We start from the raw sequence: 110767 nt of genomic DNA, 5'->3' as shown, positions 1-110767 counted from the left end.
TGTTCGGCGCATTTCAGGGCTTCGTTTCGCCGGAATCCTTTACCCTGCAGGAGTCGATTGCGGTGCTGGCGATGGTGGTGCTGGGCGGGATGGGGCATATCCCCGGCGTGATCCTCGGCGCGGTGCTGCTGACCGCGCTGCCGGAGCTGCTGCGCAGCCAGGCGGCGCCGGTACAGCAGGCGCTGTTTGGCGAAGTGCTGATTGACCCGGAAGTGCTGCGCCAGCTGTTCTACGGCCTGGCGCTGGTGCTGGTCATGCTTCTGCGCCCGCAGGGCATCTGGCCCGCGCGACATCAAGGAGCGAAAGCATGAGCCTGTTAAGCGTATGCCATATGACGAAGCGTTTCGGCGGTCTGACGGCGGTCGACAACGTATCGCTGAGTATTAATCAGGGTGAAATCTACGGCCTGATCGGCCCCAACGGCGCGGGGAAAACCACCTGCTTTAACCTGATTACCGGCCTCTACCCGGCGGACAGCGGCGAGTTCGCTATCGGTGGCGAAGCCTATTTTCCGAGCAATATTGAGAAAGTGACCGCCGCGGGCATCGCCCGCACCTTCCAGAACGTGCGGCTGTTTAACAACATGTCGGTACTGGAGAACGTTATGGTGGGCCGCCACGTCCGCACCCGCAACGGCCTGTGGGCCGCGATCTCCCGTCATAAACGCGCCCGCGCCGAGGAGACGCAAACCCGCGAGCTGGCCTGGCACCTGCTGGACTATACCGGCATCTCGCAGTTCGCCCACTATCGCGCCTGCGACCTCGCCTACGGTCACCAGCGGCGGCTGGAGATTGCCCGCGCGCTGGCCACCGAACCGCGCCTGCTGGCGCTGGATGAACCGGCGGCCGGAATGAACGCCGCCGAGAAGATGGCCCTTGGCGAACTGCTGCTGCGCATTCGTGACGACGGCAAAACGCTGCTGATGATTGAGCATGACGTCAAGCTGGTAATGGGGATCTGCGATCGCCTGATGGTGCTGGATTACGGCAAAACGTTAACCAGCGGCACGCCGGATACCGTACGCCGCGATCCGGCGGTAATCGCCGCCTGGCTGGGAGGCAATATCCATGTCTGATTTATTAACCGTCAACCAGCTTAGCGTCCACTACGGCGGCATCCAGGCGGTGCGCGACGTCTCATTCAGCGTTAAAGAGGGCGAGCAGACCACGCTTATCGGCGCCAACGGCGCGGGCAAAAGCTCCACCGTGCGCGCCATTACCGGGCTGGAACCCTTTAGCGGTGAAATTTTGTTTAACGGCAAGCCGATCCGCAAACGTCGGGCCGAATCCCTGCTGCGCGAAGGACTGGTGATGGTGCCGGAAGGACGCGGCATCTTTGCCCGCATGACGGTGCTGGAAAACCTGCAAATGGGCGCCTGGCTACGACGCGACGCGGCGGCGGTAAAGCAGGAGATGGGCGCCATCTTCGCTAATTTCCCGCGCCTCGCCGAACGCCAGCATCAGTTGGCGGGGCTGCTCTCCGGCGGTGAACAGCAGCTGCTGGCGCTCAACCGCGCCCTGCTCAGCCAGCCGCGCCTGCTGATCCTCGACGAACCGTCGATGGGCCTGGCGCCGCTGATGGTCGAGAACATTTTTCGCGTTATCGCCACCCTGCGCCAGCGCGGCGTCGCGCTGCTGCTGATCGAGCAGAACGCGCGCCTGGCGCTGGAGGCCACCGACAGCGCCTGGGTGATGGACAGCGGCAGCATCGTCGAGCGCGGTCCATCGCAGACGCTGCTGGCCGACGATCGTATTGCACAGATCTATTTGGGCGAAATGCCCGTTTAACACACCAACCAGCATCAGGGAAAAACAATGAAAACCGTAAAAATCAGCGCGCTCAGCGCCGCTATCCTGCTCAGTGGTTTTGCCTCATCCGCCGCGTGGTCCGCAGCCAGCGAAACCGTGATTATCGGCCTGGCTGGCCCGCTCACCGGCCCTTCCGCGCGTATCGGCAAGGATCTGGAAAACGGCGCGCAGCTGGCGATTGACGATATCAACAAGCAGCACCCGACCATCGGCGGCAAGGCGGTAACCTTCAAGCTGCAGTCGGAAGACGATCAGTCCGACCCACGCACCGCCGTTGCCGTCGCCCAGCGTCTGGTGGACAGCGGCGTCGCGGGCGTCGTCGGCCACTGGAATACCGGCACCAGCATTCCCGCTGCGCGGGTTTACCACGATGCGGGCATCGCCCAGGTCGCGCCGGTCGCCACCGGGCACGCCTACACCAAACAGGGCTTCGACACCAGTTTCCGCGTGATGGGCCACGACGATGACGGCGGCCAGTTTGCCGGACAGTACGCGGTACAAACCCTGAAGGCCAAACGCATCGCGGTCATCGATGACCGTACCGCCTTCGGCCAGGGGCTGGCGGATGAGTTTATTAAGTCGCTGGAAGCACAGGGAATCAATATCGTCGATCGCCAGTACGTCGATGACAAAACCGTCGACTTCAGCGCCGTGCTGACCGCGATCCGCAGCAAAAACGCCGACCTGATTTTCTTTGGCGGCGTCGATAGTCAGGCCGCCCCGCTGGCGCGCCGCATCAAACAGCTGGGCATTAACGCTACCCTGATGGGCGCAGGTGGCTTCGTTAGCCAGACCTTCCTCCAGCTGGCGCAGAAAGAGGGCGACGGCGTGGTGGCGCTGGAGCCGGGACTGCCGGTCGAGCGGATGCCGGGCGGTAAAGCCTTCGAGCAGGCCTACCAGTCGCGCTATCACACCCATATCGAACTGCACGCGCCGTTCGCCTATGACGCTACCCGCGTGCTGGTCGCGGCGATGGAAAAAGCCGACTCCGTCGATCCCGCCGACTATCTGCCCGCCCTGCGCGCCATTAACTACGCCGGCGTGACCGGACAAATCGCCTTTGATAAAGAGGGCAACCTGAAATCGCCAACCTTTACCGTTTATAAAGTCGTCGAGGGCAAATGGCAGCCGCAAACCGTACTCGGCGGCGCAACAACGCAGTAACGCAGTGAGGCAATGTGATGAGTGATCATAATGAGCTGGGCATTCTCGCCCGCCGCAAAATTGAAGCAGAAATAATCAAGCCGATTTACGACATCCTGGTACGCGAGATAGGTAAGGCTCGCGCCCAGGCGGTCATCGGCGAAGCGATTGAAAACGCCGCCATTGAGGCGGGAAAAGCGTTTGCCCGCCAGGAGCCTGACGGCGCGGATATTCGCAGCTTTGTCGCGCTGCAGTATCTGTGGGAGAAAGATAATGCCCTGGAGGTCACGGTGCTGGACGCCGACGACCAGCAGTATAACTACAACGTAAACCGCTGCCGCTACGCCGAGATGTATCACGAAATGGGCCTCGGCGAGATTGGCCACCTGCTCTCTTGCGCCCGCGACGATAAATTTATCGTCGGCTACGCCCCGGACGTGGAGCTGACCCGCACCACCACCATCATGGAGGGCGGTAAGTGCTGTGACTTCCGCTATCGCGTGCAAAAGGACAAGTCATGATAACCGTCAACGGCGCACGTCTGTGGTCGACGCTCAACGAGATGGCGCTGCTCGGCGCCACGCCGGCAGGCGGCGTGACCCGGCTGGCGCTCAGCGAAGAGGATCGTCAGGCGCGCGACCTGCTGCGCCAGTGGGCGCGGGAAGCCGGCTTTCCCTGCGAAGTCGACAGCATGGGCAATATGTTTATTCGCCGCGCCGGTAAAAATTCGCAGTTAGCCCCGGTGCTGACCGGTTCCCACGTCGACTCCCAGCCGCTCGGCGGCCGCTATGACGGCATTTACGGCGTCCTCGCCGGGCTGGAGGCGCTGCGCACGCTGAACGATCGCGGCATTGAGACCGAACGCGATATCGTGCTGGTGAACTGGACCAACGAAGAGGGTGCGCGCTTTGCCCCGGCGATGCTGGCATCCGGCGTGTGGGCCGGGCAGTTTAGCGAAGATTTCGCCCTCGCCCGTATAGACCGCGACGGCATCAGCGTTAGCGCGGCGCTGGAGGCTATCGGCTATCGCGGGGAATGTCCGGCCGCCGCCTTCCCGCTCCACGCCTGCTACGAAGTGCATATCGAACAGGGGCCGATTCTGGAAGAAGAAGGCGTTGATATCGGCCTCGTTCACGCGGCAATGGGCCAGCGCTGGTTCAACGTCACCCTGGAGGGCTTTTCCGCCCACGCAGGCACCACGCCGATGGGCAGCCGCCGCGACGCGCTGACCGCTTTCGCCGAGTTGGCGCTGGCGGTGGAGCATATCGGTATCGCCCATAATCCCGACGGGCGCGCGACTATTGGGATGGCGCAGGTGATACCGGGCTCGCGCAACGTGGTGCCGGGACGCGTGGCGTGCAGCGTCGAGTTTCGTCATCCGCAATCCCCGGCGCTGGAAGCCATGGAACGGGAACTGCATCGCGCTGCTGAAGCGCTGGCGGCGCGCGGCGTGACGGCAAACGTCGAGCGTATTTTTGATTACGCGCCCATTACCTTTGATGCCGGATGCCTGGCGCGCAGCCAGCGGGCGGCGGAAACGTTGGGCTACAGCGCGCGAACCATAGTTTCCGGCGCCGGGCATGATACCTGCTATATCAGCAAGGTCGCGCCCGCCAGCATGATTTTCATTCCCTGCGAGAAGGGCATTAGCCATAACGAAGCGGAGAACATTCTGCCGGAATGGGCGGAGAAAGGGGCGAACGTGCTGCTCAACAGTTTACGTCTTGCCGCGGATGAGTCCGCTTGCGGCGCGGCATAAACGCGACATGGCCCACGGCAGTACAGGCCGTGGGCTATTGCCGATTAATGCTTTTTGCGGTTGCGGCGCATATCGATAGTCACCGCCGCGACGATAATGATGCCTTTGATAATATCCTGCACGTAGGCGTCGACGCCGACAAAGGTAAAACCGCTTTTAATCAGGCCGAGGATCATCGCGCCGATTAAGGTCCCGGTGATGCGCCCCACCCCGCCCATCAGGCTGCTGCCGCCGATAACCGCCGCGGCGATAGCATCCAGCTCGTAGGACATGCCCATGCTCGACTGCCCGCTGCTGACGCGCGCCGCCAGCACCACGCCCGCGAGGCCGGAGAGCGCCCCGGCGATGGCATAGACGATCACCAGGTATTTATTCACGTTGATACCGGAGACCTTGGCCGACGTCATGTTACCGCCGATAGCGTAAACGTATTTACCGTAGCGAGTATGCTTCAGGGCAATATGGAACACCGCGGCGACGACGAAGAAAATAATCACCGGCATCGCCCCCTGGCCGATGGCGGTAAAGCTGTCGGATAAGAAGCTGATGGGGTTGCCCTGAGTGTAATACTGCGCCAGACCGCGCGCCGACACCATCATCCCAAGCGTCGCGATAAACGGCGGGATGCCGGTGCGGGTCACCAGAAAGCCGTTGGTTAAGCCGCACAGCAGGCCGACGCCGATACCGGCGCCAATCGGGATAATCGCCGGCATATTGACCAGCGACGGGAACATCGGCGACAGGCTATCGGAGGTTTGCGCAAGGCTTGCCGCCACCACGGCGGCGAGAGCGATCACCGACCCGGAGGAGAGATCAATGCCGGTGGTAATAATGACCTGGGTGACCCCGACCGCGATAATACCGATAATCGCTACCTGTAAAACAATTAATATCAGGCGATTGGTGTTTAATAAAAAGGACTGGTCGCGGACGTACCAGCCGGCAATTTCAAAAGTCAGGGCAATCACCAGCATGACGATAAATATCCCGGTATCTTTCGGCAGCCGGTGGCGTAATTGCCCAAAGAAAGAGGGTTTCTCAGTGACCGGGGTTGCCGTTATTTTCATATTGCTCATTCTCTGTGCCTCAGTGGGATGCCAACGACAAAATGGTTTCCTGGTCGGCGTCCTCTTTATCGAGGATGCCGGTAATACGCCCTTCATGCATAACCATCACCCGATCGCTCATCCCGAGAATCTCAGGTAATTCTGAAGAGACCATAATCACCGCCACGCCGCGGTTGGCCAGCTCGCTGATCAGATGGTAAATTTCCGCTTTTGCCCCGACGTCGATTCCGCGCGTCGGCTCATCGAGGATCAGTATTTTCGGCTGCGCCAGCAGCCAGCGGGCAATCAGTACCTTCTGCTGATTACCGCCGCTGAGGTTATTAATAATCTGATCCATGGTGGGGGTTTTAATATTCAGGCGGCGGATCTGCTCCATGCAGTCTTCGGCCATTTTGAGGTGCTGAACAAAGCCGGTTTTACCGATATATTCCGGCATTTTGACGATGCTCATATTCTCCAGCACCGACAGCACGAGAAACAGCCCGGACTTTTTCCGGTCTTCCGTCAGCAACGCCATCCCTTTCTCAATCGCCGTCGAAGGCGAATCAATATTGACCGGCATCCCATCAATCAGCACTTCGCCGCCATCGGCTTTCTCCATGCCGAACAGGCTCTCCATCACTTCGCTGCGCCCGGCTCCCACCAGCCCCGCCACGCCGAGGATTTCGCCGCGGCGGACGCTAAAGTTGATATCGTGAAACGCCCCCTTGCGCGATAGATTGCGGACGGTCAGCACCTCTTCGCCAATAGCGTTATTGAACTTGGGAAAGAGCTGGGTGAGCTCCCGGCCGACCATCTGGGTAATCAGCGACTGGCGGGTAAACTCGGTGGTCTGTTTACTGCCGACCCAGGTGCCGTCGCGAAATACGCTGATCTCATCGGTAATCGCGAAAATCTCATCCATTTTATGGCTGATATAGATAATGGCTTTTCCCTGCTGGCGTAAATCGCGAATAATGGTAAACAGATGCGCCACTTCGCTCTCGGTTAACGCCGAGGTCGGCTCATCCATAATTACAATATCCGCGTTCCACGAAACCGCTTTGGCAATTTCCACCATCTGCTGGGAGGCGATACTTAACTCCCCCACCAGCCGGTCGGCGGATAATCGGATATTCAATTTATCCAGCAGATCCTGCGTCTGACGGGCAAGCTGGCGATGATCGACAAAACCATATTTCATCGGCTCGCGGCCGAGCCAGATATTTTCCGCCACCGTCATGTGCGGCACCAGGTTCAGCTCCTGGTGGATCATCGAGATCCCGGAGCGCAGCGCGTCCATCGTATCCTGAAACTGGACCGGCTCCCCTTTAACGCGGATCGCGCCCTTATCGGGACGGTAGATCCCGATAAGGCATTTCATCAGCGTGGATTTTCCGGCGCCGTTTTCGCCCATCAGCGCGTGCACCGTCCCCGGGCGCACGCGTAATGAGACGTTGTCGAGCGCCTTCACGCCGGGGAAGAATTTGCTGATCCCTTCGGCTTCAAGTGCAAAAGCGTTCATACTTCACCTCCGTACCCTGAGCGACTATTTCTGGTTGCGATTGACGAACTCAGCCATGTTGTCTTTGGTGATCAACTGGTAAGGGACGTCAATGATCTTTTCCACTTTCTCGCCGTTGGCCAGCTTAATGGCGGCATCCACCGCGCCTTCGCCCTGCCCTTTGGCATCCTGGAAAATCGTGGCGATCATTTTGCCGTTTTTGAGCATTTGCAGGGCATCGGGCGTCCCGTCCACGCCGGCAATCAGGATATGGTTCGGGTTTTTACCCAGCGCCTGCAGCGCGCCGATCGCCATTTCATCGTTGTTGGAGGCGATGGCCTGAATGTCTTCGCCGCTGGTCATCCAGTTGCTGACCACGTCAACGGCGTCGTTACGGGTAAATTTAGCGGTCTGCTTCTGCACGATTTTGATATCCGGGTACTTGGCCACCACCTCTTCGACGCCTTTGGTGCGGTCACGGGTCGATTCATTCGCCAGGTCGCCGAGCAGAATGGCGACGTTACCTTTGCCGTTCATCGCTTTGGCTAACGCTTCCATCTGTAAGCGCCCCGCCAGCACCGAGTCGGAGCCGACGTAGGCCATTTTGTCGGTCAGCTGCGCCTGCGGGCGGCGGTTAACAAAGATCAGCGGAATGCCCGCTTTGGTCGCCTGGTCCATAATCGGTTTGACCGCGTTGGTATCCACCGGGTTGACGATAATCGCGTCGACGCCCTGGCCAATAAAGTTCTGTACCTGCTGTAGCTGCTGGGAGACGTCGCCTTTGGCATCTTCCACCTGCGCCTTAACGCCGTCTTTTTGCATCTCTTTTTGCATGGCGGTGCGCAGAATCGTCAGGAAGTTGTCATCGAAAAGCGCCATCGAAACACCGACCGAAATATCTTTCGCCATCACGACCGCTGGCAGCATGCAGGCTATCAAAGAGGCAACAACCGTTTTCTTGATGTTCATAGTTGATCCTTTATTTTCAGGTGCATCGGTTAGGTAAGGTAAAATGAAAAAATAGTTTCATTAATCGTGCGCTAAGCGCCTGCTTTTTCAGCTTTTCGAAAAAACGGCCTGCGCGCTGGCGCCTTTTTCACGGGTGATCGAAATCACAAAATTCAGTTGTTTTAAAATGGTTTTTTGAAACATCAGTCCATTTGTCGCGAAAGAAAAATTACAGACCATTTATTTCATTAACAACACATATGAAACTTTTATAAGTAAATAACTGAAATGAAAATTTTAAAACTACACGTTAACAGAACTTTGACACACATCTAACATTGACGCATAAACGCGCAAAAAATGAGAGGCAGCCGACGGTTTGCCGCGCGGCGCGCCGATAGCGGCAGCGGTATGAAACGGGGTATCAGATACGGGGTTAAAAGGGGATATTGTCCCGCGGACCGCGAGCGTTCAGTCGACGTTTTCAGCGCTGTAAAGGATAAATTCGACCTTGCCGTCGCTAAAGAGATGCGGCTGATAGCCGGTTTCCAGGTGACGCAGAGCCAGCTCCACCGCCAGGCGGGCATGCTGATGGGCATGCTGATCGATCGTCAACGCCATTCCGCCCTGCGCCAGCTGTTCACGGGTGGTTCGGTAACGTTCATGGGTGATCCAACAGCACTCGCCGTAGCGGCGGTGGCGAGCCAGCGCCTGCGCCACCTGCGTGTTGCCCAGCCCGGTATTGTAGATGCCCACCACGTCGCAGTTGCGGCGCAGGGCCTCTTCCAGCAGGCGGTCGATCCGCTGCCGGTTGTCCTCCCCCGCCAGCACCTCGCCGAGCTGCAGATGCGGAAAGCGCTGGGTTATCACCTCACGGAATCCCTGAATACGCAAACGATGGGCGCTGAAGTCCTGGCGTCCGCTGAGCATCAGCACTTCTCCAGGCCGATGCGCCATTAATCCCATCATCCTGCCCGCGGTGCGGCCAGCCTGCTGCTGATCGATGCCGACGTGGCAGAGCCTCTGCGCGCCGGGCAGATCGGTAACCAGCGTAATCACCGGCACGTTCGCCTCGCGGCACTGGCGCAAAGCCTCGTAGACCAGCGGATGTTCGTTGCCAAAGACAATCAGCGCATGGCGCTTTTTGCTGCTGCGGATAATGCTTTTCGCCAGCTTTTCCGGCGCGGACTCCGCCACCAGCGTACGGTGCAGCGTCAGTCGGCGATAGCCAAGGCTATCCGCCACGTCGGCGAAATCCTGCGTCAGGCGGGTGAAAAAGCGCGAATCGTTACCGCTGAGAAACACTTCTATTTGCCACGGGAGACGGCGCTCTTCCGGCAGAATGCGCTTCAGCCCGGCTTCCCGCGCGGCCTGCAGCACCTTACGCGTGGTTTCCGGCGACACGCCGCCGCGTTCGTTAAGCACCCGATCAACGGTTGCTACGCCCACGCCAATCCGTTTAGCCAGCGCCTCCAGCGACATGCTTTTCATCGTTTCCCCCATGATGGAAATCCATCAAAACGCCTGTGTCGGTCAGTGTAGCAAACGGATTACTTTGGCAACGCTGAATCCCTCTTTCTGGAGAAAAAAATGACCTGCATTCGTTTTGCCTTGTTGGGCAGCGGTTTTATCGGCCAGGTTCACGCCGTCAGCCTCGCTCGCCATGAGCGAACCGTTCTGTCCATGGTGGCTGACGCCGACCCCGAACGGGCGAAAGCGCTGGCGTCCCGCTACGGCGCGCGGGCGGTAACCGTCGCCGAGGCCATCAATAGCGACGCCATTGACGCGGTACTGATCGCCAGCTCGACGCCTTCACACGCGGCGCTGCTGGAGGCTGCCGCCCGCGCCGGGAAAGCGGTCTACTGCGAAAAACCGATCGATCTTTCGCTGGCCCGCGCCCGCCAGGTCGTCGAGAAAGTGCTGCCGCTCGGGGTACCGGTGACCGTTGGCTTTAACCGCCGCTTCGACGCCAGCCACCAGCAGCTGCGCCGGGAGATCGAGGCCGGGGTGATTGGCAAAATAGAACTGGTGCAGATGGTGTGTCGGGCATCGATTATGCCGCCGCTGGAATATCTGCGCAGCTCCGGCGGCCAGATGCGCGACCAGGCGATTCACTTCTTTGACCTGCTGCGCTTTCTTACCGGTGATGAAGTGACAACCGTCGCCGCCATGGGGGATGCGCTGGCGCTGGCGGAAATTGCTGAATTCGACGATGTCGATACTTCCATTCTGATGCTGCGGATGCGCGGCGGCGCAATGGCGCAGCTGGACAACACCCGGCGTACCGGCCACGGCTACGATGAGCGCATTAGTCTGCTTGGCTCGGATGGCGTGCTGGAGTCCGGCAGCCAGACAACGCGCGGCGTCACGCTGTGGCAGGGAGAGCGCCGCATTCAGCCCGGCCTCTACCCGGACTGGTTCAGCCGCGTCGAGGGATCGTACTACGCGCATCTGGACGCGTTTGTCCGCTCGCTAGGCGGAGAAGAGGTGGCGGACCTGCCGGGGCTGCTGGACGGCCTGCGGGCGCAGGCCATCGCCGAAGCCGCCGTGCTCTCGCTGCAGCAGGGGCAATTTGTCAGCGTCGAACCGCTGGCGTAAAAAAGCCCCGTATGCGGTCGGCATACGGGGCCGCTTCGCTTAGCGCTCTTCTTTAAATACCACGCCAATCTGCCGCCGCACTTCATCCATCACGCTCAGGTTTTCCAGCACCCTGGCCAGCGGGCGGATCGGCGAGTCCGTCAGCCCCTGACCGACGCACCAGGCAAAATGCTCGGCCTGATAAAACAGCTGGTCGTAGCGGTTGCGCGGCTCCTCCCAATGCAGCACCTGCCCGCCCTGACTGGCGGCGAGGGTAAAATTCCCCGGCGCGTAGAACTGCCCGTCAAGGGTAAGAGTCGCATCGCGTCCGGCCACCACCGCGCCGCCCGGCGTGTTGCTGAACAGGGTGGTGTTCAATAATCCCTGGAGGCCCTTTTCCCAGTTAAACAGCATCGAAATCTGCCCGTTGACGCCTCTTTGGGCGGGGCGTCCGCGGGCGATAATATCCTGCGGTACGCCGCCGACCATCACGCTGAATGAGGTCAGATAGCTGCCGAGATCCATCATCGGCCCGCCGGCGAGATCGGCATTAAAAATGCGATGATCCGGGGTAAAGAATTCGCCGTGATCGGCGAGCAGCGTGTGCAGGTCGCCCAGAACGCCGTCCTCCAGCAGCTGGCGAATCACGTCATACTTCGGCGCGTAGTCGCACCACATCGCCTCCATCGCCAGCGTCCCCTGCTTCACGGCTTCCGCTTTCAGCGCCGCGCCTTCCCGCCGGTTCAGCGCAAACGGCTTTTCAATCAGCACATGTTTGCCCGCCCGCAGCGCACGCAGCCCGTCGGTAAAGTGGTGGTTATGCGGCGTGGCAATATATACCGCGTCAATATCCGGTCGCGCCAGCATCTCATCCACCTGAGCGTAAGCCTGCGGGATCCCCCAGCGGGCGGCAAAGGCGTCGGCTTTTTGCTGCGTGCGCGAGGAGACGGCAACCACCTGCTGGCGGCTGAGCTCTTTTAACGATTTCACAAAGCGCTCGGCAATCCAGCCGGGGCCAATAATCCCCCAGCGCAGCGTGGGGATCGCCGAGGCGGCGTGGTGGCGCGGTTTTGGTAACTGTGACGGGAACATGGCGGCTCCTGATTTTATTTTGCCGGGGAGGGACACTATAAGCAGGCGCGGAGGAGGACGAATAACGAATTTATGATGGAATTCCATCATCGACATAGTGCTTGTCAAAAGCGCGGGAGTCGCGGATAGTCCGGGCAGCTCATCACTATCAAGGAGTCAGAGATGTTGAAAAGTTCGTGGCGTAAAAGCGCCCTGATGGCCGCCGCCGCCGTTCCGCTGCTGCTGGCGAGCGGTTCATTATGGGCCAGTGCCGATGCTATCCAGCAAAAGCTGGCTGATTTAGAAAAACGGTCCGGTGGCCGGCTGGGCGTGGCGCTGATTAACACGGCGGATGATTCGCAAACCCTTTATCGCGGCGACGAACGTTTTGCCATGTGCAGCACCGGTAAAGTGATGGCCGCCGCCGCGGTGTTAAAGCAGAGCGAAAGCCATCCCGATGTGGTGAATAAAAGGCTGGAGATTAAAAAATCGGATTTAGTGGTCTGGAGCCCGATTACCGAAAAACATCTGCAAAGCGGAATGACCCTGGCGGAACTCAGCGCGGCGGCGCTGCAGTACAGCGACAATACCGCGATGAATAAGATGATTAGCTACCTTGGCGGACCGGAAAAGGTGACCGCATTCGCCCAGAGCATCGGGGACGTTACTTTTCGTCTCGATCGTACGGAGCCGGCGCTGAACAGCGCGATACCCGGCGATAAGCGCGATACCACCACCCCGTTGGCGATGGCCGAAAGCCTGCGCAAGCTGACGCTGGGCAATGCGCTGGGCGAACAGCAGCGCGCCCAGTTAGTGACGTGGCTAAAAGGCAATACCACCGGCGGGCAAAGCATTCGCGCAGGCCTGCCCGCAAGCTGGGCGGTCGGGGATAAAACCGGCGCCGGAGATTACGGCACCACCAACGATATCGCGGTGATCTGGCCGGAAAATCATGCCCCGCTGGTGTTAGTGACCTATTTTACCCAGCCGCAGCAGGATGCGAAAAGCCGCAAAGAGGTGTTAGCCGCGGCGGCGAAAATCGTGACCGAAGGGCTGTAGTCCGGGAACAGGCCCGAACTGCAACCCTCTGCGCTCTGCTCCCGGGGGCGGCGCTCAACGCGCCTTGCCCGGGCTACGGGTTCACCGCCGTCTGCGGACCGGCGCAACGCGCCGCCTCCGGGACAGCCTGAATAGACAGCCGCCACATTTTAGTCGGTAATTTTAAACGTCAGCGCGTAGGCGCTGGTTTTCCCTTCATCACGCGCGCCGCCCATCTGATATACCCGCACCGTATATTTCCCGCTGACACCCAGACGCTGTTCAAAAATATCGCCGCTCATAGAACCGTTAAAAATCGCGTGATTATCCGGAGTAATCACATTAAAAAAGGGATGCGGCCACTGGCTGTTCATACCGATATGCATCATCTGGCCGGCTTTCGCCTCCAGCGTATAGTCATTAACATCGTCGCCGGTCACGGTACTTTTTATTATCGTGCCGTTGCTGCCTTTATCAAAATGAATGGTATTGCTGTTTATATTATCACTTGCCATTGATAATACTGACGTTAATAAATAACTTGCACAGATCACGCCGCCAACAATTAATTTTATTTTTTTCATTTAATTAACACCTTATGTTTTTTATGCGCGCTGTTATAGCACATAAGGTGCCCGGAGTAAGCTTATTCGCCATATCACTCGCCGGGATAAACGCGTCGAAATTAAGGCCCCCCGCTCAAATAAACGAGGGGCCTGGTTTCAGCATGATTTATTTCTGCGGACGCATTGCCGGGAACAGGATAACATCGCGGATGGTGTGGCTGTTAGTGAACAGCATCACCATACGGTCGATACCGATACCCAGACCGGCGGTCGGCGGCAAGCCGTACTCCAGCGCGGTGACGTAGTCTTCGTCGTAGAACATCGCTTCATCATCCCCCGCCGCTTTGGCGTTGACCTGATCCTGAAAACGCTGGGCCTGGTCTTCCGCGTCGTTCAGCTCGCTAAAGCCATTACCGATTTCACGTCCGCCGATGAAGAATTCGAAGCGGTCGGTAATTTCCGGGTTCACGTCGTTACGGCGCGCCAGCGGCGATACTTCCGCCGGATACTCGGTGATAAAGGTCGGCTGGATCAGATGCGCTTCCGCCACTTCGTCGAAAATTTCGGTGACGATACGCCCCAGACCCCAGCTCTTCTCAACGTGAATGCCGATGGATTCCGCCAGCGCTTTCGCCGCATCGAAGTTATCCAGCTCCGCCATCTCGGTTTCAGGACGGTATTTCTTGATCGCTTCGCGCATGGTCAGTTTTTCAAACGGCTTACCGAAATCGAACACCTGGTCGCCATACGGCACTTCGGTTTTACCCAGTACGGTCTGCGCCAGCGTGCGGAACAGGGATTCGGTCAGTTCGATCAGATCTTTGTAATCCGCATACGCCATATAGAGTTCCATCATGGTGAACTCTGGGTTATGGCGCACGGAGATACCTTCGTTACGGAAGTTACGGTTGATTTCGAACACTCGTTCGAAGCCGCCGACCACCAGCCGTTTCAGGTACAGCTCCGGCGCGATGCGCAGATACATATCCAGATCGAGCGCGTTGTGATGGGTGATAAACGGACGCGCGGAGGCGCCGCCGGGGATCACCTGCATCATCGGCGTTTCGACTTCCATAAAGCCGCGCGCGACCATGAACTGACGCATGGTCGCCAGGATCTGCGAACGCACCTTGAAGGTGTGGCGCGACTCTTCGTTGGAGATCAGATCCAGATAGCGCTGGCGATAGCGCGCTTCCTGATCCTGCAGGCCGTGAAACTTGTCCGGCAGCGGGCGCAACGCTTTGGTCAGCAGACGCAGCTCGGTGCAGTGAATGGAGAGTTCGCCGGTCTGGGTTTTGAACAGCTTACCGCGGGCGGCGATGATGTCGCCGAGATCCCATTTCTTAAACTGCTCGTTGTAGACGCCTTCCGCCAGATCGTCGCGGGCGACGTACAGCTGAATGCGTCCGCCCACGTCCTGTAAGGTGACGAAGGAGGCTTTGCCCATAATACGGCGGGTCATCATGCGGCCAGCCACGGAGACCTCGACGTTCAGAGAGGTGAGCTCGTCGTTTTCCCTACTATCGTATTCAGCATGGAGCTGGTCGGAAGTATGGTCACGGCGAAAGTCGTTCGGGAACGCCACGCCCTGCTCGCGCAGCGCGGCCAGTTTTTCACGACGGGTTTTCAGTTCATTATTAAGGTCAATTGCCTCATCGGCACCTTGTGCTTGTTGTTCAGACATGTTGGTTCCTCATAACCCTGCTTGCAAACTTGCTTCGATAATTGAACCAGGCCTGTTCCGGCGTCGGCGCCGGAGAACAATCTTAAGGAGCCTGGCTTCAATTGCGGCTGATTTCACTCAGCCCTGTCTTTTGTAACCTCTTTTTATCTTCGGCTTTCGCGCCCGCCAGAATATCCTCCTCCTGTTCAGTAAGGGGTGCAAGGAGCGGCTTTTTGCTCCGTTTAGGGATGCGATAATCCCGGAGGCGGTGCTGCGCACCTGTCCGGGCTACAGATCCTGGGCATTGACGCCAGGAAGTTCACCGGCGGCCGCGCGGCGTTTGCCGACGCTGAACGCGGCGGCGAAGGCGACAACGACAATGACCGCTACGCAGCCCAGCGTCCATTCGCCCATCTGGGCAAAGAAGTGCTGATACGCGGCAATCGCCGTATCGCTGATTTGCGACTCGGTAGTCTGCTGCGCCACCACGCCCGCCAGCCAGTTGGCTACCGCGCCGGTCGCCAGCATATAAATCCCGGTCAGTACCCCGGTGACGCCGGGCATATTGAGGCGGGTGATCTGCGCCATCGCCACCGGGTCGATAAACAGCTCGGCGAAACCCATCAGCGCCAGGCCGGCCACCATCATGCCCATCGATGCCTGTCCCTGTGCCGCGCCGTGGCGCGCGTTAAGCGCCAGCAGCATAAAGCCGCAGCCCATCAGCACCAGGCCAAAGGCGAACTTCAGCCATACGCGCAGCGCCGAGCGGGTCGCGCCCTCCGGCCGCATCAGCCACGCCAGCACGACGCCCGCCGCCATCACCGCCACGGCGTTAACCGACTGGAACAGCGCGGTCGGCACCTCAATATTCAGCAGGCGGCGGTTAACAAAGTGGTCGATGAACAGGCTGATCGAACTGCCGCCCTGCTGCGCCAGTACCCAGAACAGGGTCCCGGTCAGCATCAGCAGAACGATTTGCCACAGCGCGCGGCGATGCTCCGGGGATTTGACCATAATGCGCGCCACCATCTGGGCGGCGAATACGCAGACGATCGCCAGCAGGTAGCCGGACCAGTTATTCTCCAGCAGCAGCGTGAAAAACACCGGCGCAACGCAGAGCATCACCACCAGCCAGCCCCAGGTCGGCAGCACAAATTTCACCGCCCGCAGCGCCTGTTTATCGACGCCGCGCGCGTGGCGGAAGTAGCGGCTGCCGCTTAAGAAAATCATCAGGCCGACAAACATGCCGATACCCGCCAGCGCAAAGCCGATATGCCAGCCGTACCACTGCGCCGCCAGCCCGCAGGCGATAGGCGCGGCGATGGAGCCGACGTTCCCGGCGGCGTACAGCAGCGAGAAACCGCCGTCGCGGCGAGGGTCGTCAACGGCGTAGAGCTCGCCCAGCAGACAGCTGATGTTGGATTTGAACAGACCGTAGCCGCAGATAATGATCGCCAGCGCGAGGTACAGGCTCCAGGTGGAATCGGATTCGACGCCCAGCACTACGTGGCCAAGCGTCATTAATAGCGCGCCGGCAATGACCGCCGTGCGGTTGCCGAGCAGGCGGTCGGCAAGCCAGCCGCCGAGAATAGGAGTGACGTACACCAGGGAGGCGTAGGCGCTGAACAGACTGATGGCGTGGCTGTCATCAAAGCCGAGCTGATGGGTGAGATAGAGGATGAGTAAGGCACGCATGCCGTAAAAGCTGAAATATTCCCAGATTTGGATCGCAACGATGTAATAGATCGCGCGCGGCTGTGAGGGTGTTTTCATGTGTTCTCCTTGCAGCGTGAAAAAGGGAAGCGGCAAGCCACTTCCCTGTTGTGCATCGATTATTTGTTGTTTTCTTCTCTCAGCACTTTAACGGTGTAACGACCATCCGCCTGACGATAGGCGCCGTGGATATCGGTTTCGAAGCCCGGATAGTGGGCGCCGATTTCGCACAGCATCTGCAGGAATTCCAGCACCGGACGGCTCTCTTCGGTGATCATTTCACCCGGCATCACCAGCGGCACTCCCGGAGGATACGGCAGGATCATGTTGGCGTTGACGCGGCCCACCATCTCTTCGAGATACACCTCTTCGGTCTGACCGTGCAGCTCTTTCTGGAACGCGGCGTACGGCGTGATCATCATGGTTGGCAGCACTTCGAACGCGCGGAACATCAGGTCCGGCAGGTTGTGGTGCTCAATCAGTTTGTGAATGTTCTGCGCCAGTTCCTGAACGCGCATGTTTTCGTAGAATTCAGGATCTTCACGGTACAGCGACGGCAGCATGTTTTTCACCCGCAGGTTCAGGTCGAACGCGCGTTTGAAATCGGTCAGCGCGCGCAGCAGGCTCAGCGCTTTGGTTTTGTCGATACCGATGCTGAACAGGAACAGCAGGTTGTACGGACCGGTTTTTTCGACCACGATGCCGTGCTCATCGAGATACTTCGCCACGATGCTTGCCGGAATACCGAAATCATCCATGGTGCCGTCTTTCTTCATCCCCGGGGTCAGCAGCGTGACTTTAATCGGGTCGAGATACATATGTTCGTTATCGATGTTTTTGAAACCGTGCCACGCGCTGTCGGAGCGCAGCGGCCAGCATTCCGCGCCATCAATATGTTCCGGCTGCCAGACGTCGAAGAACCAGCCGTCGGATTCGCCTTTCAGGCGTTTAATCTCTTTACGGAACTTAATTGAACGTTCGATAGAGCCGTCAATCAGGCGCTTACCGGCGTTGCCTTTCATCATCGCCGCCGCGGTTTCCGTCGAGGCCACCACGCCGTAGTGCGGAGAAGTGGTGGTGTGCATCATGTAGGCTTCGTTAAAGGTTTCTTCGTTTACGTCGCCTTTAACATGAATCATTGATGCCTGAGAAAACGCCGCCAGCAGTTTGTGCGTGGACTGGGTTTCGTAAATAACTTTCCCTTCGACGCGGCCGCCGCTCATCCCGCATTTGCCTTCATAAATCGGCGAGAAGTTGGTGTAAGGCACCCACGCGGAGTCAAAGTGGATGGATTTCACATCCAGGGTTTTCTTGATGTAGTCCGTGTTGTACAGCAGGCCATCATAGGTGGAGTTGGTGATCACCGCGTGCACCGGCCAGGTCGCGTTCGGGGTTTCTTTCACGCGCTTCGCGATGGTCGCGTGCTGGAATTCGCTCTGCGGGATACCGCCGAGGATGCCGTAAGCGTTACGGGTCGGGCGGAAGTAGATTGGCGTAATGTCGCTCATCATCATCAGATGGGTCAGCGATTTATGGCAGTTACGGTCAATCAGCACGGTGCTACCGGCCGGGGCGGAATACATACCGACGATTTTGTTGGCGGTAGAGGTGCCGTTGGTCACCATGTAGCTGCGTTCTGCGTTGAAGACGCGGGCGATGTACTCTTCCGCTTCTTTATGCGGGCCGCTGTGATCCAGCAGGGAACCGAGTTCAGAAACTGAAATCGAGATATCGGATTTCATGGTATTGGAACCAAAGAAATCGTAGAAGATGCTGCCGACCGGGCTTTTCTGGAACGCGGTACCGCCCATGTGGCCTGGGGTACAGAAGGTATATTTGCCTTCACGCACGTATTTAAACAGCGCTTTGGTCAGCGGCGGCAGAATGGTGTCGATATACTCGTCGGTATTCTGTTTGATTTTGTTCGCAATATCTTCCGCCGCGCCCAGCGCATATTCGAAGAAGCGAACCTGCATGCGCAGATCGTTGAGGCTCACGTCCAGCGTTGAGTAAGTATTCGCAAAGGCGTACAGCGGCATATATTCGTTCATTTTGCTGATGTCTTCGCACAGTTCGAGATTGTATTTATCCCAGTCGAAGATCACGCCGCACAGACGCGCATTGTTTTCGATCAGTTTTAATAAGTCGTCACGGTCGTTCGGGTAGACAATACGGAAGTCCAGGCGTTCGAGGGCGCGATGCAGCTCACGGATGGGCTCTTCTTTGAAGTAAACACCCATGTGATTCATGATTGCGATAACGTTCATAGTCAAATCTCCAGATAAAGAAAGCCCCTCCCGCCACGTCGTGACAGGTGATGGAAGGAGCCTCAGGAATAGGGTTACGGATTAATGCGCGCTGGCGGTGCTGCTATCAGCGGAGCCGTCGTTACTCTGACGCTGGTGCATTTTGCGGCCGTAGAACATCAGGATGATCAGGCTGACGATAAAGGTGCCGGCCAGTTCGAAGGAGCTTGCCCCCATCAGGGCGATGAAACAGAACCCGCAGCCGAGGACGGAGCAAATCAGGCTGACGAAGTTGCGGACGTTAATGCCTTCGAAGCGAATCAGGTCAACGCAGGAGTAGAAGTAAGGCAGCATGGTCAGCAGAACCGCGATACCGGTCAGCTCGCCGAACAGGTCGGAGGCTTTCCCGCCGGTGGAGTTCATCAGGGTGATCAGCACCATCAGGACGGTCATTTTCACCGCGGCCAGCAGCAGGCCTTTTTTCGGGTTGCCGTTTTTATCCAGTTCACCGTAGATTTTCGGGAAGTTGCCGTCGTTAGCGGCGCGCACGCCGGCCTGGCCGACCAGCATCATCCACGAACCGAGAGAAGTCAGGCAGGCAAAGGCGGTAAAGGCCGACACCATCGGCGCAGCCCAGCCGCCAAGGATAGTCGATGCGCTGATAGCAAACGGCGCGCCGGACGCGGCCATCTCAGACGCAGGGTACATACCGGCGATGACCTGGGTCGCGGCGATATACACGATACCCGCCAGCGCGGTCCCCAGCATGGTGGCCAGCGGTACGGTACGTTTCGGGTTTTTCACCATCCCGGTACTGACGGCGGCAGATTCTACCCCGACAAAGGCCCACAGACAGAGAAGGATACTTTTCACCACCGCATGGCTATCCGTCGTGGCTGAGGTGTTCCAGTTTGCCTGATAGGTGGCAACGTCAAACCAGTGCCAGCCGACCACCGCGGTCATCACGACCGGAATAAGCACCAGCACCAGACCAATAGTCGTCAGGCGGCTTACCCAGGTACCGCCGAGCATATTCACGAAGGTGAATATCCACACGATGGCAATACAGGCAATACCTGCCGGTACCGGGTTATTTAAAATAGGGAAGAATGTTGATAAATAAGAGACGGCGGTAATGCCGATTGCCAGATTGCCGATCCAGTTAGCGTGATAATAAAGCACACCGGTCTGGAAACCGAACGCCGGAGATATTTCGCCGGCGTAGGCGATGGGGCCACCCTGCTGCGGGTTTTTGGTCGCCAGACGGGCATATACATAAGCCAGCGACATCGCGCCAATAATAGATATTACCCAACCCCAAATGGCGATAGAACCGATACTCGCCAGGTTCGCAGGTAATAATGCAATACCGCTCCCCATCATATTACCGGCTACCACGCCGGTACAGGCAAATAGCCCGATCTTCTTGGCAGAACTCATGTTTGCTTTTCTCCTAAGTTTATTTGGGAGGTACAGATCATGATGATGAACCTTTTATTGACCCGACCAACTGCCAATCAGATTACGGATTAGTACGAGATAAGTCCTAAAGATAAAGTGAAATAACTGCAAACATCAGACAAATGATATTTTGACCTTTTTCGCGCAACATATCAGGATGACATGTTGAGGTCAGGAAAAGATAAATATTAATAAATTACATGCATTTACGAACACAATTTCGTGTTGAAGATGTGTTAAAAACAAGCAAGAAAAGGATATAAAATATAACAACAGAGGCGCTCATGAGAAACATAAGTTTAACCTCACCACGGCCAAAACCATGACCATGATGAGGGTTTACTTATTCTGAAGCGAGGAAGTTATCGAGATACGGAACCACGCGGGTCACCGAGGTCTGAAATACCGCGTTTTCAATCCAGTAAAATGTATTCTCACCCGGACGTAAATTAAACGCCGTCAGGTAAGCATCGGCAGCTTCCCGGTTCTGCCCTTTCATTTCGTAGACCTTACCCAGCAGCACATAATTCATCCACGACATTTCCAGATCAATGCCGGTATTAATCGCGCTGTAGGCTTCATCGACTTTGCCTTTGCCCAGCATATCTACCGTTTTAATCTGATAAAATATTGCCATGTCTTTAATCCCCGGCATATTACCCACCCGGGTTATTTCGCTGTAAAGATCGGCAAGCTGTTTATCATCCAGCGGCTGCTGAGAATGGCGTAATACGTCCACCAGCGCTTTTTCCGCCCAGGCATAGGTAAAGTCCGGCGACTGTTTATTCACGTCGGCAAGCAGGCTACTGGCTTTTCCGAGTGAATCGACGTCTCCATTCATTAATAGCTGATGCGCCTGATAGAAATGGGTAAGCGCGATACTTTGCGACGGCTGATATTGCTTTAACATCTCCTGCATCCGCGCCGGCCACGGCTGCTTCAGCGCCTCAGACAGGCTGCTCAGCAGGTCGTTCTGAATCGACAGCTGGTTGTCGCTGGTGACAAAGTAACGCTTATCCATCATGGTCGAACCGTCGGCGTTATCCACCACCTTCACCGACATAAAGCACTGCTGCGCGCGGTAGTGCCGCTGGTTGACGAACTCAATGGTCAGGGTTTTACCGGAGCTGCTCGGCTCATTGATGTTGTAGTTGGTTTTATCGTGCACCATAAAGGTGGAGAAGGTGTTCAGCGAGGTGGTAATCAGGCTCCCGAGACCAATGGCATAGGAGTGCTGCGATGACCAGTTGTTGCAGGCGCTGCCGCTGAGCAGGTGAATATCAACATCGCGCGGGTTGAGCAGCAGCCGCGTTTTCGTGACCGGCGGGCGCGACTCGAGGGTCGATAACGCCACCAGCGCCACGCAGCTCGCGAGGGCCAGCAGAAACAAGCCCCAGACGATAAACGTACTCAGCCGCTTGCGTTTTTCCGGCTTTACCACCGGCGCCATCTCTGGCGCAGCCGCCTCAGGCTGCGGGGAAACCGATGGCGCGTCCACGGCGACCGTCGGCGTTTCTGCCGGGATAACCGGCGTCAGTTCTTCCCCCTCTTCCGTACACCAGATCACCGGCACCGTTAGCTTATAGCCTCGCTTGGGTACGGTCGCGATATATTCAAGGCTGCCGTCGTCGCCATCTTTCAGCGACTTACGTAGCTCAGAGACGCTTTGCGTGACGACATGGCTGGTGACAACGTTGCGGGTCCAGACATTATCGATGAGCTCATCCCGGCTGAGTACTTCCCCAGGATGACGGGCAAAGAAAACCAGAAGATCGATTAAGCGCGGTTCGAGAGTTAGCTGACGCCCCTTGCGGCTAATTTGGTTAACAGAGGGAGTAACCAGCCATTCTCCAACGCGAACAACAGGTTGTTGCATAAAAAAGAGCCCCAGGACGAAACGGGAAAGGCGCGATGATATCACATTTACCCTACCTATTAATGATAGGGGTCATGACCATGAACGCAATATATTCATCTTCGTTTTTGACGACTGGCAAATTTTCATTTGCTAAAGGCGTTTTTTTGCCTCACAGCGACGTTTCTTAAGCGTGCGAAAGCTTACCCTTTTTCGCGCGATTTTCCCGGATTGTGTGACCTGAGCAAGGCTTAGGCGCGACAATCGTCGCCCATCAGCGGGGATATGCTATTTTTAGGTCGCCCGACAGAGATCGGACCGCCGAACAGATGGCCGAAAACAGTGCCTCACCCGCAGCGTAAGGAATGTCGACGATGACCTGGAAATTAGTTAAGCAAATTGTGCACGATGACGCGTTAAGAAAGAGCTTCATTGACCTGGCGATTAAAACCTTCGATCTCTCCTTTAAAGAGTGGTACCGCAAAGGCTACTGGACCGACGCCTATATTCCCTACGCCCTGGTCAGCAACAATAAAGTGATTGCTAACGCCTCCGCCAATATTATCGACCTGATCTGGCAGGGCGAACCCCGCCGCTATATCCAAATCGGCACCGTAATGACCGATATCGATCATCGCAATCGGGGCCTCGCCGGGCAGCTTGTGAATGAGATTTTGGCGGACTGGCAGGATAAAGCCGACGCCTTCTTCCTGTTCGCTAACCCGACAACCGTTGATTTTTACCCGAAATTCGGCTTCGAGCGCACCGACGAGCATCAGTATATTATGCCGGTAGTGCCGGCTGCGGGCGATTTCCGCAAGCTCGATATGGATCGGCCGGAAGACGTTGCGCTATTGCAGGGGTATTATCAAAAATCGAATCCGTTTTCGCAGCTGCGGGTGCAGAATAACTTCGGTTTATTGATGTTCTACTGCTCCGCCTTTATGCAGCACTTCGTCTATTATTCCGAGAAAAACCAGGCGATCGCGATTGCGATGCAAAACGGTCCGGCGCTGATCTGTTTTGATATTTTCTGCGACAGCGGCCGCTCCCTGTCGTCCATTGTCAACCAGCTCGCCGATGACAATACGTACCAGGCTATCCTCGGCTTTACCCCCAAAGAGAATCGGACCGGCGAGTATGAGAAAATCGAAGGCGAAGATATTCTGTTTATCTACGAGCAAAAAGAAAATATTTTCAAAGAGAATAAGCTGATGTTCCCGCTTTTATCCCACGCCTGAGGCTGCGCTTAATGCCAATAAGGCCCTGCCCGGGCCTTATTGCGTCAACAGCCACTGCTCGAACGCCCGTAGCGCCGACTCATTGACGCCGTTTTCCAGCGGCTTCACCAGGCAAAAGCGCTTGCTCAGGCTGCGGGCCTGCGGCCAGGGCGCAGCCAGTAGCCCGTTTTCGATCGCGTTTTCGACGTACACATGGGGCACCAGCGCAACGCCCTGCCCGGCCAGCGCGGCGGCTATCGCCATCTCATGCAGATCGTAGCGCCCCCCCTGCGCCGGATTATCCAGCACGATCCCGCACTCTTCAGCATAGCGCTGCCAGGCGTCGGAATTCTGCCGTCGATGAATTCGCGGCAGCGCGTTCAGTTGGCTGACGAGATCTTCTTCCGTGAGTAGCCCGGCGTGGCATACCGGTACCAGCCTCTCTTCAAACAGAAACTGCATACGCATTCCGGCCCAGGCGGGGTGTTCAAAGTGAAGCGCCGCGTCAAAACCGCTGCCGGTGAGGATAAACGGGTCGGTTCTGACCGCGATATTCAGCGTGATATCCGGATGCCGGTGCTGAAAATCCCCCAGCCGGGGAATGAGCCAGCGGCTGGCGAAGGTCGGCGGCGCGGCGATTTCCAGGCTTCGGCTGCCGTCCGCGGCCCCCATCAGATATTGAGTGTCCCGTTCAAGGCGCTCCAGCGTTTCGCGCACATGGTGCGCATAGCGCGCGCCGTTAGGATTCAGCCGTACCCGGCTCCCCGTCCGCTCAAACAGCCTGCAGTTCAACAGCGATTCCAGACGGGCGATTTGCCGACTGATCGCCCCTTCGGTAAGCGACAGTTCTTCCGCCGCGCGAGCAAAGTTACCGTGCCTGGCGGCAGCCTCAAAAGCCTGCAAAGAGGCGCTGCTGGGGAGTTTTTTTCGCACGATGACCACCTCTGCTGGATTTTGCATTAATGACAAAATGTCATTGAGGGATGAAATAATATCGTTTCAGAGCGCTCAATACACAACGTAGCATGATCAAACGTCAATATCATCACGCCATCATGCAGAGGTCAGCCCATGTTATATATCGTTGAGTGCAGCTACGCCGACCCGGAAAGCGAAGCCGGCTGGAATCGATTTTACAGCCAGCACAAGCTGCCGGCGCTGGTATCCGTCAGCGGGTTCCGCGCTTCGCAGCGCTTCCGGGCGCTCTCCTCCGGCTGCCCGGTCTATCTTGCCATCCATACTATCCATGATGCTGACACCATCGCCAGTGAAGCGTATCGCCATAAAGGCGGCGGCGACTTTGCGCGCTGGCAGGCGCATATTCGCGACTGGCGGCGAAACCTGTATCGGTACAGCGGGGTGTTCCCTGCCGTCTCTGAGGAGGATGTTTTGCTGCTGAGCCCGGAGCCGCTGGACTTTGTGGACTCGGAGCTGGGGTATCAGCCGACAAGACTTCCGGCCGCCGGGCTGGATAATAACCCGTCGCTGCGCGTGGTATACGTTCTGCCGCGCCGGGAGGCGATGCTACTTGCGGGACGGGAAAAAGCCTGGATCTATGAACCCATGGCCGGTCAGCTGCAAAGCCCGGCTGAAAAACAGCCAGCATCACGCTAAGAGGTTTTTATGCGCAATTCATCTTTTGTCACCCGCCAGATTGGCGATTTTCAGGTGACTGCCCTTAGCGACGGCAGCATGGCCGCCGGCCTGGCGCTGCTGTCCGGCATCGATAGCGGCGATGCCGCACAAATCCAGCGCGATGCGGGCGTCATCGACCCCGGCACTATTGACATTAATGGCTATCTTATCCGCGGCCGGGGAAGAACGATTCTGATCGACGCGGGGACGGGAGGCGGCGTGCTGGAAACCAGTCTGCGGGCGGCGGGAAGTGCGCCAGACGACGTTGATACCGTCCTGCTGACCCACGCTCACCCGGATCATATCGGCGGCCTGCTGGATGCCAACAGCGCGCCGCGCTATCCCAACGCTCGTCTTCATCTGCATCCTCTGGAAGCGGAGTACTGGCAGGATGACGTCATGTTAAGACGGGCTAATGAGCGCGGGCAGCGAAACTTCGCTCTCGCCCGCCGCACCCTGGACGCGTGGTCCCGGCGCCTCGGGTTTCTGGAGGATCGCGAAGTCGTCGCGGGTATCCATCCGGTCTGGTTACCCGGACATACGCCGGGCCATAGCGGGTTTCGCATTGACGCCGCCGGGCAAAGCCTGCTGATTTGGGGCGATATCGTCCACTTTCCGCATATTCAGGCCGCGCGACCCGCCGCCGCTATCGCTTTTGATTGCGATCCCGTACAGGCCAGAGCGACGCGGGAAGCGATTCTCGCCCAGGCCGCCAGCGAAAACCTGCTGATTGCCGGTATGCATCTTGGCGGGTCGGGGTTTGCCCATATCGTACCGACTTCGTGCGGCTATCGTATCGATGATTCTACGCAGTAGAAGGGAAGCTGGGCGGTGAGGTCCGCCTTTGCTTATCCGATTAAGTTTTTTTTTCGCCTGATGAAAGATTGAACTGACTCGCGTTTATTTTCCCATATAAATATAAAATTCAGTTTTATTTTAAATGAATTTAAATTTTATTTTCTAATAAAATATGACATTAAGGAAAATCTATGCGCAATACCTTCAGACCTGCACGCGGCATGCTGGCGTTGGCAATCGCACTAGCCGGGCTCGCAGGCGGCTGTAATGACAGCGGCGGAACCGTCGATAACCAGCACGATGCGCCCGCCTCCGCGCCACAAAATGTCATGGTTCCGATACTGTCTGCCGATGAAAACAGCCTGGTGCTGGTCTGGGAAAAACCGGAGTCTGAGACCGAGCAGGTGGTGGACTACGCCGTCTATCGTCAAGGCAAGCGGCTGGGCCTGGCGCGTGAAAATCAAAACCATTTTTCCCCGGCAAAGCCCTATATTGATAACTTCTATCAGCGGATCACCAGCGACGGCTGGCAGCAGAAAATCGATCTGCGCAGCTTCACGGCCACCAACCTGCAGCCGGATACGGAGTATGCCTTTACGGTGCGCGCGGTCTACGCCAATGGCCAGGAATCTCCGGACAGCGCGGTGGTTAAAGCGCAAACCCGCAAAACGCCGCACGTCATCGAAGCCAGCACATTCGGCGCGAAGGGTGACGGCACCACGCTGAATACCCTGGCGCTGCAGCGGGCCATTGATAGCTGTACCGTCACGCACTATCCTCAGGGCTGCAAGGTGCTGATTTCCGGCGGCGAATTCAAAACTGGCGCGTTGTTCCTGCACAGCGATATGACCCTGGAGATTGCGGCTGGCGCCACCCTGCTGGGTTCGGACGATCCGGCCCAGTATCCGCTTGATAAAGGCTATTACCTCTATCCCTATAGCGATCATCCGCAGCCTCGCCGCCCGCCATCATTAATTAACGTGCTGGGCGCGGACGATAAGGGCGAGTCTCCGGCCGGAACGTTTCGTAATATTCGCATCGTTGGGAAAGGCACGATTGACGGCAACGGCTGGACCCGCGGCGTCAAAAGCGGCGGCGATGCGACAATTAGCGACGAATTGGGCAACGCGCTGCCGCAGTACCGGGCCAGCAATGCCAAAAAAGTCGGCGCGGACGGTATTCTGGCAAAGCATCAGACCGAAGCGGCTATCGCGGAAGGGATTGAAAACAATAGCGCCTATAAAAACCGCCGCTCCAGCCTGATGACCTTGCGCGGCGTGCAAAATCTCTACCTTGCCGGACTGACTATTCGTAATCCCGCTTTCCACGGGGTGATGGTGCTGGAGTCAGAAAATATTACCCTGAATGGGCTTGTGCATCAGACCTTTGACGGCAATAACGCCGACGGCGTCGAGTTCGGCAATAGCAAAAACGCGTTGGTCTTCAATAACTTCTTTGATACCGGAGATGATTGCGTTAATTTTGCCGCCGGGTTTGGTAAAGGCGCGAAAACGTTTCATCAGCAGCCGCAAAGCGCGGCGTGGATTTTTAATAACTATTTCCGTAAAGGCCACGGCGCCGTGGTGACGGGTAGCCATACCGGCGCGTGGATCGAAAACGTTCGCGCCGAGGATAACGTCATGTATATGACCGACGTTGGCCTGCGCATGAAGAGCCGCCCCTACTATGGCGGTGGCGTGCGGGAGGTGCTGTTCCGTCATAACGCGATGAAAGATATCGCCAAAGAGCCGTTTGTTTTTACTATCAAATACAGCGCCGACGTAAATGATACGACCCCTGCCGACGAGCCCGCTCAGTTCCGCGACGTTCAGGTGCAGGATGTGACCGTCGATGGTACTTCGGCTAAGCACAGCATCCTGATTGACGGCATGACGGTAGCCGAAATGGCGGAGTCGTTTGGTATTCACTATTCTCGCGATGCCTATCATCAGAATCTGCGTTTTTCCAACGTCAGCTTCCGTAACACCAAAGCAACCAATATCTCTTTCCTGCACGACAGTCAGTTCGATGAGGTAACCTTCGCCAACACGCCGCAGGCCTGGGAATTTTTCGCCGTCAATGACGTAATGCTCGCCGACAGCCTTCATCAGCAGAGCATCACCCGTGGGGAGAACGACAAGGTTATCCTTGAGGGCGCAACGAAGTAATGCCGTTTCCGGCGGCTCCGGTCGCCGGGAATTAACCCGTAAGTCACATCAGAACAAATATATGGCGTTTATCTATCCATAGTAAATACGCAGGTCATCACCGGTGAATTGAGCGTTCCCCAGACAATGTAGTCCCTGTTCCGGGTAAAAATAAAGATGGGTGATTTTCCGGACAATCCCATGATATCATAAATAGGTATAATGAGATCATCAGGAATACTTCCATATCTATTATCGATTTTATCACCCGGTAATATTTTGTATCGTCCCTCACCATCGGCCATATAATCAAAGGCTATATCCTGCGAAAGATAGTACGATTCATCACCATCGACTATCTTTCCAGACAAAGAAACATAGCCACTATTATTGCTCATATCAAATAAAACATGGCCGTCAAAAGTGTATGAATCGTTCAATGATGCAATAGTAAAGTAAACATTTGCCTCACATGTTTTAATTTTATTTTTCTTATTCAGTAAAATCAGTAGATAAATAATCAGAGCGAAGACCGCGCAGAACAAAAAAACAAAGCACAGGTAGAATTTATTCTTAGTCATGCTGCCTCCACTGATTAGCGTAAAAATTATGACAATAGAGCGTCTTATGGCTTATGCTATTCACAGGGCAAAATGATGTAAAAACGGCGCCAGATTTACCATGAAGGACACTTCTTTGGACATAAACGATTAGTCTGGCCGGACTACTTTGACAGTGTTCAAGCAGCCCAGGATGATGCATCTCCATTAGATTAAGAACTTTTTCCTGCATTCTCTCGGGGATGGGAACAGACGATTTTAATTGACAGTTGCCGATACGAGTCAGATTGTCGGACTCTTTCAAACGAATAGATGGAACAACAACTTCATATTTAGCAAGCAAAATAAAAAAAAGGCTGGGGATTAGTGCTAAAATACCTCCACGTATCAGATAACTAAACCAGTGGTAACGGGTTCGCCGTGGAGGAGATAGCCCGTTGCTGACTTCATTGCATAGTTTAATTTTGATATCTGCAGACAGATAAAAGCCAACGCCTGGATTTGTCAAAATAATATTCTCTGTTCCCGTCAGGGATGATAGTTTCTTTCTGAGAATACTAATATATTGGTTTAAAGATGAATTTGAAGCTTCGAGCCCACGAGACTCCCACCCCCTCTCTAACAGGCTTTGCCGAGGAACAATCTCACCGTGGGATTCAATCAGTATGGCCAGAATATGATTGGCCGTTTTCGTTAATTGGTGCTTATCCGTTACGCCAATATCAATACGAATAAGCTCACCAGACTCAGCATTATAAATCAGTTTGTTTTCAATTAAGTACTTCATAATTATTCTGCATCCTGTGAATACCTGAGTATGCTGCGGTAAGACAAGCTCTGAACGTGTTGAGCCCTGTAGCATCCCGGGGAAATTGAAGTCTTGTAAACACATCATACCAGGTCTCGAGAGGTATGCTACCCAACAGTCAGGCGTATGCATTCAGATCCCTGATATAATTAGCCTCCTGTCCCTCTGTTGACGATACAGGAATGAGTAAAGAGGTATCGTATTAATAAACCAATAGTATCAATAAACACAATGAGGAATGTTATAAGAACAATCATTTTATGTTAATTATGTGTACAACATCATATTAATCATCGCCGATGAAACAATAAAAAAACATTCAACAAATTCAGAAACAACTCATAATACAAAAACACACATAGCATTAAAAAATAATATTTCACAGTGCTTAAATGGCAATAAAAAACCTTTAAATTTTCGCATAAAAAATCTCTTAGAGTTTAAAGCGAATTATAAAAAACTAAAAATTAATACATTAAAATCTTTGCATTTATAATCACTAAGAAATTAACCTGCGATTGAATTATTTTTTTCTTGCCTATATATTTGAGAACAGCAGTATTCAGTCACTCAAAGAAAATACTTCGTAGATTTACAGCCAAATAAACATTAAGAATCAAGAGAGGATTATGTATAGTTATCGCTGGGCCAAATTCCTTATTGCAGGCGCAAGGTACAATGATAGCCAAGTTCTACTCGTGGAATTATATATCCACCGCGAGTCAGATGGCATCATTAAACCAGGAGTTTGCAGAAACAGACAATGGGTATTAAGCCATTTGGTTAATGGCTCAACTTTATTTACTTTAAATCAAAATAATAATAAGTGGCAAAAAAAGGATCGAATAATACTCAACCAAGTTGCTGGTAGATATTATATCAGGACGCATCCCTCTCCTCATCCCGGAGATGATATAGGCTATCATTTTACTCAAGGCTGTATGATATAAATTAAAAACTAGTTTTAGCAACTACAGGTATAATGACAATGTGGAAAATATGTTCGATTCTGGATATTATTCGCAGTAGCAATGAGAAACCATTGATAATAATTGTTAACGACAGTATGCATCTCCGGCTTATCAGACCATCTCTCTCATGTGAACAAATTAGGAAGATAAGCATCGAACAACTTGAGGAAATCATCATCAGAGAATTGTAAAGTCCTGGGCTGACGCTAAATTATATCATTAATCATTTTAATTCTTCATTTTCACTATCATTACGCTTACCAATACACCCGATACCGGGTGTATTGGTACCGCCAACATAAAAGAGAACAAGCGGCCACATAATCCACATTTTTATACTAATCAATGTTCAAGAGCGAGCGCGTAGACATGCTCAACATGAGACAGATCGTGGTATAAGTCAGGTAAGGTCATTTTCTGGCGAACAACCATTTTTAAATTAACCTCAATCTTTCCCTTTTTAATGTCTCTAATCGTAATATTCTCGATAATATTTTTTTGCTGATGAATACGGCTTATCAGCTTTTCAAGGGCCCCTCGTTCATCAAGAACCACCCGTACTTTCACTTTTCCAGGGAACTGATTTTTAGTTTGCAGGAATATAATGAATGGGCTTAATTTTATCGCCAATAAGAACAAACCCGTGGCGAAAAAAGCATGAAAATAAAAACCGGCGCCGCAGGTAATTCCAATCCCGGCTGATGCCCAGACAATGGCCGCCGTCGTCAGGCCTGAAATAGCATCGTCGTGGCGATGTAGAATCACTCCCGCCCCCAGAAAACCGACGCCGCTGATAATCTGGGCCGCCAGGCGCATCGGATCGCTACGGATGTTCATCGAAATTTCAGCATAGTATTCCGCCGACTGTATTGAAACGATGGTTAACACACAGCTGGCGACAGATAAAATGACACAGGTTTTGAATCCGACAGGTTTCCCTTTCGATTCTCTTTCCAGGCCAATGATGCCTCCCAGAATAAACGCAATGCTGATTTTGACGATGGTCAATAACGGAAACCATCCGTGATCGACGATCGTGGCGGCCAGATTATTCATATCTTTACCTTAATGAAAGATCCGTTATCAATCAGGAATTCGCTTTCTTCAATTCGAGATCCGTTTTGCGTTTTGACAGATCGTCGCGGAAGAAAATCAGGAAGAAGACGCTCACTACCGCGGCCACACCGGCTGAAACTAACCAGAATGTTTCCCATTGCGGTAACGCTTCCGGCCCTTGCTCAGTCACGGTAGTGTTAAAAATCTGCCCGCAAACGGTAGAAGCAAACAGCAGCCCGACGCCGTTGGAGACGATAAATCTCAAGCTTTGCGCCTGCGCTTTGATCTCTGGCGCGGCTTTGCGGTCAACATAAATATCGCCGACGGTAAAGAAAAAGTCCCAGCAGAATCCCTGTAACATCAGGCCGATCAGCACAAACATCATGTTGGCATCCAGCGAGGCATGAGCAAACAACAGCGTGCGGATGATCCAGCAAACGGCCCCCAGCATCAGCGTGATTTTAAAGCCGGCTTTTAGTAAGAAGAACGACAGCAGGAACATAAAAATCACTTCGCAGGCAATCCCGATCTGCATCATTGATGCGGCATTATCGAACCCCAGCGCTTTCAAAAAGACCGGAATATAGGCGGAATATGCAGTTTTGGGGATCATTAAGACAAAGATACTCAGCATCAGCACGCTGAAGCTACGATCTTTGAAGAGTGCCAGAGCATCGAGACATAACAGATCGCGCAGCGCAAAAGCGTTTCCTTTTGCTTTTGGCGGCGTATTCGGCAATGTGAAGCAATATAAGCCCAGGACGGCGCCGGAAGCTGCCGCAATATACCAGGTAACTGTGTTGCCGGAATATCCCATTTCACCAATGATAAAGCCGATTGCCATAAAGCCGAAGGTGCCAAAAACGCGGATGAATGGGAAATATTTAACCCCATTGATATGGCTGAAACTGATACTGTTAGCCAGCGCCGTTGTCGGATAAAACAGCAGACCGACCAGGAAAATCATGGTCAGCGTCATGCCGGTATTTTGTGCTTCAATAAATTGCGGAACAAACAGCAGAACGCCAGCATTGACTAAGTGCAGGATCGCCATGACCTTTTGTGATGCAAAGAAGCGATCGGCCACCATACCAATAAATAACGGTGAAATAATTGTCGCTAATCCGAGCAAGGCATAGGATGAGCCGATTATGGTCGCCATTCCATAGGTACTTAATACCAGCCCCATGGTCATATTCCAGGCGCCCTGCATAAAGTACTGTATGAACATCATAATTAACAGGCGTGGTGTTTTATTAAGGTCCATATTGCATATCCTTTATTGGTTAATGCTCAGGTTAAGCCCGTCCCAGGCGACAAGAATGTTCTCTTTATCACATGCTGCTACTAGCTCATCGTGCAGGAGACCGCCGCTGTGTGAAATATGCGAGACGACAAGTTGACTTGTTTTCTTCAGGCAGCCCAGTTCCGCCAGTCTGTCTCTGGCAGCGAACACCGTTTCCAGACTCATATGGTTATTGGTACGGTTTTCTCCATTAAAGCCGTAGGTACACTCCAGAACGGCCAGATCGATTTTTTTACCTTCCAGCCACTGCCAGGTGAGCTCAGGAAACCAGCCAGAGTCATGACCGTAAAAAATTGACTGGCCCTCTTTTTCGATAAACCAGGTATAACAAAGCTCCCATTTAGCATGGTTAGCCAGCAGCGGAGTTATCCGATAACCACGGGTTTCTACGGTGACGAAGGGCACCAGGCAATGAAAGGCAAAGCGCTCTGCGCTATAGCCCGGCAAAACCTCTGCCGCACCGTTAATCGCACGATCGTTACCAAAGATATTCAGCGGATGGTTAATCTCAAATCCGTAACCCTCCATTCGGCTGAAAAGATCGCCGACGTTGAAATGATCGGGATGAGTATGGGTAAACAGAAGCGACCTGATTTCAGTTGCGTCCATGCCGTCGCGCAGCAGCTGCTGGCTAAATTCCGGCGCGACGTCAATCAACAGTTGATCATCAATAATCGCGGAAGAGTGTGTACGAATGTCTTTTCCCTTACGTATACGGGCTTGCTGACAGTGCTCGCAGCGGCAAAACGGGTTAGGTATCCCTTCAGACGCTGCCGTTCCCAGAAAATGGATCTTCATGATTTCCTCTTATCACTAACAGGTTGCTGTTTTTATCATCAAAAATGTAATCAAACGTAATTGGAACGTGTCAATTATGGTTCTGCCGTTTAACCGGAACAACAATCTTTTACCCCAGAAGTAATCCCCTTCAAAAACTTACTTAATTTATCTTAAATTTCAATAAATTATCATTTTTACAATATGGTTAATCATCTCAAGCCGGAAAAGATTAATATTCCTAATGTCTATAAATGACACAAATTTATTTTGTAACGTTCAAATAATACCGGCAACGATAGTTTTCAGATGTATGCCGTGCTAGCATCAACGTATGAGGGTAAGGATTAAAATATGCCGACAATCAAAGACATAGCAAAGCTAGCCGGTGTATCACACGGCACTGTCTCGAACGTACTTAATGGCAGAGGAAATGTCAGCGTTGAGAAGATTGAAGCGGTTCAACGAGCGGCTAAGGAAGTGGGCTATCAGTTAAATGCGCAGGCGCAATCGTTAAGAGCCAGTAAAAGCCAAGGGGTGGCGCTACTGCTGCCAGACATTAATGCGGAGCAGTATTACCAGCTTTACCGGGGCTTACATCAGGTCTGTCAGCCATCATTAAGCGAACCGCTGGATCTTTACCTGACCAACGATCTGCCCAACCTGGAACTGGAGATTCTGCAAACGCTGGCGGCAAAATCTTACCAGACCATTGTTACCGTCAGCTGCCTGAGCAATAGCCAACCTTATTATGAAATGCTCAAGCTGCCCGCGGAACAGATCCTTTTTGCATACCGGCAACCTACCGGAGCTGACAACTATTTCAGCCTCGATTACGTCACTGCGGGTGAACACCTTGCGAGAAGAGCGCTCGCGCAGCGGCCGGGCCATATCGGTATCTTCTGCGAACCCCTTGAATATGCTCATAGCGCATGTTTTATTCAGGCGATACAGGAGACCTGCCGGACAGTCAGTCCGCAGGCTAAGCTCACCGTGTTATCCTCCCAGGCGGGCGAGTCTAACACCGTAGCGTTTGATTTTTTCCGCGGGGTTCCCCCCGATATTTTCATCACTCAGGATAGTGATAAAACGCGAGCCGTGACGCAGGCAGCCTGGTTTGGTAGCGCGCAGCCCTGTCCGCCGATACTGCAGTTGAGTGATAATCTTCCGGCAGCCTTCGACGGCGTCACAAACTACCAGATGGACTATGGTCGCCTGGGTACCGCCATCGCTTCCCATATTCGCCAGCCTAAAAAACAGGTAACGCATCGAATTCTGACAAATAGCGGATTTTCATTAGATGGCCAATCCGTCCAGCCGCCTGAGACCGAGGCGACGCTGAATATGTTAATTTTGCCCAGCCCCTCAACCGATGCGCTGAAAAAGCTGTTACCTCACTTTTATCGTCAGACCGGTATCAAGGTAAATCTTGCGGTTTATCCTTATGATGAAGTGTTTGAAATTCTTTCCCATCTTCATCTGCATCCTTATTACGATCTCCTGCGCATCGATATGGCCTGTTTTCCCTGGTTTGCAGAAAAAGCCTTATTGCCGCTGGAGTCGATTTCCCCTGCGCTGCCGCAGCTGCTGACTCATTTTTCTGACCAGATTCGACAGCACTTCAGCATAGTGAATGGCACCGCATGGGCCATCCCCTTTGATGCCAGTATGCAGCTTCTGTTTTACCGACGCGATCTCTTTGAAGATGCGACGTTAAAACGGATGTTCTACGAAACGACGGGCAAAGAGTTGACGCTACCCAAAAACTTTGCGCAATTTGATGAGTTAGCGGCTTTCTTCAGTCGCCTGCATCAGCCGGATAACAGGCTGCGCCCGATGGGCACGGCGGTGACCTTAGGCAGCTCAGGGCTTATCGCCACGGAATATCTACTGCGTTATTACGCTCTCGGCGGACGTCTGGTTTGCGAAGGCGAACCGGTTCAACTGGAGACTTCGCTTGCCGCTACGGCGCTTGAACAATACCTGCAACAGCTCTCCGTCGCCGTGAATCTCTCAGGAGAATGGTGGAGTGACGCCGTTAAGCAGTTTGAGCGCGGCAACCTCGCCATGTTGATCATGTATCTCAATTTGTTCAACGACGTCGCGCATAGCCCTATCGCCCCCACTATCGGCTATGCTTCAGTCCCGGGACAGCTTCCACAGTTGGGAGGGGGATCCATTGGGATGTCCCGCTACAGCAAAAAGAAAAAACAGGTTGAGCAGTTCTTCAGCTGGCTTTATTCCGATGAAATTGCGCGTCATCTGGTTCTGCTCGGAGGAAACTGCGCCTGGTCAGGAATTTGTCACGATCAGAACGTCCTGAACCTCTATCCATGGTTTAATTTATTGAATGAAAAGGGCATGGTCGGGATAAGAGAGTCGCAGGGAACGCAGGGTAAGCCCTTCAACCTGCGCCAGGCAGAAATTATTATCGGCCAGGGTGTGACTAACGCGATTAATGGGATTATGGATGTCTCTCAGGCCGTGGAATACATTAACAGGCGAATAAAAAATGAAACCGGCGCCTGAGGCCGGGAAAACGAGCGAGCCTCTGCCCTTTTCTCAGAGAGTCTGCGTGTTGCCAGACTCTCCGAAACCAGGTCCAAGAGCAAAGTAACGTTGCGTTCCCAGCGGGGATAAATATCTATATTTGTTGGGATTGACGCCAGCGTTTAATCATCTCTTGAGTGACTTCTTTCTTATAACAAACTGGCGCATAACCTCCTGCTTTACTCCAGGCGCTGCGCCTGCCACAGGAACTGCCGTTTCTCGCCCGATTAAACGGACAAGCGCAAACGCCAGGATAAGAAGCAATAGAAGCCTCAATAATTTGCTGCTTAACTTGATCATCATTTAATTGCGGTGCTTTAGCGGCAGCAGCGCTGGCTATAAAAGCACACAGTAATACTAACACGGCGGTACCGAGTCGTTTAACGGCCATAAAGATTGCTCTCGTGAGAAAGGACAACTCAAATTACCCGGCAGAAGGAAAAAACATATTGATCTTTCTCAATAGTGCCGAATATCTCTGAAAGTATTTTTTTGTAGTGTCACAAGAAATCGTTATGCCTGCCTGCAGGTTGCTCGCAGATCCTTTACACAAAAATGCCATAAGGCCATAAAGGCTCGAATCTTATTCCGTGCTTATTCATTACTTTTAGCTTAAATATATTCGCTGAACGTCATTTTTCGAATCGCGAATCCGAGCTGAAATTTTACGGAAGCTATCTTTCCATTCAGCAGGTAATTTTTCACCTGAGCTATCTTACAAGCCATACTATAAGGAATACGCCCAAGCTTTTCGGCCAGCCAGAAGAGATGATCGCCTATTTTCTCCGTTGGAATAGGGTCTAATACTTCCCGTAGGATGGACTCATCATTGTCATTCCAGGCTATGCCAGCGTTTGGAAAACGTGGCTCGATAACCTTTTCTTTCTTTTCTTCACTCTTTTTAACCGACGAGGATTTTTGTGGAGAAAGTATAGCAACACGTCTTTTATCGCCCCGATGGCGGCAATAGCCCGGACCAAATCAAGGCGTTCTGTGCGTGTTAAAAAATTTTCATCACAAATTAAATTATTCAGCAAATCGATTATATCACTCAGCTCACCTTCAATTATATGATCCGACCCGACATATTGTGTGATTCAATAATGAATATATTAACGCAAATATTTTAAAGTATATCTGCTTATTTTACCAGGTATCTCTCAATCATCGTAAGGCCTACTGCTGTAGCTAATTGATACAATCTGCCGCCATTAATGAGTATGTATTATCTCTCTTTTGGCTCTGCCGTTTCTTTCTTTGGTAGATTGAGGGCTATGAGTCCCTCATCCTCCCAGGAACGAAATGAGCCCTTTAAAGGCTTATGTGCAGCTCTGATTCGGTTAGACCTACGTCAACTTCGATAGGGATAGTAAAAGAAAAACACTAATTCCAGGAAGTAAAAAGGTAAGGAAAGAGGATTCTTAACGAGAAAATGGTACGCCCTACAGGGTTCGAACCTGTGACCTACGGCTTAGAAGAAAGTAGAGCGTTAAATAACACACTGTAAACACATATGTTTTCCGCGTTCGCATCCGGTTTTGTGTCGTTACGTGTCGTTGTGTGACTTCATTGTCCTTATCGCGCTTTTCAGTTACGCCACAAATGCGACACATCACACAGGGCTATTATCTTGCCTCAAATCGTTGCTCGCATGGGGGTGCAACTCAGGGCTCTTCAACTTCTCCAGGCCCCTTAAGTAAATACATGCCCATGCAACCATCTCTTCAACTTAACTGTTCAGACCAGAAATATCTGGAAACATCTGGAATTTTCTCAGAAGATACACTCCGCGCAAAGACGCATACAGCAATAATGTCATGAAGTTTTTTCCCCTGAGTGTGCCTGCTCAGGGGATTTTTTTATCAAACAGGACTCGTATCCTGCCTCAAATCATTAATCGAGTGCGTGGCAACTCCGAGGACCTCAACATCATCCAGAGCTTCACCTTCAATGCTCTCGCCTTCCACTGTGATGAACGACTGACCCATTAACTTTGCAAACTGCAACTCACCTGCACAACGGATAAGTACAACGCTTCCCTGCGTCACTTTTAACGACAAGTCTAAAACAACATAGCCTCTGTCAGTCTGAATAACCTGAGAATTCGCATTGATGTCACATGCGGCTGTAACTGTCAGCACCGTCTCAATATAATCAGCCGCTGGCGACGGAAATGGACCCATTACATCACCCTCCCCATGTTGCGGAGAATCCACAGCCTGTTTTCTGTGTGATTCGGCGTTTTGTCAGCGAAGCACGACTGATAGCGTTCTATCCAGCGATTGGCTTCTGACTCTGAGAAATGAATGCCCCGCAGCATCAAACAAGAGATGAAGTCTCGTGTGTGTAGATACTGGTAGCCTTTCGAGTTCCGAAGTATCGACTCCCGAAAGGCGTTGTTGATGTCTGATTGTCTGAGCATGATCCCTACTCTCAATAATACTGGTTATATGTACAGTATTATTGAGTGGCTAAACACGTCAAGTTGTCATTTATTCACTTTTGGAATATACGGGGCGGGTTGACAAAAACTCATCTATATCTTGCCGGGAAATGAGGACTTCAGCACCTTTCTTGCTGGGGTTTTTTATAACCTTATCCATCCATAAAATATCCATATCATCAACAGTAAGCGTCTCAGCGGCATACTGCGCTGTTTCTTGTGAATCATAGCGCCCTCCTGTGATGACATGTCTATATTTAATGAACCACATCGAATCCTCTACAACATATTCAACTTCACCTAAATCCATCATCGATATTTTCCTTCATTTAAATAAAGCTACAAAGCATTTTTGCTTTTGCAGAAATGCATTATTTGAGATGAACACCACTTTGGGTATCCATCTCTAATGATTATGTATCACACAATTACAATGGAAAAGCAATTATACATAATGCGTTGCGAGTGTTGATAATTTTTGATTGAATATCATTATTTATTCAATTGCGATATCTCCTCAAGTGCATCAAGTCTCTTTGATAATATATCTTGGTTGGCAATAATCGCCCTTGTAATCCAGAATAATAACTCTTCTTTTCTAAATGCATACTCACTCATAGCTGGCTGTGCATCTTTGATGACCCGACTACCTGCAGGCGTCTTTAGCTTCCGGCCCCCTTTTTCTTCTGCTTGACGAAGCGTGACACCATCATCCTCATAGATAGCTGGCTGATCAGGGATAATCTCATAGATATCGCCCCATGCCTCTACCTCTTCTGGACTGGCGACTTGCTCTATATGTACAAAGCAGGAATAATCGCTCCATACAAGACCGTAGCGCGTCATGATTTCAATGGCATCTTGTACTGTCGGACCAGAATGCAACCTTGCTTCATCCCCCTCTGTTTGATATTTTTCTAACCACTGCCACACCGAGTCAAGTTGTCCGATTTCGTAAAACGCAGAAATTTCTTTAGTGTCAATCTGGCGAAGGTTGGTTTTTTTCCTTTTATCTGACGTTCCTATTGTGCTATTAACTGCAAAAACCTGAGTCCACCTAAACGCCCCTGCGCCACAAGATAATGTATTATCTGTTCTGGGGGCAAATCGAGAATCGGCTGATGATAACTGCAATCCGTATGTCGAATTTACCGGGTTAAGATAAAGAGTTGATGAATAACCAGTGAAGCTATTGCCATCGGGACCTAATGAATATTTTGGTGCCGCAGCCTGGGTTCTTTGATTAGCCTGAGTTGTCGAGAAAAACCAACCTGGACTACCGTTGAAAACATTAAAAAGCAACCCATCGCCCACTGCATTTCTCACTCTCCAAACAGAAGCGGTGACTCCATTATCAGTCGTGTCTGCTAATTGCGGGTTGAACAGTCTAGGGCTATAAGATGACAGTACTGTATTGCTAAATGAACTAAAATCATCTAGCACATTGTTAAATATGAAATTTGCAGCCCTTACAGTAGTAGGAGTTACCACATTAAATGTAAGGGTGCTTATTCCTGAAAAGTTACCTTTAAATTCAAAAACAGAGGCGTCGGTCGTTTCACAAATTAAGTTACCTTCAAATGATAGGTTTCCACTAAGATTATCTGTATTACAATTAGTTAGTTTGTATGCTCTGCAGTTGGTGCCCCCAAAAAACTTCATATCCCACGTTTGGTTATAAAGGTAAGCTGGAGATGTGATTCCATTAACCCTGATCCCATTCCCAAATGTTGACCCGGCTAAAACTTGGTTCTGTACATTGGTAAATGAATTGCCATGAAAACTATTATCGCCTCCGTTGACTTCAAAAATAATATTATCGGCACAGTTTTGCACCCTACTATTTGTAAAAGTATTAAACTCAGTAAAACTGCCAGAGGTTCCACTATTGCTAAATTTAATGCCGCTTGCACCATTAAGTAGCCATAAATCCGAGTTGTGGGAAAAGCAGCATCCATCCAGAAGGTACAGATTAACATTCCTTACTGAATCATTGGTTGTAGATAGGCCTATTCCGTGTAGTGATTTTTGAGATATTGAGCCACTTCCACCAATATTGGATATGCCCACACTCCCAGCAGGACCGCGAAAGAAAAGCCTCGTATTTCTTTGCCCCGCCCCAACAAGCTTAACTCCCTGGTATCCTTTAAACCCTTGCCCACCTAAATTTACATCCTCCAATGAAACATCAATCAATGCAAAGCCTGCGGGGATCTCAACAATTTGGTATCCAAGAGCTATAGCTTTTGCAATCGCCTGTCTTAATGCTGGGCCATTATCTGTTCCGGTTTGAGATGTAATATTGAAGTCTGGGGTGTAGCCAAACATGCCTGGGGTAATATGGAATATGGCGTCCTGGACTGTTCCCCCCTGCTCAAGAGCAATAATAGACCCTCCATTCCCCGGCGCGCTTGAACCCAACTCTTGACGAAGAGCGGCATCACCGACAGATACAAAATGCGCAGCGTCAGTACTGATCCATGTTTCGTCAGTATTACCAGTCGTGGTAAACGGGATATCTGTTGCTGCGGTAAGTTTATACAACTCGTTGTCATAGCGAACGAGCTGGTTATACTCGGTGAGCGTCAACGGACCTGCAGTATAATCACCGATTACTTCATAACCCGAGTTTTGGATAAATGTATTGAACCGGCTTTCTCTTTCCTGCTGAGCTGTATTGAATTGATTATTTCTACCGGTATTAGTCAGGCGCTTTACACCAAGGCGATCAGTGTAGTATTCGCCAGAGCCGGTTACTTCTTCGTCAAGCTTCGCACCTGCAAATACAGCGTTACGAATGTCAGTACTTGGAACAGGAACCTGTGTCGGTGTTGGTAATGGAACTTCTGCCATGTGCATGTCGCCCTATATAGACGCGCGAAACACTCAGAAATTAATCTGGTGTTGTGCGCGATAGTTGGTAGTTAATGCTGTGTGTTACGGATAAATCGAGTCTGAATACTCAGTGAGTGAGAGGGTTTGTGTGTCGTCACCGTTGGGCTTAGCACTGTCCACGCGCCAGATTGTGGAGTTCAGTTCCGAGTCGGTAGCGATGAAATACCGGCTGGGATTTTGGACCGTGCTGCGATCATAAATGTTGAGGTCGAAAGTATCGGCCGCTGCCTGAAATGCTTTGGGCTTGCCGCTTACCGGATAGGCTCGCCAGCGCCCGCGGTAATTGCCGAGGCTGTCGGTCATCACCACCCACATATCGCCGAGTGAGAAGTCGATACGCTCTGACGTCGAGAACACATCCCCGGAGCGACCAGTGATGTATCCGGTCTGCTGCGCGTTGTCGTACATGTCCGGACACTGAACAACCGTACCGCGCACCACCTGGGTTTCTTCCAGCACTTTCACCGTCATGGTCAGGCGCGAGTAAAGGAGCTTTCTCGCTTCGAGCCACGCCCGGTCATTAGCCTGAGTGGAGTTGCGGCAGCCGTCCAGACTGATTTGCATCGCGTTAACGGTAGCATCTTCAACCTCAGTGATTCCGCTGCTGTCGATCTGCAGGTAGACGTAAGCCTTCTTGTTCGTAAGAGGGTCAACGTAGTCCAGCGCTACGCCGTCATAACCACCGGGGAGAGACATTTGCCAAGCGACTTTGTACTCGTCCCAGAACATGTTTGAACGCGCAAAAACCGCATCCGGGTTTGTCACTTTCTCATCACGCCAGAACGTCAGCACATCGCCGATGTTGTTGCCGTCGACGCGAGCGACATTAGCGATCGTTGCTATGCGCTCACCCAGCGGCTGTTTCTCATCGGAGAAGGTGTAATCGAAATACCCAAGCTGAGCATCCGTCAGTGAGTCAGCAATGGCATACAGAGCGACGACGTCAATACTTGCAACGTCCTGTTTACCGACAACCACCCATTCGTGAAGGATAGCGTCGGCAAAAGACCGACTTGGCCGCAGCGTATAATCAACCGCGCCTGTTGTCCGGTCGTAGTTGATGGTATGCCGCTGTGCCAGCATGTTGTACTTCTGCTCGCGGTTTGAGTTGCTGTCGTTCGGCCCCTTAATCGTGATACGGGCGATCGTGTCTTCCGGATAAACGACGTTTTCCCGTACGTTCACCGCGTGGATCGCCATCAGCGTTACGACGTTAGCATCGTTGCTGTTGTCGAGTCGCTCGATGGTCACCGCATAGCGTCCCGCCCCAGCCGCCGGAACGAATTTATGCGTTGTGCGGAAATACCGGGTCGTCACCTGGAAATCGTTGTCGAAGAAGTAATCGTACTGTTCTGACGTACCCGGCACCTGATTATTGTCGTCATCAACCTGCCAGAATTTAATCCGGTATTGCGTTGTGCCGGCCGTCGCGCCGAGCTGGACTAGCACATGCACCCACACCTGCGTCGAGACGATTGGCGAGACTGACGGTCCAATAACAAGCGGAGTCTGGTCATTCAGCGTGAACAGAGTCGAGTTGATAACTGCATTGCCCGGCAGCGACGTGATCTCTCCAGAGAGTTCGCCGATATAAAACGTCGTGTACGAAAGCGTATCTTCGCCAATAAAGCTCTCTGAGGAGATGATGTTCCCGGCGCCGGTGACGTTTCGAGTAACGCTTGTGCCACCGTCGTTCCATGTGGCGTTGATGACGAACGTAACCGGGTGCGGCACCGACAGCGCAGCGAAGTAGGCAAAGTTATCATCGTTCGACAGAACAACAGCTTTGAGCTGATTGCTCTCTATCGCGACTGATGTCGGCGTAGTTGTTGTGGCGGTCTGAGCCGGGAAATCTTGAGACTCATTCAGACCCGGCACAGTCTCGTTATCGACGTCATCGAACTGATAGCCGACTTCTATCGTGCCAATCACGTCACCCGGGTTATAAATCGCAGAACTCGCTCCAGCCAGGCTACCAAGATTCGATTCCGAGTAGCGGATCGAGGAAATGGTGTACCGGCCATAACCGACCTCAAACCATTCTGTAAGCTGCTTGTTATTGTCGACGAACTCGAAAAGCGCCTCCTGAATCAGGTCAGGAAATACGCGGCACTGGCCGTAAATGTTCGGACGCCCCTTATAGAGTCGCGCGCGGTTCGTCTGGCCAGTTAAGTCATTATTCGGCGATTCTCCCGTCGCAACCGATACAGAGGCACTCGGCTTGTTTGACAGGCCGAATACCTTCAGCGCACCGGAAAGGATTTTCGAGACCGGACGCAATATTGTGGTGACCAGTTTTCCGACTCCGCCCTCCGGCTGGTCGAACACAGCCACGACGTCACCGGCACTCAGTGGCCGACTGATATCGTAGTCGTCCGGCAGCGCGCGGCCATTCAGTTTAACGACCACATCGCGGTGTAACTGCAGAGAATCCAGAAGGCTCACCAGTGCGGTTCCGGTCTCTACCGTTCCTGACTGCTTCGGCGCGCCGGGCAGTCGCTGCAATTCATATCGAACCATGCACCATGTACTCCACTTTGCTGTAAACCTTCAGTAAGGCCAGCGGGCTGTCGCAGCGTACGAAACCGAATTCGCCGCGGGCATGCAGGCACTTAACCGGGCTGATCATTACCCCGATGTGCGCCGGCACTTCTCCGCGGTAAAAAACGGCGATGCAACCGGTGGTCGCCACCGGCACGCGCCGCCAGTGGACGTGCTCATGTTCGTAGCAGGTGATGAACTCCTCGCCCGATTCGTAGCCGGCGATGTGGTGCAGCTCCAGCCCCAGCACATGCCGGTAATAGAGAACCACCAGGCCCCAGCAATCCATTTGCTCAAAACTACAGGTACGGTTAGCCCAGGGCTTGCCGTTAACAAGCCCGATAAATTCGCTCTGTGTCATACGGTGATTAGCCCGGGATAGTCTTTCGTTGTGTAAATGATGGAGTTGGCCAGCGTCAGCGGGTTAGTTTTCCCGGCGGTCACAGTGACGTTGCTGGCATCGGCGGAAATGTCGTTCACGTAAAGCGTCCAGTCTTTCAGTGATGCCGTGTCACCGATCGCATCCCACTGCTGATACAGGCATTTTATCGGCGTCATTCGCGCCGCCCCGCGCCAGCTTTTTAGCGTCTGCCGGACGTGTTCCGTCGCGGCGACAAAGGTGATCGTCATGGATATCACTGCCGTTCCGTCCTGCGCTGGCTCGGTCACGCTGAACCGCGCAGGCTCGAACGAGTTTCCGCCAAACGTCGCTGGGCGGAACAGGTTGTTCACAACACGGTAATAGCCGAAAGCAGGGTGATAAAACTCCACAGTCTGTTTGATGTCGCTCGCCGGCCGCCGCTCTTTCCACTCTCTCAATGTCGGCATCAGTCGGACCTCGGCATCACTTCTGTCACCAGATAATCCAGCCAGTAGCCATAACCCGGCTGCGCTTCGACAATCCAGTCGTCGTAATCCTCGGTCATATCCTCGATACCGTTGCTGATAACCGTCGCCGTCCAGGTGACGATGCTGCCGTTTTTGCTGGTCTGCACCGGCATACTGACGAAGTGAAGCGTCTGTTGCTGCACGCCTTGTGTATCCCCAAGGTCGATTGGCATCTGGAACCAGTTGCGCCCGCGGTCGCAGTATGTCGGCGAGCGCAGCCATGACTTAAATCGCTCGGCCTGCGCAAGAGTGAATATCCATTGCAGCGTCCAGGTTGCTTTCAGGTCCGTGGTGATCGGGGTAAATATCGCGGGGCCGACGGCAGTTTGCGTCGTCTGCCAGGCTGTATCCTGCGTCATGTTCTGATCGGCGCGCTGGGGCAGCGGCAGGAACGGAGGGTATTGAGCTGTTGCCACGTTTCCTCCGGGCATTAAAAAACCCGCCGTAGCGGGTTGGTTTGGTTAATCAAGCGGCGCAAGCCTTTCAATCGAAAGTCTTATTCGTTGAAGAGCGGCCATATCCATCGCAAAAAATAAAAGAAATTTTTCTCTTGTTGAAGTTGCATCTTTAGATTTGCTTATTATCTCATCAAGCGCACTTGATTGATCGTCTCTTAATGAATAGATTTCATTCAATCTATTTTTTACACTTTGATTATCAAAACTATATGTTTCAATATTATGAGCGAAATCATTTCGTATGCGACGAAAAATGCTGAGTGAATCTCTTATAACTTTACGAATTAACCCAAGTCGATACGCTATTAAAATCTTCGATTCCAGTGTTCCCAGTGGAGGGTTTGAACCGACGAATAACTCATCGTTTTTAGCATCATTTTCCAATAAAAATGCTGCTATCAACCCAGCCAGAGCCTTTTCAATAACACTTGATGCAACAAGTACCGCGCCTCGATCGCTTTCGGCTTGTAGCAACTTGTAGTTATGCAAAAAAGCATCTGACATTTCTTTGCCTACAAGAACCTCATCAGAAGTCACTAATATGACCCTCTCGCCTTGATTGATAATCCGAATCTGTCCATCATACCAGATGTCATCGGTCCACCACGGTCCAGATCGGTTAAAAACGCATCCACAGTTACCACATTACCCTCCTGCATCGCCTGCGCCTGGAATGAATGCTGTCCGCCACTGGTTTGGTCATAAAACTGGATGTTTACCTGGACCTGGCCGCCATTCATATCCTTATTGCTGATGACCTTCCCGTTATCGCCAGGGATCATGTACTGCTTGCCGGTGCTGGCCTGGTAAATCTCCGGCTTACCTTTCTCGCCGACCTGATACATGCTGTTAGCCGATACCGGCCCGCCATTATAGCGCGCGCCAGCCAGAGCAAGACCGCTCGCAAGCCCTACAGTCGAAGTGATGCCTGCAGATGCCGGCGCGGCGTTTGTTCCCAGTGTTGCTAGCGATGCCAGTGCAGCAGCTGGCGCCCATGCCGTAGCTGTAGTGGCTGCCATTCCTACAGATGACGCAACAGAAGCCGCCCCGAGCGTCTGGCCGAGGATGTAGTTTTTCAGCGCCTCCACGCCAACCTGAACAATGCTGTTGATCACACTGTTCAGGATGGTATTCCCGAGTGACCGCATCGCCTCCTGAGCTGACATTGTGCCGGTGAGAAGACCAGTAATTGCGTTTGAGGCATTCCCGCTAAAGGCGTCCACCGCACTCGTCAGCATGTTATAGCCGAGGCTTTGCTGGCTCAGGATTTCCCATTGAGCTGCGGTCCTCTGCTGCTCATACTGCCGGTCAGCGGCATTTTTCAGCGCTAATGCATTCTCATGGGCGAGAACTCCTTGCTGCTCGAACTGCTGAATCAAAGCCAGCTCCTGCGCGTGCTGGTTAGCCAGCTGTTGGACAGGGTCAATCTGCCCCCGAGCTTCCTGCATGGGGCTTACAGTTTGCTGAGCGCGTATCTTAGCCAGATTAGCCTGGTGCTGAGCCTCCAGTTGCTCACTGGTTTGATCGTACTGTTGCTGGGTAATCCTCTTCCCATCAAGAGCGGTTTTTAGATCCTTCATATCCTGCTGATAAGAGGCGTTCTCTCTTGTTTCCGGGAGGAGCTTTTGGGCAGCGGCTTGGGCTTTGAGAGCGTTTGCCGTATCCCATGCAGCCGCTGCATCACGTTCAACTTGAGCAACCTGTTGCGGTGTAGCATTCGTTAACTTCTGTTTTGCTGCCAGTATCGCCTGTTCGCGCGAGTGTTCGCTTGTAGAATCGGCAGCCAATTTTGCTTTCTGGCTGTACTCTTCGACAACTTTTGCATTTCTCTCTGCCTGACTCTCACCTTTCCTCTGCTCCGCTGTCAGCTTCTTATGCGAATCGAGATTGGTGTAAGTCGCGGCAGCATCATCCATCATTCGCTTGGTGTGCGGATCGTCTTTTGAGAATCCCGCGTCCTCAGCTGCATATTGAGCCGCTAATTTTGCCCTTGCGGTACCTTGTAGTTTAGATAGCGCCAGATTCCTCTCGGACTGCTGAATTAAGCTTTTTTGCCCGGCGGTTAGGTTGTCTGTGGACTTCTTCAACAATTCAAAGTTAAAGGCCGCCTGAGATGCTCCGGTGGAAAGGTCTACTATCTTGTTGTAAAGCTCTACTAACTCAGGTTTGGCGTTTTTTGATGACGAAATCATATCGCCAATTCTTAACGCTAAAGTCTGAAGAGCCTGAGGCGATGGATTATCGCTTAGATCGGCGAGCTGTTTAGTAAGCCCAAACGCCGCCTCTTCAGAAATACCCAACTTAGAGGCTACGGCACCGACTGTATTACCGATGCTATTGGCTGTTGCCGAGAACGCCTGTCCCGCCCCATAAGCCTGATTCATCGCAGATTTGTAATCATCTGTCGTGATATTTAGCGACTTAAGCCGATCGTTGAATCCTTCAATAGATGCATAACCACCACCAAACGCTGAAATAGCTTTATCGCCAAATGAGAGAAATGAGTCTGCTGCATCACCGATAGCTTTAGGTATCTTTGAAATTGCCTGATTATATTCAATCGCAGCCTGATTTCGGAGTAATGTTGCAGCGGTAGCATTCACTCTGGCAAGGTTTGCGTATTTGTCAGAAAGCGCAGCGATACCCTGAGTAGAAACAGAGATAACATCATTCATCCTCTCGGCGGCATCTTTAAGCGCATCCATTGCACTTTTGCCACCATTGAGAGAAGAAATTAAAGTCCCTGCAACAACAGTTCCAAGCGCGATTAGCGCCCCGACGATAGCACCGCCTGGCCCGAATGCCCCAGCTAGCTGCGATCCTTGCTGACTAAATGCTACCAATGCAGATTGACCACCTTGCACCTGAACGATGAAGTCCTGGATCTGATAACCTGCTTGCTGAACGCTCCCCCTTAACCCTGAAGACATAACTTTAGAGGTAGCGTTAAGTTGCGTATCAAGCTTTTTGAATTGCCCTGATGTTTTTTGTGCATTATCTCCAATGTTATCAAGGGCTTTATTCGCTTGCTGCTGACCAGTAAGCAATTTTGCAACATCGGCCTCGATCTCAATGTAGATTCCGCCAACATTTTCACCTTCCGCCATGCTTCCTCCGGGCAATAAAAAACCCCGCCGGAGCGAGGTTTGCGTCATGGGTTACAAGATTTTTGTAACCCGTTTGACCTACACTTTTTGTGTAGGTCCCTAACCAATTACGTATTCAGCCTTTCCGCCACGGAACGAGATGGTTTTATTTCCCGCCCGGCGGCAAGCGTCTGCGATAGCCTTCATGCCGTACTCGACATTACCCAGATGTTTGCGCATCGCTACAATTTCGGCCTTCGGCGCTGATACATCAAAGCCAGCCTCCTCCAGAACGTTAATCAGGCGAATGGCCGCAGAGGTCGAGTTATCGCCGCAAAGCATATCCATCGTCACATCCAGTGCAGGAGCAGTGCAGCCCCTGCCAAATGTGAGGTTGCCACTGCGAACCAACGGGTTGTTATCGATCCACCATTGAAGCGGAATGTTTACGTCAAACTTAGGTGCTGGTAGCGTTTCCTGCTTGCCAAGGAATTCACCCTCAAGAGGCACACGCGCAGCGATAGAAAGCGCCTCGGTAAACTGGTCGTCGTTGATTTCTTTGTAACTGCAACCAAAGTGAGATTTCAGTGAAGACCACATGGTAATCATCGCCTTGGCCTGATTCTCTTTCGGCAGCGCCTTTCCGCGAGTCATTACCAGTTGCTTAATTGCTTCCTGTTGCTCTGAAGTGATTTTACCGGGGAGTGACTTTTTAGCCTTACGTGGGTTCTTAACCTCGCCTTTCGTCCAGTACTCGTAAAGAACATCGTCGCACTCTTCCTGATAACGAATCACGCTATCGCGAATTTCAGGGCGGACTTTGTTGGGGCTGATGGTTTGCAGCCAGCCGTTCAATTTGCGAAGAGCAAGGCAAAGCATTGTTTGCTCACCACCTTTTGTAGGGATCATGATTTCCCTGACCCCTTTGGCAAAACGTGATTTCAGCTTATCGGCCTGCCCCTGGTATGTTAACCCCATGCCATCGATGATAGGACGCATCGGGGTGTATGCCTCATTATCAACACTGACAACATACAGATCAGAACCGTAGAAAGGCACGTTGATAGTGGAAACAGCAGTTGCTATACTCATATTCGTTAGTTCCTTGGTAGATACTGACAAATTAGAAGCCTCAATGGTTGCAGCCATTGGGGCTTCGTCGTTTTTACTGAATAACCACATCACCCTTCTCCTCAAGCTTCATAAGCAATTCCATACGATATGCGATCTCAGCTTGAATAGAACGATGGCAGCGCTTAGCTGAATCTCGGATGTGATTGTCGATCTTTTCTACAAAACGAACCTGGCGCGGCTTGATAGTGGAAATCTTTTCAGACATCATGAACTCCTCTTTTTTCTCTACATAAAAACTCATATGAACTTGTAGAGATATTAATATGAATTTTTCATATGTCAACATGTCTTTAAGGGTGAAATTGTGAACTTCGATTCCCTGTTCAACGAGCGAGTCTCAACGCTAAGAAAATCTTTGGGCCTGACCCAGACAGAGCTTGCAAAACAAATTGGAGTTGTTCAGCGCCAAATTGCGGCATACGAAGGTGGTGAGTCCAAACCAAGAGATGCTGTTCTGCTGCGCTTGGCTTCAGCGCTTGGGACTACTCCTGGCTGGCTGGCGTCTGGTGATGGGCAGGAGCCCAACCTCAAAAATTTCATTCCCTACACATCCGTTCGTCAGGTACCACTTCTGACTATGGGACCATTTGCTGACAAGCTTGAAGAAGCTTTAAAATCCGCCACAACATTCCACCCTTGCGGCATTAAGGTTAGCGACGAAGCTTTCGCCCTCAAAATTGTTGGTGAATCAATGAGTGGCTCGGGAGGATTTAGCTTTCCTACTGGCTGTGTCGTTATCTTCGACCCGAAGGTTGAACCCCGGCAAGGTAGCTTTGTTCTGTATGGCTATGAAGACGAAATGACATTTAAGCAGTATTTCAGCGATCTCTTTCAAATCACCCTCAAGGCATTGAATGCAAATTATGGTGACCTTGTTTTAGCCAAGGGGGATGGATTCCTTATGGCTACTGCGGTTTATGCAGAGATAAATTTATCTGCAAATTTAATAGTTTCCCAATAATTCAAAATAGTAGGTAAAACTTACTTTCCGAAATAGAACAAAAAACCCACCTGATGGTGGGTTGCCTAATCTACGTTACTGACAATTTCTGGAGTTAATTTTTAATTGTTGATCCAGTATCTTCAGTGCATTGCGACCGATTTCGCTCTTATCAGCCAAGAAGGCAGGCTCTTTAGATCTCTTAATGAAAACATGACCGCTATCACCATCTGTATAAACGAACCGACCTCCAATTCTGCTTATATCTGTGTGTCCCGAAACAATCCCGCAGACAGCATTTGAGTTTTCATGTCGGAATACCTTTATCTCAGAGAAATCTAGCCCCAACAATGGATTGAAGTTACTGTCACAATTAATGACAGCAGAACCACTCTTGGCCTTCCCGCTACCTTCAAGCAACCTCCATCTCTCACAGTCTCCTGGCTTATACTTCTGAGATAGATCTTTCCTTACAGCCTCTTTCGCATCATTAACAATCTGAGCGTCAGATTTTGCATAACAAAATGACGACAAGAAAAGTAGTCCGGTAATAATTACCTGCCTCACATCGCCACCCCGCGCTCTTTATGAATAGACTTCTCATTCATCATTTCTATAACGCGCAGACCGAAATCGGTTAGCGTGTATGGGCGCGAGAAGAGGTTAATCATCCGTGATAAATGCTTATGGGGGTCCTTCAAAACAGGATCGTCAGGATGCTTTCTCGCATTGGTATGAGCCACCCCAACCAACCCGAAGACCAACTGTTCAAAAACAACGGTCTTGGTAACTCCGTCATAAGTCACCGTGTCACCGCCGGTTGTTTCTTTTAGGTGCCGTAAATATGCCTTGGCGATTTCTTCACTCAGGCGCTGTAACTGTTCTTGTTCGCTCATATCCCTATCCCCTCAATAAACGATGCGGCAATCGTAGCAGAGGGGAAGCGATACGACAAAACCACCTGATCGTTTATCAGGATGTTCGGCGGTGCTCTTCCGAGCTAGTGAATTAAGGCGTTGAAACAAAAAACCGCCGACCGGCGGATTAGGCATTGTATGTCTCTAGCTTATCAAGTTCATCTTGAGGAAGTTCAGAGAATGTATCTTCTACAAGCTTAATAATCGATGGCAGTAATGAATCAATCTGATCATGTGCATTAGGGCTGATTATGGCTACTATCTGGTAGTGTTCGTCATTATAAAGATGCTTAGCGTAAACCAAATAATTATCGCAGGTTCTCTGGCTCAGCGAGTACTCTGGAGGCCACGGCTTATCGCCAGGAAGTTTAAGATGTATCTTCTTGATGTTTGCGGCCATAGCTTCGTAGCTTCTTTCAAAGCTACCATGTGAACCAAAACACCAGTATTGGGTTTCATTGGATATGGTTTGAGCCAGCATTTTAGCGTATCTATGCGCTGCAGCTTGCTGGTATAACCCACTAGTAATACTGACTCTTACCATGTCACATCCACTTTGGAGAATCAGCCCCCAGCATGATGTGTGAAGTTTTAATTAATGAAATCGCGTCGTCACGACGTATATCTAAAGATTCAACATCGGCGGACGCTGATTTTGCCTCTTTGACTTCAGTAATCATTTGGTTTGCGATGTTTTCTGCTGCAGAAAGTGCCTTAACATATTTTTTCTTTAAGGGTCTGAGCATGCTGATATGCCCGCTCCACATAGGAGAACTTTCAGCAAATGCAAACATTTCTACAACATGACCGCGAGCATTCTTACATGCCACAGCCAAAGCATTCATCGTCTCTATGAGCCCTTCAGGCGCGCTCCCTAAATCAATCTCCCCCGAGCGCACATTAGCCAAGTGATGCATACCTTCTTTTGCCATGTCTTCTATCAGCTTGATGCTTGCGACAACTGCTGTACACCTGCGCAAAGACTCTTCTGCATTCAATCTCGCAGGCATTTCACAGGCATTAGAAATCAAGGGCTTGAATGCACTATTAACAGCATCCTGAACCTTGTTCATTTGTTGAGTTATCGCAGCCAATGCAATCGCTTGACTGATAGCCATACTAATTCCCTCTGCCGCTCTTAACGACTTAAATGCCACAAAATCGTAATTAGCCTAATGCTAAAAGTTAGCAAAGTGTATTACCTCAAGGTCAATCCTTCAACCTTTGGTTGAATCTAGCGTGTTCAAAATGGTCTTAAAAGTCACTCAAAAAAGCACAAAATAGCCGTGTACCAGGATACGCCTCAAATCATCGCCTCTTGTAGAGCTCCTGGCTTCGTTTTAGAGGTGGTTAAATCGATCGCGCATTTTGTGCGGTATGTGCTATCGATCACGCACAGTATCATTCTGACAATAAAAACACTCTTGAGTACTCTATATCTCCTGCTCCATCATCGCCTGCCAGCGGCGATCGTCTTCGTCCATGACCGTGTCGTACTCTTCGCGCGTGAAGCCGTTCTGATTGGGGTATTTGGCGTTAATCATCATGGCGAACTCTGTCATCGTTAGGTTCTCGGCCTCTTCCCGGCTTATGCCGAAATGGTTACGGGCCGCCATGATGTAGTCGGCTGCGCGGAATTCTGCGGTTGTCTCGTTCGTTTCGTAACGCTGCAGCTTGCGCACCTTCGCTTTGCCGATGATGCCGTGCATCATCAGGTTTTGCGCGACGATGACCATAATTTCCGGCGTCATACTTCCGGGGCGCCAGACGAAACCGCGCTTTCGTGATTTCGCAGGTTTCATCCATCCAACCAGATCGCCGATATCATCGTCACAGCAAGCTGTAAGCACTGTATGCGCAGCCATGATGGCTTTGCGTGTCAGTAGCCCACTCTGGATATATCGCAGCACACAATCAGGAAGGCGGCTGTACTCATCGCGGATATACGCCTCAGCAGCGCGCTGTATTAGTGGAGTAGCCTCGTCATTGCACAGGTCATAGAACGCCTGAACAATCTCATCGGGCTCTCCGATGCGCGCCATGTTGAGAAACGACGGACGGAAAAAGAATTCCCGGTCACCGAATCCGATAACGCATTCGCCTAATTCTTTAATCGGGGTCATAGTCGCTCCATAAACAGTATCAAGGGCGCAGAACGCCCTTTGTACTATTCACGAAAAGCCAGGGAGTTAGCTGATGGTCACCGCGCACGCAAAGGACGTGATTTTCACAGGCGTTGATGCAGAATCGGTGACTTCGCAGGTGTAAACACCCGCATCACCGGAAACAGCGCTGGCCTTGTTGAAGGTCGCCGTTGTTTGCCCGCTGACGACAGAGCCGTCTTTCTTCCACACATAGGTGTAAGGCGAGATGCCGCCATCTACCGCTACCGACATGTTAAGGGCTGAGCCAGCGGCTACTGTCTTGGTTGCCGTCAGGTTCGTGGTGAATGCCAGCGCCGGTCCAGCTACTTCGAACACGACAGTGTCAGCGTCGTAGACTTTCCATTCCCCGGAGAAGGTGGAAATGTCAGAGGTACCGAAATCACCAGACCATGAGGTTGTGTTGAAATACCCCATGATGTAGGTGCCGGCGTCTTCACCAGTGAAGTCAAAGCGTACCCACAGCGTCGGCTGGCGACCGGCCTGCACTTCATCGAAAATATATTTCGAGATAGTGATGGCGCCGATTTCAGTCGTTTTATCCTGCTTACGGAATTCCCCTTCACCGGAGATGGTGAAATCCATGTTGTTCACCAGGTTCTCAACCAACCCTTTCGTATCGTCAACCTCAGAGGTGACGGTATTCATGGAGTAGTCGAACCCTTTCGTTGTCAGCGCGCCCAGGCGTTTCCATTCGGAAAGGGCCGGAACGGTATCAGCACAGCCCATAGCCATGCGTAGCACGGCCACCTTACCAATCAGCTTGCCGGTATCATTAGCACAGCCTTGCATGTGTACCTCTCAAATAAAAAAGGCCGCCAGATGGCAGCCTGTTAGTGATTCTGACGATTATTCGCCGTATGTGCATGAGACGAGCAGCCGGGTTACTAACCGGCCCTCTTCGGTGGGGATCGGCGCCGGTACATTGCCGACAATCCGTAGCGCGCCTACGCAATCATCGGCGCCGGATTGCGCGCTGATATACTCGACAATGGCGTTTACCGCGGCGTCCGCAGCATCGGGATTCGCTTTGGAGGAAACAACATCGACCATCACATACCAGTCGCCGCCGCGGTCGTACTCGATATTGGTACCACCGGAAGGCCGGAACACGATGAACTGGTCGGCATCCTTTCCGGAGTCCTTCCATTGCCGCCATTGCACCCGAAATCCCGCGGTGAGCCCTTCAGCCACAAACAGGTCTTTCAGGCGCATGTACATTGGAGGAGTCATTGGCCTTCTCCACATGGAACGACTTCGACGCGCCCCTTTAGAGTACGCTCGTATAGCTCACCTTTACGGCGTTTATGGGCTCTGAATGGCCTTGGATGATATCGAACAATTCCGCGCTGGATATCAGCAAAAAACACCCCGCCGATTTGGTTGCCATTCACGAATACTTTTCGAGGACCAAGACCATCTCCAGCAAAATGGATGTTGCGATTCATAATGAGGGTGCCGCGATTCATAATGACAACTCCTTCTTAACAGCCGCGTCAATCTGGCTGCGGGTATCCTCGAAGCCCTTCGTTAAGAACTCTTTCCGCGCAGTCGCGCGCCGGAAGTTCTGCTTCACTTCAGGGTCGTGAACAAACACCGCATAGTTAGCCGTATAGCCAACGCGCCCGGTCACTCTCACGCCATTAGCAGTGATTTCCCGGAACTGGCTATTGATGAGTGTTGACGTGTCGATCGGAGTGTAAAGTGCTGCCTGTGCGCTACCGATAAGCATTGCCGACTGCAGCGCTCGCACAACCTTTCGCCCCTGCACGTCCTTAATGATGCGGTCGAGATTGGCCTTAGCCTGGCGGATGCCGCGTACTTTAGCGCCCATAATCAGACTCCCGTAATCAGTGCGAAATCGTCCGCCAGTCGCTCGAACGTATCTGCAAACTGGACGATCTGCCGAATCTCATCAGCTTCATCTGGCGGCGCCGCATCGGTTGATGCGCCAATCAGGATATAATCCCCTTCCCGCGCCGTTGCGTACTCGGTCCATATCGTGTTTTTAACCACAATTTCCCGGCCAAGGTCGCCGATTTTCGCAGAGAGACCGCCCTGGTAGTCGCAGAGGATAGCGATAGGCGCTTCCCACCCGTACGGCTGACCTCCGCCGTCGGTATCGCTACCGTCAGCATCGCGTATGCGCCGCCAGATTGTCGCCGTCGCGGTGTATGACCAGTTGGCAACGCTAGACATCGCTAACCCCTCAAAGCTCTGGTAGCGGCACCGTCATGCCTGCCATGCTGTGTGTGCAGTCATTCAGATATTGAATCTGCCCGTCTGTCACAAATGAATGGCAAGTGAACGGCTTGTCTTTAGTGGCATCATCAAATTGTTCTGGGTCATCACTGGGCGTGAAGCCAGTAACTAAAACGCTGGGGGTAAGCGTCGGTTTATCCACGCTTCCATTCCATCCCCATCGAGGGCCTTCTCCATTGCCAACCTGCACTACATGGCGGCTACAGCACCCAGGACACATGAACGATAACCGGTTATCGCTCGCCTTCTTCACTCGCTCAGTCATCTTTCCACCTCAACACTTTTGCGCCCGTAGCCTGTATGCGAGGGCAGTTAATCATCCACTGCCCCGCGCCGTTAACGTAAGCCGTGGTCTGCTGGCCGGTATCGGTCATGACCCACACCCGGGTGAACGTTCGCGGCAGCCGCTGCTGAACTGAAACCCACACCATCATCACCCGCCAACAACGAGAAACAGGCCGACGCTGTTGCCGGCGCTGATTGGTAGTTCACTGGTGCAGCCGCTGGTATCGAGCTTCGCCAGCGAGTCGCGCAGCCAGGTGATGCCGTCATCTCCGTAGTCGAACGAGCGCGATGCCCCCGATGGCGCCCCCTGCGATTTGATTCGCCGGGCACCGGAAGACGTCGCCATGAGCGCAGCGGCATACATCAGGATGAGTTTTGCGCTGCAGTCGTCATATCCCGCACCGTCGAGGCACGGGATAATCTTGTTCACCATGCATAGAATCGGGTCCAGCAGCGCGCCGGGTATGGCATAACCCAATTCACCGATGAACGCCTGCACGTCTGCCGCCGTGATTGGGTCAGCCATGGTTATTTCGCCTTCTTGGTTGCTTCTGCCAGTGCGGCTTCTGACTCTTCAGCGCGTTTGTTCGCCGATTCCAGCTCAGCCGCATGGGCCTGCTTCAGCTGCTCAAGGGCATCAGCATGCTCTTTGTCTTTTGCATCAGCGTGTGACTGGGCCTGCTTCAGCTGCTCAAGGGCATCATTGAGTTTTGACTGCAAATCGGATGCACCGGATGCCACAGGCGCAGACGGTGTCGCCACTTCAAAGACGAGCTTCTCCCCCTTCTTGTCAGTTGATTTTTCCGCCTTACCCTGCGCGACCCACTTCTCAGCGATCGAGTCATCGACGTCATAAACCTGTCCAGCCTCCAGTTTTTGAAGGCTGGCACCGGCAAAGAGGTTTGCTACCAATACCTTTACGAGTGCCATGTTTTTTCCTTAGCTCGAAGCGTGAATAACAGAGTAGTGGCCGTTGATGTCCTGCTTGACCATCAGACCAGCAGCTCCCCAGGTACGCCAAACGTAATCTGAGTTGTAGAACTGACGCGGATCGGCGACGGTACCAAACGCCTGGCCGACGATAGGAGCAATCACGCCAGCCTGCAGCGGCACGATTACGATTTCGTTTCCGGTCAGCTCAGCATCTTCTTTGACGGCAGCAATGCCCGATAACTTGAGAATTTCATCAAGCACAGTGCGTGTTTTGTTTTGGGTATCGAAATACTGTTCCCAGTTGGAAATGATGTCGGACGATACATACCAGGTCTGCTGACCGTACTGGAAGTTTTGCAGCTTAAGAACGTCTCGAAGAGCAATAGCAGCTTTACGCATCGCGTCTGGATCTGTGCTGGTTGCAAAGTTCAGAGTCAGAGTTACCTGTGCAACGCGCTCATCATGTCGAAGTCCCTTCCACGTTTTATCGTCGAACTTAATGAAGTTGCCCGCCGCATCGCGGAAACCCTCCCAGATGTAGTCGACATACTGGCGACGGACATCATCAACGGATCCAGACTGCGCATCGGCCAGAGAGGAAAGCGCAGATCCTTTGTTGAATACCGGATCACGCCAGTTGAACTTAAAGCCGCTGTCGTGAATTGGCACCATGGTGCCGTCGAAAGTGTAAGACTTCGCATCCAGCGCAGCACCAATCTGACCGGACATTGATGTGTGCGCCCAGCCACGGCCACCGGTGCGAGCGTACTCATACACAGACTCTTCGAGACGAACGGAGCGAGACAGCGGCATCAGGTCGTTCAGCAGCGTGAATTCGGTGTTCGGCTCGAATTGCTTCAGCACGGTCTGGTCATAGGCCTTGTACAGACGGCGGATATCGTCGACTGCGTTTACTGCGTCCAGCACCGGGGCATTTGCCGCTTCACCGCGAACACGGGTACGAGCAATAAAGTCTGCCACGGCCTGAGCACTGGAATTACGAGCGAACGTCAGCTCATTGAACTGAGCCATGTTGGCTTCGAGGTTCCCGGTTTCGGTCGCCTGCTTAGTGGAGAATACAAACATTCAGGTGCTCCTTATTTAATGACCACGCGCAGGAGGTCACCTGCCGTTGCAATGGTGTATGAGCGGTCTTCTTCTACGTAGCAGCGGACCGATTCATCAGTGCCAGCAGCTTTAACGCGACCGTTGGCCACAGAGAGCGGCTGCCCTTTTGTGTAGGTACCTGCTGCTGCTGGCACGTTGAAGAAAACGCCTGGAGTTGGGTGGAAGGCAACAACCCAGTCACCAGCCTTGATGACGTCGTCTACCGTTTTGCAACGCAGGTAGTCATAGTTGGCTACGTAGAGGATCGCAGCTTCATTGCCATCCACAGATGCGGTGAATTTCTTCGTGGTGTTGTCGAAGAAACCAATCGTTCCGGGGGGCGTATCAGCGGCTGCAGCACCTTCACGGTGAAGTTGTGGGTTCGCGAAGATACCGCCCGCATGAATTACGTGTTTTCCGTCTTTAGCCATTTTTTACTCCGGCATTTCGCTGACTGATTGGGTGTTGGTTGCCTGGCGGAATGCACCGTTCAGGCCGAAAGAGGTCTGGCACTTGGCGTACATAGCGTCGAGCGCCTTACCGTCCAGATCAGCGACTTCGTCGTCGCTCATGTTCATCGCCAGCTTCACAGCCGCGCGCTTTTCGCCCTTCTCTTTGTCAAAGTTGGCATTGATCTGGCTGTTAAGTGCGGTGACCTGCTCAGTAAGAACTTTCGCCCACGCTGGCATCTCTTCGTTATTGGCGGCCTGCTCTTTTTTCTTGGGCTTGCCGGTTTCCTGGTCTATTTCTTCATCGCCTTTTTTCTTGGCGGTGGCTTCTTCGGCCTTCATCTGGTTGTATGCGTCCATCAGCTCGGCGTCGGACTTTCCTTCAGTCGGCTTACCAGCGGCTTGCAGCGCATTGATAATCAGTTCTTTCATCGGATCGTTCTCTCCGTTGGTTTTAATCTCGTACTCAGTGGGTTTGCGCACGACTTCTACAGGTTCGCCGACGAACACGGCCTTGCCGTCATCATCGATGAGGTACTTCTGTTTCAGGTATTTGGTGTCATTGCGGTAGATGAAGCTGTCCGGCCACACCGTTTCAGGCCAAAGCCACTTATCTTCGGTGTCAGCCTCGCGCAGCTTGTCGCTGATAGCGCGGGAGATGTCGTCGAAAGAAAAGTTGGAGGCATTGGTGAAGAAGAATTTGGTCTTGTTGAGCAGGCCGTCGCGGGTGCAGTCGATACCGTCAGCAAGACGGGCAACTTCGATCTGCTGTTCATCGCCTTCAGAGTTAACGAAGATGCCCACGCCCTCCTCTGGAGTCCCGGCACCCGGCTCATCAAGCAGCACCGCAACATGGTCAAACATCATGTTGGTGGCGATCTCGTTGTACTTCTTGCCCTTCGATTCGCCATTTGCGGCGATGCCGGAATAGAGCAGGCCGGTGGAGATGTGGATCGGGTCGGAGTTGGTACCGGACAGCATCTCGTCCAGGCGGTTAATCAGGCGCTTGCCCTTATCGCTGGATTCGGCGTACTGGCGGTTGACGTACATGTCGCCCGTCACCTTCCCGTCTTTGTGGCTGACGTTCTGCAGCCATGCGCCGACGTGATATTCATTCACCGCCCGGACATCGCGAGCAGACACATGCTTGCCGTCAACCTTTGGGTGGCCCAGCGGCATCGGGTTACGCTCAAGCGTGTTATAGGCCTTTTCTATTTCTGCTGCCGGGTACAACTTCCGGTTCATCACAATATCGTCCACGACAGGCGTGATGCCGCGAACCACAATATGTGGCTTGCCGTCGATGGTTTCAGTGGTGATGTTTGAAGCGGAGTTGACGACGGTCAGCACGTTAACGCGGTTGCGTTTCATGCTGGGTCCTCATTGGTGGATTTCAGGCAATAAAAAAGGCCGCCGTAGCGACCTATTTGATGTGTTTAAATTCCCACCGGAATGAGCTGTATATGTACTCTCCGCCATCCTCCCTATCGGTAAGCTTGGCGGTAATTTCAAATTGGCTGCCAATTGGGTAAACCTTCACATCTGACAACTTTTTAGAACACTCAACAGCAAGTGAGGTGCTCGCCCATTGTCCTGGAATCGGCCTGATATGAACTTTACCCTTCTTGCCTGACATGCTGGCTGGGTAAAAGCTCTCTACAATCAACTTACGATACGGCTCTTCTGGCTTTGCCATAATTCCTCCGCAAAACCATTTTGTATCATGCCGCTTCGTCCAGTTTCCACTGCTGACGCTCTTTCTTCAACTTATCAGCCAGCCCTTCGTTGAATATGCTGCCGTCGTCGTTGAGCAGTACCGGAATCTGGCTGCAGTAGCAGTTGTACCGGTTGCCGTTCTCGGCGTAGAAGTCTCGCACCTGCTCGGTGGTATAAACCTTGCCGTGACGGCTGGCGTGCCAGGTGCGCGTCGTTGGCTTGAGCGCTGACAGCCACAGCAGGCCAGTATTCAGCCCAAGCCTATCCGCTGCCCAGTCCGTTTCGTTCCATTGCGCCCGCCGCAGCGCGCCGACCTGCTCAGTCTGAGCGATGGTCTTGGCTTTGGACATACTTACGTCCAGGCGCTTGCTGATGACGCTTTCCGTCTCGCGAGGATTGACGCCGCGCACTACCGCGTCAGTGATGATGTTGGTCAGATCGCCGCGGGCGGTGTCGCTGATTACCTTCCAGTCGCTAAATGTTGTCAGTCTGGCGGCCGCCACCTGATTAAGATAACCGGGGCTGTTTAAAAGCTGCTGTAGCGTCGTCTGGCTGGCGTACACCTGCGACTGCTGCGAGAGGTTGTTGAAGGCCTCCAGCATGCCGCGCTGCGCCTCTGCGACGACGTAATCCATCGCCCAGAGGTTTTGTTCGCCGCCTTCCAGCAGGTAATCGTCTAGGATGGTCTGTACGATGCCCAGCAGGTCGGCCAGCTCCTGCGCTGACATGTCGTAGATAAACTTGCCGGCATTGACCTGGTAGAGCCGCACATCTTCGCCATGGTCGTGGCACAGGAAATGCCAGTTATGGCTGTTAACCTCTCGCTCTCTCCCGGTCAGGCGCTGGTCGAAGAGCGATTTCAGAGCGCGCTTGATGCCGAGATACCGATCCTCGATATCCCGGAACATCGCGCTGACCTGCTTCGCCGATCGCGTGGGGTCAACCTTGCTGCGCGGAACGATCGGCAGCCCCACCTTTGCCGTCTGCTCCGGTGTCATCGGCCAGTGGATCATCGGTTGTCACCTTGTCATTCGGGTTAGGTGGATGCTTTGGTTCAGGCAGAGGGTCGAGCCCTACAATCTCGCGTAGTTCGTTGGCTGTGAATGGCGGCTCGCCACCATAGAAGCCCGACGTTTTCTGGACGATATCAGCCAGTTTCGAAGCGTTCTCGATTTTCTCTTTCTCGCCAGGTGCAAGCAGGTCTGTCCATGAAATGGTGACCTCTCCATTTGTCGGCGGATCGATAATGCCCAAGGTCCAGAAGCGTTCCAGCAAGGCTGTGATTCGGTCAGTCAGGAAGCCGTTGCGGCGGGTATTGCGGCGAATCGCCCAGTCGGTTTTATCCTCATCGCTCGCCAGTCGTCCGGTCTGCTGTCCAAACAGGATAGTGAACGGGATTTGCACTGACGCCGCCAGTTCGTTCGCGGTGACCTCCCATGTCGGCCCCGGGTCGCCGGGCGTCACACTCAGAACGTGCATCTGCCCGGCCTGCATAACCGCCGCCGCATCGGTGCCGCGGTTAAGTTTGTTGACCTTGTCGCCCATCGCTTCGCCGAGGTCGGCATAACCAGCTTTCTTAGCCTGGTCAGCCAGCGTGGCCATGTCTGTCTCTTTGCTGAACTCGACCGCGATCTGCCGGCTGGCGTTCTTCAGGAAGCCCTCAGCGCCACCACCGGACACTTTCTCAAGGTCGAGGCCTTTGTTGAAACCAGCCTCCAGCAGCGGGATGCCGGACAGAACGTTGTCGTCTTCAGAACCTTCGCAGAACAAGATAACGCGGCTCGGGTGTACCGGCTCTCCGCGCATCGGACCGACAAAAGGCTCATCACCGACCGGCTGCTCGTTGAAGTTGAACATCTTCGGCTGGCCGAACGTTTCTGACTGACGGTCGTTATCCCATTCGGCGACTGTTAGTTGCGGCTCCCATGCCGGGATAAGTTTTACCAGCGCTGACTCGCCCAAGGATTTCACCAGCTTGATATCTACTGGCTCGCTCCACGACTTATTATCTTTCACCTGCAGCAGCAGTGCTGAGTAGCGTCCAACCATATTGCGGCGATCGGCATCCTTCACCTTCGGCCACAGCTTCTTCATGAACTTGGTGACTTTCTTTTCCCAGGCGTTTGTTTTCTCCGCCTCCTGTGCTTCATCACCGTCAACTATGACCGGATAGTCCTGCCAGCAACCATCCAGCAGGCGATGCACCACAGCGAAGCCAGCGGCGTTGCGGCGGTACATGTTGTAGAAGTCGTTGAAGGTGATCGTGCGCGGGTAGCCAAATTCCTGGTAAAGCGTCGGGCGCTTCGTGTTCCCGCCACCGATGCCGATGGCATTCAGGTAATTTGCTCGCCTCATTTCAGTGGCGAGGTTGTTCACAGCCATCTGCAGGCCGTTATCTTGTTCGCTCACTGGCGATGCTCCTTAGAAGAATACTGTGCCGACCTGCTTGCGATTGTTCTTCGTCACTGCGAAGTAACGGAAGCTATCGGCACCGTGCGAAGTGGCGTCATGGAGAGGTTTGTCTTTCCAGCAGCCGCGCTTGTCGTCCCACTCCTTCCGGTAGCCCTCAAGGTGAGAGATACCTTCTGTGCATTTCTTCTCATCGAATACACATTTCGGGAGGATTTCACGTGCCGACTCAATGCCGGTATCAATGCCGGCCTTCGGCACAACGCGGAAGTTTATCGAATACATCAGGCCGTCAATCTCGTAACCCTCGCGCGCCAGCTCTTTGCGTGACTTCGCATCAGCAGCAAACTCGCGGTTTTCGATGTCGTGCGGACCCCAGTGCTCGCCGTACTCATAGCCGCGGTCTTTCAGCACCTTCATGTAGTGCCTCAGCCCCTCGCCGGAGTTTTCGTAGTAGTCGATGATGTGGAACTCTTCGCCGACCTCACGAACGAACCATATCGCCGTGGAGTCACCCACACCGATATCCCAGAACGTGTGCACCGGTAGGTGTGAGTTATCCGGGATTTGGCCGATCCGCTTGTTGGTGTACAGCCAGCGGAACTGTTTGGCGTAGTACGCGCCCTCGACCGACTGCTGGAACGCCTCGGCCGGAATGGTCGGATACTCACGCTTCATGTCATCGCCGAGCGTCTTCTCTTTGGCGTAGTACCAGGCTTTTTGGCGTTCGTTGACTACTACGCCGTGCTTCGCCTCCATTTCAGCGAAGTATTCAATCAGGCGTACTGGCAGCGGTTCTACCAGGTCAATTGCGTACTGCGGATTCTTCCACCAGGAGAAGAAGAAAAACTTCCAGTCCAGCGCAGATAGTGGCTTGCCCTGCAACAAGGCTTTCTCTGCCGTCTGGCAGTAATCGAAGAAGTAACCAGCACGACCCTCTGCGGTGCTCTCTATGGTAGCAAAGCATCCGGTTGATACCGCTTCAAACGCACCAGTGACGATTTCACGGGCTTTATCCGGGTACTTGGCGCATATCTTCCCGAACTCGGAAACGTGCAGGTAACGCAGCGTGCCGCCACGAAATGAGGTACTGACGTAGAGTGATCCGCCCTTCTTAAAGACCAGCTCGCCGGCTGAGTCGTTGCTCGCCGGATTGGCCGCCTTTATCTCGGCCGGCAGCTTATCGTAGGCATATTTTACCTTTTCTCGGAACAGGCGCTTTGCGTCATTCAGCGTGTGGGCGATCAGCGCGCACTTTGCCGACTCGAACAGAGCAGCGTCGAGCTGGATGATACACACCTCTGTGGTAAATCCGAGCTGGCGAGCTTTCAGGATGATGTTGCGGGTGTGAATACCCTCGAAGTATTCCCGCTGCTCAGGCGTCATTCTGAAGCGGGTCGGCTTACCTTCTTTGTCGGTGATCCAGTAAAGATTGTTCAGCCGCCAGTCTTTATCAGCTAGCAGCTTGAGATGCTCAGGCTTCATTACGCCCCCTGAGACAAGGAATCCATAAGGTCTGAAATTGAATCGACAACGTGTTCAGTTTTCACCTGCTCACGGAATGCCTGGACATCAATGTGCTTACCAATCAGTTCGAGGTTCTTTACCTTATCAGGCCACTTAATCTTCTTGAGCAGCGCGGCTGTGTTTCCCTCAGCTGACATCTCGACAACATCCAACCCGGATAGCGTCGTCCTCCAGACCTTAGGCCACTGAGACACCGGCTTGAGCTCACCGGTCGCGGTCAGGATGTCCAGCACGTCCATCTGGTCTATCTCAACAAGACGATTCAGGACGTATGTCGCATTTACACCAACCAGATCATTGCGCTGCGCTTTGAGTTCAGCAATTCTTGACTGGATGTCAGGTTTTGACAGGTTTTCGGATGCGGTGCGGTTAGCAGTCTTTTCGCTGTACCCCGCCCGAATAGCCGCTTGCGTGGCGTTTAAATCGATGAGGTACTCGCGACAGAACATCTCTTGCTTGTCGGTGAGTGCCATATATTTCTCAATGAGGTTTTATAATGGAAAAGGTTACTTTAAAAGTTAAAAATGGCCCTGATATTGCATTTAATGGTGAAGAAGTGGCTTACGAACATATCCTGGAAGAAGACACAGCTTTGCGTGTTTATGATACTGAGAAAGGTCATTGGCTCATGACACTAACGTCTAACGATGATGTACTTTTAAAACATGAGATTATCGAGAATAAGTCTGTAGAAAGCCTTGTTAAGTCGCTAGGTTACACTGCTTATGCCAAATCTATATACAAACAATTAGGTATAGACACGACCAACAATCTAGACATCTAAACATTTTCGCAAATTAAAATTATCTAAGCCACTCCAGAGAGTGGCTTCAGTAATGCAGGCTCTTATCTCAACGCAGCCCCTTGCTGCGTGCCGGATGCTCATCTTCGAGCGCCAGCATTGAGATAATATGGCTGACCTTAAACCAGCCAGGCTTCTCCGACAGTCGACAGAGCCAGATCGACAGGAGAATGAAGAGTATCAGCATCGTTACCTCAGGCACTGCGTGGTGATGTATTCCTGCTACTGGCTGATTGCCCGGTAGTAGGCCTGCCAGCGGTACTTATCCAACCGCAGTTGGCGCAGGCATTGAGCGGTTTCGACGTCCGATTGCAGGTCTTCGTCGGTATCCTTCCCTGCGTCACTTGCTTTGCACGGAGGGCTCATCAAATCCGGGGATGGCGTTGGCAGCGTCGATAGCTCGCTGGCGCAGCTGCACAGCATCATCGTCAAACCGGCACACAGTACGATTCGGAGACTTGACATATTTCACCACGTCGCGGGTTATGGTTCGGTAGATGACCTTGCCCTCTTCTGTAGCGGCAGCGGCCTTTTTCTCTACTGGCTGAATGGCTTTTTCGGCTTTCTCTTTCTTCTTCGCTGCCAGGGCGTTGATGTGGTCAGCGTGAGAGCTCCATCCAGAACGCCATGAGAAAATGCAGGAAAGCAGCAGGATAACCACTGCGCTGATAATGGCGGTTAAGCGACTCATTTCTGGCTCCACTCGCAGACTTCGCGCTCAATCTCGCGGCGCGTTACTAGGCCCTTCCACTGCTTACCACCGGCATAGGTCCAGCGGCGCAGCTGATCACATGCACCTTTCTGATCGCCCTGGTTGATTTTGCGCAGCAGTGTGGAGGTCTGGAAGTTGCCAGCGCCGACGTTATACGCGAATGAGTAAAGCGCCCCACGCATTGTTTCGGGGATCGGCTTCTGGATGTAAGGGTTAATCTGGCGGGCGACGGCGTTCAGGTCTTTACTGAGAAGCGCACGGCATTCAGCCTCGGTGTACTTCTTGCCGAGCATGATATCTTTGCCAGTGTGTCCATAACAGACCGTCCAGATACCCACCACATCCTGGTAAGGGTTGTATCTCACCCCCTCCAGCCCATCATTGCCGGTTGGCCCGGTAATAAGCGCCGACGCAATCGCAATAGCACCACCACCAACGGCAGCAAGAACGCTATTCCTCAACTTTGGTGACATAGCCATTCAGCCGATCCTCCCGTTCCTTACGCCGGTAATACCAGTTCACGCCGCAGGTAATAACAGTGCATGCAATACCGACAACGATCGCCCAGTCACTCAGGCTCATACCAGCCACTTTGTCGGCCAAAATCCATACCTCTGTTTTCGATACGTCGGCATATGCCTTTGCCGAAACACCGCAGCCCGTTAATGCGGTCCCGGTGCCGTATGAGAGTCTGCTGTAAATGGTGCTCATTTTGGTCATAGCCTCACCTCCGTTGATGACGGATGGCGCTGTGTGTGTTTGAAAGGGTCAGGCCCGTCGGGCTGGATTTAACAACGAAGCGTGTCGATGATGATTCCCGCGGGACCTGATAATAAAAAAGCCATGCAAATGCATGGCCTTGTGATTTGAATCCGTTATTTACAAAATGTATTCGAGACAGTATCTTTCGACTTCCGGACAAAAAAACATATACCGGGACAAAATCTAAATGTAACTGCCTTGCCTGCATGAAACCATGCGGGCTTTTTTTTGCCCAAAGAAAAAGCCCACCGAAGTGGGCCTTACAGCTATCATCATTTTTTATTAGGTGTGGTGCCGGGTGCCTCCCGGTAAGTCGCCGCCAGTCCACAGACGACTCGCAATGCGCAAAAAAACATATCAGACTGGCAATGCCCCTCCGCATAGGGGGATTCACCACACCAAAAATTTAACATCTGATGAAACTCGTTTCAATGCTCTACGACGATGTGACAGGGGTACTGATGCAATGCATCTCGCGAATACCCCTGTCGTGTCGCCGGAAAGCAAAAAGCCCAAGGCGTTAACCTCGGGCTTGAATTTATGCTCACTTTCGAGCTGTCACGTTGCTTTTAAAGACTGCCGCTGTCTAACTGCTTTTTACTGATGGCTTGGCGACCAATTTGTTTTCACCACGCTCTTTCGCCTTTGACGTCCGAGCATACATGAATTATGCAGTTTCAAAACTTATTTTCAAGTCTTTTTTCACGTTAACATCATTTTCGATGCTAAGTTCTGCACAAAGTGTGAAATAGACAGCAGAGTTAAACAATTCAACGCACCATCTCACCCTGTCTACGCACTGTTTTTCGGTAAGAAATGGCGCGTGGTGATATTGCATCCACCTAGCCATATCAACCATTGGCTGCCGGCCTTTGTAGTAGTTTTTACCAATAGTGTAAATCATCGTATCTTTTGGAAACGCCTTAAGGATTATCGCTTCCATAAAGTCAGCTTCATCCTGATCAATAGCATTGCCGATGATGTCAGATAGGGATTTTTTAGGCCATAACAGTGCTTTTGCCATGACCATTAGGTTTGCACCTTCGTAACCTATCTTGCGAAGCCTGGCGAGAACATCAGTGATTTTTTCCTGCTGCTCCCCGCTCCACCCAGTAATTATCATTGACCACATCCCACCACCACCTGAAAGGTGCTCGGTTCCGCTTCCACCAAAAACCGAACCCCAATGATTAAGAAGGGATCGAATCCAGCGATTCTGAGATGGAGTAAGCCGGCGATGCTTCCCGAGATATGATCGACGTGGAACTCTGGCTAATTCAGACCAGGATTTTTCGTTATCTTTTTTCATACTGTCTCTCCCAGGGTCTGATAGATGCGAACGAAATTCTTGAGGATGCGGTAGTCAACCAGTACGGTGCCGCTGCTGCGCAAGAGGCGAAGCTTTATCCAGCGGTCGCGGATGCGTTCGATAACGTCACGGCTCATTTGGTCGTCCTCGCCATGGCCTTAGCCATCGCTTTATACGCCCTGAGTACATATGCGTTTTTCCCATACAGGGTGATCTGGAAGGTGAGTCCGCGAGACTCCCAGGTATTGACCGGAGACTCGTCCAGACCAGCATCCGCAATACGCCTGGCCTTAGCTAGTTGCCAAAATGGACCGGTCAGCCAGATGCGGGCGTAAGCCCCTTCGTCGCTATAGGTGATCTTCATGCGGCCTCCTGGTGGCGTGCGCGGCGCTTCTCCAGCGCGCGGGCTCTGCGGGTGAATATGGATTTGATGCGCTGCAGGTAAGGAATATCGAACCGGCGCGGCTCGTTATCAGCCTCAAGGCGCTCTACGCGGTCCAGGCCAATACGTTCAATCAGGTGAATGCGGTATTCAACAGCGTTGCCGCTCAACTGCCGGTTGCATCGGGTACAGGCGGAGTGGACATTGAATACGTTGAACTTCAGGTGTGACGCCGCGCCGCGGGAACGGTAATGGCTGGCATCAATGGCACTACCGGTCAGGTAGTTGCTCTTTCCAATCAGCGGAGCGCCGCAACTGGCGCAGGGCTTACCTTCATCACGAATGCGAATGTACCGGTTAAAGGCTGACTGAGCCTCTTTATCCCATTGGGCCTTTGTCTTGAATGACTCGCGCTTGGCGCGGAGACGCTGGCGCCCCTCCTTCTCGGATTCGCGCTGGAGCTTCACCGCCCTGGCCTTCGCCGCTTCACGGGCTTTTGCTGTCTGTTTTTTTGCGATCGCGCTGGCGCATTCAAAGCAGCAAACTACCTGTCCCTCCCGGGTGGGATGGAACCATTCGCGGCAGTGAGCGCATTTACGGCGTGCTGGTTTACGCATGTGGCCTCCTTGCTCTCAGGCAAAGCCACTTCTTGTCGACCAGACGGGCGGTATAGCCTTTCAGTGTTGGGATATCAGACGGCTTAACTTCGACTTTGCGCTTGCGGCGAGCGGGAACGCGGAAGATGCCGCGATCCATTACTTTGGCGAGAAGACATTGCATAGCCATCACCCCGCAAAGCTCAGCAGCTGACTGGCGGCGTTTTCAACCTCAGCCGGCGAGTGGAATTTGCGACGCAGAATGTAGTTCCACAGCACATTCAGCACTGATTTGTAGACGCCGTTAAACTGGCTGTCGTCCATGCTGGCGAAGGAGATCGACTTTGCGACACGACGACGGCTACCGTCAGGCATCTGGTATTCGTCGTAAAAGCCAGCCTGAATGGTTGCCCACTCGCGGAAGGATTCGAAGTGTTTCAGCAGCGCCATATCGCGGGAACGAGAAATACCGACAGAGGAGAGATACATCTCCGCGGCATTCTGGAGCGCAGCGCGCTGATCGAAGTCGGATGAAAGGAAGTCGATAAACCCGGATATGAGGGAGCGCTCAGTGGGCTCAATGAGTCCACCGGAAGGCGTCCAGTAGTGATAGCCGAGGGTCAGAAGCTTGAAGAACTTCTTGTGGAATGCGTAATTTCTGGGCTTGCGGAACTCACCGCAAAGCAGTTGCCCTACGGGGATAAGTTGCAGGTATTCGCTGGTTCCCGGCTCTGCGGGAATCAGTACGTTTTGATAACTCTTCTCAAATTGCAGTGTCTGCGCCATGTGTCCCCACTTGGCGCCGGAAGTAAGTCGTCAGTTGCTCAGGCTGACAAGGGAATTATGACGGGCTAAATTCCAAATTGCAAAACGAGCATAGGCTATTTTTTCTCGTTCTGGCTGGCCATTTCGATATAGCGCGGATCGGATGTTCGGGGTTTCTGGTAAGTTTGATTTCGGCTACGTAGGTTTCTACGATTTTGAATCGCTAGAGTCGTTCGATGTCTTTTTCGTTTGCTGGAGAGAAGACGCCGATTGGTGTTTAACCCGGTCGATTTGCAATAACCACCTCCTATTTTACACGCATTGATAGCATTTTTTGTTCATTACTCTTATTGACCATGTATGACATCTGTCATACTATAATATCACAGACGGCAAATGAGTCATCTGAAAACAATAAACTTAGTGAGGCGAAGCGCGAAAGCGGGTGAGCTGAAGGAGAATCAAAATGGCTGCATTAATTTCTGAAGTGTTCGGGCGTATCAACGAAGAAGGGAACGTTGATATCCTGTATGTTGAAGACGGTTACCCGGTAACGCGCCTTGATGCCGGCAACGTCTACCCTGTAAATTCCAGTCTGAGCGTTAATTATGACCACGCCGAAGGCATTACGCTGACACAGGAAGATGCACGTCGCATCGGTATTGATATCGAATAATTAAACAGGCCCGGTGATTCCGGGCCCTTCCTCATGGAGTCACTATGTCCCGTGAAATTTCCCGTAATCCATCTTTTACTCCCTCACCAAAATTACGCGCTCATTTAAACGGGCACCGTGATGGGGTAACAGAGCGCCTAAACAATCTTTTTGACAGATACGATCATCTGATGCGTAGTTGCTCCATTCCGCTGGAGCCAGAAGAAAAACATGTACTGATGAATGTATTAAATGGCTCATTCATCGAGCCATCATTCATCGAGCATTTAGCTCAAGAGGTAATTGACTCTGATGATTATCTTAACGGTGTAACTGCTGCTCGCTCTTTATATGAAAAGCTCAGAGCAGCATCTTACCCACAATTACTCGCTACAGTTGAGCGTGCTGGTTACTAGATATGCGCCGCATAAACAGTAAAGCTGAAGCTATGGAATATATATCCACTGACAAGATTAAATGTTTTGAGTGCGGAAAAACATTCTCTCTGCTGGCTAACCACCTTAAAAAGGCTCACAGAATGACGGTAGAGGAGTACCGGGTTAAATTCAATATACCTACTGGAACCCCGCTGGCAGGCAAACTTTATCGTGATAAGCACCGCGATAAAATGCGCAGATTGATTGCTAATGGCGTCGTGACGCACTGGCATCTTGCTGATGCTGTGGAGAAGTCTAAGACTTCAGCCCGTGGTGATCGCCGTGACTTTGATCTCGCGGAGCAAGCCGAGCGCATGAAGCGCAACGCTAGGCATGAAGAACGAACCTTTCCGCCAGGCAGTAAACGCGCAAACGGTAAAGACGCAGATCGAGAACGGGAATACCAACGTGCGTACCGGGCTTTAAAAAATGGCGATCCCTCTCTCATGGTTGCATATAAAGCAAACCTCCAAAATAAAGCCTAGTCTATTTTTTATTGGCCTCTTCCATTTCTACATATCGCGGATCGGATGCGCGGGGGAGTTGAATACTCTGTTCGCGGTAATAGCGCACGCGCTCCATAAAGTAGTCGCGCAAGTGCTCAGGCTGCTCTCTGGCTACCACTTCGGCGACAACCGGCATGTTAAGCCGCTCTTTGTAGGCGACGCCGGACGCTGCGAGGTCGACGTTGACCTTGTCCTGCTCGTCTTTTGACTTTGATGCTATATTCCAACTAGACATATCCAAACCCTTCCTTTTGTGAGTTGCCCCATGAACAAGAAGACAATAAGAATTATTGCCTGCTGTGTTATTGCATGCATGTTTGTAGTGGTGCCAACATCCTTAGTTCATGGTGATTCTAAGTTTGGTTTTGCCTATCATTTTATCTGGAATGTTGGCTTTGATGAAACAAGTGTTTTCCCTTCGGCTGTTGAGCCATTGTACTTGGTGGCACAAATAATCGGCGTCCTTGCCATTACTTGGCTCCTTACAAAAGACAGTAAGTGATGTAATTTGCTTCCACTTACCAGAGGTTCGCGGCTTTGCGTTCTGCGTGGGATTTAGCCACTGATAGCACCCCACGCCAGATTGATTAATGACTCCCAGGCAATATAAACCCGGATACCAGCAGCCAGGCCGAAGCCAACCACCATTGAGTAAAGTAGAACGTTGCACTTGGACATCACTTCACCTCCTGCGGGGCGGCTGCGAGCATGGCGGCGCGGCGGTTTACCACCTCGATGAGAGCCTCTTCGGCATCACACAGGCAATCAGCGATGCCACGGCGATCACCGTCGAAGTCATTCAGGTCGAGGCGTATTCGTGCAACCTTCTGCAATGCGTCCAGCACATCCTGAGGCACTGCCGGCGCCGGCTGCGATTCTACGTCAATATCGCCATAAATTTGACCGACCAACCTAAAGCCTGGCATTCCCCAATTATTCGGAGAGTAAGCGATAGATCCCTGTTCTGATACGAATAGATAACCTACCGGCTTCATTTCCGGAGCTGGCTGCGCGTGGCGATAGAGCGGCAGTACAGCCACATCACCATCTGTTGCGACAAATTCTGCCCGGCATTTATCGTTTGTGACATGCCATTGCTCACGATAGTGCCATGTCCACGCCACCGGCTCGCCGTCCATTGCGGCCTTGCGGCGTTCCTGTAGCTCTGCCGCCATTGCCTTAATTAGCGCAATATCAGAACGGCCTAACATGTAACCCAACTGAATATCGCGTAGAAATAATTCTGTCTCGGTTAACTGATTATTGGTCATTGGTTGGCTCCTTCAAACATCATGCCGCCATCGCAATCAGGGCACTTCCCCGAATCAACATCGTTATCGTCATAAAGGCGACCATATAAACAGTTACCTGCGCGGCACTTCAGCGCCTTCGTCTTTTCGGTGGCACGAATTACACTCCCAAGCCTCTCCAGATACCCCCTTTTAATCAGTGATTCAGCCATAGCTCCAACCTTTACTGGCAGTATTTTATCGCCATCCCAGACACCATCTTTGCGGCCTGGCCAAAGATGAATTTCCCAGTCATAAATTACAGCCGGTTTGATATATTCGCGTTCGCGCTTGTTAAGTGGCTTATCCATCTACTCAGCCTCCCACTTGATGCCAGCTGCGGTCAGCCATTTGAAGAAATTGTTCTGACAGTCGATATATCCCTTCGCGTAGTCCTCAGTGGTACCGTAATGGCAAATCTGAAATTCATCATATTGCTTCACGGTGACGGTGCGGGACTCCAGCTCGGCGATGCGCTCTTCATATCGAGCACCAACCGATACGGCCTTGTGATAGGCCTCAAGCCATTTTGATGATTGAGCCTGCGCTTTCTCCAGCGCCTCTAACAGCGACCTGATTTCTGAAGGCTTAGCCAGATACCATTGGGTATCATCAATCGCCGAAGCTTCTGTTTTTACTCTCTGCGCCAGTTCGGTGATATCAGTCATGGCTGGACTCCTTCACGCCATCCCATTCAACCCAGGCGTTTTCACCGTCTGCATCAATTTCGCCTTTGTGTCCGCATTTCGTGCATACGGCTTCGTCGCCAGCCCAAAGAGTATCCGGAGACACAGACCAGCCAGTCACACTCACTTTGTCGTTGTTGCAGTTCGGGCAGTTATCAAGCCAGCCGACAGTAACCGTTAATGGCCCGTACCCATGCTCTGTTCTAATACTCATTTGTCGGCCCCCTCGCGCAGCTGCTGGGCAAAAGCGACGATCGAATCATGAAACTCCATCGCTCCTGACGTACGTTTTTCAGCTTCTTCGTAGCTGATATCAAGCCTGTCCATAACACAGTCAGTTTCAAGATAGTCAGAGCAGGCATCCAAAGAAGCGGTAATCGCATCAGCCTTAATCCCGGCCAGGTAGGCGTCGGTGGCGGGGGTCATCCGGTGATACATCAAGCTTTCAAACGCCTTTTGCAAACCTACATCCGGTAATAACTCGCTGCGGAACGAATTCAGAGCCAGCAACATTGCTACGCTGTCTGTTTCCGGGACTCTCTTCATGGCCACATTCTCCGCAGCCACATCCAGATACGCTTTCGCCAGCGCCATAACCTTTGTCTCTTTGATTGACAGCTCGCCCGCACTCTCAAGCGACTTAATGAGCTCGTTTACTGCCTGTTGTGTGATTGTCATTTGGCGGCTCCTGCGGTAAGCATGGCGATGATTTCTTCCGGGGTTTCCCGCACCGTAATACGATCGCCAGAGGCCATCCTGAGATAAGTAAGGCCGGCGAAAATCATGCTCTCAATGTGGTCGACAGCAATGAATACCGGGTCATAAACCGTTTCAGTTTCACGTCCATATTTTCCTTGGCGCTCTACCGTTGAATCTTGGGTTAATTTGATAAATTTCATTTTCTTACTCCCGCCAGGCACTGATTAAAAAGGTTGGTCAGCTTGTTGGCGCCACAATGATGATTGCTAAACTGAAAATCCGCTGACGTGCTTTCGATTACGGCTGTCTGCTCTGCCAGGGTGTAGCGATAGCCTTTGCGCTCCCCTGCTCTCAAAACCCGGCCATCGTTAAACGTGGCCCAGATAGCTGAGTTAACGACAGAAGAGTGCAGGCCCGTTCCGGTGCGAATCTCTGAAAAAGTGCAACCAGGATTGCTGCCGATAAAATTGATGACGATTTGAGTACCGGATATACGTTTCATTGAATCAGCCCTTTTTCTTTGCCAATCAGGTATTCGTCCCGCAGCCACTGAGCCGGGGTTAGCGCGCCAAGTGATGCGGCGCCGGGCATGCAGCCAAAGCTTTTTCCTTCCGGGTGAAAACCCTGCTGACGACTGACATGGTTTGTCGGGATTGCTTCCTGGTTGTTCTCCAGCGCCAGTACCGGTGAGGGTATTTGCTCTCCGGCGGCGACTTTCAGCGCCCAGTCTTCCAGCTTTTTGGCGGCATATTTCTCTGTTTCTGCCTCGCTGAGCTGGCGCTGGTACATTGCCCGCCGGGTATCGGTGACAATCCAGTACATGACCGGGTGAGACCAGGGGAAGCGCTCGGCGCCGCCGGTGTGGAGCCCCTTCTCTCGGTTGTATCTTTGAAATTCACCCATCACGTCAGCCAGCTTGATACCGAGGACTGTGCCGCTGTCCTTGCACCACTTGATGAACTGGCCCGGTGATGGCCAGAACGGCGATTCACTGGCTCTCGCATGGCGCACGCCGGCGGATAACTGCTCGCGGGTGCGGATGCCGTTTTCCGAAAATGCCGCTATCCACTGCTGCTTAGCCACTCGCTCGTCAGCATCTGACCGGAGGTTGGTTTGCGTCGCTGCCGGGAAAATCTGCTTCAGCTGCATGAACAGCGCGTCGACAAGGCGCTCTGCGTCTGAATTCACAACCCGGCCATGCTCTGGGTTGCCTCCGGCCATGCTCGCCATCGCTTCGCCATCCCGATTGTTTATTGCGCGGTAGAGTTCAGGTTTCACAGGAAATCCCTCCACGCTTCCGGGCTGTTCCAGTGGGGGTCTTCCTGGCTGGAATCGCGACTGCGCTTAGCCTGCCCGTCAGGCTCGAACAGCCCCTGCCAGCCATTGGCGATGCTTCGGTTGATAATTTCTTCAGGCGCATAGCCGTTCAGCCTGCAGCGATCGAGCAGGTTGATAGCCTGCGTCACGGTATGCTGAGACTTGATCGGCTTTTTCAGGTCACGGCGGTATTCAACCCATGAAGACCAGGTGATTGCAGACAGCCAGTCAGGCAACTGAACACTGGACGCATCGAACGAACCCGCCTTGGGGGATTTAGGGGGTTTATTACTGTTGTCTTTATTGTCTTTTGTATGTTTGTCTTTTGTGTTTCCACCCTGGCGGGAAACGTTATTCCCATACGGTGTGAAACTATTCTTCCCTGACGGTTGGAATGTTTCCATTACGGTTGAAATGTTTTCAACCGCATGCAAAACGTCTGTATCAAACATCTCTCCGCGTATCATCTTCGCCTTGAGATTTGCATGAATTACTGGCTCTATTGCTCCAGCATGAAGGCTGAATGGAGACACGTAAAAAACTTTAGGATTCTTGCCATCAAAATAGTGACGAACCTCTTTTAATCTCTCTTCAGCCTTTCTTGTGGTGAAACCTATCTTTACAGGCCCTGATTCACTTTCAGCAAAGACATAAATATACCCAGCCTTATTTTTTGTAGCTCCGTATTCACGCCTGCGCTCTGGCTTACTTGTCTCCCACTCTGAAATCATCTTGTTTATGCCTACATGACGTCCGGACTGAGTCAACACAGACATGCGAATCAGTTCGTTTTTCGCTGTAGAACAACGAGTGGCAGCAAGACCAGTCATGTCAGATAGCTGCTCGTTACTGACCCAGTCAGATTTCTTATTGAAGCCGTATGTTTTGCGCATGATTGCCATGAGCACTAAAAGCTGATGCTGCGACAAACCTGCACGCATGACAGCCTCAAGGAGCTCATTAGCGATGCGCGTAAACCCATCGTCGAGATCTGCCACGCGCAGCTCCTGTAGTGCCACGACAGGCACAGGGAAATTGATTACTTCGGCAGTATTTGCCATAATTACTCCTGTGAATTGATCCAGTTAATTCGCGTAGAAAGCCGTTAGTGTTCGCGCACTGCGGCTTTCGCCCTTTCTGATACCCCTCATGCCTCAAAATCCCCCTTCTCTCCCGTTCGGTTAGAAATCAGGATGGCCAGCAGCAGCGACATGTTCGGCAGCAGGCTTTCCCGCCAGCGACTTACCGTTGACTTATTCACTCCGGCCACTTTGGCGATATTCGTGGTTCCCAGTTCTGCTATCTGGCTGTGCAACCAGCTTTCAATTCTCCGGGCCTCCACTTTGTTGCGTGTTGTTGAACTCTCCATTTGTGATACTTCCTCTGGTGTTGTTTGGAATGGCCGCCAGTCAGGCGGATGGAACAGTTTTTGGAGAAGGGAATAGCTTTGGCAGGTCGGGTCTTATCTGATGCGCCTGAATCTTTCCCTTCGTTGCATTGACGATGCTGTTTACATGTTCAGGCGAAACTTTTGCCTTGTTGTGGAGCCACTTGTAAACCGCCTGCTGAGAAACATCACAGGCCTCACCGAGCTTTTTCTGAGAGCCAACAATGTTGATTGCGGTTTTAATGGTTGGGTTCATAACAACCTCCGTAGTAATTAAAAATAGAGATTAAAACCATAGTTGTATTTAGTCAACAACCATTTTCGTTTGATGGAAGAAAACCTTGGTTGTAAATTGAAATGATGAAAAAGACACTTGCAGAAAGATTGAGAGAAGCCCGTAAGGCAGCAAACATGACCCAGAAAGCTCTGGGTGAAGCTGTTGGAGTAAGTCAGGCTGCTATTCAGAAAATTGAAACTGGAAAAGCGAGCCAAACAACAAAGCTATTGGAGATCGCAATTGCTTTGGGCATCAGGCCTGAATGGCTTTCCTCTGAGTCTGGTCCCATGCGACAGGATGGCCAAGAATCGAAGCCGGCAACAACTCAGGAAAGCGATAGCTTCAAGATTGATGTTTTAGATCTGGATGTCAGTGCGGGGCCAGGTGTAGTGAACAAAGAGTTCATAGAAGTACTGCGTTCTGTCGAATATTCTAACGATGATGCGCGCCATATGTTCGATGGACGTAAGGCAGAGAACATCAGAATCATCAACGTGCGAGGTGATAGCATGTCTGGGACGATTGAGCCGGGAGATCTGCTATTTGTCGATATTAGCGTTAAGAACTTTGACGGTGACGGCATATACGCCTTCCTCTACGACGACACTGCTCATGTTAAGCGCCTTCAAAAGATGAAAGACAAGCTACTGGTAATCTCAGACAACAAGAGTTATGCAGCCTGGGACCCCATAGAAAAAGACGAAATGAACCGCGTCTTCGTTTTTGGGAAGATTATCGGCAGCATGCCGCAGACATACAGGAAGCATGGGTAGTCAGCCAGTGGACTGATGAGGTGTTTGGGTGATGCTATGGATGTGAGTATCTGGTCGTCATCATAGCTGCCGTTCTAGCCTCGCTGATTGCGTGGCAGTGGGTTCTGGACTTGGGATGATGCGTGTTTATATAGCAATTGAGACAATCTATCGAGGCTGATAATACAATTTTTGAGGGAAGCCATGGCAATTTCAAAAGAAATGAGAAAGCTTATAAATAAATGGAAAACAGGAACATCTTGGCCAAAGCGCCTCGAATGGCTTGAAATTAAAGGCATAAGGGGATGGTCTGGGCAAAGGGTTGATATACAATTTCCTATTGTAGCCCTTGTCGGAGAAAACGGGTCTGGTAAAAGCACAGTTCTGCAATGTGCAGCATCTGTTTATAAAGACAAGAAAAAACGGTTCGCATCTTTCTTTTTCCCTGACACCCCGTTTGAAAAAATTCAAAGTGCCTATATTCGTTATTCTTATAGGGAAGGACACAACTCATTAGTTAAATCGATTAGAAAGCCAACCAATCGATGGATTGGTAATCCTGATAGACCTGAGAGAAGAGTTGAATATGTAGATTTAAGCAGATTACAGCCAGTCAATGCTCGTCTGGGTTACCTGAAATTGCTTAAAGGTGGTTCCACAGAGCAGTCTCATGAAGCATTCGATCAGGAAAGGCTTGACAGGTTAAAAAATATTATAGGTAAAAGTTATACTGCGGCAGGGTTATCGATAACAACAATTGATGCTAAAAGGCCAGTCACTGTAATTTCAAATGAGGGAACCAGATATTCAGGTTTTCACCAAGGCGCTGGGGAGATAACGGCGACCGAACTAATTGCGGTCGATTATCCAAAATATGGACTTATTTTAATTGATGAAATAGAAACATCCCTACATCCTCGAGCCCAGCGCCGCTTAATGCGTGATCTGGCCAACCTTGCAAGAGAAAGAGAGCTTCAAATTCTCATCACAACTCACTCTCCATATATTCTCTCTGAGCTTCCTCCAGAGGCGCGTATTTATCTCATGAATGGCGTTGAAGGGAAAACAGCAGTAAGCGGTGTAAGTCCGGAATTTGCCATGACAAAAATGGATGAGGAAAATCATCCTGAGTGTGATGTATTTGTGGAAGATAATGTAGCAAAAACATTAGTTTCAGAGGTTATCGCCAGTTCCAGGGAGCGTGAGTTATTATCTAGGGTTATGATTATTCCTTTCGGAACCGCAAGTGTTGGCATGGCGTTAGGGCAAATGGCTCACAATAATCGCTTCCCCAGAACTACTGTAGTGTATCTCGACGGGGATCAATCTCCAGCACCAGGGTGTGCTATATTGCCAGGAGACGACGCCCCGGAAGTCGTGGTTTTTAACGCACTGCAAGAGAGGGGGTGGCCGAATATTTCAGAAAAAATTGGAAGGGAACCTGCTGAAACAATCGATGCTCTTAATGCATCTATGAGCAATGCAGACCATCACGGCTGGCCGAGAGCTGCAGCAAATTCATTAAATATTGGATCAGATATACTTTGGCATGCCATGTGCTCATCATGGGCAAAAAACTGCATGAGCGCAGCCGACCTTGATTCTGTGCTGCAGCCAATTGTTGATGCAATGGAGTCTGAACGCTAACAACCACGCTCTGTAGAGAGTTGTGAGCGTCGCTATACACGCACTGCCCGGCCACCGCGCCGGGTTTTTAATGCCCTACTCTTCCTTCAACATCAGCACGTCCAGCGCCAACTCCACTGCCAGATCTGCCTAGTCTCCCTGCCACATCACCTGAATCATCTCAATAATCGTGCTTTTTGAGATACTTTGCTTCTCAACCAGCAGCTGCATAACCGCTATCCCAATAACCTGCGCTATCTGCGTTCTGCGCGTGCATCTCCGCGAAAAACTCCCCCTTATTCGACATGACCGTCGCCATCATTGATGTTTTCTTGAGCATGAAGGCACGTTTTACAAAAATAAATAACCAGTAAAAACAACCATATAAAACCACAAGAAACAAACAAACAACTATTGTTGTTGACTATAAAACAACTTTGGTTTTAAATTATTTCATCCAAACAACACCGGCAACGCCGGACGTAAGTCAAACGCTCAGCTGGCCGGCTTTAAGGCAGAGGTGAAGGATGATCCGCGAAGAAGATAAAACCGAGTGGTTTAAGTTTCTGGCACACGCATTCGCCATCGTCGTATGCGTACTGGTAGCAAGCGCGCTCTGTCTGATACCTGGTGGTACAGCATGAGCAGAAACGGCATGCGCTCACTGGTTATCGTGCTGATTGTGATGATGGTTCTCTGGTCAGCGGTGGTTATCAACATTATGCATTTCACGGGGGTGTTCAATGGCTAAAGCAATTCCTAACAACGGACGAGCCGTGATGATGCGCAATCGCCGCACCGGCGCCGCCTGGCTTGTTAGCTTCGACTATCGCGATGGCAGCTACTGGCATGAACCTCAGGGCAATCTGCGCCACATTCGCAGGCCGTACGCATCACGCAGCATTGAGCCAAACCTGGTGCCAGCCGGGACGCATTAACCCGCGCATATCAGCGCAAGAATTTAACTGAGCTATCAGGCGGCTTTTATCGCGCCGGGGATTCTTACAACCAAATTTCAGGAGAGAGCTATGGCGGCTTATCACGTTCAGGACCGGATTGAAGAGCAATCCTGGAACCAGCATTACCAGCAGCTGGCGCGCGAAGAGAGAGAATCAGAGCTCGCTGATGACATGGAGAAAGGCCTACCTCTCCGTCTGCTGGAATCGCTGTGCATCGACGAACTTCAACGCCGCGGCGCCAGCAAACAGGCGATTAGCCGCGCATTCGACGATGACGTGGATTTTCAAGATCGGATGGCAGCTAACGTCCGCTACATGGCTGAAGTTATCGCCCGGCATCAGCTCAACATTGAAGAGGAGCAATAATGTCCACTCAACTCATCGAACAGGTATTTAGCCTGGTAAATCCACTAAAGGCTGAATTCGAGCAGGTTTGCTCTGAACCTTCCATCAATTTCAGGCGTGAATCTGAGTTCGCAATGCAGATTTTCGCCAATAACGACTACCTGGCTAAAGTCGCCATCGGCAATCCGGTTAGCACCAGAAGTGCAGTAATGAATGTTGCCGGGATCGGCGTGTCCCTTAATCCGGCTCAGAAGCTGGCTTATCTGGTGCCGCGCAAAGGGGCTATCTGTCTCGACATCAGCTACATGGGCCTGATGCACATTGCGCAGCAATCCGGGGCTATCAAGTGGTGCCAGTCGGCAATTGTCCGTAAGAACGATCAGTTTCACCGTGAAGGTCTGGATAAGCCACCGGTTCATATTTACAACGATTTCGACACTGCAGAACAGCGCGGCGACATTGTAGGTGCCTACGTCGTTATCAAAAGCGACGACGGCGACTACCTGACTCACACGATGCGCATTGCTGATATCTACGCGATTCGAGACCGCTCAGAAGCATGGAAAGCCTACAAGAACAAAGGCACATCATGCCCGTGGCTCACAGACGAAGAGCAGATGATCCTCAAGACGGTTGTTAAACAGGCTGCGAAATATTGGCCACGCCGTGAGCGCCTGGACGCGGCTATAGACCACGTGAACACCGAAAGCGAAGAAGGTATTAACTTTTCCGCACAACGCCAGCCTGAACGCGATGTTACCCCGGCAGAAACAGCAATCATCAAAGAGATTAACGACGTTCTTATCACGATGAATAAGACATGGGATGACGACCTGCTGCCTCTGTGTTCAAAAATATTCCGCCGTGACATTCGTGAATCATCAGAACTGACTCAAGAAGAGGCCGTTAAGGCTCTCGGATTTCTGAAAAATAAGGCGGCCGCATGACACCTGAAATCATCCTTGCACGCACCGGCATTGACGTTACCCGCGTTGAACAGGGCGATGAAGCCTGGCACCGCTTGCGCCTCGGCGTCATAACCGCCTCAGAAGTTCACAACGTCATTTCAAAACCGAGATCTGGCACAAAGTGGACTGACATGAAAATGTCCTATTTCCACACGCTACTCGCAGAGGTTTGCACCGGCGCGGCGCCGGAAGTTAACGCCAAAGCTTTGGCCTGGGGGAAACAGTATGAGGCCGACGCACGCACCCTATTTGAGTTCACCACCGACGTGCAGGTAACCGAGTCGCCGATCCTCTTCCGCGACGAAGGAATGCGCACCGCCTGCTCACCTGACGGCCTGTGCAGTGATGGTCGCGGCCTTGAGCTGAAATGCCCTTTCACCTCTCGCGACTTCATGAAATTTCGGCTTGGCGGCTTCGAGGCTATCAAATCCGCCTACATGGCCCAGGTGCAATTCAGCATGTGGGTAACCGGGAGGGATGCCTGGTATTTCGCGAATTATGACCCTCGCATGAAGCGAGAAGGCATTCATCACGTGGTTGTTGAGCGCGACGACAAATACATGTCCGACTTCAACGAAATGGTGCCGGAGTTCATTGAGAAGATGGACGAATCGCTGGCGGAGATCGGCTTCATCTTCGGGGAGCAGTGGAAATGAAAACTCACCACGACGGAATCACCGTTGGCAGTGCCACTCTGCCCTATTCCATTAATCGCCGGGGATGGATCGCACCAAGCGGCGACGTTATCAAAAACCCATTAAAGGCTCAGCGGCTGGCTGAGCTGATGAACAGTAAGAAGGTGGTGGCATGAGCGGAAAATACTCACTGATTTATGCCGATCCGCCCTGGGCTTATGGGAACACAATCAGCAACGGAGCCGCAGTGGACCACTATTCGACAATGCAACTCATCGACCTGAAGCGCCTACCAGTGTGGGAACTGGCTGCCGAAAATGCGGTGCTGACGATGTGGTACACCGGCACCCACAACCAGGAGGCGATCGAGCTGGCCGAGGCCTGGGGCTTTACGGTGCGCACTATGAAGGGCTTCACCTGGGTGAAGCTGAACCAATTAGCCGAACTGCGCATTACCAAGGCCCTGGCAGAGGGAGATGTGACCGACTTTTACGACTTCCTCGACCTGCTGAATGCCGAGACGCGCATGAACGGCGGCAACCATACCCGCGCCAATACCGAAGACGTGCTGATCGCCACCCGCGGCGCCGGGCTGGAACGCAAGCACGCTGGCATTAAACAGGTGGTTTACAGCCCACTCGGCGCGCACAGCGAGAAACCGTGGGAAGTTCGGCACCGTCTGGAGTTGCTCTATGGCGACGTGCCGCGGATTGAGCTTTTCAGCCGTAGCGCGGCGCCAGGCTGGCATCACTGGGGAAACGAATGTTCCTCCAGTATAACCCTCACCCCAGGAATGGTTGGACCATCAGAATCGACACCGGAGGGTTATGCAACAGATTGCGCAATTTGGCCGGCAGAGGTCGAGATGGTTTTCAGTGCCGTTGAACATGACGGCGCCATTACTGAAAAAAACAAGCGGAAGCTCAAATTTCACATCAACCGCATGTGGTTAGAGAAAACACCCATTCCTCAAATAGTCGTGTCCGCGCGGTCGTTAATCGCAACAATGGAGAGAAGCTCGTGAAAGAAATCATCGTTGACAATTTTGCCGGTGGAGGCGGGGCAAGTACGGGTATTGAATTGGCGATTGGCCGCAGCGTGGACATTGCGATTAACCACGACCCGAATGCCGTTGCTATGCACACTACTAATCACCCGGACACTCTGCACTACTGCGAAAGTGTGTTTGATGTTGACCCGGCAACAGCGACCGCAGGTAAACCGGTTGGCCTTGCCTGGTTCAGCCCTGACTGCCGACACTTCTCAAAAGCGAAAGGCTCAAAACCGGTTGAGAAAGAGATTCGCGGGTTGGCATGGATCGTCATTCGTTGGGCTCTGTCCGTTCATCCGCGGGTGATGATGCTGGAGAACGTGGAGGAGTTCAAAACCTGGGGTCCGCTGCTGGCCGGGGAAATGCGCCCTGACCCGGCACGCGCCGGTGAGACGTTCCAGGCGTTCGTTGACATGCTGAGCACTGGCGTACCGGCGGATCATCCTGCATTAATAGAGTGCTGCGACTTCCTGCAACTATCACCTGACAGCGCACAGGTCAAGCGTCTGGTAGCCGGTCTCGGTTATGACGTGGGCTATCGCGAGCTGCGCGCGTGCGACTATGGCGCGCCCACTATCAGGAAACGCTTTTTCATGGTTATGCGCCGTGACGGTCAGCTGATCGTCTGGCCTGATATAACCCATGGAGATCCGAAGTCGCCAGCGGTTCAGGCTGGCAGCCTGGCGCCGTGGCGCACAGCCGCGGAGTGTATCGACTGGTCAATTGGCGCTCCGTCAATCTTTGGTCGCAAAAAGCAGTTGGCTGTGAACACCCTGAAGCGCATCGCCAGAGGCATTCAGCGCTTTGTCCTGGACAATCCAACACCGTTCATTGTGAAGTGCAATCACACCACGACGAAAGGTCAGTACGATTGTTTTCGTGGGCAATCGCTGGCTGAGCCGCTGCAGACGATCACGAAAACCCACGGCTACGCAATTGCGGTACCTCATCTGACAAAATTCAGAACAGGGGCCACCGGGCAGCCAGTTACCGAACCGGTACCGACAGTGACCGCCGGCACGTCCAGGCGTCCGGGCGGGAATGGTCATGCGTTGGGGATTGTTGAAGCAGAGTTGGCGCCGTTCCTGGCTGGCACTGGCGGCAGCGAGTACCAGGCTAAACCACGCCCGCTCGATAAACCCGCTCACACCATCCTGAAAGAATCGCGCGCCTGTGTCGTCGCTCCGGTTATCGCCCGGCAGTTCGGAGCCAGCACAGGACATCGAGCAGATGAGCCTAGCGCAACAATCACCGCGGGCGGCGGTGGTAAATCGCAGCTGGTTGTGCCGACACTTATTCAAATGGGGTACGGTGAGCGCCCCGGGCAGGAGCCAAGAGTGCTGCAACTGGGCAATCCGCTGGGAACCGTTACAGCGGGTGGAAATAAGTTCGCCACGGTTAGCGCGTTTCTGGCTAAGCATTACGGCGGGAATTATCAGGGCGCCGGCGTGGGGCTGGATGAGCCTGCGCATTCAGTAACGACTGTCGATCACCACGCATTAGTCGCTTCTCATCTGGTTAAGCTGCGCGGTACCTGCCGAGACGGCCAACCCACTAACGAACCGATGCCGACCATCACAGCCGGCGGCCAGCACGTGGGGGAGATTAAAACGACACTAGCGGTCGAGGACTACGACGAAGAGCGCGCGCAGCAGGTGCTGGCGTTCCTGCGGGAATACTGCGGGGAGGACTGCACCGGGCTGGTGGAAATCGACGGCGTAACGTATCGCATTGTTGATATTGGGATGCGCATGCTGCAACCGCATGAGCTCTATCGCGCGCAGGGCTTCCCTGAGTGGTACATCATTGACCGGGACTACCGCGGCATAAAATACGCAAAAGATAAGCAGGTGGCACGCTGCGGCAATGCTGTCCCACCTCCTTTTGCTGAGGCTCTGGTGATGGCGAACTTACCGGAAATGTGCGCAACCAAAAGATCGGAGGCAGCATGAGCGCAGAAATCATCGATCAGGCCAATGAGCTGGCGCAGCGCCGGCTTGAAATGACCATCCAGAACATGCGCATCAACCATAACGCTGTTTCGGCTACTCACTGCTGTGATTGCGGGGAAGAGATACAAGAACAGCGCCGGGAGGCGGTGGCGGGCTGCCAGCGCTGCGCTGACTGTCAGGAAGAAGATGAATTGCGCGGTAAGCACCGGAGGTGATATGGCGTCAGACAAACCGATAACAGCTCAGCAGGCCGCCGACTTACTCATCGTGTCGGCGCGGGTAATCTACCGCCTGATTGAGTCAGGAGAACTCGCCGGCCGCAAGGTCGGCAACAAGTACAGAACGACCGAAGCGGCATGTATTGCGTATTTGTCATCCCCGCAGGAAACTAAACGAGCGAACGCGGGTGAGCATAAAGGAGATATTTTATGTCCATCACCCTCAGAGGCGGCATGTGGCACTGTCATTTCTTTACGCCGTCAGGGAAAAGAGTTAGGCGATCTCTTGGTACGGGGGACAAAAAGCAGGCGCAGGAGCTCCACGATAAGCTAAAGGCTGAAGCATGGCGGGTTGACCAGATCGGCGACCTGCCTGTCAGAACCTTCGAAGAGTGCTGTATCCGGTGGCTGCGGGAGAAAGATCACAAGCGGTCGCTGGATGATGATAAAACCAAAATAGAGTTTTGGCTGCAGCATTTTTCCGGCCGCGACGTTTCGAAAATAACGGTGGAGGAAATTCACGAAGCCGTTAACGGGATGATTAACCGTAAGCACCTGCAGGTGTGGGAGAGTAAACGTGATGCCGCGTTGAGGAAGGGAAGGCCGGTTCCGGAGTACAAACCACGGCAGGTTTCACAGGCTACGAAGGCGCAACACCTTTCTTTCATTCGATCCCTTCTCAGGGCCGCGGCGAATGACTGGGGCTGGATAAAAACGGCCCCAGTTATCAAAACCCGCAAGCCAATCAGTAAGCGGATACGGTGGCTGACCAGAGAGGAAGCTGAGCGGTTGATCGAGTGCATGCCGGAGAGCATTAAGCCAGTGGTGATATTTGCACTGGCAACCGGCCTGCGCCGCTCAAACATCATCGGGCTTGAGTGGCAGCAGGTCGATATGCAGAGAAAGGTTGCATGGGTAAATCCGGAGAACGCAAAAGCGGGCAAGGCGATTGGCGTAGCTCTGAATGATACCGCATGCAGGGTATTAAGGGATCAGATAGGGAAGCACTCCCGGTGGGTGTTCGTTCACACCACGGCAAAACATCGCCCGGATGGAACGCTGACGCCCGCAGTGAGAAAAATGCGGGTGGATGACAATAACGCCTGGCGCGCCGGACTGAAAAAAGCGGGGATAGAGGATTTCCGTTTTCACGACCTACGGCATACCTGGGCGAGCTGGTTAATCCAGTCTGGTGTCCCGCTTTCTGTTTTGCAGGAAATGGGCGGATGGGAGAGCATCGAGATGGTGCGCCGATATGCTCACCTGGCACCGAACCATTTGACCGAACACGCGAGGAAAATCGACGCCATTTTTGGCGCTAGCGACACAAATACGACACAAGGAGGAAATCAGGCTGGACTAAAACTTGCGTAAGTTACTGTTTCTTAATGGTACGCCCTACAGGGTTCGAACCTGTGACCTACGGCTTAGAAGGCCGTTGCTCTATCCAGCTGAGCTAAGGGCGCATTGAGAAGCGAGCTTCATGATGTGCAATCGCCGGAATTATACGGTCCACGCCTGATGAGTCAATGTATTTTGCCGCGAAACTGCGCTTGCCCGTGCAGGCTGGCGGCTTATGCCGCAAAAGCAGTATAAAGTTTATCCAACCTTATGTTTCTGCACATTAACTTTTCTTCGGCTCTCGAGCTCCTTTTTGCGCTATTCGCGGCGCGGTCAGGCCCATTTTTAGGCCACCGCAGCGTCAAAGCAAGATAAAATCTTAAACGAAGACTGACAGCGGGGCTGGCTTCTGACAAAATATCGCCATCCCCCTTTCGTAAAGATACAGATGGAATCCTCTCTCTGATGGCAGCAAAAATTATTGACGGTAAAACGATTGCGCAGCAGGTACGCTCTGAGGTTGCGGAAAAAGTGAAGGCCCGCGTTGCGGCCGGATTTCGTGCTCCAGGGTTAGCCGTCGTGCTGGTCGGCAGCAACCCGGCATCGCAGATTTATGTCGGCAGCAAGCGCAAAGCGTGTGAAGAGGTAGGCTTCGTCTCCCGCTCGTACGATCTCCCGGAAACCACCAGCGAAGCGGAGCTGCTGGAACTTATCGACACGCTGAATGCCGATGAGGCTATTGATGGCATCCTGGTTCAGCTGCCGCTGCCCGCCGGCATTGATAATGTCAAAGTCCTCGAGCGCATTTCGCCGGACAAAGACGTTGACGGCTTCCACCCGTATAACGTGGGTCGTCTGTGCCAGCGCGCACCGCGCCTGCGTCCGTGCACCCCGCGCGGGATTGTCACGCTGCTTGAGCGTTACAATATCGATACCTACGGCCTGAACGCGGTAGTCATTGGCGCTTCTAACATCGTTGGGCGTCCGATGAGCATGGAGCTGCTGCTGGCTGGCTGCACCACCACCGTCACTCACCGTTTTACCAAAAACCTGCGTCATCACGTCGAAAACGCCGACCTGCTGATCGTGGCTGTCGGTAAACCGGGCTTTATTCCGGGCGAATGGATTAAAGAAGGCGCGATCGTGATCGATGTTGGGATTAACCGCCTGGAAAACGGCAAAGTGGTTGGCGATGTGGTCTATGAAGATGCCGCCGCGCGCGCGTCGTACATCACCCCGGTTCCCGGCGGCGTCGGCCCGATGACCGTAGCCACCCTTATTCAGAACACGCTGCAGGCGTGCGAAGAGTATCACGATATTCAGGAGGCCTGAGATGGCGAATTTTTCTTTAGGCAAACACCCGCACGTTGAGCTTTGCGACCTGCTGAAGCTGGAAGGCTGGAGCGAAAGCGGCGCGCAGGCGAAAATCGCCATTGCCGACGGTCTGGTCAAAGTCGACGGCGCGGTCGAAACCCGCAAGCGTTGCAAAATCGTCGCCGGTCAAACGGTCAGCTTTGAAGGGCAGAGCGTTACCGTTACCGAGTAAAAAGTTAAGGCGCCGCAACCGGCGCCTTAAATTTATCCCCATCCGGGAATTAGACCCTATGGTCAGCGCCTGATGCACAGGCCTGAGTATGGGCAAAAAAATGCCGGGGATAGCCCCGGCAAAAAGAGAGAATGAGACTACTTCCGGCGCCAGGTGGTACCCTGCGGGCCATCTTCCAGCACAATGCCCATCTCGTTGAGACGGTCACGCGCGGCATCCGCCGCCGCCCAGTCTTTCGCTTTACGCGCGTCCAGACGCTGCTGGATCAAAGACTCGATTTCCGCCACTTCGCCGTCGTCCGCCTGCGCGCCGCTCTGCAGGAAGGCGTCCGGCTCCTGCTCCAGCAGACCCAGCACCGAAGAGAGCTTACGCATATGCGCCGCCATCGCGTTGGCCGCGGCGGCATCTTCGGTTTTCAGGCGGTTAACCTCACGGGCCATATCGAACAGCACCGAATAAGCTTCCGGGGTGTTGAAATCGTCATCCATCGCTTCGATAAAGCGCGCTTCAAACGCCTCGCCGCCGGACGGCTCTGCGGTTTTATCGGTTCCGCGCAGCGCCGTATACAGACGCTCCAGCGCGGAGCGCGCCTGCTTTAAGTTCTCTTCGCTGTAGTTCAGCTGGCTGCGATAGTGGCCGGACATCAGGAAGTAGCGGATAGTCTCCGCGTCATAGAACTTCAGCACGTCGCGCACGGTGAAGAAGTTGCCCAGCGATTTTGACATTTTCTCGCGGTCAACCATTACCATCCCGGAGTGCATCCAGTAATTCACGTACTCGCCGTCGTGGGCGCAGGTGGACTGAGCGATTTCGTTTTCATGGTGCGGGAACATCAGATCCGACCCGCCGCCGTGAATATCAAAATGGTTGCCCAGCTGCTTGCAGTTCATCGCGGAGCACTCAATGTGCCAGCCCGGACGGCCCGCGCCCCACGGCGACGGCCAGCTCGGCTCGCCCTCTTTCGACATTTTCCACAGCACAAAGTCCATCGGGTTATGCTTGACGTCGACAACATCAACGCGCGCGCCGGCCTGCAGCTGGTCGAGATCCTGACGCGACAGCTGACCGTAGTTCGGATCGGTCGGTACGTCGAACATCACATCGCCGTTATCGGCGACATATGCGTGGCCTTTGGCGATCAGCTGCTCGGTAATCTCAATGATTTCCGCAATATGGTGGGTAGCGCGCGGCTCCATATCCGGGCGCTGAATATTTAAGGCGTCGAAATCTTTGTGCATCTCGACGATCATACGATCGACCAGCGCCACAAAGCTCTCGCCGTTCTCATTAGCGCGCTTGATGATTTTATCGTCGATGTCGGTAATATTACTCACGTATTTCAGTTTGTACCCCAGGAAACGCAGGTAGCGCGAAACCACATCGAAGGCAACAAAGGTACGAGCATGGCCAATGTGACAGAGATCGTAAACCGTAATACCACACACGTACATGCCGACTTCCCCGGCATGGATAGGTTTAAATTCCTCTTTCTGGCGCGTCATTGTATTAAAGATTTTTAACATCGAAGATTCCATGTAAACACGTGTGTGGTTGAAAACCGGGTATTCTACCCGTAATTCAAACCCGAATCAGCACACAATGCAAGGTGATCGCATCCTGCGGTTATGCTATAACAGCCCCCTATATCTCACCCGACTCCGGGTGCAGGCACCACAATCATCGGAACAGGATGCAAAAATGGTTACTTTCCACACCAATCATGGCGATATCGTAATCAAGACGTTTGACGACAAAGCGCCGGAAACAGTTAAAAACTTCCTGGACTACTGTCGTGAAGGTTTTTACGACAACACTATTTTCCACCGCGTTATCAACGGCTTCATGATTCAGGGCGGCGGTTTTGAGCCGGGCATGAATCAGAAAACCACCAAATCCCCCATTCAGAACGAAGCGAACAACGGTCTGAAAAACACCCGCGGTACGCTGGCGATGGCCCGTACTCAGGCGCCTCACTCCGCGACCGCGCAGTTCTTCATCAACGTCGCCGATAACGACTTCCTGAACTTCTCCGGCGAAAGCCTGCAGGGTTGGGGCTACTGCGTATTCGCAGAAGTGGTTGAAGGTATGGACGTAGTCGACAAAATCAAAGCGGTATCCACCGGCCGCAGCGGCATGCACCAGGATGTGCCGAAAGAAGATGTTGTGATCAAAAGCGTTACCGTCAGCGAATAATTCGTGGCGACGCTTTTTATTGCGGATTTGCATCTGCAAACGGAAGAACCGGCGATTACCGCCGGTTTTCTGCGTTTTTTACACGGGGAAGCCCGCCAGGCGGACGCCCTGTATATCCTCGGCGACCTGTTTGAAGCCTGGATCGGCGATGACGATCCGAACCCGCTGCATCGGCAAATTGCCGCTGCGCTCAACGCGTTAGCCGAGTCTGGCGTCCCCTGCTACTTCCTCCACGGCAACCGCGATTTTCTCGTCGGTCAGCGCTTTGCCCGCGAAAGCGCCATGATCCTGCTGCCGGAAGAAAAGCTTCTCGACCTCTACGGGCGCAAAGTGCTGATTATGCACGGCGATACCCTCTGCACCGACGACGCGGGCTATCTGGCGTTTCGCGCGAAAGTCCACAATCCCTGGATCCAGCGCCTGTTTCTGGCCCTGCCGCTGTTTATTCGCCGCCGTATCGCCGCCAGAATGCGCGCCGACAGCAAAGCGGCCAACAGCAGCAAGTCGATGGAGATTATGGATGTCAATCCGCAGGCGGTGGTTGACGTCATGGAGGAACATCACGTCCAGTGGCTGATTCACGGGCATACGCACCGCCCTGCCGTCCATTCCCTGGAAGCCAACGGCAAAACCGCGTATCGCGTAGTGCTCGGCGCCTGGCACAGCGAAGGTTCCATGGTCAAAGTCACGCCAGAAGACGTCGAGCTGATTCATTTCCCTTTCTGATAGCCTGCAGGCACTATTCCGAAAAATCCCCTCAGGCAACTGAATTGCTGTCTTTCCTTGCTCCCGCCAGGTTAATTTTCCAGCAAACCTCTCTCAAGGAACGAGCATGCAAAAATGGAGTCAGCCCCTGATTTGGGGAATGGTCATCGCCGTCATCGGCCCGATTATGGCCAGCTTTTTTGGTCTGGCGTTTACCTATCTTGGAACGCTGAGCGTAGTCTGGTTCGCCATTTTATTATGGATTCTCTATTTTTACGCGATTTATCTGCTCTGCACACGGCCGCACGATGAGCGCTTTGTGCAGGTATACATGCTGATTATGAGTATTCTTATGCTGCCCTGGGGGCTGGTGCTGATTTTTACCTTTTTCGCCAGCGCGACCGCCGCCCATAACCGCCGCGTTTCATCGAATACCGACGAGACAAAAGTCGGCTAGCCATGCGTACGCAACCGTTTTCCTTGCCGTCAGTTCATGCTATTCTCTGTGGCCTCTAAAGCAGTGTGAAACACACCCACAGGAGTTTTAAGACGCATGTCTTCCCGCAATAATTCGGCGCGTATCGCCATCGTGATGGGGTCCAAAAGCGACTGGGCTACCATGCAGTTTACCGCAGAAATCCTTGATGCCCTGAACGTTCCGTACCATGTCGAAGTGGTCTCCGCCCACCGCACGCCCGATAAACTGTTCAGCTTCGCCGAAAGCGCGCAAGAGAACGGTTTTCAGGTGATTATCGCCGGTGCGGGCGGCGCGGCGCATCTGCCGGGTATGATTGCGGCGAAAACGCTGGTGCCGGTGTTAGGTGTACCGGTGCAGAGCGCAGCGCTGAGCGGCGTTGACAGCCTCTACTCCATCGTCCAGATGCCGCGCGGCATCCCGGTTGGCACGCTGGCGATCGGTAAAGCCGGCGCCGCTAACGCCGCCCTGCTGGCGGCGCAGATCATCGCCCAGCACGATGCTGAACTGCACCAGCGCCTCAGCGCCTGGCGTCAGGCGCAGACCGATGAAGTGCTGGATAACCCGGACCCGCGGGGTGCGGCATGAAGCAGGTTTGCGTTCTCGGCAACGGCCAGCTAGGCCGAATGCTGCGTCAGGCCGGTGAGCCGCTGGGTATTGCGGTCTGGCCGGTTGGTCTGGAAGCCGACCCGGAAGCGGTGCCGGTACAGCAAAGCGTGATCACCGCAGAGATTGAACGCTGGCCGGAAACCGCGCTGACCCGCGAGCTGGCGCGTCATTCCGCGTTCGTTAACCGCGACGTCTTCCCGATTATCGCCGACCGTCTGACGCAAAAGCAGCTGTTCGATAAGCTGGCGCTCGCTACCGCGCCGTGGCAGCTTCTGGCGGATAAAAGCGAGTGGCCCGCGGTGTTCGCCCGTCTCGGCGAGCTGGCTATCGTTAAGCGCCGCGTCGGCGGCTACGACGGTCGCGGCCAGTGGCGTTTGCGGGAAAACGAAATCGCGCAGCTGCCGGATGATAACTACGGCGAGTGTATCGTCGAGCAGGGGATTAACTTCTCTGGCGAAGTGTCGCTGGTCGGCGCTCGCTCCCGGGACGGCAGCACGGTCTTCTATCCGCTGACCCGCAACCTGCATCAGGACGGTATTTTACGCGCCAGCGTCGCTTTCCCGCAGGCAAATGCGAAGCAGCAGGCGCAGGCGGAACAGATGCTGACGGCGATCATGAATGAGCTGGGCTACGTTGGCGTAATGGCGATGGAGTGTTTCGTCACCGCCGATGGCCTGCTGATTAACGAACTGGCGCCGCGAGTCCATAATAGCGGCCACTGGACGCAGAACGGCGCGTCGATTAGCCAGTTCGAACTGCATCTGCGGGCGATCACCGATCTCCCCCTGCCGCCGCCGGTGGTAAACAGCCCGTCGGTAATGATCAACCTGATCGGTACCGATCTGAACTATGACTGGCTGAAGCTGCCGCTGGTGCATCTGCACTGGTATGACAAAGAGGTGCGTCCGGGTCGTAAAGTCGGACACCTGAACCTGACCGACAGCGATACCGACCGCCTGAGCGCGACGCTGGAAGCGTTGAAGCCGCTGCTGCCGCCGGAATACGCCAGCGGCATCGTCTGGGCGCAGGCGCAGCTGGCGTAATTCAGCCCCGGCTTGCGGCGCGCTGCGCCTTAGCCGGGCTACCAGAGAGGCACTCCCCCGTAGCCCGCACAAGGCGCCGCCCCCGGGGGAAAAGCGCACGCTATTTTACAGTCTGCGCCGCTGGTAAGTTTCGCCAACGCATCAGGGCTTGATACACGTTCCCGCCAATCCAGCCAGAGTGTCATCAATGCGCGACAGCGCGCCAATCCACGCCCGCTTGCCCCGGCGGCGAACGTAACCGCTGACCGCCGCGATTTTCGGCCCCATCGCGCCATCGTTGCGGGCAAAAGGCGCCAGCGCTTCCGGCGTCGCTTCGCGAATAGGCCGCTGCATCGGGGTGCCCCAGTGCTCATACACCGCATCGGCGTCGGTGAGGATCACCAGGCCATCGGCGTTAATCTGCTCCGCCAATAGCGCAGCCGCGAGGTCTTTATCGATCACCGCTTCCGCGCCGCGCCCGCACTCCAGCACCGGGATCCCCCCGCCGCCGCAGCAGATCACCGCATGACCTTCGCCCAGCAGGCGCTCAATCGACTCGCTCTCCTCAATCCTCACCGGAGTCGGCGAGGGAACCACCCGGCGCAGATATTTGCCGTCACGCTTCATCGTCCAGCCGTATTCGGCTTCAAGCTGCGCCTGTAGCTCAGGTTCGTAAACCGGACCAATAAACTTCTCCGGGGCTGAAAATGCCGGATCGTTCGAGGCTACCGCGATGCGCGTCATCACCGTCGAGACCGGCGGCATCAATGCTTCCTGCGCCAGGCGCTGGGCCAGCATATAGCCAATCATCCCCTGGCTCTCCGCCACCAGCACGTCCAGCGGGTAAGGTTCGACATCGCCATAAGCGAGGTTTTGCAGCGACAGCAGGCCCACCTGCGGCCCGTTGCCGTGGACAATCGCCAGCCGGTACTTCTGCGCCAGGCGCGCCAGCGCCGGAACCGCGCTATCAATATTGCGGTACTGATTTTCCACGGTCAGCGCTTCCCCGCGCTGCAATAAAGCGTTGCCGCCGAGGGCAACCACCAGCGTTTTCATGATTTTTCCTTAGATAATGTGTTGCGCCAGCCAGAATCCCAGCAGGGTGTCGGCGCCGGAGGTGTGGCCCATCGCCAGCAGGGCTTCGATGGCGGGTTCAATACGTCGTCCGCGCTGAAGCGCGTGAGAAAAATGCAGCAGCGGCGAGGCGAAGCGCCCCGCGCTGGCATAGCGTAAATAGTTGACGCTCGCCTGGGTCGTCGCCGCGTGCAGATCCCCGGATGCGCGAAAGAACGCCTGCCCGCCGTGGCGCGACATCCGTCCCGCGCGCCAGGCCGCCAGCATCATGCCGATCAGCATATCGTCCAGGCTCGGCGTCAGGCCCGGCCCCTTTCCCAGCCACAGCCGCCAGTCAACGGCGTTCCCGCGCAGCGCTGAGGCAAAACAGTGGCGTAATTGCCGCAATTCAGGATGCAGTGGTAGATGAACCGCCTGCGACAGCGGCCCGAACAGCCCAGTCTCTTCCGGGCGATCCACCAGCGCTTTCGGTAAGCGAGCGCCAGCGGGCTGATAGCAAGGCCGCAGGGAGCAGCGTCTGCGCGGCGGCGACAGCAAAAGGTCATCAACCTGAATGCCATTTTCGCCCGCCGCAGGCAGAGCGCCCGCCCGCAGCGCCCCATGCAGGCGGATAAAATCGCGATGACGTAATACCCATCCGCCGGGACTGATGCCCTGCCCATGACGATGCAGCGTCAGCAATGCGCCGCCTTCAACATAGAGGTTGATAGTGCGCTGCCAGAGGCCGCCGGTTCGCCACGGCTGGCGATGGTCCGGCGCATCAACGCTGCCTGTCAGCGGACGGATAATCTGCATCGCGCGCTCCTTAGCTTACGCCCAGCTCGTCCGCCAGCGCTTCCAGCGCCAGCTCAAAGCAGGCCAGCGGCGCTCTGACGGTCCCGGCGCCAATCTGGCCGATCCCCGCCTCTTTGTGAGCGATGCCGGTGTTGATCAGCGGCGTAATCCCGGTTTCCACCACCCGGCGAATATCCAGCCCCAGACAGGCGCCCTGGAAATCCCAGCCCGGAATTTGCAGCTGCATATTGCGTTCAAGGAAGATTTCCGCCATCTCCTCGGAAACGGATTTCGCCGCCTCCATCCCGCCCGCGCCGACAAAGCGCGTGACGCCGGGAGCGGCGATCATCGCTGCGCCGCCGATGCCGAAGGTTTCGGTAATGGCGCTGTCGCCCATATCCGGGTTGGCCTGCTCCTGAGAGAAGCCGGTAAAGAACAGTCCCTGCGGGGTGTTGACCGGCGCGGTAAACCAGCGCTCGCCCAGCCCGCTGACGCGGATACCGAACATATTGCCGTTGCGGGTCATCGCGGTGACGATGCTGCCCGCGCGAATTTGCGCCCCGGAATCCATCGCCGCTTTACAGTAGGCCATCGCCAGGTTGAGGAAGAACTGATCGGTAATGGCGAGGAAATCCATCACCTCGGCAATCTGCTGCTTATTGTGATTAAGTCGCGCCAGATAAGGGGCCAGCGTGCGCATTAGCAGCGCGGAGGTGGCGATATTGCGCTGGTGGAACTCATCGCCCATGGTGATGCCCTGGGCCATCATCGCGGTCAGGTCGATGCCGCGTTCCATCTGTTTCAGCGCCGCGCTGAGGACCGGCATCAGCACATCGCGCATCCAGCGCAGGCGCTGCTGCACGTCTTCACCGTAGGCGCCGAAACGCATCACCTTGCCAATCCCTTCATTCAGGTTGCAATAGGCGCGGTTGCCTTCGGCGATGTTCTCCACCACCAGCATCGGCATATTCGGCGAGGTTATCCCGCCCATCGGGCCCACGGCGTTAACGTGGTGGCAGGGAATAAAGGTAATCTCGCCGCCTTCCAGCATCGCGTGGGCGGTTTTTTCATCCTGTGCCCAGCCTTCGAATAAGCATGCGCCGATACAGGCCCCTTTCATCGGTCCGGTCATCTCCTGCCAGCGCATCGGCGGCCCGGCGTGGAGCAGGGTTTTGTTCTGATTCAGCGCCCCGATTAAAGAACCCGCTGGCTGCACATCCAGCCAGTGCGGACGTGCATTACGAATTCGTTCTATTACTGCGTCATTGGCCTGCGCCACTGATGTAAACATAGAGACCTCTTATTGCAAACGTTCTAATAAACGAGCCAGTTTCTTATTCCCCCCGGCGATCGGCGCCCACTGATAGTGGACAACCGGCGTTCCGGCGGACTGTAAATCGAGCGCGAAGCTGCGCAGACCAGCGTTAATCACCGCCACGCCGTCCAGCAGGCTGGCGCGCGGGGCCAGTTCCGCCATCCGCTGCGGGCTAATCAGCGCGCTGGCGAGCAGCGTGGCTTCGGGGAGGCTATCGACCACCACGATCCCCGCATCTTCGAGGGAAGCAATCTGCCGGGAACGGCACTGCGGGTCGCTTTCGGTGCCGGTCACCGTGGCGATGATATGCAGCGGATGGCGCTCGTCTCTCACCGCCCACGCCCGCAGGCAGGCTTCCACCAGCGATTCGGCGGGATCGGCGGTCGCGCCGTAGCCAATCACCACGTCCAGCAGCAACACGCCGACCTGATTTTCCTTGCCCAGTTCGGCAATCAGCTGGTTGCGCAGGGAGGGGTCGATCATCGGATGCGGGCGGCCCACGGTGTAAAAATCATCGCCAAGATCGACGACCTGATGACCCTGCGCATTGAGCATCATGCCCTGCGGATGATGAGCGTCAGGGGTGATGCCCAGCCGCTCGGCGAGCAGCCCGGCGGATTCCGCGGCCAGCGTGCCGCCGGTGTATAAACCGCGAATTTGCTTGCCCGCGACTGCGCTCAGGGTTTGCTGGTAACGCGCGACGCGCGCCAGCAGGCAGGCCAGGCGCCCGGCCTCATCCAGGGTGCGGGCGAACCAGACGTTTTCATCGCGGGCGGCGGGCGGCGCATAGCCGAGAAACAGCGCCACCACCGGCTTAGCGCTGCGCTTCATGGCGCTAATCACCTTCTGGCGCACCGCCTCGGCGGGCGGCTTCGAGACAAAGGCCAGCACCTGGCTCTGCCCGTCCTGGGTCAGCATTTCCAGCGCCGTTTGCGCGCTGATGCCGCCCACCTCGGCGCTCAGGTCGCGCCCGCCGAGGCCAATAGCATGGCTGATCCCTTCCCCGCCAAGGACGATTTGCGAGACCAGTTCCTGAATACCGGTGCCGGATGCGCCAATCACGCCAATGTTGCCGTCCGGCGTGACGTTGGCGAAAGCCAGCGGGGTTCCGGCAATCATAGCGGTGCCGCAGTCCGGCCCCATCACCAGCAGCCCTTTGTCGCGGGCGCGGGTTTTCAGGGCGATTTCATCTTCCAGCGTGACGTTATCGGAGAAGATCATCACGTTTTTCTCGCTGCTAAGCGCCTGATGGGCCAGCTCCGCAGCGTACTCTCCGGCAACCGAAATTAAGGCCATATTGGCCTGCGGCAGCTTTTGCGTCGCGCTCTGCCAGCGGCGAACCACGCTAAGGCTCTGACTCTGCCCGCTCCCCTGCGCCAGGGCGGCGAGGGCCTCATCAAGACGGGCGATAATCATTTCCGCCACCGACGCATCGGCGCAATCGGTACGGATCGCCACGCAAATATCATTCGGCGTCGCGGTGGTAAAATCGTCGTGCCAGAAACCGGTGGTTTCCAGCAGCGATTTATTTGCCGGTGTGCCCATCATCACCGAAACATCGTCGACATTTTCTGACTCACTCAGCTTACGCGAAATAATCATTAAGCTGACTGAATCCTGAAAACAGCCCTTTTTTATAAAGGCATGGATCATAATAACTCCCCAATAATTGCACCCATTGCAATTGAATGAGCATGAATAATCTGCAATCAGGCTAACGAGATAAAATTATCGGCGGCGTGAGCCATATCACATGGAAATTATTACAAGACGCTTTCAAATAAAGCCGAAGGCATTAGCCCGGAATTTTCAATGAATAGATTAACCGGGTCCCTTCTGATAAACCCGCGGTGATTATTAAATAAAATCTAACTAACTATTTTTACCAATGCAGATCACAATTTAAGTTTATTTTCCCCGTATTTTAATCGTCAGTCAGGCTCTACACCGTCGTTAAAAGGAAGACAGATGAAAGTCAGTCGGGAAACACTTCATCAGCTTATTGCCAATAAGCTGAACAAAGCAGGGCTTACTCATAATCACGCGGATATTATTGCCGATGTGCTGGTTTATGCCGATGCAAGAGGCATTCATTCGCACGGCGCGGTCCGCGTTGAATATTATGCGGAACGTATTGCAAAAGGCGGAACTAACCGTCAACCCAACTTTACCTTTGAAAAAACAGGTCCCTGCAGCGGCATTTTGCATGCCGATAATGCCGCTGGTCAGGTCGCTGCCAAAATGGGCATGGAGCACGCGATAGAGATTGCCCGGGAAAACGGCGTCGCCGTGGTTGGCATTCGGCGCATGGGACACAGCGGCGCGATCTCTTACTTCGCCCGGCAGGCGGCCCGCGCCGGATTTATCGGGCTTTCGCTGTGTCAGTCAGATCCGATGGTCGTGCCTTTCGGCGGCGCGGAAATCTATTACGGCACTAACCCGCTGGCCTTCGCCGCCCCCGGCGAGGGCGACGATATCATTACCTTCGATATGGCGACTACCGTGCAGGCCTGGGGGAAAATTCTCGACGCCCGCTCGCGCCATGAAACCATCCCCGACAGCTGGGCGGTGGATAAAAACGGCGCGCCGACCAGCGACCCCTTTGCCGTCCACGCCCTGCTTCCGGCAGCCGGTCCGAAAGGCTACGGCCTGATGATGATGATCGACGTGCTCTCCGGCATTTTGCTCAACCTGCCCTTTGGTCGCCAGGTCAGCTCGATGTACGACAACCTCAGCCAGGGACGCGAGCTGGGCCAGCTACATATCGTTATCAACCCGCAATTTTTCTCCTCCAGCACGCTATTTCGCCAGCATATCAGCGACACCATGCGCGAATTAAACGCCATTACGCCAGCGCCCGGATTTAACCAGGTTTATTACCCGGGGCAGAACCTGGATATCAATGAGAAAAACAGCGCGGTGGACGGTATCGAAATCGTTGATGAGATTTATGACTATCTGGTTTCTGACGCTTTATATAACCGCTCTTATGAAACCCATTCCCCTTTTGCTCAATAAATTAAAATACAGGAGTTGCGTATGGCTCATTATTTTCGACAGGCAATAGAAGAGACCTTGCCCTGGCTTTCCTCTTTCGGCGCCGACCCGACCGGGGGAATTACCCGCCTGCTCTATTCGCCGGAATGGTTACAGGCGCAGCAGGCGTTTAAACAACGGATGAGCGAAAGCGGGCTGGAAACGCGCTTTGATGAAGTCGGCAACCTTTATGGCCGCCTGCCCGGTACGCGCTTTCCCGACGAAGTTATCCTTAGCGGTTCGCATATTGATAGCGTGGTCAACGGCGGTAATCTTGACGGTCAGTTCGGCGCGCTGGCGGCCTGGCTGGCGGTACGCTGGCTAAAAGAGACCTACGGCGCACCGCTGCGTACCGTCGAAGTGCTGGCGCTGGCCGAGGAAGAAGGCAGCCGCTTCCCTTATGTCTTCTGGGGCAGCAAAAATATCGTCGGCATCGCCAACCCGGCGGACGTGCGCGAGATTAAGGACGCCAAAGGCGTGGCGTTTGTTGACGCCATGAAGCAGTGCGGCTTCACGCTGCCCGCCGCCCCGCTGGCGCCGCGCCGGGATATTAAAGCCTTCGTCGAACTGCATATCGAACAGGGCCGGGTGCTGGAAACCAATAAGCAATCCATCGGAGTGGTCAACGCCATCGTCGGACAGCGCCGCTACACCATCACCCTCAACGGTGAGTCCAACCATGCGGGAACCACACCAATGGGCTACCGCCGCGATACCGTTCATGCGTTTAGCCGCATCTGCTGCGAGTCTATCGCCAAAGCGAAGGCCCACGGCGACCCGCTGGTGCTCACTTTCGGCAAGGTCGATCCGCAGCCGAATACCGTTAACGTGGTGCCGGGTAAAACGGTCTTCACCATGGACTGCCGCCATACCGATGCCCGCGAATTAACGGCATTTACAGAAGTGATTGAAGCCGATATGCGGCGGATCTGCCGGGAAATGGAGATTGGCATCGAGATCGATCTGTGGATGGATGAAGCCCCGGTTCCGATGGATAAAACGCTGGTGGCCCGGCTCACCGCCCTTTGTGAAAAAGAGAAGATGAATTTCCGCGTGATGCACAGCGGCGCGGGGCACGATGCGCAAATTTTCGCCCCCTGCTTCCCGACCTGCATGATCTTTATGCCGAGCATTAAGGGCATCAGCCATAACCCGGCGGAAAGCACGCATATCGACGATCTGGCGGAAGGCGTAAAAACGCTGGCCTTAATGTTGCATCAACTGGCCTGGACTGAATAAGGAAAAGATAATGGGTTATTTAAATAATGTGGTTGGCTATCGCGATGATTTACTGGCCAGCCGTTCCATCGTGCGCCACGGCAATTATGCGCTGCTGACGCCGGACGGTCTGGTCAAAAATATTATTCCGGGTTTTGCTAATTGCGATGTGACCATTCTGTCAACGCCGAAATTAGGCGCGACCTTTGTGGATTATCTGGTGACGCTGCATGAAAACGGCAGTAATCAGGGCGGTTTCGGCGGCGAAGGGATTGAGACCTTCCTGTATGTGATTGAGGGGGAAATCACCGCCGGGGCGCAAGGCAAAAGCTTCCCGCTAACCAAAGGCGGCTATATTTACTGCCCGCCGGGCGAGAAACTTACCTTCATCAATAACCGCTCAGGCGACAGCCAGTTATTCCTCTACAAACGCCGCTATATTACGGTTGAGAATCACGCCCCTTATCTGGTTACCGGCAACGTCAGCCAGCTGGAGCGAATTCATTATGAAGGAATGGAAGACGTTATCCTGATCGATTTCCTGCCGAAAGAGCTGGGCTTCGATATGAACATGCATATTCTCTCCTTCGAGCCGGGAGCCAGCCACGGTTATATCGAAACCCACGTCCAGGAACACGGTGCCTATATTCTCTCCGGCCAGGGCGTTTATAACCTCGACAACAACTGGGTGCCAGTGAAAAAAGGCGACTATATCTTTATGGGCGCTTATTCACTACAGGCCGGATACGGCGTCGGGCGCGAGGCGTTTAGCTACATTTACTCGAAAGATTGCCATCGCGACGTTGAGATCTGATTGTCGCCGATGAAGTTCACCTTTTTTGTTTAGCTATGTTGGATTTTGCCACGGTGAAAACCGTGGCATTTTTTATTCAGACGGGGATTTGCTGACCTAATTTTATTGCGCAGGCAATATTACGCGCGCAGGCATAGAGATTCTGCTCGCCGCGATCCAGCACTTCGGCCAGCGGCGCCAGCGAGGGTAAAATACTGAATACCGCATCAATACCGTGCTGATGCACCGCTTCAACGCCGTCGCCCAGCACACCCGCGATACCGATAACCGGGATGTCGTACTTTTTGGCGATCCGCGCCACGCCGACAGGCGCTTTGCCGCCGACGGTTTGCGAATCAATCCGTCCTTCGCCGGTGATCACCAGGTCCGCATCGCGCAGCGCCTCCTCCAGATGAACCGCTTCCAGCACAATATCGATACCTGATTTCAGCGTAGCGTTAAGGAAAACCCGGGCCGCCGCGCCCATTCCGCCGGCCGCGCCGCCGCCGACCATCGGCGCGACATCCTGACCGGTAGCCGCCAGCATAACCCGAGCGTAGTTTTGTAACCCGCGCTCCAGAACGGCAACCATTTCTATGCAAGCCCCTTTTTGCGGACCAAAAACCGCCGCCGCGCCGCGTTCGCCGAGCAGCGGGTTATCGACGTCGCAGGCCACCTCAATCCGGCAATCGTGAAGGCGCGGATCGAGGTCGCTTAGGTCTATTTTTACCAACCGCTGTAACGCCCCGCCGCCAAGGCCGACGCTCTCGCCGCGCTCATCCAGAAAGCGCGCCCCCAGCGCCTGGGCCATACCCATCCCGCCGTCTACCGTGGCGCTACCGCCAATACCGAGAATAATATGGCGAACCCCGGCGTCCAGCGCATGGCGAATCAGCTCGCCGGTGCCGTAGCTGGTAGCCCGCAGGGGGTTACGCTCCCCGGCGGGAACCAGCATCAGCCCGCTGGCCGCCGCCATCTCAATAAATGCGGTTTGCCCGTCGCCGCTCAGGCCGTAGAAGGCGCCGACAAAATCGCCCATCGGCCCCATGACCGGCAGCATCACCATTTTGCCGTCAGTGGCCTCGACCATCGCCTCAACCGTTCCTTCGCCGCCATCGGCGATCGGCAGACAGACGCACTCCGCCTGCGGGAAAATTGAGACAAAGCCCGCTTTTATCGCCTGGGCGCAGCGGCTGGCGCTAACGCTCTCTTTGAAAGAGTCCGGTGCAATAATAATTTTCATTGTTGATCCTTTTTGCTGTCATGACTTAATACGATCCCAGGGAATGAGATTTTCCATCACTACCGCCAGCAGCACGCCGATTAATAAGCCGTTGCCTAATAGCGGTCGAATTATCAGGGGTAGCGTCTGGAGATAAACTGGCGGCAGACCCATTAAAAAAATACCGATAAAGAGCGGCAGCGCCAGCCGGTAGATATTTCGCGCGGTGAAGGTAATTTGTTTACTGAACGATAAGCTGGAATATAACAACGGCAGATAAGAGACCAGCATGACCGCGCTGCTAATCGGCAGCGGCAGCGTGGTAAAAAAGTGGGTCAGCGGCGTAAACAGGCCAACTAAAAGACAACACAGGCAGCCGATAATAAACGGCTGGCGCGAGGTTTCTCCGGTTTGGGTTAATAAGCCTATCGACGAAACAAACGGTGAAAACGGCACCACGCTAAGAGGAACTGTTATTAAGGTCATCAGGCCGGAGATAATAAAGCTGCGTCGGTAGCGGCTATTACTGGCGCCCTGTTGGGGATAAAAAACGTCGGTGCCGCGAATGGCGCCGTAGGTATTGGTGATATTCACCAGCCCGGCCAGCAGCGCCGTCAGGATAATGCCTGGGCGTAGTTCTTCGCCGTAGCCGAGCGGAAACCATTGCCAGTGAATCGGCCCGGATGCCGCCGTGGCGGGCGGCGTGCGAAACAGCAGGTACCAGCTCGCCCATCCCGCCAGGGTTCCTGTCAGCAGAGCGTAGCGGGCGATGCCGTCCGGGAGAAAAATAATCATCCCCAGCACCAGGATCATCACCGCCAGCGCGAGGCCAAAGGGCGCCAGTTGAATGGCGGCGTTGGCCTGGGTCGAACTAAAGGGCAGCCCGAGCATGCCTTTAAAAAATATGGTCGTCAGCTGCGCGCCGAGCAGCAGCATAAAAAAGACCATCACCGTCGGGCTAAAGAGCTTCGCCAGGCGATGGCCGATGCCGCTGACGCCAATAATGATGGTCAGAACGGCTGAGAGAAAGATACCCACCGCCAGGCTGGCCGCAATGCTGTCGAACGCGGTGCCGCGCGCGGCTTCGCCGACGGTGACGGTCAGAATGGTGCTCCACCATAGCCCCGTCGGCCCCTCCATAATCGCGCGACGGTGGCCCAGCAGCGCCTGCGCCAGACACGCCAGCCCGGTGGTAATAAAACCGTATTGGGTAAGCGTAATCAGCGCGCTGGCGGGAAGCTGAAAAGCAGATTGTAATGTCGGCGGCACCACCACGGTGTTGCAGAAGATAAAAAAGAACCATTGAAATCCCGCCAGGGTGTTTCGTTGATTTAGCGGCAATACCACCATGATAAAATCCTGACAAAGCGCCTGACGTTGAACTGGCGCTAAACATTGAACGGTGTGGGTTATGCCCCGGATCGCGGCTTGCGCCTTACCCGGGCTACAAAACCCGCGCACGACGTCAGGTTCGTAACCCGGATAAGGGGTTTACGCCGCAATCCGGGAATGCAACGGTTACCCGTTACTGCTGATGCTTAAGGATAAATTTCCCCTTCGGCGCCTGCGGGAAACCCTGCTCGATGTCATAAATCACCTCGCCGCGCAGGATGGTTTTAGTGATACGCGCGCCAATCTTCCGGCCAACGTACGGGCTGACTTTATGCCGGTATTCGAGGTCTTCCGCCTGCAAAACGTAGCTGCTGTTCGGCTGAATAAACACCAGGTCGGCGTCTTTGCCCGGCGCGATGCGCCCCTTGTGCTTGAGGCCGAAAATATCGGCGGCGTTGGTCGCCATCAGGCGGGCGAACTGCGGCAGAGGCATACCGCGCTTCTGCACCGCTTCGTCGAACATCACGTCCATGCAGCTTTGCAGACCGGCAATCCCGCCCCAGGCCTGCATGATATTGCCCGCCTTCATTTCCGGCGGACACGGAGAGTGGTCGGAGACCAGGCAGTCTATTTCGCCGTTGAACAGCTTCTCCCACATTCCCTTCTGGTTCTCCGCGTCGCGGATCGGCGGAGAGCACTTCGCCAGGGTGCCAATCGCTTCGAACTGCTCGGTATCCAGCACAAAGTAGTGCGGACAGGATTCGCAGGTGACGTCCTGACCCTCCTGACGCGCGCGGGTCACTTCGGCGACCCCTTCCGGGCTGCTGACGTGGCATACGTGCAGGCGGCAACCGGCGACTTTCGCCAGATAGAGAACGCGGCGGATCGCCTCGACTTCGGTGAAGACCGGACGCGACGCGACATAATCATGCGCCGTCACGCGGCCCTCTCTTTTTGCTTCTTCGCCGAGCTCATCGCAGATCAGCGCATTTTCACAGTGCACCAACACGGTCTGCTTCATTTCGGCCAGCTTTTGCGCGCCTTTGAAAAACTGCCAGTCGTTAACGTCGCGGAAGTCGTTGTCGATCCCGCGATCGCCGCAGGTGGCGACAAAGCATTTGAAGCCCACCACGCCCACTTCATCCAGCTCATGCAGGCGGTCCAGATTATAGGAAACCAGGCCGCCAAGCTGCGCGGCGTCGATGGTTAGCTTGCCCTTCGCGGCATCGAATTTCAGCTCGATGGTTTCGCGGTCGGTGGTCGCCGGGAGCTGGTTCAGCGGCATTTCGATCATCGTGGTGATGCCGCCCTTTGCCGCTGCGCGAGTGCCGGTTTCATATCCTTCCCAGTGGGTACGCCCCGGCTCAGAGATATGGGTATGCGCATCGACCATCCCCGGCGACACGATCAGGCCCGAAGCATCCATCACCTGCTTCGCTTCGCCCAGGTTTTCACCGATCGCGGCGATTTTGCCGTTAGCAACCGCGATATCCACCACCCGCGATTCGTTTTCCAGAATAACGGTGCCGTTTTTAATAATTAAATCAAAAGACATATAAAACTCCTTGTATGTGTACAGACGATTAACCCGCCATACTTCTGCTTGTGGCTTTGGGTATTGATGCTTCATCCCTGAAATAAATCTTCCTCTTGATAAGAAAATCAGCTAACAACATCCGGGTGCGAAATATTATTCGGCAGCGCCCGTTTTTTTAGTAAAGCGTATGCGGCAAAAGCGACGATGACGCCGACAAACCACGACACCCGGGAGAATGGTTCGAGCAGCGGAATAAATTTTCCGCCGAGCGATAAAATCACCGCCACGATGGTGACCAGGAATGCGGTAACGTTAAAACCATTATCAAAATACTTATAATCACCCGGCGCGGTATACAGCTCATCAAGATTAATTTGCCCGCGCATGACGACAAAGTAGTGCGCCATCATTACCCCAATAACCGGGCCCAGCATGCCGCCGATGATATCGAGAAAAAGATAAATACTGTCCTGATTCTCCATTAATTTCCATGGGCAGATCAGCAGGCTAATAATACTGGCGATCAGTACGCCGTTTTTATAGGTCAATTTAGTCGGTGCAATTGCCGCGATTTGATAGCCTGCCGGAATAATATTACCGGTGGCGTTGGTGGAGATCGTGGTCATTAATATCACCAGCACCGCAAAGAAAGAAGCAAACAGGCTATCCCATTTCTGCACGATATCCAGCACGTTCCAGGTATCCATTTCGTAATGGATACTGGCCCCGGCGATAATGCACACCCCGGCCACCGCGAAAAGAATATAAGCCACGACTAAACCAAGGGTTTGCCCAAGCGCCTGATCGCGAAACGAGCGCGCGTTCTGGGTAAAGTCCGAGGCGCTGACAGCCGGCGCCGCCCACACGGCGACCACCGCGTTAATCACCACCAGGAACAGGAAACCGCTATGTTCCGCTTTCTCCACTCCGGTCGGTAGGTAGTCGAGGATCGGGCCGATCCCCACCAGCGAGATAGCCCAGATGGCCATGCCGCCGAACACAACATAGATACAGGGGTTGAGGATCGCGGTGAATTTATTGAGAACTTTTCCGCCGCCGAAACCAATCCCCACATTAATCAGCCAGAAAACCAGAAAGGCGATCAGCCCCGGCAACGACAGTCCCAGCAGCTTAAAATCGCCGCCAAGGGTCAAAAACGCTGGCCACAGTTTGCCTAATAAGATCAGGAATGCCAGCGAACCGGCATAGCATTGCAAACCAAACCACATAATCGCCGCAATACCGCCTCTGAGCAGGCCAGGTAATAATGCCCCGCGCACCCCATACGAGGCTCTTAAAATCATAGCGAAGGGTACGCCGTATTTACTTCCGGCAGCGCCATTAAACACCATAACCGCGGCAATAATAAAAGCACTCAATATTATTGCCATCATTATACTGAACGTTGATAGTCCAAGAATAAAAAAACCACCAACCATGACATAATTAGGTACGTTGTGTACGGATCCCATCCATAAGGTAAAATAGTTAAATGTCTTCCAGTTACGCTGCGATTCTATTTTTGGTAATAGATCGTCGCTATAACCTCTGGATTTGTACAGGTCTTGAGCTTGTTCCATAATTCCCTCTTAATACGCATCGGATTACGCTTACAGGTTTAGCTATGTGGAACAACAAATTATTATAATTATTTATTTTTATTATACGGGAATTGTCTTTGACTGTATTTTGTTCTTACGCAAGGTAATCAATGCAAACAGTATCGTTCCGGTAATAACTAGCCCGGCAGACATCACAAAACTAATTTCTTTTGACCCAGTCAGATCGGAAATAAAACCGGTGAGCGTCGGGGCAACGACCGCTGAACTCATACCAAAGAAATTAAATAAGCTGAAAGCGCGGCCTAATGTTTTCGCTGATGCCTGCTCGGAGACAAACGAAATAAGAATCGGGTCAACGGCCATTTTGCCCAGCAGTCCGTACAGCACGAGGCTAATCATCAGCATGGTGGTATTCGGCGACAGGACGGTAAACATCAGCATGGCCGCGGCGACAATCTCCAGCCCGAGAATAACTTTGACTTTACTGTCGCGGAATTTATCCGACAGATGGCTAAAGAACAGCGCCCCCGGCACCCCGACAACCGCCACCAGCGCCGAAGCAAAACCAATGGCCCCGCCGTCAAAGCCGCGTTCGGTCTGGAGATAGGAAGGCAGCCAGGTGACGATCAGGTAGTAGCCGTAGCAGGTGCAGAAATAGAGGAAGTAAACGCTGCACAGCAGCGGCGAAAACAGCGGCGCTGACTTCTCTTCGACCGGTGCTGACGCCGTGGCGCTATTTTTATTGACCGCTGCGGCTGGCTCTTTAAGCTTGCGACGAATCACCAGGGTAAACACACAGAGCATCACCACCAGGATCGCGGCGACAATAAACAACACGTTTTGCCAGGCCATATGCATGCTTTTGACCAGAATGCTTGAGCCAATCAGGCCAATCCCCATCCCGATAGCCGAGCCGCTGTTAATAATGGCGTTCGCCAGCGCCCGACGCTCCTGCGGCACGTTGGCCGAGGAGAGCGAATAGGCGGAGCTGAAGAAGGACGCGCAGCCGGCGCCAGCCAGCAGCGAGCCGATATAAATCAGCGTCAGGTTTCCCGCATTAGCGATGCTTAGCGTGCCGATAATAAACAGCGAGAAACCACACATCAGCATAATTTTCTGCCCCAGTTTATCAACCAGAATACCGCAGGGGATCTGCATTCCGCAGTAGGCAAGAAAATAGAAGCTGGCTATCGCGCCAATTTCAGCGTTACTGACGTTGCCTAAGGACGCCTGAATTTCCGGGTAAATCGGCGTTAATACGGTACGATAAATCCATATTGCCACCCAGCCCAGACTCATTACCACGACTATTTTCTTCCAATAGTCGATACCCGTTTTATTGATAGTATCCATAAATTCACCCGTGAGGTTTAAAAAACGCTGCCGGAATCGGCAGCATTTTCTCATTACGATATTTTATGATTCGCCATTAATTCCAGCGCCTGAACTAAAGACGAGTGATCTAATTCGCTACCGCCGTTGGCGACGCAGGTATTAAATAGCTCCTGACAGGTTGCCGTATTCGGTAAATTAAGCGCCAGCGCTTTCGCGCTCTGCAATGCCAGATTAAGATCCTTCTGGTGCAGGGAAATTTTAAAGCCGGGATTAAAAGTCCGGTTCAACATTCTTTCGCCATGTACTTCCAGAATACGCGAGGAGGCGAAGCCGCCCATCAGCGCCTGACGAACGCGAGCGGGATCGGCTCCGGCTTTAGACGCGAAAACCAGCGCTTCGGAGACCGCTTCAATATTCAGCGCGACGATAATCTGATTGGCGACTTTACAGGTCTGCCCGTCGCCGTTACCGCCGACGAGGGTGATGTTTTTACCCAGGATATCAAACAGCGGCTTCACGCGAGCAAACACCTTTTCGTCGCCGCCGACCATAATCGAGAGCGTGCCTTCACGCGCGCCAATTTCGCCGCCGGATACCGGTGCATCGAGATAATCCGCGCCCAAATCCCGCACCTGCTGTGCAAAACGCTTGGTTTCAATCGGCGATATAGAACTCATATCAACGATGGTTTTCCCCTTCAGGGCCGCTTTGGCGCAGCCGTGTTCGCCAAACAACACGTCGGCGACCTGCGGGGTATCCGGGACCATGATAAAAATAATCTCGGACTGCTCCGCGACCTGCTCGGCGGTAGCCAGATGCTGCGCGCCCTGCTTGAGCAGTTCTTCAGCAACCGGACCGATGGTGGTCACGTGCAGCGCGTGGCCCGCTTTGGCAAGTCGGAGCGCCATCGGGGTGCCCATAATACCTAAACCAATAAATCCCAGTTTCATACGTTTCCTCTCAAAATTTCTGTTTCGATTTATTTGGGCAATAGTTATCCCTTCCCCGAAATAGAATAATAAATAGTGCCCAACGATAAATTAAAAATTAGCGGTAGCGATTAAACCATGTCAGGCCCGCTTCGGTGGTAGTCAGCGGTTTATATTCGCAGCCGACCCAGCCGTCATAATTTGACTTGTCGATAAATTTAAAAAGATAATCGTAATTAATTTCTCCGGTTCCCGGCTCTCCGCGCTCCGGGTTGTCGGCAATCTGTAAATGACCAATTCGGTTGGCATAAGTTTGCATCGTATGGGTTAATTCACCCTCCATGCGCTGCATATGATAAATATCGTACTGGATTTTCAGATTATCGCTGCCGACCTCATCAATGAGCGCTAGCGCCTGATGCGTGGTATTCAGATAGAACCCCGGCATATCGAAATAATTAATCGGCTCAATCAGCAGCAGAATCCCCTCCTGGGCCAGCGCGGCGGCGGCAAAACGTAAATTCGCCACCAGCGTGGCGCGAATATGATCTTCGCGATAGCCCACCGGGGTTTTACCGACCAGGCAGTTGATTTTACGATTGCCCAGCGCTTTGGCGTAGCGGACTGCGGCGTCAACGCCCTCGCGGAACTCCGCTTCGCGACCGGGAATACAGGCGATGCCGCGCTCCCCTGCCGCCCAGTCGCCAGCGGGTAAATTATGTAAGGTATGCTCCAGCCGGTTGTCGCTCAGCTTTTGCTTTAATACCTCGGGCGCATAGTCATACGGGAACATAAATTCAACGGCGCGAAAACCGCAGGCCGCCGCTTTATCAAAGCGCTCGAGAAAATCATATTCCTGAAATAACATCGAAAGATTGGCAGAAAAGCGCAACATAGGTTCACCTCATTTATTCATATTTCATAAAGCAGGTTTCGGTTGGCGCATCGATGGCGCTGTCGGCAACGTCTTCGAACTCCATGACGTTATCCAGCTCGCTGCCCATCGAGATATTGGTCACGCGCTCAAGGATCACTTCCACCACCACCGGCACGCGATACTCTTTCATCCACGCTTTCGCCTGTTCAAATGCGGGCGCGATATCTTCAGGTTTAAAGACGCGAATCGCTTTACAGCCGAGACCTTCGGCGACCTTCACGTGATCGACGCCGTAGCCGTTCACTTCGCTGGAGTTGATATTTTCAAACGCCAGCTGGACGCAGTAATCCATATCGAACGCGCGCTGCGACTGACGAATTAAACCCAGATAGGCGTTGTTCACCAGT

General features: G+C 53.3%; 130 protein-coding genes, 1 tRNA gene and 1 pseudogene (2 of these 132 cut by a window edge). 43 read left to right on the top strand and 89 right to left on the bottom strand.

Features of this window, described 5'->3' with window-relative positions; genetic code table 11:
* The 6 genes in view from KOSB73_RS09930 to KOSB73_RS09905 are tightly spaced (at most 27 nt apart) and all read left to right on the top strand, a layout consistent with a single transcriptional unit that may run on beyond the window.
* Positions 1–311, top strand: partial view of a branched-chain amino acid ABC transporter permease gene (locus KOSB73_RS09930; protein WP_004135278.1) — the 3' end only. 796 nt of this gene lie to the left of the window's left edge; 311 of the gene's 1107 nt are visible here — the last part of the coding sequence; its start codon lies off the left edge, out of view; it ends in the stop codon at positions 309–311.
* On the top strand, positions 308–1075 hold the full coding sequence (locus KOSB73_RS09925; RefSeq protein ID WP_004135277.1) for an ABC transporter ATP-binding protein: 768 nt from the start codon (positions 308–310) through the stop codon (positions 1073–1075). Before KOSB73_RS09930 ends, KOSB73_RS09925 begins: the two co-directional genes overlap by 4 nt.
* The gene (locus KOSB73_RS09920) at positions 1068–1787 is read left to right on the top strand and encodes an ABC transporter ATP-binding protein (protein ID WP_024273872.1); all 720 of its coding nucleotides are present in this window, start codon (positions 1068–1070) and stop codon (positions 1785–1787) included. The genes KOSB73_RS09925 and KOSB73_RS09920 overlap by 8 nt, the downstream gene beginning before the upstream one ends.
* Positions 1788–1814: 27 nt before the next feature.
* Complete coding sequence (locus tag KOSB73_RS09915) at positions 1815–2972, top strand: branched-chain amino acid ABC transporter substrate-binding protein (protein WP_098140476.1); 1158 nt, start codon at positions 1815–1817, stop codon at positions 2970–2972.
* Positions 2973–2989: 17 nt separating this feature from the next.
* Positions 2990–3472: an L-2-amino-thiazoline-4-carboxylic acid hydrolase gene (locus KOSB73_RS09910; protein WP_004137832.1), complete on the top strand. Its 483-nt coding sequence runs from the start codon at positions 2990–2992 to the stop codon at positions 3470–3472.
* Positions 3469–4710, top strand: a complete 1242-nt coding sequence (locus tag KOSB73_RS09905; RefSeq protein WP_064342310.1) for a Zn-dependent hydrolase — start codon at positions 3469–3471, stop codon at positions 4708–4710. The genes KOSB73_RS09910 and KOSB73_RS09905 overlap by 4 nt, the downstream gene beginning before the upstream one ends.
* Before the next feature lie 44 nt (positions 4711–4754).
* Here KOSB73_RS09905 and KOSB73_RS09900 read toward each other — a convergent pair whose 3' ends face one another.
* The 4 genes from KOSB73_RS09900 to KOSB73_RS09885 form a co-directional block, all read right to left on the bottom strand.
* On the bottom strand, positions 4755–5777 hold the full coding sequence (locus tag KOSB73_RS09900; RefSeq protein WP_171016429.1) for an ABC transporter permease: 1023 nt from the start codon (positions 5775–5777) through the stop codon (positions 4755–4757).
* A gap of 19 nt (positions 5778–5796) precedes the next feature.
* Positions 5797–7281: a sugar ABC transporter ATP-binding protein gene (locus KOSB73_RS09895; protein WP_098140475.1), complete on the bottom strand. Its 1485-nt coding sequence runs from the start codon at positions 7279–7281 to the stop codon at positions 5797–5799.
* A gap of 24 nt (positions 7282–7305) precedes the next feature.
* Positions 7306–8229, bottom strand: a complete 924-nt coding sequence (locus KOSB73_RS09890) for a sugar ABC transporter substrate-binding protein (RefSeq protein ID WP_004848507.1) — start codon at positions 8227–8229, stop codon at positions 7306–7308.
* A gap of 450 nt (positions 8230–8679) precedes the next feature.
* On the bottom strand, positions 8680–9699 hold the full coding sequence (locus tag KOSB73_RS09885) for a LacI family DNA-binding transcriptional regulator (RefSeq protein WP_064411392.1): 1020 nt from the start codon (positions 9697–9699) through the stop codon (positions 8680–8682).
* 99 nt (positions 9700–9798) lie between these two features.
* Here KOSB73_RS09885 and KOSB73_RS09880 point away from each other — a divergent pair, with 99 nt between their 5' ends.
* A complete protein-coding gene (locus tag KOSB73_RS09880) occupies positions 9799–10806 on the top strand; it encodes a Gfo/Idh/MocA family protein (RefSeq protein ID WP_064411390.1) in 1008 nt (335 codons plus the stop codon).
* Positions 10807–10845: 39 nt separating this feature from the next.
* Here the strand turns inward: KOSB73_RS09880 and KOSB73_RS09875 are convergent, their stop codons facing one another.
* Entirely contained in the window at positions 10846–11877 is a 1032-nt protein-coding gene (locus KOSB73_RS09875; RefSeq protein ID WP_098140474.1) for a Gfo/Idh/MocA family protein, read from the bottom strand.
* A gap of 162 nt (positions 11878–12039) precedes the next feature.
* Between KOSB73_RS09875 and KOSB73_RS09870 the strand changes: the two genes are divergently transcribed.
* The gene (locus KOSB73_RS09870) at positions 12040–12915 is read left to right on the top strand and encodes an extended-spectrum class A beta-lactamase OXY-6-1 (protein WP_063864556.1); all 876 of its coding nucleotides are present in this window, start codon (positions 12040–12042) and stop codon (positions 12913–12915) included.
* Positions 12916–13064: 149 nt separating this feature from the next.
* Here the strand turns inward: KOSB73_RS09870 and KOSB73_RS09865 are convergent, their stop codons facing one another.
* From KOSB73_RS09865 to cadC, 6 genes are all read right to left on the bottom strand, one after another.
* Positions 13065–13478 (bottom strand): hypothetical protein, encoded by a 414-nt coding sequence (locus tag KOSB73_RS09865; RefSeq protein WP_004130120.1) that lies wholly within the window; start codon positions 13476–13478, stop codon positions 13065–13067.
* A 148-nt stretch (positions 13479–13626) separates the two neighbouring features.
* Complete coding sequence (gene lysS, locus KOSB73_RS09860; RefSeq protein ID WP_024358908.1) at positions 13627–15144, bottom strand: lysine--tRNA ligase; 1518 nt, start codon at positions 15142–15144, stop codon at positions 13627–13629.
* 267 nt (positions 15145–15411) lie between these two features.
* On the bottom strand, positions 15412–16896 hold the full coding sequence (gene dtpD / locus KOSB73_RS09855; protein ID WP_024358909.1) for a dipeptide permease DtpD: 1485 nt from the start codon (positions 16894–16896) through the stop codon (positions 15412–15414).
* 59 nt (positions 16897–16955) lie between these two features.
* Entirely contained in the window at positions 16956–19103 is a 2148-nt protein-coding gene (gene cadA, locus KOSB73_RS09850; RefSeq protein ID WP_004130111.1) for a lysine decarboxylase CadA, read from the bottom strand.
* 81 nt (positions 19104–19184) lie between these two features.
* On the bottom strand, positions 19185–20522 hold the full coding sequence (gene cadB, locus KOSB73_RS09845; protein ID WP_024358910.1) for a cadaverine/lysine antiporter: 1338 nt from the start codon (positions 20520–20522) through the stop codon (positions 19185–19187).
* Between the two features lie 364 nt (positions 20523–20886).
* A complete protein-coding gene (gene cadC, locus KOSB73_RS09835) occupies positions 20887–22419 on the bottom strand; it encodes a lysine decarboxylation/transport transcriptional activator CadC (protein ID WP_004137845.1) in 1533 nt (510 codons plus the stop codon).
* Between the two features lie 353 nt (positions 22420–22772).
* On the opposite strand from cadC, the gene KOSB73_RS09830 reads away from it, so the two are divergent.
* Positions 22773–23639 carry a GNAT family N-acetyltransferase gene (locus tag KOSB73_RS09830; protein ID WP_098140473.1) on the top strand — a complete coding sequence of 289 codons (867 nt, stop codon included), beginning with the start codon at positions 22773–22775 and terminating at the stop codon, positions 23637–23639.
* 36 nt (positions 23640–23675) lie between these two features.
* On the opposite strand, the gene KOSB73_RS09825 is transcribed toward KOSB73_RS09830, so the two are convergent.
* Positions 23676–24551: a LysR substrate-binding domain-containing protein gene (locus tag KOSB73_RS09825; protein WP_098140472.1), complete on the bottom strand. Its 876-nt coding sequence runs from the start codon at positions 24549–24551 to the stop codon at positions 23676–23678.
* 138 nt (positions 24552–24689) lie between these two features.
* On the opposite strand from KOSB73_RS09825, the gene KOSB73_RS09820 reads away from it, so the two are divergent.
* The 3 genes from KOSB73_RS09820 to KOSB73_RS09810 all read left to right on the top strand — a co-directional run bounded on the left by KOSB73_RS09820 (position 24690) and on the right by KOSB73_RS09810 (position 28219).
* Positions 24690–25232: a hypothetical protein gene (locus KOSB73_RS09820; protein ID WP_049088974.1), complete on the top strand. Its 543-nt coding sequence runs from the start codon at positions 24690–24692 to the stop codon at positions 25230–25232.
* Positions 25233–25241: 9 nt separating this feature from the next.
* A complete protein-coding gene (locus KOSB73_RS09815) occupies positions 25242–26069 on the top strand; it encodes an MBL fold metallo-hydrolase (protein WP_098140471.1) in 828 nt (275 codons plus the stop codon).
* Positions 26070–26242: 173 nt separating this feature from the next.
* The gene (locus KOSB73_RS09810; protein WP_098140470.1) at positions 26243–28219 is read left to right on the top strand and encodes a glycosyl hydrolase family 28 protein; all 1977 of its coding nucleotides are present in this window, start codon (positions 26243–26245) and stop codon (positions 28217–28219) included.
* 68 nt (positions 28220–28287) lie between these two features.
* Here KOSB73_RS09810 and KOSB73_RS09805 read toward each other — a convergent pair whose 3' ends face one another.
* Entirely contained in the window at positions 28288–28779 is a 492-nt protein-coding gene (locus tag KOSB73_RS09805) for a hypothetical protein (RefSeq protein WP_098140469.1), read from the bottom strand.
* Positions 28772–29545: a winged helix-turn-helix domain-containing protein gene (locus tag KOSB73_RS09800; RefSeq protein ID WP_098140468.1), complete on the bottom strand. Its 774-nt coding sequence runs from the start codon at positions 29543–29545 to the stop codon at positions 28772–28774. The genes KOSB73_RS09805 and KOSB73_RS09800 overlap by 8 nt, the downstream gene beginning before the upstream one ends.
* 650 nt (positions 29546–30195) lie before the next feature.
* Here KOSB73_RS09800 and KOSB73_RS09795 point away from each other — a divergent pair.
* Positions 30196–30516, top strand: coding sequence for a hypothetical protein (locus tag KOSB73_RS09795; RefSeq protein WP_071830639.1), 321 nt, complete (start codon positions 30196–30198; stop codon positions 30514–30516).
* 363 nt (positions 30517–30879) lie between these two features.
* Here the strand turns inward: KOSB73_RS09795 and KOSB73_RS09790 are convergent, their stop codons facing one another.
* The 3 genes from KOSB73_RS09790 to KOSB73_RS09780 are packed head-to-tail and all read right to left on the bottom strand — an operon-like array spanning position 30880 to position 33697.
* Positions 30880–31593: an MgtC/SapB family protein gene (locus KOSB73_RS09790; protein WP_004137852.1), complete on the bottom strand. Its 714-nt coding sequence runs from the start codon at positions 31591–31593 to the stop codon at positions 30880–30882.
* Between the two features lie 31 nt (positions 31594–31624).
* Positions 31625–32860, bottom strand: coding sequence for an MFS transporter (locus KOSB73_RS09785; protein WP_024358918.1), 1236 nt, complete (start codon positions 32858–32860; stop codon positions 31625–31627).
* A 12-nt stretch (positions 32861–32872) separates the two neighbouring features.
* Positions 32873–33697 carry an MBL fold metallo-hydrolase gene (locus KOSB73_RS09780; RefSeq protein WP_004137854.1) on the bottom strand — a complete coding sequence of 275 codons (825 nt, stop codon included), beginning with the start codon at positions 33695–33697 and terminating at the stop codon, positions 32873–32875.
* A gap of 333 nt (positions 33698–34030) precedes the next feature.
* Between KOSB73_RS09780 and KOSB73_RS09775 the strand changes: the two genes are divergently transcribed.
* Complete coding sequence (locus KOSB73_RS09775; RefSeq protein WP_082237496.1) at positions 34031–36205, top strand: extracellular solute-binding protein; 2175 nt, start codon at positions 34031–34033, stop codon at positions 36203–36205.
* Positions 36206–36320: 115 nt separating this feature from the next.
* Here KOSB73_RS09775 and KOSB73_RS09770 read toward each other — a convergent pair whose 3' ends face one another.
* The 13 genes from KOSB73_RS09770 to KOSB73_RS30815 form a co-directional block, all read right to left on the bottom strand.
* Entirely contained in the window at positions 36321–36617 is a 297-nt protein-coding gene (locus KOSB73_RS09770) for a hypothetical protein (protein WP_074181151.1), read from the bottom strand.
* Positions 36618–38088: 1471 nt separating this feature from the next.
* Positions 38089–38409: a hypothetical protein gene (locus tag KOSB73_RS09760; protein ID WP_064381292.1), complete on the bottom strand. Its 321-nt coding sequence runs from the start codon at positions 38407–38409 to the stop codon at positions 38089–38091.
* A complete protein-coding gene (locus tag KOSB73_RS31140; protein ID WP_098140467.1) occupies positions 38409–38648 on the bottom strand; it encodes a hypothetical protein in 240 nt (79 codons plus the stop codon). The genes KOSB73_RS09760 and KOSB73_RS31140 overlap by 1 nt, the downstream gene beginning before the upstream one ends.
* 70 nt (positions 38649–38718) lie before the next feature.
* On the bottom strand, positions 38719–38982 hold the full coding sequence (locus KOSB73_RS09750) for a hypothetical protein (protein WP_064351664.1): 264 nt from the start codon (positions 38980–38982) through the stop codon (positions 38719–38721).
* Positions 38983–39161: 179 nt separating this feature from the next.
* On the bottom strand, positions 39162–41522 hold the full coding sequence (locus KOSB73_RS30445) for a tail fiber domain-containing protein (protein WP_106426859.1): 2361 nt from the start codon (positions 41520–41522) through the stop codon (positions 39162–39164).
* Between the two features lie 84 nt (positions 41523–41606).
* Entirely contained in the window at positions 41607–44084 is a 2478-nt protein-coding gene (locus KOSB73_RS09740; RefSeq protein WP_098140466.1) for a MoaD/ThiS family protein, read from the bottom strand.
* The gene (locus tag KOSB73_RS09735; RefSeq protein WP_098140465.1) at positions 44071–44466 is read right to left on the bottom strand and encodes an NlpC/P60 family protein; all 396 of its coding nucleotides are present in this window, start codon (positions 44464–44466) and stop codon (positions 44071–44073) included. The genes KOSB73_RS09740 and KOSB73_RS09735 overlap by 14 nt, the downstream gene beginning before the upstream one ends.
* The gene (locus KOSB73_RS09730; RefSeq protein WP_098140464.1) at positions 44463–44933 is read right to left on the bottom strand and encodes a hypothetical protein; all 471 of its coding nucleotides are present in this window, start codon (positions 44931–44933) and stop codon (positions 44463–44465) included. Before KOSB73_RS09730 ends, KOSB73_RS09735 begins: the two co-directional genes overlap by 4 nt.
* Positions 44933–45409 (bottom strand): hypothetical protein, encoded by a 477-nt coding sequence (locus KOSB73_RS09725; RefSeq protein WP_165774994.1) that lies wholly within the window; start codon positions 45407–45409, stop codon positions 44933–44935. The genes KOSB73_RS09730 and KOSB73_RS09725 overlap by 1 nt, the downstream gene beginning before the upstream one ends.
* 45 nt (positions 45410–45454) lie before the next feature.
* Positions 45455–45988, bottom strand: coding sequence for an MltR family transcriptional regulator (locus tag KOSB73_RS09720; protein ID WP_165774993.1), 534 nt, complete (start codon positions 45986–45988; stop codon positions 45455–45457).
* Positions 45988–48558: a tail protein (tape measure) gene (locus KOSB73_RS09715; RefSeq protein ID WP_098140463.1), complete on the bottom strand. Its 2571-nt coding sequence runs from the start codon at positions 48556–48558 to the stop codon at positions 45988–45990. The genes KOSB73_RS09720 and KOSB73_RS09715 overlap by 1 nt, the downstream gene beginning before the upstream one ends.
* 99 nt (positions 48559–48657) lie before the next feature.
* Positions 48658–49596, bottom strand: a complete 939-nt coding sequence (locus tag KOSB73_RS09710; protein ID WP_165774999.1) for a phage antirepressor N-terminal domain-containing protein — start codon at positions 49594–49596, stop codon at positions 48658–48660.
* Positions 49597–49702: 106 nt separating this feature from the next.
* Positions 49703–49876, bottom strand: a complete 174-nt coding sequence (locus KOSB73_RS30815; protein ID WP_165774992.1) for a hypothetical protein — start codon at positions 49874–49876, stop codon at positions 49703–49705.
* A 99-nt stretch (positions 49877–49975) separates the two neighbouring features.
* Between KOSB73_RS30815 and KOSB73_RS09700 the strand changes: the two genes are divergently transcribed.
* Positions 49976–50632 (top strand): LexA family protein, encoded by a 657-nt coding sequence (locus KOSB73_RS09700; RefSeq protein WP_133116567.1) that lies wholly within the window; start codon positions 49976–49978, stop codon positions 50630–50632.
* 75 nt (positions 50633–50707) lie between these two features.
* Here KOSB73_RS09700 and KOSB73_RS09695 read toward each other — a convergent pair whose 3' ends face one another.
* The 21 genes from KOSB73_RS09695 to KOSB73_RS09590 all read right to left on the bottom strand — a co-directional run bounded on the left by KOSB73_RS09695 (position 50708) and on the right by KOSB73_RS09590 (position 64851).
* Positions 50708–51178 carry a hypothetical protein gene (locus KOSB73_RS09695; protein ID WP_098140461.1) on the bottom strand — a complete coding sequence of 157 codons (471 nt, stop codon included), beginning with the start codon at positions 51176–51178 and terminating at the stop codon, positions 50708–50710.
* On the bottom strand, positions 51175–51507 hold the full coding sequence (locus KOSB73_RS09690) for a hypothetical protein (protein WP_098140460.1): 333 nt from the start codon (positions 51505–51507) through the stop codon (positions 51175–51177). The genes KOSB73_RS09695 and KOSB73_RS09690 overlap by 4 nt, the downstream gene beginning before the upstream one ends.
* A gap of 148 nt (positions 51508–51655) precedes the next feature.
* Complete coding sequence (locus tag KOSB73_RS09685) at positions 51656–52072, bottom strand: type II toxin-antitoxin system YafO family toxin (protein WP_098140459.1); 417 nt, start codon at positions 52070–52072, stop codon at positions 51656–51658.
* Between the two features lies 1 nt (position 52073).
* The gene (locus KOSB73_RS09680) at positions 52074–52646 is read right to left on the bottom strand and encodes a hypothetical protein (RefSeq protein ID WP_098140458.1); all 573 of its coding nucleotides are present in this window, start codon (positions 52644–52646) and stop codon (positions 52074–52076) included.
* A 315-nt stretch (positions 52647–52961) separates the two neighbouring features.
* Positions 52962–53651, bottom strand: coding sequence for a DUF6246 family protein (locus tag KOSB73_RS09675; RefSeq protein ID WP_098140457.1), 690 nt, complete (start codon positions 53649–53651; stop codon positions 52962–52964).
* Positions 53652–53717: 66 nt separating this feature from the next.
* Entirely contained in the window at positions 53718–54482 is a 765-nt protein-coding gene (locus tag KOSB73_RS09670) for an immunoglobulin domain-containing protein (protein WP_098140456.1), read from the bottom strand.
* 57 nt (positions 54483–54539) lie between these two features.
* The gene (locus tag KOSB73_RS09665; protein WP_098140455.1) at positions 54540–54923 is read right to left on the bottom strand and encodes a phage tail termination protein; all 384 of its coding nucleotides are present in this window, start codon (positions 54921–54923) and stop codon (positions 54540–54542) included.
* On the bottom strand, positions 54920–55159 hold the full coding sequence (locus tag KOSB73_RS09660) for a hypothetical protein (RefSeq protein WP_241185166.1): 240 nt from the start codon (positions 55157–55159) through the stop codon (positions 54920–54922). The genes KOSB73_RS09665 and KOSB73_RS09660 overlap by 4 nt, the downstream gene beginning before the upstream one ends.
* A complete protein-coding gene (locus KOSB73_RS09655; protein WP_094909228.1) occupies positions 55156–55524 on the bottom strand; it encodes a hypothetical protein in 369 nt (122 codons plus the stop codon). Before KOSB73_RS09655 ends, KOSB73_RS09660 begins: the two co-directional genes overlap by 4 nt.
* A 2-nt stretch (positions 55525–55526) precedes the next feature.
* Positions 55527–55889, bottom strand: a complete 363-nt coding sequence (locus tag KOSB73_RS09650; RefSeq protein WP_023301678.1) for a hypothetical protein — start codon at positions 55887–55889, stop codon at positions 55527–55529.
* A gap of 10 nt (positions 55890–55899) precedes the next feature.
* The gene (locus tag KOSB73_RS09645; RefSeq protein WP_098140454.1) at positions 55900–56217 is read right to left on the bottom strand and encodes a ubiquitination-like system serine protease family protein; all 318 of its coding nucleotides are present in this window, start codon (positions 56215–56217) and stop codon (positions 55900–55902) included.
* A gap of 168 nt (positions 56218–56385) precedes the next feature.
* The gene (locus KOSB73_RS09635) at positions 56386–56763 is read right to left on the bottom strand and encodes a DUF7370 family protein (protein ID WP_098140453.1); all 378 of its coding nucleotides are present in this window, start codon (positions 56761–56763) and stop codon (positions 56386–56388) included.
* A gap of 2 nt (positions 56764–56765) precedes the next feature.
* Entirely contained in the window at positions 56766–57167 is a 402-nt protein-coding gene (locus tag KOSB73_RS09630) for a hypothetical protein (protein WP_098140452.1), read from the bottom strand.
* Positions 57168–57176: 9 nt separating this feature from the next.
* Entirely contained in the window at positions 57177–58256 is a 1080-nt protein-coding gene (locus tag KOSB73_RS09625; protein ID WP_098140451.1) for a major capsid protein, read from the bottom strand.
* A gap of 11 nt (positions 58257–58267) precedes the next feature.
* A complete protein-coding gene (locus KOSB73_RS09620; RefSeq protein WP_098140450.1) occupies positions 58268–58708 on the bottom strand; it encodes a hypothetical protein in 441 nt (146 codons plus the stop codon).
* Positions 58709–58711: 3 nt separating this feature from the next.
* On the bottom strand, positions 58712–60097 hold the full coding sequence (locus KOSB73_RS09615; protein WP_098140449.1) for a DUF2213 domain-containing protein: 1386 nt from the start codon (positions 60095–60097) through the stop codon (positions 58712–58714).
* Positions 60098–60149: 52 nt separating this feature from the next.
* The gene (locus tag KOSB73_RS09610) at positions 60150–60422 is read right to left on the bottom strand and encodes a hypothetical protein (protein ID WP_046878414.1); all 273 of its coding nucleotides are present in this window, start codon (positions 60420–60422) and stop codon (positions 60150–60152) included.
* Positions 60423–60447: 25 nt separating this feature from the next.
* Positions 60448–61455 (bottom strand): phage minor head protein, encoded by a 1008-nt coding sequence (locus KOSB73_RS09605; protein ID WP_098140448.1) that lies wholly within the window; start codon positions 61453–61455, stop codon positions 60448–60450.
* Complete coding sequence (locus KOSB73_RS09600; RefSeq protein ID WP_098140447.1) at positions 61382–62851, bottom strand: DUF1073 domain-containing protein; 1470 nt, start codon at positions 62849–62851, stop codon at positions 61382–61384. Before KOSB73_RS09600 ends, KOSB73_RS09605 begins: the two co-directional genes overlap by 74 nt.
* A gap of 12 nt (positions 62852–62863) precedes the next feature.
* A complete protein-coding gene (locus tag KOSB73_RS09595) occupies positions 62864–64336 on the bottom strand; it encodes a terminase (protein ID WP_098140446.1) in 1473 nt (490 codons plus the stop codon).
* On the bottom strand, positions 64336–64851 hold the full coding sequence (locus KOSB73_RS09590) for a terminase small subunit (RefSeq protein WP_098140445.1): 516 nt from the start codon (positions 64849–64851) through the stop codon (positions 64336–64338). The genes KOSB73_RS09595 and KOSB73_RS09590 overlap by 1 nt, the downstream gene beginning before the upstream one ends.
* A 23-nt stretch (positions 64852–64874) precedes the next feature.
* Between KOSB73_RS09590 and KOSB73_RS09585 the strand changes: the two genes are divergently transcribed.
* Positions 64875–65162 (top strand): hypothetical protein, encoded by a 288-nt coding sequence (locus KOSB73_RS09585; RefSeq protein WP_098140444.1) that lies wholly within the window; start codon positions 64875–64877, stop codon positions 65160–65162.
* Positions 65163–65229: 67 nt separating this feature from the next.
* Here the strand turns inward: KOSB73_RS09585 and KOSB73_RS30810 are convergent, their stop codons facing one another.
* The 11 genes from KOSB73_RS30810 to KOSB73_RS09535 all read right to left on the bottom strand — a co-directional run bounded on the left by KOSB73_RS30810 (position 65230) and on the right by KOSB73_RS09535 (position 69727).
* Positions 65230–65367: a hypothetical protein gene (locus tag KOSB73_RS30810; protein WP_087760209.1), complete on the bottom strand. Its 138-nt coding sequence runs from the start codon at positions 65365–65367 to the stop codon at positions 65230–65232.
* A 35-nt stretch (positions 65368–65402) separates the two neighbouring features.
* Entirely contained in the window at positions 65403–65546 is a 144-nt protein-coding gene (locus KOSB73_RS30805) for a hypothetical protein (RefSeq protein WP_165394149.1), read from the bottom strand.
* Complete coding sequence (locus KOSB73_RS09575; protein WP_098140443.1) at positions 65521–65871, bottom strand: hypothetical protein; 351 nt, start codon at positions 65869–65871, stop codon at positions 65521–65523. Before KOSB73_RS09575 ends, KOSB73_RS30805 begins: the two co-directional genes overlap by 26 nt.
* Positions 65868–66371: a lysozyme gene (locus KOSB73_RS09570; protein WP_277421537.1), complete on the bottom strand. Its 504-nt coding sequence runs from the start codon at positions 66369–66371 to the stop codon at positions 65868–65870. The genes KOSB73_RS09575 and KOSB73_RS09570 overlap by 4 nt, the downstream gene beginning before the upstream one ends.
* Positions 66343–66612, bottom strand: coding sequence for an HP1 family phage holin (locus KOSB73_RS09565; protein ID WP_064148566.1), 270 nt, complete (start codon positions 66610–66612; stop codon positions 66343–66345). The genes KOSB73_RS09570 and KOSB73_RS09565 overlap by 29 nt, the downstream gene beginning before the upstream one ends.
* Before the next feature lie 709 nt (positions 66613–67321).
* Positions 67322–67963 (bottom strand): DUF1133 family protein, encoded by a 642-nt coding sequence (locus tag KOSB73_RS09560; RefSeq protein ID WP_133116566.1) that lies wholly within the window; start codon positions 67961–67963, stop codon positions 67322–67324.
* Complete coding sequence (locus KOSB73_RS09555; RefSeq protein WP_098140442.1) at positions 67960–68100, bottom strand: YlcG family protein; 141 nt, start codon at positions 68098–68100, stop codon at positions 67960–67962. The genes KOSB73_RS09560 and KOSB73_RS09555 overlap by 4 nt, the downstream gene beginning before the upstream one ends.
* Positions 68097–68327 carry a hypothetical protein gene (locus KOSB73_RS09550; protein WP_098140441.1) on the bottom strand — a complete coding sequence of 77 codons (231 nt, stop codon included), beginning with the start codon at positions 68325–68327 and terminating at the stop codon, positions 68097–68099. The genes KOSB73_RS09555 and KOSB73_RS09550 overlap by 4 nt, the downstream gene beginning before the upstream one ends.
* Positions 68324–68962 (bottom strand): recombination protein NinG, encoded by a 639-nt coding sequence (locus tag KOSB73_RS09545; RefSeq protein WP_098140440.1) that lies wholly within the window; start codon positions 68960–68962, stop codon positions 68324–68326. The genes KOSB73_RS09550 and KOSB73_RS09545 overlap by 4 nt, the downstream gene beginning before the upstream one ends.
* Positions 68955–69125 (bottom strand): NinE family protein, encoded by a 171-nt coding sequence (locus tag KOSB73_RS09540; RefSeq protein WP_072057187.1) that lies wholly within the window; start codon positions 69123–69125, stop codon positions 68955–68957. The genes KOSB73_RS09545 and KOSB73_RS09540 overlap by 8 nt, the downstream gene beginning before the upstream one ends.
* A 5-nt stretch (positions 69126–69130) precedes the next feature.
* On the bottom strand, positions 69131–69727 hold the full coding sequence (locus tag KOSB73_RS09535; protein ID WP_098140439.1) for a DUF1367 family protein: 597 nt from the start codon (positions 69725–69727) through the stop codon (positions 69131–69133).
* A 445-nt stretch (positions 69728–70172) separates the two neighbouring features.
* On the opposite strand from KOSB73_RS09535, the gene KOSB73_RS09530 reads away from it, so the two are divergent.
* Genes KOSB73_RS09530 through KOSB73_RS09520 form a run of 3 tightly spaced genes read left to right on the top strand, consistent with a single transcriptional unit; the run spans position 70173 to position 71283 of the window.
* On the top strand, positions 70173–70382 hold the full coding sequence (locus KOSB73_RS09530; protein ID WP_098140438.1) for a hypothetical protein: 210 nt from the start codon (positions 70173–70175) through the stop codon (positions 70380–70382).
* 44 nt (positions 70383–70426) lie between these two features.
* The gene (locus KOSB73_RS09525; protein ID WP_098140437.1) at positions 70427–70777 is read left to right on the top strand and encodes a hypothetical protein; all 351 of its coding nucleotides are present in this window, start codon (positions 70427–70429) and stop codon (positions 70775–70777) included.
* A 2-nt stretch (positions 70778–70779) separates the two neighbouring features.
* Entirely contained in the window at positions 70780–71283 is a 504-nt protein-coding gene (locus KOSB73_RS09520) for a MucR family transcriptional regulator (RefSeq protein WP_098140436.1), read from the top strand.
* A gap of 1 nt (position 71284) precedes the next feature.
* On the opposite strand, the gene KOSB73_RS09515 is transcribed toward KOSB73_RS09520, so the two are convergent.
* On the bottom strand, positions 71285–71539 hold the full coding sequence (locus tag KOSB73_RS09515) for a DNA polymerase III subunit theta (protein WP_098140435.1): 255 nt from the start codon (positions 71537–71539) through the stop codon (positions 71285–71287).
* A 30-nt stretch (positions 71540–71569) separates the two neighbouring features.
* Between KOSB73_RS09515 and KOSB73_RS30640 the strand changes: the two genes are divergently transcribed.
* On the top strand, positions 71570–71806 hold the full coding sequence (locus KOSB73_RS30640) for a hypothetical protein (protein WP_133116565.1): 237 nt from the start codon (positions 71570–71572) through the stop codon (positions 71804–71806).
* Positions 71807–71859: 53 nt separating this feature from the next.
* Here KOSB73_RS30640 and KOSB73_RS31325 read toward each other — a convergent pair whose 3' ends face one another.
* The 12 genes from KOSB73_RS31325 to KOSB73_RS09455 all read right to left on the bottom strand — a co-directional run bounded on the left by KOSB73_RS31325 (position 71860) and on the right by KOSB73_RS09455 (position 76938).
* On the bottom strand, positions 71860–71982 hold the full coding sequence (locus tag KOSB73_RS31325; protein WP_265470594.1) for a hypothetical protein: 123 nt from the start codon (positions 71980–71982) through the stop codon (positions 71860–71862).
* Positions 71982–72575 (bottom strand): hypothetical protein, encoded by a 594-nt coding sequence (locus KOSB73_RS09510; protein WP_098140434.1) that lies wholly within the window; start codon positions 72573–72575, stop codon positions 71982–71984. Before KOSB73_RS09510 ends, KOSB73_RS31325 begins: the two co-directional genes overlap by 1 nt.
* Positions 72572–72904, bottom strand: coding sequence for a hypothetical protein (locus tag KOSB73_RS09505; protein WP_064411132.1), 333 nt, complete (start codon positions 72902–72904; stop codon positions 72572–72574). The genes KOSB73_RS09510 and KOSB73_RS09505 overlap by 4 nt, the downstream gene beginning before the upstream one ends.
* Positions 72905–73261, bottom strand: a complete 357-nt coding sequence (locus KOSB73_RS31010; protein ID WP_098140433.1) for a hypothetical protein — start codon at positions 73259–73261, stop codon at positions 72905–72907. It abuts the gene before it with no gap.
* On the bottom strand, positions 73254–73493 hold the full coding sequence (locus KOSB73_RS09495; RefSeq protein WP_098140432.1) for a hypothetical protein: 240 nt from the start codon (positions 73491–73493) through the stop codon (positions 73254–73256). Before KOSB73_RS09495 ends, KOSB73_RS31010 begins: the two co-directional genes overlap by 8 nt.
* Entirely contained in the window at positions 73490–73957 is a 468-nt protein-coding gene (locus KOSB73_RS09490; protein WP_098140431.1) for a hypothetical protein, read from the bottom strand. The genes KOSB73_RS09495 and KOSB73_RS09490 overlap by 4 nt, the downstream gene beginning before the upstream one ends.
* Entirely contained in the window at positions 73954–74178 is a 225-nt protein-coding gene (locus tag KOSB73_RS09485; RefSeq protein WP_098140430.1) for a hypothetical protein, read from the bottom strand. Before KOSB73_RS09485 ends, KOSB73_RS09490 begins: the two co-directional genes overlap by 4 nt.
* Positions 74175–74480, bottom strand: a complete 306-nt coding sequence (locus KOSB73_RS09480; RefSeq protein WP_098140429.1) for a hypothetical protein — start codon at positions 74478–74480, stop codon at positions 74175–74177. The genes KOSB73_RS09485 and KOSB73_RS09480 overlap by 4 nt, the downstream gene beginning before the upstream one ends.
* A complete protein-coding gene (locus KOSB73_RS09475) occupies positions 74477–75208 on the bottom strand; it encodes a replication protein P (RefSeq protein ID WP_165774998.1) in 732 nt (243 codons plus the stop codon). The genes KOSB73_RS09480 and KOSB73_RS09475 overlap by 4 nt, the downstream gene beginning before the upstream one ends.
* A gap of 44 nt (positions 75209–75252) precedes the next feature.
* Entirely contained in the window at positions 75253–76356 is a 1104-nt protein-coding gene (locus tag KOSB73_RS30800) for a replication protein (protein ID WP_165774991.1), read from the bottom strand.
* A gap of 86 nt (positions 76357–76442) precedes the next feature.
* Positions 76443–76664 (bottom strand): CII family transcriptional regulator, encoded by a 222-nt coding sequence (locus tag KOSB73_RS09460; RefSeq protein WP_004178813.1) that lies wholly within the window; start codon positions 76662–76664, stop codon positions 76443–76445.
* Between the two features lie 40 nt (positions 76665–76704).
* Entirely contained in the window at positions 76705–76938 is a 234-nt protein-coding gene (locus KOSB73_RS09455; RefSeq protein WP_098140427.1) for a transcriptional regulator, read from the bottom strand.
* 101 nt (positions 76939–77039) lie between these two features.
* Here KOSB73_RS09455 and KOSB73_RS31130 point away from each other — a divergent pair, with 101 nt between their 5' ends.
* From KOSB73_RS31130 to KOSB73_RS09395, 13 genes and pseudogenes are all read left to right on the top strand, one after another.
* Positions 77040–77732 carry a S24 family peptidase gene (locus KOSB73_RS31130; protein WP_207762611.1) on the top strand — a complete coding sequence of 231 codons (693 nt, stop codon included), beginning with the start codon at positions 77040–77042 and terminating at the stop codon, positions 77730–77732.
* 183 nt (positions 77733–77915) lie between these two features.
* Entirely contained in the window at positions 77916–79358 is a 1443-nt protein-coding gene (locus KOSB73_RS09445) for an ATP-dependent nuclease (RefSeq protein WP_241185167.1), read from the top strand.
* Between the two features lie 619 nt (positions 79359–79977).
* Positions 79978–80088: a hypothetical protein gene (locus KOSB73_RS31125; RefSeq protein ID WP_241185168.1), complete on the top strand. Its 111-nt coding sequence runs from the start codon at positions 79978–79980 to the stop codon at positions 80086–80088.
* Positions 80081–80275 carry a hypothetical protein gene (locus tag KOSB73_RS09440; RefSeq protein WP_048757281.1) on the top strand — a complete coding sequence of 65 codons (195 nt, stop codon included), beginning with the start codon at positions 80081–80083 and terminating at the stop codon, positions 80273–80275. The genes KOSB73_RS31125 and KOSB73_RS09440 overlap by 8 nt, the downstream gene beginning before the upstream one ends.
* A 90-nt stretch (positions 80276–80365) precedes the next feature.
* Complete coding sequence (locus tag KOSB73_RS09435; RefSeq protein ID WP_098140426.1) at positions 80366–80662, top strand: host-nuclease inhibitor Gam family protein; 297 nt, start codon at positions 80366–80368, stop codon at positions 80660–80662.
* Positions 80662–81588, top strand: a complete 927-nt coding sequence (locus KOSB73_RS09430) for a recombinase RecT (RefSeq protein WP_098140425.1) — start codon at positions 80662–80664, stop codon at positions 81586–81588. The genes KOSB73_RS09435 and KOSB73_RS09430 overlap by 1 nt, the downstream gene beginning before the upstream one ends.
* Entirely contained in the window at positions 81585–82265 is a 681-nt protein-coding gene (locus KOSB73_RS09425; protein WP_098140424.1) for a lambda exonuclease family protein, read from the top strand. Before KOSB73_RS09430 ends, KOSB73_RS09425 begins: the two co-directional genes overlap by 4 nt.
* Positions 82262–82420, top strand: coding sequence for a DUF1317 family protein (locus KOSB73_RS09420; RefSeq protein ID WP_098140423.1), 159 nt, complete (start codon positions 82262–82264; stop codon positions 82418–82420). Before KOSB73_RS09425 ends, KOSB73_RS09420 begins: the two co-directional genes overlap by 4 nt.
* Positions 82417–83037: pseudogene (locus tag KOSB73_RS09415) on the top strand (MT-A70 family methyltransferase); the annotation flags it as partial. The gene KOSB73_RS09420 and the pseudogene KOSB73_RS09415, both read left to right, overlap by 4 nt.
* Positions 83038–83264: 227 nt before the next feature.
* Entirely contained in the window at positions 83265–85247 is a 1983-nt protein-coding gene (locus tag KOSB73_RS09410) for a DNA cytosine methyltransferase (RefSeq protein ID WP_098140421.1), read from the top strand.
* Positions 85244–85462 carry a TraR/DksA family transcriptional regulator gene (locus tag KOSB73_RS09405; RefSeq protein ID WP_098140420.1) on the top strand — a complete coding sequence of 73 codons (219 nt, stop codon included), beginning with the start codon at positions 85244–85246 and terminating at the stop codon, positions 85460–85462. The genes KOSB73_RS09410 and KOSB73_RS09405 overlap by 4 nt, the downstream gene beginning before the upstream one ends.
* The gene (locus tag KOSB73_RS31120; RefSeq protein WP_098140419.1) at positions 85434–85799 is read left to right on the top strand and encodes an excisionase family DNA-binding protein; all 366 of its coding nucleotides are present in this window, start codon (positions 85434–85436) and stop codon (positions 85797–85799) included. The genes KOSB73_RS09405 and KOSB73_RS31120 overlap by 29 nt, the downstream gene beginning before the upstream one ends.
* A complete protein-coding gene (locus KOSB73_RS09395) occupies positions 85700–86839 on the top strand; it encodes a tyrosine-type recombinase/integrase (protein WP_228305758.1) in 1140 nt (379 codons plus the stop codon). The genes KOSB73_RS31120 and KOSB73_RS09395 overlap by 100 nt, the downstream gene beginning before the upstream one ends.
* 15 nt (positions 86840–86854) lie before the next feature.
* Here KOSB73_RS09395 and KOSB73_RS09390 read toward each other — a convergent pair.
* Positions 86855–86931, bottom strand: a tRNA-Arg gene (locus KOSB73_RS09390).
* 340 nt (positions 86932–87271) lie between these two features.
* Here KOSB73_RS09390 and folD point away from each other — a divergent pair.
* Both folD and ybcJ read left to right on the top strand, forming a co-directional pair.
* Entirely contained in the window at positions 87272–88138 is an 867-nt protein-coding gene (folD, locus tag KOSB73_RS09385) for a bifunctional methylenetetrahydrofolate dehydrogenase/methenyltetrahydrofolate cyclohydrolase FolD (protein ID WP_004137856.1), read from the top strand.
* 1 nt (position 88139) lies between these two features.
* Entirely contained in the window at positions 88140–88352 is a 213-nt protein-coding gene (ybcJ, locus tag KOSB73_RS09380) for a ribosome-associated protein YbcJ (RefSeq protein ID WP_004099787.1), read from the top strand.
* 137 nt (positions 88353–88489) lie between these two features.
* Here the strand turns inward: ybcJ and cysS are convergent, their stop codons facing one another.
* Entirely contained in the window at positions 88490–89875 is a 1386-nt protein-coding gene (cysS, locus tag KOSB73_RS09375) for a cysteine--tRNA ligase (RefSeq protein WP_024358988.1), read from the bottom strand.
* A gap of 175 nt (positions 89876–90050) precedes the next feature.
* Here cysS and ppiB point away from each other — a divergent pair, with 175 nt between their 5' ends.
* From ppiB to purK, 5 genes are all read left to right on the top strand, one after another.
* On the top strand, positions 90051–90545 hold the full coding sequence (ppiB, locus tag KOSB73_RS09370; RefSeq protein ID WP_004130079.1) for a peptidylprolyl isomerase B: 495 nt from the start codon (positions 90051–90053) through the stop codon (positions 90543–90545).
* 3 nt (positions 90546–90548) lie between these two features.
* Positions 90549–91271, top strand: a complete 723-nt coding sequence (gene lpxH, locus KOSB73_RS09365; protein WP_098140417.1) for a UDP-2,3-diacylglucosamine diphosphatase — start codon at positions 90549–90551, stop codon at positions 91269–91271.
* A gap of 106 nt (positions 91272–91377) precedes the next feature.
* Positions 91378–91707: a hypothetical protein gene (locus KOSB73_RS09360; RefSeq protein WP_004137860.1), complete on the top strand. Its 330-nt coding sequence runs from the start codon at positions 91378–91380 to the stop codon at positions 91705–91707.
* Between the two features lie 96 nt (positions 91708–91803).
* On the top strand, positions 91804–92313 hold the full coding sequence (gene purE, locus KOSB73_RS09355) for a 5-(carboxyamino)imidazole ribonucleotide mutase (protein WP_098140416.1): 510 nt from the start codon (positions 91804–91806) through the stop codon (positions 92311–92313).
* Positions 92310–93377, top strand: coding sequence for a 5-(carboxyamino)imidazole ribonucleotide synthase (gene purK, locus KOSB73_RS09350; RefSeq protein WP_098140415.1), 1068 nt, complete (start codon positions 92310–92312; stop codon positions 93375–93377). The genes purE and purK overlap by 4 nt, the downstream gene beginning before the upstream one ends.
* A gap of 141 nt (positions 93378–93518) precedes the next feature.
* Here purK and KOSB73_RS09345 read toward each other — a convergent pair whose 3' ends face one another.
* The 4 genes from KOSB73_RS09345 to KOSB73_RS09330 are packed head-to-tail and all read right to left on the bottom strand — an operon-like array spanning position 93519 to position 98172.
* Complete coding sequence (locus tag KOSB73_RS09345; RefSeq protein ID WP_004137866.1) at positions 93519–94412, bottom strand: carbamate kinase; 894 nt, start codon at positions 94410–94412, stop codon at positions 93519–93521.
* Positions 94413–94421: 9 nt separating this feature from the next.
* Positions 94422–95225 (bottom strand): oxamate carbamoyltransferase subunit AllH family protein, encoded by an 804-nt coding sequence (locus KOSB73_RS09340; RefSeq protein WP_098140414.1) that lies wholly within the window; start codon positions 95223–95225, stop codon positions 94422–94424.
* Positions 95226–95235: 10 nt separating this feature from the next.
* On the bottom strand, positions 95236–96495 hold the full coding sequence (locus tag KOSB73_RS09335; RefSeq protein ID WP_024358993.1) for a YlbE family protein: 1260 nt from the start codon (positions 96493–96495) through the stop codon (positions 95236–95238).
* A 9-nt stretch (positions 96496–96504) separates the two neighbouring features.
* Entirely contained in the window at positions 96505–98172 is a 1668-nt protein-coding gene (locus KOSB73_RS09330) for an acyl-CoA synthetase FdrA (protein ID WP_098140413.1), read from the bottom strand.
* 315 nt (positions 98173–98487) lie between these two features.
* On the opposite strand from KOSB73_RS09330, the gene allD reads away from it, so the two are divergent.
* From allD to allE, 3 genes are read left to right on the top strand one after another with little or no spacing between them, the layout of a single operon-like run.
* On the top strand, positions 98488–99537 hold the full coding sequence (gene allD / locus KOSB73_RS09325; protein ID WP_049085528.1) for an ureidoglycolate dehydrogenase: 1050 nt from the start codon (positions 98488–98490) through the stop codon (positions 99535–99537).
* A 21-nt stretch (positions 99538–99558) separates the two neighbouring features.
* Complete coding sequence (allC, locus tag KOSB73_RS09320; RefSeq protein WP_098140412.1) at positions 99559–100794, top strand: allantoate deiminase; 1236 nt, start codon at positions 99559–99561, stop codon at positions 100792–100794.
* A gap of 10 nt (positions 100795–100804) precedes the next feature.
* Positions 100805–101587 carry a (S)-ureidoglycine aminohydrolase gene (gene allE / locus KOSB73_RS09315; RefSeq protein WP_098140411.1) on the top strand — a complete coding sequence of 261 codons (783 nt, stop codon included), beginning with the start codon at positions 100805–100807 and terminating at the stop codon, positions 101585–101587.
* Positions 101588–101663: 76 nt separating this feature from the next.
* Here the strand turns inward: allE and glxK are convergent, their stop codons facing one another.
* From glxK to gcl, 8 genes are all read right to left on the bottom strand, one after another.
* Positions 101664–102809 (bottom strand): glycerate 3-kinase, encoded by a 1146-nt coding sequence (glxK, locus tag KOSB73_RS09310; protein WP_098140410.1) that lies wholly within the window; start codon positions 102807–102809, stop codon positions 101664–101666.
* 18 nt (positions 102810–102827) lie between these two features.
* Complete coding sequence (locus tag KOSB73_RS09305) at positions 102828–104138, bottom strand: uracil/xanthine transporter (RefSeq protein WP_024358999.1); 1311 nt, start codon at positions 104136–104138, stop codon at positions 102828–102830.
* A 175-nt stretch (positions 104139–104313) separates the two neighbouring features.
* Positions 104314–105675 carry an allantoinase AllB gene (gene allB / locus KOSB73_RS09300; protein WP_098140409.1) on the bottom strand — a complete coding sequence of 454 codons (1362 nt, stop codon included), beginning with the start codon at positions 105673–105675 and terminating at the stop codon, positions 104314–104316.
* Between the two features lie 107 nt (positions 105676–105782).
* Complete coding sequence (locus tag KOSB73_RS09295; protein ID WP_064342294.1) at positions 105783–107237, bottom strand: allantoin transporter; 1455 nt, start codon at positions 107235–107237, stop codon at positions 105783–105785.
* An 81-nt stretch (positions 107238–107318) separates the two neighbouring features.
* Positions 107319–108572 (bottom strand): MFS transporter, encoded by a 1254-nt coding sequence (locus tag KOSB73_RS09290; protein ID WP_004137889.1) that lies wholly within the window; start codon positions 108570–108572, stop codon positions 107319–107321.
* 53 nt (positions 108573–108625) lie between these two features.
* The gene (gene glxR, locus KOSB73_RS09285) at positions 108626–109537 is read right to left on the bottom strand and encodes a 2-hydroxy-3-oxopropionate reductase (RefSeq protein WP_373694807.1); all 912 of its coding nucleotides are present in this window, start codon (positions 109535–109537) and stop codon (positions 108626–108628) included.
* A gap of 64 nt (positions 109538–109601) precedes the next feature.
* Complete coding sequence (gene hyi / locus KOSB73_RS09280; RefSeq protein ID WP_004137893.1) at positions 109602–110378, bottom strand: hydroxypyruvate isomerase; 777 nt, start codon at positions 110376–110378, stop codon at positions 109602–109604.
* A gap of 13 nt (positions 110379–110391) precedes the next feature.
* Positions 110392–110767, bottom strand: partial view of a glyoxylate carboligase gene (gene gcl / locus KOSB73_RS09275; RefSeq protein ID WP_049085207.1) — the final stretch only. It continues 1406 nt past the right edge of the window; only the last 376 of its 1782 coding nucleotides appear in the window; its start codon lies beyond the right edge, outside the window; the stop codon is at positions 110392–110394.

The organism is Klebsiella grimontii (assembly GCF_900200035.1).
GTDB lineage: Bacteria > Pseudomonadota > Gammaproteobacteria > Enterobacterales > Enterobacteriaceae > Klebsiella > Klebsiella grimontii.
This window is presented reverse-complemented; position numbering and strand designations above follow the sequence as displayed.

Bases quoted from the DNA above. Each gene is read 5' to 3' on its own strand.
- KOSB73_RS09925 (WP_004135277.1), top strand. From the start codon at position 308: ATGAGCCTGTTAAGCGTATGCCATATGACGAAGCGTTTCGGCGGTCTG.
- KOSB73_RS09920 (WP_024273872.1), top strand. From the start codon at position 1,068: ATGTCTGATTTATTAACCGTCAACCAGCTTAGCGTCCACTACGGCGGC.
- KOSB73_RS09915 (WP_098140476.1), top strand. From the start codon at position 1,815: ATGAAAACCGTAAAAATCAGCGCGCTCAGCGCCGCTATCCTGCTCAGT.
- KOSB73_RS09910 (WP_004137832.1), top strand. From the start codon at position 2,990: ATGAGTGATCATAATGAGCTGGGCATTCTCGCCCGCCGCAAAATTGAA.
- KOSB73_RS09905 (WP_064342310.1), top strand. From the start codon at position 3,469: ATGATAACCGTCAACGGCGCACGTCTGTGGTCGACGCTCAACGAGATG.
- KOSB73_RS09900 (WP_171016429.1), bottom strand. From the start codon at position 5,777: ATGAAAATAACGGCAACCCCGGTCACTGAGAAACCCTCTTTCTTTGGG.
- KOSB73_RS09895 (WP_098140475.1), bottom strand. From the start codon at position 7,281: ATGAACGCTTTTGCACTTGAAGCCGAAGGGATCAGCAAATTCTTCCCC.
- KOSB73_RS09890 (WP_004848507.1), bottom strand. From the start codon at position 8,229: ATGAACATCAAGAAAACGGTTGTTGCCTCTTTGATAGCCTGCATGCTG.
- KOSB73_RS09885 (WP_064411392.1), bottom strand. From the start codon at position 9,699: ATGAAAAGCATGTCGCTGGAGGCGCTGGCTAAACGGATTGGCGTGGGC.
- KOSB73_RS09880 (WP_064411390.1), top strand. From the start codon at position 9,799: ATGACCTGCATTCGTTTTGCCTTGTTGGGCAGCGGTTTTATCGGCCAG.
- KOSB73_RS09875 (WP_098140474.1), bottom strand. From the start codon at position 11,877: ATGTTCCCGTCACAGTTACCAAAACCGCGCCACCACGCCGCCTCGGCG.
- KOSB73_RS09870 (WP_063864556.1), top strand. From the start codon at position 12,040: ATGTTGAAAAGTTCGTGGCGTAAAAGCGCCCTGATGGCCGCCGCCGCC.
- KOSB73_RS09865 (WP_004130120.1), bottom strand. From the start codon at position 13,478: ATGAAAAAAATAAAATTAATTGTTGGCGGCGTGATCTGTGCAAGTTAT.
- lysS (WP_024358908.1), bottom strand. From the start codon at position 15,144: ATGTCTGAACAACAAGCACAAGGTGCCGATGAGGCAATTGACCTTAAT.
- dtpD (WP_024358909.1), bottom strand. From the start codon at position 16,896: ATGAAAACACCCTCACAGCCGCGCGCGATCTATTACATCGTTGCGATC.
- cadA (WP_004130111.1), bottom strand. From the start codon at position 19,103: ATGAACGTTATCGCAATCATGAATCACATGGGTGTTTACTTCAAAGAA.
- cadB (WP_024358910.1), bottom strand. From the start codon at position 20,522: ATGAGTTCTGCCAAGAAGATCGGGCTATTTGCCTGTACCGGCGTGGTA.
- cadC (WP_004137845.1), bottom strand. From the start codon at position 22,419: ATGCAACAACCTGTTGTTCGCGTTGGAGAATGGCTGGTTACTCCCTCT.
- KOSB73_RS09830 (WP_098140473.1), top strand. From the start codon at position 22,773: ATGACCTGGAAATTAGTTAAGCAAATTGTGCACGATGACGCGTTAAGA.
- KOSB73_RS09820 (WP_049088974.1), top strand. From the start codon at position 24,690: ATGTTATATATCGTTGAGTGCAGCTACGCCGACCCGGAAAGCGAAGCC.
- KOSB73_RS09815 (WP_098140471.1), top strand. From the start codon at position 25,242: ATGCGCAATTCATCTTTTGTCACCCGCCAGATTGGCGATTTTCAGGTG.
- KOSB73_RS09810 (WP_098140470.1), top strand. From the start codon at position 26,243: ATGCGCAATACCTTCAGACCTGCACGCGGCATGCTGGCGTTGGCAATC.
- KOSB73_RS09805 (WP_098140469.1), bottom strand. From the start codon at position 28,779: ATGACTAAGAATAAATTCTACCTGTGCTTTGTTTTTTTGTTCTGCGCG.
- KOSB73_RS09800 (WP_098140468.1), bottom strand. From the start codon at position 29,545: ATGAAGTACTTAATTGAAAACAAACTGATTTATAATGCTGAGTCTGGT.
- KOSB73_RS09795 (WP_071830639.1), top strand. From the start codon at position 30,196: ATGTATAGTTATCGCTGGGCCAAATTCCTTATTGCAGGCGCAAGGTAC.
- KOSB73_RS09790 (WP_004137852.1), bottom strand. From the start codon at position 31,593: ATGAATAATCTGGCCGCCACGATCGTCGATCACGGATGGTTTCCGTTA.
- KOSB73_RS09785 (WP_024358918.1), bottom strand. From the start codon at position 32,860: ATGGACCTTAATAAAACACCACGCCTGTTAATTATGATGTTCATACAG.
- KOSB73_RS09780 (WP_004137854.1), bottom strand. From the start codon at position 33,697: ATGAAGATCCATTTTCTGGGAACGGCAGCGTCTGAAGGGATACCTAAC.
- KOSB73_RS09775 (WP_082237496.1), top strand. From the start codon at position 34,031: ATGCCGACAATCAAAGACATAGCAAAGCTAGCCGGTGTATCACACGGC.
- KOSB73_RS09770 (WP_074181151.1), bottom strand. From the start codon at position 36,617: ATGGCCGTTAAACGACTCGGTACCGCCGTGTTAGTATTACTGTGTGCT.
- KOSB73_RS09760 (WP_064381292.1), bottom strand. From the start codon at position 38,409: ATGGGTCCATTTCCGTCGCCAGCGGCTGATTATATTGAGACGGTGCTG.
- KOSB73_RS31140 (WP_098140467.1), bottom strand. From the start codon at position 38,648: ATGCTCAGACAATCAGACATCAACAACGCCTTTCGGGAGTCGATACTT.
- KOSB73_RS09750 (WP_064351664.1), bottom strand. From the start codon at position 38,982: ATGATGGATTTAGGTGAAGTTGAATATGTTGTAGAGGATTCGATGTGG.
- KOSB73_RS30445 (WP_106426859.1), bottom strand. From the start codon at position 41,522: ATGGCAGAAGTTCCATTACCAACACCGACACAGGTTCCTGTTCCAAGT.
- KOSB73_RS09740 (WP_098140466.1), bottom strand. From the start codon at position 44,084: ATGGTTCGATATGAATTGCAGCGACTGCCCGGCGCGCCGAAGCAGTCA.
- KOSB73_RS09735 (WP_098140465.1), bottom strand. From the start codon at position 44,466: ATGACACAGAGCGAATTTATCGGGCTTGTTAACGGCAAGCCCTGGGCT.
- KOSB73_RS09730 (WP_098140464.1), bottom strand. From the start codon at position 44,933: ATGCCGACATTGAGAGAGTGGAAAGAGCGGCGGCCGGCGAGCGACATC.
- KOSB73_RS09715 (WP_098140463.1), bottom strand. From the start codon at position 48,558: ATGGCGGAAGGTGAAAATGTTGGCGGAATCTACATTGAGATCGAGGCC.
- KOSB73_RS30815 (WP_165774992.1), bottom strand. From the start codon at position 49,876: ATGTCTGAAAAGATTTCCACTATCAAGCCGCGCCAGGTTCGTTTTGTA.
- KOSB73_RS09690 (WP_098140460.1), bottom strand. From the start codon at position 51,507: ATGAGCGAACAAGAACAGTTACAGCGCCTGAGTGAAGAAATCGCCAAG.
- KOSB73_RS09685 (WP_098140459.1), bottom strand. From the start codon at position 52,072: ATGGTAAGAGTCAGTATTACTAGTGGGTTATACCAGCAAGCTGCAGCG.
- KOSB73_RS09680 (WP_098140458.1), bottom strand. From the start codon at position 52,646: ATGGCTATCAGTCAAGCGATTGCATTGGCTGCGATAACTCAACAAATG.
- KOSB73_RS09675 (WP_098140457.1), bottom strand. From the start codon at position 53,651: ATGACCCCGATTAAAGAATTAGGCGAATGCGTTATCGGATTCGGTGAC.
- KOSB73_RS09670 (WP_098140456.1), bottom strand. From the start codon at position 54,482: ATGCAAGGCTGTGCTAATGATACCGGCAAGCTGATTGGTAAGGTGGCC.
- KOSB73_RS09665 (WP_098140455.1), bottom strand. From the start codon at position 54,923: ATGACTCCTCCAATGTACATGCGCCTGAAAGACCTGTTTGTGGCTGAA.
- KOSB73_RS09660 (WP_241185166.1), bottom strand. From the start codon at position 55,159: ATGAATCGCGGCACCCTCATTATGAATCGCAACATCCATTTTGCTGGA.
- KOSB73_RS09655 (WP_094909228.1), bottom strand. From the start codon at position 55,524: ATGGGCGCTAAAGTACGCGGCATCCGCCAGGCTAAGGCCAATCTCGAC.
- KOSB73_RS09650 (WP_023301678.1), bottom strand. From the start codon at position 55,889: ATGTCTAGCGTTGCCAACTGGTCATACACCGCGACGGCGACAATCTGG.
- KOSB73_RS09645 (WP_098140454.1), bottom strand. From the start codon at position 56,217: ATGACTGAGCGAGTGAAGAAGGCGAGCGATAACCGGTTATCGTTCATG.
- KOSB73_RS09635 (WP_098140453.1), bottom strand. From the start codon at position 56,763: ATGGCTGACCCAATCACGGCGGCAGACGTGCAGGCGTTCATCGGTGAA.
- KOSB73_RS09630 (WP_098140452.1), bottom strand. From the start codon at position 57,167: ATGGCACTCGTAAAGGTATTGGTAGCAAACCTCTTTGCCGGTGCCAGC.
- KOSB73_RS09625 (WP_098140451.1), bottom strand. From the start codon at position 58,256: ATGTTTGTATTCTCCACTAAGCAGGCGACCGAAACCGGGAACCTCGAA.
- KOSB73_RS09620 (WP_098140450.1), bottom strand. From the start codon at position 58,708: ATGGCTAAAGACGGAAAACACGTAATTCATGCGGGCGGTATCTTCGCG.
- KOSB73_RS09615 (WP_098140449.1), bottom strand. From the start codon at position 60,097: ATGAAACGCAACCGCGTTAACGTGCTGACCGTCGTCAACTCCGCTTCA.
- KOSB73_RS09610 (WP_046878414.1), bottom strand. From the start codon at position 60,422: ATGGCAAAGCCAGAAGAGCCGTATCGTAAGTTGATTGTAGAGAGCTTT.
- KOSB73_RS09605 (WP_098140448.1), bottom strand. From the start codon at position 61,455: ATGATCCACTGGCCGATGACACCGGAGCAGACGGCAAAGGTGGGGCTG.
- KOSB73_RS09595 (WP_098140446.1), bottom strand. From the start codon at position 64,336: ATGAAGCCTGAGCATCTCAAGCTGCTAGCTGATAAAGACTGGCGGCTG.
- KOSB73_RS09590 (WP_098140445.1), bottom strand. From the start codon at position 64,851: ATGGCACTCACCGACAAGCAAGAGATGTTCTGTCGCGAGTACCTCATC.
- KOSB73_RS09585 (WP_098140444.1), top strand. From the start codon at position 64,875: ATGGAAAAGGTTACTTTAAAAGTTAAAAATGGCCCTGATATTGCATTT.
- KOSB73_RS30810 (WP_087760209.1), bottom strand. From the start codon at position 65,367: ATGCTGATACTCTTCATTCTCCTGTCGATCTGGCTCTGTCGACTGTCG.
- KOSB73_RS30805 (WP_165394149.1), bottom strand. From the start codon at position 65,546: ATGAGCCCTCCGTGCAAAGCAAGTGACGCAGGGAAGGATACCGACGAA.
- KOSB73_RS09575 (WP_098140443.1), bottom strand. From the start codon at position 65,871: ATGAGTCGCTTAACCGCCATTATCAGCGCAGTGGTTATCCTGCTGCTT.
- KOSB73_RS09570 (WP_277421537.1), bottom strand. From the start codon at position 66,371: ATGGCTATGTCACCAAAGTTGAGGAATAGCGTTCTTGCTGCCGTTGGT.
- KOSB73_RS09565 (WP_064148566.1), bottom strand. From the start codon at position 66,612: ATGACCAAAATGAGCACCATTTACAGCAGACTCTCATACGGCACCGGG.
- KOSB73_RS09560 (WP_133116566.1), bottom strand. From the start codon at position 67,963: ATGAAAAAAGATAACGAAAAATCCTGGTCTGAATTAGCCAGAGTTCCA.
- KOSB73_RS09555 (WP_098140442.1), bottom strand. From the start codon at position 68,100: ATGAGCCGTGACGTTATCGAACGCATCCGCGACCGCTGGATAAAGCTT.
- KOSB73_RS09550 (WP_098140441.1), bottom strand. From the start codon at position 68,327: ATGAAGATCACCTATAGCGACGAAGGGGCTTACGCCCGCATCTGGCTG.
- KOSB73_RS09545 (WP_098140440.1), bottom strand. From the start codon at position 68,962: ATGCGTAAACCAGCACGCCGTAAATGCGCTCACTGCCGCGAATGGTTC.
- KOSB73_RS09540 (WP_072057187.1), bottom strand. From the start codon at position 69,125: ATGCAATGTCTTCTCGCCAAAGTAATGGATCGCGGCATCTTCCGCGTT.
- KOSB73_RS09535 (WP_098140439.1), bottom strand. From the start codon at position 69,727: ATGGCGCAGACACTGCAATTTGAGAAGAGTTATCAAAACGTACTGATT.
- KOSB73_RS09530 (WP_098140438.1), top strand. From the start codon at position 70,173: ATGGCTGCATTAATTTCTGAAGTGTTCGGGCGTATCAACGAAGAAGGG.
- KOSB73_RS09525 (WP_098140437.1), top strand. From the start codon at position 70,427: ATGTCCCGTGAAATTTCCCGTAATCCATCTTTTACTCCCTCACCAAAA.
- KOSB73_RS09520 (WP_098140436.1), top strand. From the start codon at position 70,780: ATGCGCCGCATAAACAGTAAAGCTGAAGCTATGGAATATATATCCACT.
- KOSB73_RS09515 (WP_098140435.1), bottom strand. From the start codon at position 71,539: ATGTCTAGTTGGAATATAGCATCAAAGTCAAAAGACGAGCAGGACAAG.
- KOSB73_RS30640 (WP_133116565.1), top strand. From the start codon at position 71,570: ATGAACAAGAAGACAATAAGAATTATTGCCTGCTGTGTTATTGCATGC.
- KOSB73_RS31325 (WP_265470594.1), bottom strand. From the start codon at position 71,982: ATGTCCAAGTGCAACGTTCTACTTTACTCAATGGTGGTTGGCTTCGGC.
- KOSB73_RS09510 (WP_098140434.1), bottom strand. From the start codon at position 72,575: ATGACCAATAATCAGTTAACCGAGACAGAATTATTTCTACGCGATATT.
- KOSB73_RS09505 (WP_064411132.1), bottom strand. From the start codon at position 72,904: ATGGATAAGCCACTTAACAAGCGCGAACGCGAATATATCAAACCGGCT.
- KOSB73_RS31010 (WP_098140433.1), bottom strand. From the start codon at position 73,261: ATGACTGATATCACCGAACTGGCGCAGAGAGTAAAAACAGAAGCTTCG.
- KOSB73_RS09495 (WP_098140432.1), bottom strand. From the start codon at position 73,493: ATGAGTATTAGAACAGAGCATGGGTACGGGCCATTAACGGTTACTGTC.
- KOSB73_RS09490 (WP_098140431.1), bottom strand. From the start codon at position 73,957: ATGACAATCACACAACAGGCAGTAAACGAGCTCATTAAGTCGCTTGAG.
- KOSB73_RS09485 (WP_098140430.1), bottom strand. From the start codon at position 74,178: ATGAAATTTATCAAATTAACCCAAGATTCAACGGTAGAGCGCCAAGGA.
- KOSB73_RS09480 (WP_098140429.1), bottom strand. From the start codon at position 74,480: ATGAAACGTATATCCGGTACTCAAATCGTCATCAATTTTATCGGCAGC.
- KOSB73_RS09475 (WP_165774998.1), bottom strand. From the start codon at position 75,208: ATGGCGAGCATGGCCGGAGGCAACCCAGAGCATGGCCGGGTTGTGAAT.
- KOSB73_RS30800 (WP_165774991.1), bottom strand. From the start codon at position 76,356: ATGGCAAATACTGCCGAAGTAATCAATTTCCCTGTGCCTGTCGTGGCA.
- KOSB73_RS09460 (WP_004178813.1), bottom strand. From the start codon at position 76,664: ATGGAGAGTTCAACAACACGCAACAAAGTGGAGGCCCGGAGAATTGAA.
- KOSB73_RS09455 (WP_098140427.1), bottom strand. From the start codon at position 76,938: ATGAACCCAACCATTAAAACCGCAATCAACATTGTTGGCTCTCAGAAA.
- KOSB73_RS31130 (WP_207762611.1), top strand. From the start codon at position 77,040: ATGATGAAAAAGACACTTGCAGAAAGATTGAGAGAAGCCCGTAAGGCA.
- KOSB73_RS09445 (WP_241185167.1), top strand. From the start codon at position 77,916: ATGGCAATTTCAAAAGAAATGAGAAAGCTTATAAATAAATGGAAAACA.
- KOSB73_RS31125 (WP_241185168.1), top strand. From the start codon at position 79,978: ATGAGCAGAAACGGCATGCGCTCACTGGTTATCGTGCTGATTGTGATG.
- KOSB73_RS09440 (WP_048757281.1), top strand. From the start codon at position 80,081: ATGGCTAAAGCAATTCCTAACAACGGACGAGCCGTGATGATGCGCAAT.
- KOSB73_RS09435 (WP_098140426.1), top strand. From the start codon at position 80,366: ATGGCGGCTTATCACGTTCAGGACCGGATTGAAGAGCAATCCTGGAAC.
- KOSB73_RS09430 (WP_098140425.1), top strand. From the start codon at position 80,662: ATGTCCACTCAACTCATCGAACAGGTATTTAGCCTGGTAAATCCACTA.
- KOSB73_RS09425 (WP_098140424.1), top strand. From the start codon at position 81,585: ATGACACCTGAAATCATCCTTGCACGCACCGGCATTGACGTTACCCGC.
- KOSB73_RS09420 (WP_098140423.1), top strand. From the start codon at position 82,262: ATGAAAACTCACCACGACGGAATCACCGTTGGCAGTGCCACTCTGCCC.
- KOSB73_RS09405 (WP_098140420.1), top strand. From the start codon at position 85,244: ATGAGCGCAGAAATCATCGATCAGGCCAATGAGCTGGCGCAGCGCCGG.
- KOSB73_RS31120 (WP_098140419.1), top strand. From the start codon at position 85,434: ATGAATTGCGCGGTAAGCACCGGAGGTGATATGGCGTCAGACAAACCG.
- KOSB73_RS09395 (WP_228305758.1), top strand. From the start codon at position 85,700: ATGTGGCACTGTCATTTCTTTACGCCGTCAGGGAAAAGAGTTAGGCGA.
- folD (WP_004137856.1), top strand. From the start codon at position 87,272: ATGGCAGCAAAAATTATTGACGGTAAAACGATTGCGCAGCAGGTACGC.
- ybcJ (WP_004099787.1), top strand. From the start codon at position 88,140: ATGGCGAATTTTTCTTTAGGCAAACACCCGCACGTTGAGCTTTGCGAC.
- cysS (WP_024358988.1), bottom strand. From the start codon at position 89,875: ATGTTAAAAATCTTTAATACAATGACGCGCCAGAAAGAGGAATTTAAA.
- ppiB (WP_004130079.1), top strand. From the start codon at position 90,051: ATGGTTACTTTCCACACCAATCATGGCGATATCGTAATCAAGACGTTT.
- KOSB73_RS09360 (WP_004137860.1), top strand. From the start codon at position 91,378: ATGCAAAAATGGAGTCAGCCCCTGATTTGGGGAATGGTCATCGCCGTC.
- purE (WP_098140416.1), top strand. From the start codon at position 91,804: ATGTCTTCCCGCAATAATTCGGCGCGTATCGCCATCGTGATGGGGTCC.
- purK (WP_098140415.1), top strand. From the start codon at position 92,310: ATGAAGCAGGTTTGCGTTCTCGGCAACGGCCAGCTAGGCCGAATGCTG.
- KOSB73_RS09345 (WP_004137866.1), bottom strand. From the start codon at position 94,412: ATGAAAACGCTGGTGGTTGCCCTCGGCGGCAACGCTTTATTGCAGCGC.
- KOSB73_RS09340 (WP_098140414.1), bottom strand. From the start codon at position 95,225: ATGCAGATTATCCGTCCGCTGACAGGCAGCGTTGATGCGCCGGACCAT.
- KOSB73_RS09335 (WP_024358993.1), bottom strand. From the start codon at position 96,495: ATGTTTACATCAGTGGCGCAGGCCAATGACGCAGTAATAGAACGAATT.
- KOSB73_RS09330 (WP_098140413.1), bottom strand. From the start codon at position 98,172: ATGATCCATGCCTTTATAAAAAAGGGCTGTTTTCAGGATTCAGTCAGC.
- allD (WP_049085528.1), top strand. From the start codon at position 98,488: ATGAAAGTCAGTCGGGAAACACTTCATCAGCTTATTGCCAATAAGCTG.
- allC (WP_098140412.1), top strand. From the start codon at position 99,559: ATGGCTCATTATTTTCGACAGGCAATAGAAGAGACCTTGCCCTGGCTT.
- allE (WP_098140411.1), top strand. From the start codon at position 100,805: ATGGGTTATTTAAATAATGTGGTTGGCTATCGCGATGATTTACTGGCC.
- glxK (WP_098140410.1), bottom strand. From the start codon at position 102,809: ATGAAAATTATTATTGCACCGGACTCTTTCAAAGAGAGCGTTAGCGCC.
- KOSB73_RS09305 (WP_024358999.1), bottom strand. From the start codon at position 104,138: ATGGTGGTATTGCCGCTAAATCAACGAAACACCCTGGCGGGATTTCAA.
- allB (WP_098140409.1), bottom strand. From the start codon at position 105,675: ATGTCTTTTGATTTAATTATTAAAAACGGCACCGTTATTCTGGAAAAC.
- KOSB73_RS09295 (WP_064342294.1), bottom strand. From the start codon at position 107,237: ATGGAACAAGCTCAAGACCTGTACAAATCCAGAGGTTATAGCGACGAT.
- KOSB73_RS09290 (WP_004137889.1), bottom strand. From the start codon at position 108,572: ATGGATACTATCAATAAAACGGGTATCGACTATTGGAAGAAAATAGTC.
- hyi (WP_004137893.1), bottom strand. From the start codon at position 110,378: ATGTTGCGCTTTTCTGCCAATCTTTCGATGTTATTTCAGGAATATGAT.